The organism is Longibacter sp. (assembly GCF_051155795.1).
Lineage (GTDB): Bacteria > Bacteroidota > Rhodothermia > Rhodothermales > Salinibacteraceae > Longibacter.
This window is the reverse complement of record NZ_DAXETW010000086.1, coordinates 1-115,343: the sequence shown is the minus strand read 5'-3', so window position 1 is coordinate 115,343 and position 115,343 is coordinate 1. Positions and strand designations below refer to the sequence as shown.

The following is a 115,343-nucleotide window of genomic DNA, read 5'->3' as shown; positions in this document are numbered from 1 at the left end:
GATGCTTCACGGGATCTGCCCGGCACAACGGGTCTGGCGCTCGACGCCCGGCCGCCGGAAGAGACGAACAGTCCCGACTGATCGCAGAATTGGCGCTCGAACGCGCCGACCCTGTAGGTCAAGAATCAAGCCAGCACAGGCGGCACATAATATCCTGCCACGTTGTCACATCTGTTGGCGGAAAGGTGAGCGGAAACGATGGACTCAATGACGGGTTGGTCGGACCGGATCGTCGGTGCAGGCTTGCCTTGCCGGTCCGCTCTGATAGCTACGTGCTCGCTACGGTGGCGTCTTCGGCATTTTCTCTCAGTACACCCCCGATCATGCAGATTCTCGACATCGCTCGTGCGGCCCTCACCGGCGCGGGAGTGACCGCTCTTCTGCTTGGTGCCCTTCGCATTCTCGATATCTGGCAGGCCCCGGTCGAACCGTGGGTGCTGCTCGCTATCGCCGGCGCGTTCTTCGTCTCCGGGGCGCTGGTGCCCGCGCAGGACGCGCCCGAGCCGGGAGCTGACGAAGACCGTGAGGGGGCGGTTGCGCCCGACCCGCTCGCCGAATCCCTCGCCGAGGCGGCCGAGGCGCTTACGTCGCGGGGCACGGCGGATCTCGGAGAGCTGCTGTCGAAGATGGACCCCGTCGTTCTGGAGGCTGAGTACGTGTACATCACGGTGCCGGACGATCGCGAGGAATGGCCGGATGCGTTCACGGAGGCGGAGCCTCTGGGGACCTTCCGTGAGGACGAGGGCGAATCCTGGATCGTCGAACGAAGCGTGGCCGATGCGGCAGAGTGGTCCTACGATGCCGTCTTCCGAGGCATCACGCTGACCGTTCACTCGAGCCTGACGGCCATCGGCTTCCTTGCTGTGCTAACGTTCGCGCTCTCCGAGCAGGGCATCGCCGTCAATGTCGTTTCCGCCACGTACCACGATCATCTCCTCGTCCCGAAAGAGCGCGTCCGAGATGCGATGGCTGTTCTCCGCGGCCTACAGACAGGCGGGGCCGACATTCAGAAGGAGATGAGCGACGAGTGATACGATCCCTGAATGACCAGCGAGCGGGCCTGCTTGTGAGACGGCCCTGTCGAAACTCTCCGTGACCGGACGAGGGAGCATAATCGACGGGATGGGGAAGAAAAACGAGGCGGATCCTATCGTTCGATCGGCGCCGAGAAAAGAGGTGGTGCGGTGAGCTTCTTATCGGCGGGAGGCCCATTTCCTCAGATCGATACGGAAGCTTCCCCGCAAAGCGGTCGCCGCCGGATCGTTCCGTTCTCCGACCGCGTGGACATGCGACTATCGGGCATGCGCCTCCCAGAACGCTTCTCGAAGAGGATCGTACGGTCGATACAGCGTCCTTTTGCCTCGCACCTGACTATGACCGACATCCCGACGGACTTGCGTGTACTGCACTGCGATGACGCACTGATCGCCGTCGACAAGCCGGCCGGGATGCTCTCGCAGGCGGATCGGACAGGGGATCCGGATGTCGCTGCCGTTACGAAGGAGTGGTTGCATGAGCATCGAAACGCAGTGTCGGAGCCCTTCGTCGGACTTGTCCATCGTCTGGACCGACCCGCGTCCGGGGTCATGGTGCTCGGGCGTACATCCGACGCCGCACGCGAACTGAGCCGACAGTTTCGAGAACGGTTTGCCGAGAAGCGATACCTCGCCGTCGTAGAAGGAGAAATGAAGGGGATGGGCACGTGTGTCCATTTCATCGCGAAAAAGGGGCGTGAGCCGATGATTGTAGGACCCGACGATCCAGACGGCAAGCGCGCGGTCCTGCGCTGGCAGGCGCTGGCTCCTGGCGCAGATGCGTCGGTCGTGCAGGTGCACCTGGAGACCGGCCGTCCCCACCAGATCCGACTTCAACTTTCCGACGAAGGTTTCCCGATTATCGGGGACCTTCGTCATGGTGGACAGCGGGAGCTCGATGGCCGGAATCTGGCCCTGCATCAGGTACTGTTACGCGTCGAACATCCATCTACCTATCGAATGATGACGTTTACGGCTTCTCCGCCCGCTACGTGGCACCGCGTGTTGACGTCGGAGCAGCTCGAGGGCATTGCCGGTGCGATGCAGGGCTCGTGAGAAATATGCATCCCGGTTCGGCGCGTGGCCGGCGTCCCTTTCCTTTTCCATTCCAACCATCCCGCAGTCCTTTATGGCTGACTCCTTTGAGCGCGTTGACAAGCTTCGCCAGGAACCGCGCACCGACATTCCCATGGCGCATCGAATGCAGCGGTTTGTCGAGGCGTTGCAGCTTCGTATCGTCAAGAAACTGGAAGCGATCGACGACTCGACCTCGTTTCGGCTCGACAACTGGGAGCGCGACGGGGGCGGGGGCGGGCTGACGGCGGTGTTCGACGACGGGAAGGTGTTCGAGAAGGGAGGCGTCAATACGTCGGCTGTGCACGGCGAGTTACCGGAGCGGATGGTTGAGGCGTTCGGCGTTGAGCCGAAGCCGTTCTTCGCAACCGGCCTTTCCCTCGTGATCCACCCGCGCTCGCCCTGGGTGCCTACAGTCCACGCCAATTTCCGCTACTTCGCACTCGGCGACGATCTGATGGACCCGGATGATCAGTGGTTCGGGGGTGGTGCCGATCTGACGCCGTATTATCCGGCGCTCCAGGACGCCCGGCACTTTCATCGCGTGTGGAAGGAGGTCTGTGATCGGCACGACGTGGCGGACTACCGGGACTTTAAGGAGCAGTGCGACGAATATTTCTACCTGCCGCACCGGGAGGAGGCACGAGGCGTCGGCGGGATCTTTTACGACTACCTTCGGGACGACCCGGAAGGGACGTTCTTCTTCAGCCGCGAGGCTGGACGGCGATTTCTCGACAGCTACGTTCCCATCGTGGAGCGTCACAAAGACCGGTCGTACGGGGAGACGGAGCGAACGTACCAGGAGGTTCGGCGCGGACGGTATGTGGAGTTCAACCTGCTCTTCGATCGCGGAACCAAGTTCGGGATCGAGACGCGAGGCCGGACGGAGAGTATTCTGATGAGCCTGCCACGAAGCGTCCAGTGGAGGTATGATTGGCACCCGGACCCGGGGAGCAAGGAGGAACGTGCCCAGTGGTTCTTCACGCCGCGGGACTGGTTTGCGGTAGATCCCGACGACGTGCCTGCAAGTGAAGGCGACGGGCAAACGTCCTCGTGATCTACACCTATCGTTCTGTATGTTCAAACCAATTATTTCATTCGGGCACGAAATGCACACATCCTTTTGGGGGAAAGTTCAACGCCCCTGAGGAACGGAAAACGGCGATCTGGTGCTTAATACGTAACCCGACCAGGGCCCTTTGCCCGTCCGGAAAGCCTCCGACCGAATGAATGCTCGTGAGTACGTAGCCTACCACTCGACCTCCGCGCCGGCGATTCCCGGTGTCCCGTCATCTCCCGCGCCTATCCCGGTGACGGACGGGGACACCATCGGTGTGGTGTGTCTGTGTCCGGGAGGACCGTCCTCGTTGGACGACGTGTCGCGATTCTTGTACGACCTCTACATGGATCCCGCCCGGCTGGATCTTGGCATGGGAGGCTTCGTCCGCCACCTGTATGCCCGGCTCATGGCAAACCTACGCGCCTCCTCGGTTCGCGAACGCTATGAGGTGATCGGGGGACGCTCTCCGCTACTACAGCTTGCCGGGGAGCAGTCCGGCGCACTGGAGCGCCATCTCAATCGCGCGTTCACCGACGGCGTTGACTTTCGGGCATATGTCGCGCATCGACACGGCTCTCCAAGCTTCGAGGACGCTGCGCGGCGGATGCAGGACGACGGCGTGGATCGAATCGTGCTGCTCCCGATGGCGCCGCATTACGCCACGGCCCGTGCCCGCTCCTGGATTCGCTACTGGGAGACGCTGGAACGGACCGGTCACATCCCCGCGTGGCCGCGAACGGCGATCCATGAGTACGCCGCCAACCCCAAGCTCGTGCAAGCCGTCAGCGAGCGGATCGATCAGGCGATGCAGCGCTTTCCGAAATCCGTCCGTCCGGACATCCATCTTCTGTTTACCGCGACGGGACTCCCGCCGAGCGATCGCGACCGGCGATGCGACCCTTCGTGTTGCCTGGCCACGCGGACCGTCGATCATGTCATGCAGCACCGCGGTACGGACCGCTGCTTTAGCATCGCGTTTCAGTCCGAGGTCGGCCCGGCCCTTGCGCTTGCTCCTTCCGTTCGACGCGAGGCGGACCGTCTCGTCGAGGAGGGGTGCCGCGCGGTCCTGATCGTGCCGGTATCGTTCGTGGCCGACCGCCTCGAGACGTGCGTTGACCTCGACATCGACCTTCGGGACCACCTCAACCAGGCGGGGGTCGACCACGTGGAGGTGACCAGCGGCCTCAACACACATCCGCTCTTTATCGAGGCACTGGCGGAGGCGGTGGTCTCTCAGTGCCGGCTTCCCGACAGCCTGTCCCGCTACCGGGTGCAGGGCGACGGTGCGCCGCCGGACTATCCCCTGGCGCCACTCCGTGATCTCATGACGGAGCCGGTCGAGGATCGCTCCGTTCTGTGTCCTGCCTGCAGCGGCAACCTGCTGGCCCGGGCCTGGGGAGACACCGCGCCGCAGCGCATAACGCCGCGTCCGACCCGTCGACCCATCCCGATGACGCCCGTCCCGACCGAATCCAGCCTCGGTTCCTGAGACGGACCGCCGTCGGCCGGTCTTCTGCTCCTTCGCGCTCTCTCGTCGCAATAGACTCGTCCGTGTCACCATGCATGCTCCGTCGGATCACCTCCTCCGAACGATGGCGGCCGTCCCCGTCAACAGTTATATCCTCGACCTCGGCTGCGAGGAGGGGAGACATACAGAACCACTTCTTCGCCTCGGATTCCCCGTTCACGGATGCGATCCCCGACCGGAAGCGGTGGCAAAAGCGCGGGACCGGGTGGCGGAGATTGTCGGGCCGGAGGACGCGGAAACGTGCGTTCAGATCGCGACGCTGGATGCAATGGAGTATCCGGAAGACGCCTTCGACTGGGTGATCGCGTACCGCGGGGAGATCTTCGGCGACTCCGACGACGATGTCTTTCGCCTCTTGTCGGAAGCCCGGCGCATGCTGAAACCGGGCGGGTGGACCTACGTCACGTTTCCCGCAGCCGCGAAGGACGTGGATGAGCAGGAGCGGACAGCCGGTGACGGTGCGCCGACAGACATGCCTTCTGCCGTGGACGAGAATGCGGTGTCGATCCGAGCACTGGAAGCGCAGCAGGAGCGCGCAAATCTGGCGGTTGCATCGGCCCCGGAAATCGTTAAAGAGCTGGGCGAATTTCGCGTTCGGGCCATCTTTCGGCGCGTCGATCCCAACACGCCCGTGTAGGTCGCCCGGTCGCTGATATGTTGCAGGACCGTCGACCGATCGCGGGTGCGATACCCGGCGACAGGGATCGCACGCCCCGCTGGATCATACGATAAGGTGATGGTGGTCAGTGACCGGGCGCCGCACTGACCGTTGAAGTAATCGTTCCCGGTTCATAGCGATCCTCACAGCACGTCAAGAAACATATGGACATCGCTCCACCGAAGCTCGATATCGGTACGAGCAAGACCCTTTACGACGAAGCCCGGAAGAGCATTCCGGGGGGCGTGAATTCCCCAGCCCGTGCGTTCAAGAGCGTCGGTGGTACGCCGCTGTTCATCGAATCCGCTCAGGGAGCGTACATGACCGATGTCGACGGCAACGAATACGTCGATTACGTCGGCTCCTGGGGGCCGATGATTTTCGGGCATGCGGATCCCGATGTCGTGCATGCGGTGCAGGATCAGGCGACCTCGTCGACATCGTTCGGGGCTCCCACGCGCATTGAGATCAACGTGGCCGAGCTCGTGTGCGATCTCGTTCCGTCGATCGAATCCGTTCGGATGGTCAACTCCGGCACGGAGGCGACCATGAGCGCGGTCCGCGTCGCGCGCGGCTACACGGGACGGGATAAGATCGTGAAGTTCAAAGGTAACTACCACGGACACGGCGACTTCTTCCTGATGGAGGCCGGCAGCGGCCCGCTGACGCACGGTGAGCCGAACTCGCCGGGCGTTACCGCCGGCAATGCCCGGGACACCCTTCTCGCCGAGTATAACGATGTGGGCAACGTTCGCGACCTCGTCGAAGCCCACGACGGGAATGTCGCCTGCATTATCGTGGAGCCGATCGCCGGCAACATGGGCTGCATTCCCCCGGAGCCGGGATTCCTCGAAGGGCTGCGCGAGATCTGCGACCAGCACGGCATCGTGCTAATCTTTGACGAGGTGATGACCGGATTCCGCGTCGCTCCGGGCGGCGCCCAGGAACGCTATGGCGTCATTCCCGACATGACCTGTCTCGGAAAGATTATCGGTGGCGGGCTCCCGGTAGGTGCGTACGGTGGCAAGAAGGAAATCATGAATCACGTCTCTCCGGTGGGGCCCGTCTACCAGGCCGGGACGCTCAGTGGCAACCCGCTCGCGATGCGCGCCGGACACGCGGTATTGTCGAAGATCAAGGAGAAAGGCGATTCCCTCTACGACGAGCTTGAGGAATACGGTGCCGCGCTGGAGGCCGGCATGGCGGACACGCTCGATCGCCTCGGACTGGACTATTATCAGACGCGCGTCGGTGCGATGGGCTGCCTCTTTTTCACCGATCAAAAGGTGATCGACCAGACCACGGCGAAAACAACTGACGCAGAGCGATACGCGAACTACTTTCACGGACTGCTGGAGGAAGGCGTTTACTTTGCACCGTCCCAGTTCGAAGCCTACTTCTTCGGGACGGAGCACGGCGACAGGGAACTCGAACACACGCTGAAGGCACAGCACGACGTGCTTAAGCGCATTCACTGACGTGTGGGGAAACGCATTCCCCGAGATAATCGGCGCCTCCGGAGGCTCATGCTCTTCGGGGGCGTTTTTTTGCGTTAGTGCGTTGGTGCGTTAGTGCGTTGGTGCGTTGCGGCGTCGGGGGGGCGTGGGCCTCTTTGTTGCCCTGTGGTCGATCCGCGGTGGGGTAGGCTGTCGTCTTGCTGATGTCGGGCATCAGATATGGATTCTCCCCTTCTCAGGATGGCGCTCGGGTGCAGAGGTTGTGCAGGAGCCGATGGCGACGGTGTCGGAGAGGGTCGGCGGCACGTCGCACAACCTCATCCTGGAAGGCTTGAGTGGCGAGACCCACGGGAAAAAGAAAACCGCCGCATGCTCGGAGGGAGCGATGCGGCGGTATCCCGTACATCGAATCGTGTGTGCTCGAACGTTCTACGGGGTCCAGAGCTTCACGTCGTTGTCCTTGCTACCGGAGAGGACGTAGCGTCCATCCGGGGAGAAAGCGATGGCGTTAACGCCGTCTGCATCCCCTTCAAATACGTATCCGAGGCTTCCCGTATCGACCTTCCAAAGCTGCACCTTCATGTCGCTGCTGCCGGAGAGCACGTACTGGCCGTCCGGGGAGAAGGAAACAGCGATGACGAGGCCGGAGTGGCCGTCAAACGTGCGCAGCAGGTCGCCGGACTCGACGTCCCAGAGCCGGGCCGTCATGTCGTCGCTTCCGGACAGGGCATAGCGACCGTCAGGGGAGAAGGAGACGGAAAACACGTAGGTCGAGTCCCAGTCGCCTTCGTCGAAGGTGCGAACGACCGAGCCGGACTCGACGTCCCATAGCTTCAGCGTACCCGACTGTCCGCTACCCGTCAGAACGTACTTGCCGTCCGGAGAGAAGGCGAGCGAGAAGATCGCTTCCGGGTTGTTATCGAAGGTCCGCACGACGTTGCCCGTCTCGGTTTCCCACATGCGGAGCGTGCCGGCCTGTCCACAGCCCGACAGGACGTACTTTCCGTTAGGAGAAAACGTAGAGGCGAGGACCGCCTCCGAGCGGCGTTCGAAGGTGCGCACCGCCTGGCCCGTCTCCACGTTCCAGAGGCGGACATGACCGTTCGAGCTTTCCGATACGAGGTGATTTCCGTCTGGAGAAAGGGCGACGGAGATCGGCTGACTGTCTAGACCGGTAAACGTTTGAATTTGACGGCCTGTGACAACCTCCCAGAGCTTCACGGTGTTGTCCTCGGCGCCAGACAGGGCGTACTGACCGTCAGGCGAGAACGCGACGGCGTTGACCCAGTCGGCGTTTCCGTCGAGCGATCGGACGATGTGGAGGCGCTGTCGCTGCGGCTGACCATCTTGCGTGCGTGCGGGCGCCGGGTCCGAGGCTTCGGCTGTGGCCGTTTCTGTTGACGCCGCTGAGGCCGGCTCCATGCCCTCGTCGCCCGGGCGGTAAACCTGCGTTTCGGGTGCGTTCGTCGGCACGCCGTTGCCACCGCCGTCGCCGTTGGGTCCACCGCCAGATGCCGCGCCGCCGCCCTGGGGGACTTCGACCTCTTCCCCTGGATCCTTCGAGTTGAGGGCATCGGCGAGATCCTGTCCCGTCTGGTAGCGATCATCCGCGTCCTTCATCAGGAGCTTGGCGATGATCATCTCGAGCCAGTCCGGGCACTGGGGGTTGTGGCGGCTCGGCGGGGTGTAGGACTCGTGCAACACTTTGTAGACGACGCTCATGGGGTGACCGCCGGTGTGGGGCAGGGTACCGGTGACCGACTCGTAGAGTACGACACCCAGACTGTAGAGGTCGCTTCGGGGATCGACGTCGTTGCCGCGAGCCTGCTCCGGGCTCATGTATTCCGGCGTGCCCAGGACGGTGCCAGTCTGCGTGAGGCGCGACTCGCTGGATGCGTAGGCAATGCCGAAGTCCATCAGGACCGGCCGGCCGACGTCCGTGACCATCACGTTCGAGCTTTTCACGTCCCGGTGGACGGTGTCCCGCGTGTGGGCATAACCGAGCGCTTCCGCAACCGGGGCAATGAGGGCGACGGCTTCCTCCGGGGGGAGGGGGCCGCCCTCCTGAATGATCTCGTGCAGATCGCGACCGGTCAGATACTCCATCGCCATGTAATGCACGCCGTTCATCTCACCCTCGTCGAAGATGGTGACGATGTGCGGGTGATTCAGCATGGCAGCCGACCGCGCTTCCCGGTGAAATCGCTTGAGAAGCTTCTGGTCGTGGGTGAGGCCCTGGGGGAGCACCTTCAGAGCGACAGGCCGACCGAGACTTGACTGCACGGCCTTGTAGACGATCGCCATCCCGCCGCGGCCGAGCTCTTTTTCAATCTCATACTGCGACGCCATCGCGTCGCGAACGATAGTCTCGGGGTTGGAAAAGCTCCCCGTGCCCGCAGATGTCGTCGGCGGGTCTTCAAGCCACTCCCCGCAATGCTTGCATTTGCGGGCTGCCGCGAGAATCTCTTCGTGGCAATAGGGACAACGCTTGTTGGCTTCGGACATGTCCTGGCTGCGATTAGTGCGCGACATCCGGTGGGTTGGGGGCGAAAGCCAACGGCCCGGATGAATGCGAGTAGGAGCCGGAGCGCGAAGACTCCGGTACGACTGATTATGTAGGGAGGGACCCGGAAAGGCGATTGTTCGGCGCTCGAAGGCCGGCAGGCGTGCGCCATGCCGCCGAATTGCGATGGGGTGGGGTGAAGGCGAAGCCGCCGTTCCGGAAGCGCACAGCAGGTGCGGACGCACCAGTACGCGTCGCCCGTAAGGGAGCAATAAGTCTGCCAGCTTTAAACCGCCCCTGAAACGCCGCCTGCTACGACAGAAAGGGATGTTCCCGTCGCGGGGGCTCTTCGAAAGCAGGCCCGAACCTCCGGAAGGAAGTCCGGGCCTTGGGGCAGATAAACCCAGTGTGAGGGGCGTTTACGTGCGCGGGCCGGATGTCCTCGAAGCGAACGAGTCGATGACTAGTCTCTCTCGTAGCGGAGCATCATTTCTCCCATCCGGATCATGTCGCCATCGTCAAGTTCAACCATGGCTTCCGCTTCGACCGGGTCCCCGTTCACCATCGTCGGGTTGGTCGTGCTCTTATTCTTCAGGTAGATGTCCTGATCCTTCTGGACGATCTCGGCTTGCATGCGGGAGACGGTCCGATAGGTGTCACCGAGCTGGATGTGGGCGAAGGCACGCTCACCTTCCACTTCGGCCCGACCCATGGTCACCACGTTGCCTTCCGGCGTCGGATGACCGGCGATTCGGAACTCCTTGCCCTGATCCGGGCCCGCGGCTACGACCAGCTTGCCGGGGATGAACTTCATCGTTTTCGGTGGAGCCTTAAACTTCAGCGTGGCGGGGCCGCCGCTGCCGCTTCCCGACGAGCTGGAACTGGACTTGATGCGTTGCTCGGCCTCATCGCCGTCGCCGCCCATCTCCGTCGTCGTAAAGTCGGTGCTGTTCAGGCCCGAGGCAGCCTTCTTGAGCTCTTCCTCCTGGCGCTTGCGCGCCTCGTCGGCTGCTTTCTTGGCTTTCTCCTCAGAGGATGAATAGATCGAATACCCAACGGCGGCGATCACGACAAAGCCAAGGAGCGTCAGGCCGAAAATAGGCCAGAAACCGAGGCCGGGCTGCAGGCGCTCGCTTACGCTGCCTCCCTGAGTTGTCGGCGAGTTCGTTCCGGAGAGAACCTCGCGACCGTCCTCATCGATGAAGGCCGACTGATTGAACGGGCTGATCGAGACGACACCCACAACCTGGACCTGCGAGGTGACCGGGGGCGGGCTGTCCGTCGTGCGGACTCGGAGCGTTTCTCCCGTGTCGCCACGAAGGATGTAGTTCATCGTGGCGTTGTTACCGCCGGAGCTTTCCACGTGCTCGTCTACGACCCCCGATACCGAGACCGACTGGTCGGAATACTTGCCCGGGTTTTCGACGATCTGCTTGATGGTCACCTCTTCTTGCGCTTGCGCCGGGATTGAGAACGCAAACGCGAGCAGGGCGATCATCCACAAAATGTTTTTCATGGGGATCACTTCTCGTTGTTGGAGCCGGTTAGACATGTGTGGTGGGGCTTCGACAGGTTAGTTCTCGCTTGTAATCCCGACACGAACGACGCCCTTCCATTGCTCGCCATCATAGAGCGGCCAGACGACTTCGCGGAGAGGGGAGCCGTTCTTCGTGACTTCGTAGTGATACAACGCGGGCGTCTTCGACGTCTTCGACCATTGACCGTCGGTGTAGTCGATCTGCGCGCGGTTGAACGCATGGGAAGCAGTGACTTCCCCGTTTTGATTCTGTACAGCGTAGTAGTCGAGCACGGAGAGTCGGTCGACAATCGGGTTGAACGCGTTCACCCGATCACTTGCAAGGTAGGCAGCACCCAGCAGCGTCGCAACCGCACTTCCGGTCCCGGGATAGGCCGACGTAAATTCGTAGTCGTACAGGGCCTGCCAGTGCGATTCCTGCTGAACATCGCTCAGAACGGATTCGAGAATCACATTTTCTTCGGGAACGGTGTCCCGGTTGTACTGCACGAGCAGGTAGCCGGTATCGATCGGGCTGATCAGCCAGGCGCGCTGGCTGGACTCGGCCGTGAGCAGGGAGACCGTTCCGGACGCCGTACGCACCAGCTCCGACGAGGGGAGTCGGGCATCATCCGCACCGTAGAAGGCAACATCTGCCTGCAGGTCTCGGGTGACCGTATACACGCTTTCGACGTAATCGGGAAAGCGAATCCGTGGGAAGCTGGTTTTCGCGTAACTCATTGCCCGGTTTGCGGTGACACCGTCGAGAAGACGATTCCCGAGACGAGCGATGGGCTCGAGCATGCGCCCACGAACCGCCATGACTGCGGTCATGATGGTCTCCGGGTCGGCGTCGCGCGTCGCCAGGCGTTTTGACAGCCCGAAAGCTTCGTCGAAGTCGGTTTGTACCAGGTACAGTCGCGTGAGGCGCTGCGCCGCCGTATCCCACGTCAGAAAGTTCTGGTCCGTGCTCCAGCCGTCCAACATGCGCCGGTAGCGCGAGGCGGCGGACCGGTAGGAGCGGACGCGCCGGGCGGATTCGCCGCAGTAGTAGTGCTGCGGGAACGAGGCGTCGGTGAAGTCCGGAAAGGCGGTGCAGTATGCATTGACCCGCCCATGATCGCCGTTCTCGAACGATGACTTGGTCGCGGCCTCGATGTCTGCCGTTACTCTCGCACGAAACCGCGCTTCCGCCCCGCTCGGCAGGTACGCCTGCTGTTCGACGACTTGAAGAAAGTTGCGAACCTCCGACGTGGAGGGCGTACCACCGAATGACCCGTACAGGTCTTCAAGCGTGTTCTCGATTTTCTTGCGGACGCGGGGGATATCACAGTTTTCCGCGGCCGTCCGGAGGACGCGCAGCGCAGCTGTGTAATTATTGCGGCGAATCTGGCGATTGGCCAGGTTGATCTGGCGACCGGCGAAGTCTTCGCAGGCAACCGCGCGGATCGAACCGTCAAAATCAGGTTCGGATGCACCGCCGGCCGGCATCACCGTCGCCTCCGCAGGTAGCGGGGCGTACATGACGAGGGTCAGCAGGCTGGAAAGTAGGACAATCAAGGCATTCATTCGTACGAGCAAAACCCTCAATCATAGGGGGCGATGGGGCCGGACGTGATCGTTGGGTCCGGTGTCGGGCGCGTCAGCGCTAACGGTCAAATGCGCTACCGGTCAAAAGACGACGGGACCGGTAGGCGCGGGCCGTGCAAAGTCATGTCATCTTGACGACCGGTGCGCGTGGTATCGGTCGGGAACGTGAGGAATGATGCACGGGACATTCAGGCGACGCACGGGCACGCTCCGGCGGAGGCGTCGAAGAAAAAGAACAGCAGGCGTCCACAAAGTAACGCTGTGCCTCTACGGTCAACCGGTACGCGATCATCATGCAATCATGACGCCGACGGCCGATCCGAGGCAATATAGGCAGGCGTATGATGCAATGCGAACCTGACACAGAACAGAGGAAATACCGCCTTTAGCCGCGGTCCAGCACATACTTCGTGCCTTCCCGTGTGGCATGCCGTGCGCAAACGAAAAAATCATGTACGGGTCCCGTCGTCGCAGGACGAGGGCCTGATGCCCGGCGGTTGATCCAACGAGGGCTCTGCATCGTGCCGTTCCACAGGTACACGCATACTCACGTACTGCTGCCGTCTGGATCAGGCGTGCTCCTGCTGCTTCGGCGGGAAGGGGTAGGTGCGAACCCGTCCCAGTTCTCGTTGCAGACTCCCGGCTTCCGCAAGAACGACGGAAATGTTATCGGTCGAGCCGGAGTAGTAGGCGAGCGAAACGAGGGACTCAGCCGCCGTCTGTAGATCCGGCGTACCGAGCATGTAGGACTTAAACAGTTGCTCCTGCTCCTTCAGTTTATCGACAATCAGCCCGTCCGAACAAAGGAGAAAGCCGTCGTGCCCGTCGAGGCGGAACGCGGGATTGTCTCTGGGAAAAAAATCAGGCTCGTCGCCGCTTCCGTCGAGAGTCTTATTGATGATATGGCCGTACTGCGCCACGAATTTCGGGTCGAGGTTGTCGTTACCGGCCTTATTTTTAAACTCCTGCAGGTAGGAGTGGTCTTCGGTGATCTGCTCGATCACCTCACCGTTCAGGTAGTAAACCCGCGAGTCTCCGAGGTTACCAACGACGAAGTGGTCCTGGTGGCCGAGCACGCAGGTGAGGGTGGTTCCCATCCCCTCCAAGGACGGGTCTTCCTCCGTCACCTCACGAATGGCCTTCTGGGCCCGGTCATACATCTCGGACAGAATGTCCTTGAGGTCGGCCACCTCGACGCTGTGCTCGAATCGCTCCTCGAGGTATTCCTCCGCGGTGGAGAGTGCCGTCTTGCTGGCGATTTGTCCGCCGGCGACGCCGCCCATCCCGTCGGCGACGGCAAAAAAGAACGAGTCCGGGCCTGGGTAACAATGTAAAACGTCATCCTGATTTACATCCCGGCGTCCGGGGAACGTCGTTCCGTGCGCAGAAATAGGGAGCATTGCAAACTAACCGGTCTTTCTGAAGTCCGTGGGGCGGCCGCCGCCGCGGGGTGGTGCGGAGGCAGGCGGGGGAGAGACCATCGAATCGCGCGCCGGGATGGGGCGCTCCGACCGGATAGGTCGCTCCACGTGCTAATGATGGTAGGGCGAAGGGAGCCGGAATTACAATTCGCGATATCCGAAACTCGCCGCGAAAGCGTCCGGCTCCGGGTCCGTCGAGACCTCGCAAGGGTGCGGCCCTCGAGCCATCACGGCGAGGGGACGGAGGCGTAACATACAGATAAAGGTGTACCTTCAGGTCAAAAGGCTACGCTATCGCGCGGGTTTCACCGCGTCTTCGGAACCGGGCATCGGAAACGCCGGCGCATGCCGGTCTGCCTGCTCTCGGTTCAGAGAGGCGTCGGAGGCTTTCATGAAGGGATTAGAGGCGGGCGATCGGCCGTGTTCGGATTGATGCTCCACGGTCGGTCAAATCGATCTCCCGCACGTCGCCGTATTACCTGCATAAAGACCGTGCCACGACGGGCCAAGAGACATCATGCACCTCGCCCGGTACGGCGCGCTCCGTATGCATACGTTTGTACGCCGCGCAAATGCCGAGGCGGTAGCCTTCGTTCCGTCGGGCGCCCGGACAGGATGACCGCTCCTCATCGTGTGGCTCGTGGGGAGGCCGGCGATCCGTTCCGAGAGCGAGGAGATCCCACGCCGAGTGCGTCGAGCGCATCACTGATCGACGCGAGATCTTCCAACAGTGCATCCGGTTTGTGAGGCGACAAGTCCTGCCGCGAGTAATGCCCGGTACACACGGCCACGGCCCGCGCGCCAGAGGCACGACTGCACTCAATGTCACGCCGTGTGTCCCCGATCACCGTCACGTTCGTTTGTTCAAACCGAATGCCGGTGTGATTGTGTGCGCGATCGATGGCGAGGGAGGGGAGCCGGTTCCGGTCTGCGTCGTCGCAGCCGAACGCGCCGAACGAGAAGTACGCGCCGAGCTCCACCACGTCCAGCTTCCGGTAAGCCATCGGCTCCACATTTCCGGTGACAAGTCCCAGGCAGACATCCGAGCGCTCGTGCAAATGGTCCAGCAGGTCGCGGACACCGGGGAGGACGGTCACATCCGATGATGTCATGCCCGGATGGGCCACGCTCACGTACACATCGAGGGCGTCTCGTACAAGCGTTTCACTGGCCTCCACATTATTCGCGTGAAAGACCTCCGCCATGATCTGGAGATCGGTTTTCCCGGAAAAGCGGACGTCTTCCGTATGGAGTTGCCGCCCGACGAGGTCGGAAAGCGCCTGTTCGACGGCAGCACGCGTCGACCCGTTGGTTCGAACGAGGGTTCCGTCGATGTCAAACAGCAGGAGATGCATAGTAATGCTTCCGGATGCGAACGGACGAAGGGGGGCGTGGACGAACATACGTGCATCCGTAGCAACGTCGGGTCTTCGGGTGGGTTCACCCCGGTGCGTAACATGATCGTACGTACGCGCGCTAAGCAGCCAGCAGGTTCAGGTCGGCGGGCGGCGGAGTGCTACCGCTGCGTGCACCGCGAAGCCGGTACGGACGGCGATGGTGTGCGATCCGGCACGGGGACCGTGCGCGACCGCACGGTGGTCACGTCGGCAAGCGCCCGCGTCTCGCGTCACACGACGTTCAGATCGGGCGGCACGGTCGTTGGAGGAGTTGGAGGTGACCGAGAGGCGGCGATGACGCGTCTCCGGGTGGGCGGTGAGGATGCCGATCCGGCGCGCAGCCGCTGAAAGCGGAGACTCAACCTTCATCGAGCGGGTCCGCAACGTGGATCCATTCGAGGCGCCGGGCGGCGCGGTTGGGGCTCCGTTTTTATTTGTGGGGACTGTCGTTCGGAAATAGCCTGTAGGCGCATGGTATTATCCCCAGGGTGATTTCACGGGAGAAAGAAAAACGGGGCGTCGTCCGAAGACATCGCCCCGCTTCCTTCCCGCCTGATTTGGCGGACAACGGCTTCAGACGATGGACTTAGAAGTCCATGTCGAAATCGCCCATGCCGCCACCGTCGTTCTTGTTCTTTGACGGAATACGTGCCACGATCGACTCCGTCGTCAGCAGCAAACTGGCAATCGACGCGGCGTTTTCGAGGGCAGACCGCGTGACCTTCGTCGGATCGATCACGCCCTCCGATAGCAGGTTGCCGTACGTATCGGTCCGGGCGTTGAAACCGTAGTCATCCTTGCCCTCCAGCACATTCTGGACGACGATGGATCCTTCGAACCCGGCGTTCTCCGCGATCTGGCGGAGCGGGGCTTCGAGTGCTCTGCGGACGATGTCGACCCCCGTCTGCTGGTCCGCGTTTTCAACGTCCAGATCATCCAGGGCACCGAGCGACCGGAGATACGCGATTCCGCCGCCGGCCAGAACCCCTTCTTCCACCGCTGCGCGGGTGGCGTGGAGGGCATCTTCGACGCGCGCCTTCGTTTCCTTCATCTCCGGCTCGGTTGCGGCGCCGACTTTGAGAACCGCGACACCGCCGGAGAGCTTGGCCAGGCGTTCCTGCAACTTCTCACGGTCGTAGTCCGAGGTAGAGGCCTCAATCTGCTGCTTAAGCTGGCTGATCCGGCCGGTGATCTGCTCTGGCTCCCCGGCGCCGTCCACGAGGGTCGTGGTGTCCTTCGTAATGACGATCCGCTTGGTCGATCCGAGGTATCCGAGCGTGGCATTTTCCAGTCGGTAGCCCTTCTCTTCCGAGATGACCGTTCCACCGGTCAGCACGGCGATGTCCTCGAGCATGGCCTTTCGGCGATCGCCGAAGCCGGGGGCCTTCACCGCAGCCACTTTAAGCGTACCGCGCAGCCGGTTGACGACCAGCGTGGCTAGCGCTTCGCCCTCGATGTTCTCGGCAATGATGAGAAGCGGCTGGTCGGACTGGGCGACTTTCTCCAGAATCGGAAGGAGGTCTTTCATCGCAGAGATCTTCTTCTCCACGATCAGGATAGCAGCATCCTCGAGGATGACCTCCATGTCCTCCGAGTTTGTCACGAAGTACGGAGAGAGATAGCCGCGGTCGAACTGCATGCCTTCCACGACGTCCAGGTGGGTCTCGAGGCCTTTCGCCTCCTCAACGGTGATCACGCCGTCCTTTCCAACCCGGTCGAACGCGTCGGCAATCAGGTCGCCGATCTCAACGTCGTTATTCGCCGAGATCATCGCGACCTGCGCGATTTCGTTCTTCCCGGAGATGTCGCGCGAGTGGGCGTGCAGGTCGGCGACGATGGCTCGGACCGCCGCGTCGATGCCCCGCTTCAGGTCCATCGGGTTCGCGCCGGCCGTGACGTTCTTCAGGCCGGTGTTGATGATCGCCTGCGCGAGGACGGTTGCCGTGGTCGTGCCGTCGCCGGCAACGTCGGACGTCTTGGAGGCCACCTCCTTGACCATCTGTGCACCGATGTTCTCGATGCGATTTTCCAGTTCGATCTCCTTGGCCACGGTCACACCATCTTTCGTGATCGTGGGTGAGCCGAACGACTTTTCGAGAATCACATTCCGGCCTTTGGGGCCGAGCGTTACTTTTACCGCATTGGCGAGCGTGTCGACGCCCCGTTTGAGGGCTTCACGCGCCGGTGCATCGAACAGAATCTGCTTCGACATGGGATCAGGCTATCAGGTTAAATGAGTAGGTGGCCGCGGGAGCGGATCCGGAATGCAGAAGGGATGGCCCGATGGGCGGGCGGCGCGAGCGGACTAGTCGTCGATACGACCGAGCAGATCCGTCTCGCGCATGATTAGAATGTCTTCGCCGTCGATCGTGATCTCGGTGCCGGCGTACGAACCATACAATACGTCGTCACCTTCCTTCACATCCATAGCGATCTGGTTGCCGTTTTCGAAACGTCCGGGGCCCACCGCGAGGATGGTTCCGCGCTTCGGCTTTTCCTTGGCGGTATCGGGAATGAAGAGGCCGCCCGCTGTTTTTTCGTCGGCCGGTGCGGGGCGAACAGCCACGCGGTCAGATAGAGGTTTGAACGTTGCCATTCTTCGGTTCGATCATTGATGAAACCACAGGGGATAGGTCATGCAACAGCCGGAGACCGTCCGCTGCCGTTGCGATTCGGCGCCCACACAAACGGCGTACCCAACCGATCCAGAGAGTCGGCCCACCCAATATTTCTTCACAAAGCATAGAAAAGCCGTCTCATCCGCCGGGAGGGGCGGACGAAACGGCAGAATCGTCGGTCGGTGTGGCAGCCCCGGGTCGGCCGTCCCCTGTCAGATATGGCAGAGCAGGGACGGGCGCAACGCCGTGCGACGACGGTCAGGCGAGCGCGCCGCCGTCGGGGTCGTCGCCGAGGAAGTCGGGCAGGTCGGGGTGGTCGTCATCGCCGCCGCCGGGTTCATCCTCCGGGCCGTTGTTCGGCGCGTCGGGAGGGAGGGGGTTGCCCTGATCGTCGAATCCCGGCTCGTCGCCGGCCGCCCCGTCGCCCCGAGCACCGTCGGGATCATTCACCTCTTCGATCTCGTCGGGCGAGTCGACCATGTCCGTATCGGCTGCATCCCGTGCGGGTTCGTTGGAGTGGCCGTTCTGAACGGCGCAGTCGGGCGGGGCAGGCTCTTTCTTGTATACATCGACGACCGTGGTACCGTCCCGAAAGTTAATAGCGAGTACGGCCTCCTTTTCGGGGTCGTAGGTATCGATCAGGTGGCGCACGATCTCCAGTTGCGTACCCATCGTTTCCTCCTTCGACGCTTTGAAGGTGAGGTAATTCAGCGGGAGCTTGCGTCCGCGTTCTCCGTCTGCATTCGAGCGAAAGACGACTGCCCCGCGGCCCCGCTCGTTGTACATGCGCCAGGCATGGCGAGCGGCCAAGTTCCAGTGACGCTCGGCGAATCGGTTGAGGAGTTCACCGGGGTTGGGCGGTACAGCGGAGGAGGACATATACGGTGATGGTTCGGTATATCAATCGGTCGTTACGCAGGCGCGGCGGGTCGGTACGGGGGCCGGGACGTCCAAGCGTTGTAACGCTGGGAACTTCGGCTGTACGCACCGATGCAGATACCGACCGTTCCGGGTTTCAACCATACTTGTCTCGTTTTTCCCCGTGCAACCAAGCCTCCCCTCGGCGTTCCGCCCCGTCGCGATGCGTCCCGGTTTTGACCGAGTCGCCCGCCTGACGCCTCTGGTGGAGCTTTCGTCGTTGCGCCTGCGCACGGTCAGCCTGCTTATTCTGTTGCTGCTCGTTTTTACGGTTGATGCCACGGTCGCGCAGACGACGGTTCCCGCTCGCGACACGGCCGACGTCGTCGAGGCCGATTCGTCGTCGAAATCGCAGCATCCGAACGCGGTGCCCTACCGCTCCAGTCGAAGCGTCTGGGCCCACGCGCTGGCGGCGCCGTCATACCTCGTCTACGGCGTGACGCGGCCCATCGGATGGGGCGTGAAGTACCTTGAGCGCGAATACCCGGCCTTGTTCGAGCCGCGTGCCCCGGTGCAAGGCGTGCTCCCGCTCGTCGAACTCGGCGGGCCCGTGGGTGTCCAGGGCGGTGTCGCCGTGTTTGACCACGACCTCTGGGGCCTCGGGCACGACGCCCGTTTGTCGTTCATCTACGGGTCACGAAGCCGGTACGAGGTGGACCTCGACTATCGCTTTGGTCCGGTCTTCGGACCGCACACGACCCTTACGGTGAACGCCACGTTTTTGACCAACCCCGAGCGGCGGTATTTTCTCCGCGGGAACCGGGCCGATCGACGGGATGAAACGAGATACTTCACGCGGCAGCTATCCGGGCGTGCAACCCTCACGTTGAAACCATTGGAACGGTTGGTTGGAGACGTCGAGGTGGAGGCCTCGCGCACGTTCAACAAACGGGCCGACGGAGACCTGGGGGACCGCCTGCCGGTGTCGCTGCCAGGCGTGGGCCGCGCAACCGCTTTGCTGACGGCCCGCACCGGGTGGACGATTGACCGAACCGCGCGCGAGCAGCAGCGCATCGTCCGAGGAACGCGCGTTCGCCTGGAGGGGGAGGCGACCGAAGACCTCAGTCGGGGCACCTTCCGGTACGTCGGCTACGCCGCGGAAATCCAGCAGTATCTTCCGCTCCCGTTCCTTCCGTCGACACGCCGTCTTGCCCTGCGGGTACGGATGGAAAAAGTGGAGCCCGCCCGCGGCGGCGCGGCCGTCCCGTTCTTTCGCCTGCCAGGCATCGGGGGGCAGACGACAGTACGTAGCCTGGTCTTCGAACGATACGTCGAGGAAGGCGCCCTCGTGGCAAACGCGGAGTACCAGTATCCAATCTGGAATCGAATGGATGCCGTTGCTTTCGTCGACGCTGGTCAGGTCTTTAACGAGTTCGAAGGCATCGCCGTCGACCGGTTCCACTACAGTTACGGGGGCGGCGTTCGCGTTATCCGTGGAGGACGCCTCGCGTTTCGTTTCGAAGTCGCCACCGGGGAGGAGGGCCTTCGAACGATCCTGACCGTCAATCAAATGTTCTGATCGCTTCGTCAATCCCCGGTCCGGGGTGTCGAGCATTGCCGCGCTCCAACGTTCTTCTTATCCGCAACTCCGTTTATGGCTTCTTCGCTCCTTCCCCGCCTGTCGGTAGGACCGGGCCGCTGGCTTCTCGTGCTGGTCCTCGTTGCGGCCGCCGCGAGTGGCTGCGGCTCGTCGAGACCGTACACGCTCGGCCCGGTCAAGACGGAAGATCCCGATCGCCGCCCAATTCCTGAACCCCGGGAAATCGAGCAGAACTTTTACTGGGATCGCGTCGATCTGACGCTCTTCCATCAGGTCAAGAAGCCGCTCAACCTGGCATGGACAGGACGGAAAATCGGCGCGCTGGCCGGCGTGACGGACGGGGAGAGAGAAGCGGTGAATGTCAATGTCTTCGATGAGCCACCGCGATCCAGCTGGTGGGAGCCGCGGCACTACTACCGGCCCATGGGCCCGGACGAACTCGCGGTTGGACCGAATACGGACGGTCGACCGGACGCCGGCCCTGACACGACCGGGACGTGGACGATCTGGCGTGGAAAATCCGTCGGCGCGGCGTCCGGATTCTTCATCGAGGACGCGCGAGGCGTCCGCTACCTGCTCAAGTTCGACAAGCCCGCCTACCCGGAGCTGGCTTCTTCCGCCGAGGTGATCGCGACAAAGATCTTCCATGCGGCCGGCTATCACGTCCCGGAAAACACCATCGCTTATTTCCATCCGGATCAAATCCAGATCGGCGAGGAAGCGACGGTTCGGGACGGAAACGACCGGCGACCGATGCGTCCGGACGACGTCCAGTCCGTGCTCGAGGGCCAGCCGCGCCGTGCCGATGGGAAGATCCGGGTGATGGCGAGCCGCTTTGTCGACGGGCAGGTGCTGGGGCCGTGGAATTTTCGTGGTCGACGGGGGGACGATCCGAACGACCGGGTCCGGCACGAGGATCGTCGCGAGCTTCGCGGTCTGCGGGTGCTGAGCGCCTGGCTGAACGATACGGATCGACGGGCAGCAAATACGCTGGCCGTTTACACGGACCAGGAGTACATTAAGCACTACGTTCAGGATATGAGCTCCACGCTTGGTGCGAACACCGGTGCACCGCACCGCCCGATCCACGGGCAGGCGTATATGATCGATCATCGCCTCATTCCGCTCGCCCTGGTCAGCGGAGGATTGTTTCCGTTCTGGTGGTGGGATGAGGACGGCACGGCGCAGTATCCGTCCGTGGGGTACTGGCGGTCCGACGTATTTAAACCGGGCCGGTGGGTCCCCACGTATCCGAATCCTGCGTTCGAGAAACTCACGCGCCGCGATGCCTTCTGGGGCGCGAAGCAGGTAATGGCCTTCAGCGACGCGGATCTCGATGCGGTCGTCGATGCGGCGGAGATGTCGAATCCGGAGGCGGAAGACTACCTGCTCCGCATCCTGGCCGAACGTCGCGACATGACGGGCCGGTACTGGTTTCACCGTGTGGCTCCGCTTGACCGGTTCCGGCTCGCCCTGACAACGGCAGAGGGGCCGATGCTTCGGTTCAGCGACCTGTCCGTCGACGGCGGTCTGCACGAATCGGCCGGCACATCGTACCGGTACCGCCTCCGGCACAGCGAGCGTGTGATCGCGCAGGGGGAGGCGACGGAGCCGGTCGTTCCTCTGCGGGCTGATAGCCGATCGATGGTGGACTGGCTGGACGACAAGGGGGCGAACGGCCCGAATCGACGTGTCGTCAAGGTCGAGATTCAGCCGGTGTACGCGTGCGACATCGTCCGGCCGCCGCCCGTCGACATCTACGTGTACGTTCCCTCATCTCCCGCACCGCCGCCGAACGTTCGATCCGTGTTTGACCGCGCAGACATCGAGCCGGACGCAGTCCGGGTGGTCGGCATCGAGCGGCAGTAGCGGCAGGCCCCGCCACGAGACCGCTTCGTCACGCACGTGGGAAACCTTTTCCTGCAACGCCCTCGTTGGATTGACTTCAAGCAGCGACTCTTCGTCTCGGCCGACTCCCGCTCCACACTATGGCACGCCTTCTCGCATCATTGCTGGGCCTCCAGAAGGGTGAGAGGGAAATGGCGCTGCTCATGGCCGCCTATCACTTCCTCCTGCTGATCATCCTGTACCTGCTGAAGCCGGTGCGGGACAGCCTGTTTCTGGCGGGACGCGGGCCGGAAGAACTGCCGTATGTGTTCATTCTGACGACGGTGCTTGTCGTACCGGTCGTTATCCTGCATACTCGGGTCGGTCAGACCATGCGGATTGGCCGGCTCGTCGACGGGGTGACGCTGTTTCTTGCAGCTAATCTGGTCGGACTGTACTGGCTGTTGACGACGGAGGCCTCGTGGGTCCCGTATCTTCTCTATGCGTGGGTGAGCATTTTCAGTCTGCTCGTCACGTCGCAGTTCTGGCTGCTCGCAAACGCCATTTTCGGCGCCTCCCAGGCGAAGCGGGTCTTCACGGTGCTGAGCGCAGGTGCTATTCTCGGCGCCGTCGCCGGCGGGGAGATGACGGGTCTTCTCGTCAATGTCGCGGAAATCCACAGCCGTACGTTGCTGTTCGTCGCCTCCTTCCTGCTGGTCGGGTCGGTTGTGCTGAGCCGGTGGATTCGGGCACGACATCGCCATCGCGGGGGGACGGTCGATGGCGGTACGTACCCCTCGTCCGCCACAGCCGTCGACGGTGACAGGGATGAATCGACGCGGGCCGTTGCCGTCAACGATGGCGAGCCGGACCCGGAGGAGGCGACGCACACGGCGGAAGAGCATGAAGCGTCGACACAGATGGCGGCGCGTCCCTCCGGCAGCTGGGAAGCCTGGAGTATCATTCGTAACTCGCGGCACCTACGACTCATCGTCGGGGTGATCGCCATCATGGTGGTGACCTCCACGTTCGTCGATTTTCAGTTTAAGACCGTAGCCGCCCAGGCCTTTGCCGCCGAGGACGCCCTGACGTCCTTCATGGGTCGGTTTTACGGTCGCGTGAGCCTGGTCGCGCTGGTTGTTCAGTTTCTCATCGCGCCCCGACTCATCCGGGTCCTGGGTATCGGGGGCGCGCTCTCCGTTCTTCCGCTGGCCCTCGCGGGTGGCACAATTGCGATGGTCCTAGTCCCAGGTCTCGTCGCCGGCGTGGCCCTGCGAGGGGCCGACCAGACGCTCAAGCATAGCATCGACAAGACGGGTCGTGAGCTGCTGTTCGTCCCCGTGTCACTACAGAAGAAGAAAAAGGTGAAGGTGTTCGTCGATCTGTTCGTGGATCAGGGCGCGCAGGGAGTGGCGGGCGGCCTCCTGCTGCTCTTCACCGCCGTCCTCGGCTTTTCGACCGCCGATCTCGGGGGCGTGGTTGCTGTGCTTATCATGGGCTGGGGCACCATCGCCTACCTGGCCCGGCGATCCTATGTGGATGAGTTTCGGAAACGTCTTCGCCGGCAGGAGGAAAACGATTCGACTGACGAGGCGGAAGCCCGTGTCTCGGAAACGCTGGACGAACTGCTTGAGTCGCTCTGCAGCCGAAGTGAGCGAGAAACGCTCGCGGCGCTGACGCAGCTTGAAGAAGGGGAGGAGACGGTGCCGGTCGACGCGCTCGTGTGCCTTTTTGATCATCACTCTTCCGAAGTCCGCGCCCACGCCATTCGTGTTCTCCGCGTGCGTACCGTCGAGGGTCTCGGTGCCGAGATTGTGGAAGCACTGACGGATCCGGACCCGGATGTTCAACTCGAGGCAGCGCGGTACCTGTACTGTCAGAGCGGGGAGCGGATCGAGCGGCTGAAGGAGGCCCTCGCACACGACGACGTCCGCATTCGGGCAGCGGCTGTCGGCCTGATCGCGGAGGAAGGCAGCCCGGAAACGTATCGCTTGATCACCGAGGCAACGCTTCGGCATCTGATGGAGGTGCCGGGGGCAGCAGGCGAAGATGCCCGGACGCACGTCGCGCGCATTCTGGGCGTGATCGACCGGCCCTATCGCATCGAGATGCTACACGCGCTTCTATTCGATCCGTCGGATCAGGTCGTCGAAGGCGCGATTCAGGCGGCCGGGCGGAGTGGGGAGCGGGCGTTCGTTCATCCCCTCCTCGTCCGCCTGAAGCAGGAGCGGTTTGAAGAAGCGGCCCGGGAGGCGTTGGCTCTTTTCGGTGATCGAATTCTCGGGACGCTTTACGACGTGATGGTAGACGCCCGGGTAAACATGGACGTTCGCGTTCAAGTGCCACGGATCCTGACCGACCTGCAGAACGATCTGGCGATGACGGTGCTGGTGGCTGCGCTGCCGGACGTCCCCGTGCCCGTTCAGCACGCGATTGTGCGCGCGCTGAGTCGCCTCCACGCATCGGGGTATGGATCGTTCTCGACGGAAGAAATCGCACGTGCGGTCCGGCGCGAAATCGAGCGGTATGCCGCGCTCGGGCAGGTCCTGCATCTGCTTCAGCGCACCAACCGGGACGTGCTCGGTGCGGCCGACCGATCGGCTGTACGAGAAGCGCGGAAGCGCAGTCTGGAACGGACCTTCCGTCTCCTCGGGTTGCAGTACGACCAACGCGACGTGTACGATGCCTATCTCGGGCTGACGAGCGACGATCAGACGCTACGATCCAGCGCGATCGAGTTCGTAGACAACCTCGTGGACTATTCGATGAGTCGGATTCTGCTTCCGCTGCTGGACGACCCGTCCGGAGCGAAGGCGGTCGAATACGGCGAAAAACACTTCGACTTGAAGATCAAGACACCCGCGGATGCCCGGGACTACCTTTCCACCGTGGACGATCCGCGCCTTGATCCGGCGGTGGCGGAGGATCGGCCCGCGGCGGCCGCCATGCCCGCGATCACCCACGGAGATGGCGCGTCGACGGGGACGGCCGTTGCAGGAGATGGATCGCCGAAGCTCGAGGAAGGGGACGAACTTCCCGGTGCGCCTTGAGAAGCACCCATAGAGGCGACCGTGCCCTGAGAAGTCGTACGGAACGGCCGCGTCTGACATTTCGCGAACGTTGGATACGCCATCTCTCCAAGGCACGTCGCGCCGTCCAAAGCAACGGTCATCGCGATTTTGGCACGCGTTCGCCCGGAATATTGACCGAATCGGATGCCATGTTGTATACTACAGTATCCGTCTAAAAGAAGAACCGACGGGAACGACATTATCCGTTCGTCCGCTCACACGCGACGCATACACTCAGCAGGACCTCGAAAGCGCGTGTGAAGGATGCCCTCCCGGTGCAGTCATGGTGGCCGGAGCCTCGTCAACCTTCTTTCGCAACGGATGGGACAAACGACGCCTGTAGCCCCACTCGTTTCCATGTTGATTTATGTCAGTATCAACGTACCGTCCGCCACGTTCGATCAAAGAAGTCCGGGAGGAGACCCGAGAATGGTTGAATCACGTCTGTCAGGAGCAGTTTGGAGGAAATGTCCGGAAGATGGCCACCTCTCTCGGCTATGACGATGCCGGTCGCAGCAAGCTCGATCGCATCCTGAAAGGGAAGACCGTCAAGATCGATGCAGCCCTTCTCGACGATTTGAAGGCGTATCTGAAAAACCAGGGTGTGACGTTTCTCGAGCCTGCCGTCACCGAAGAATCCGCCGGATACGCGCTGCAGGATGTATCCCTGGAATACTGCAGGTTCGAGGTGACGAGACAAAACGGTCGTTACGTCGCGGAGCGTATGGAGAAGGGCCGTTATCACGTCGATCCGGCCGAGGTCAGCCATGCGGATGTGGATCGGGAAGAGTTGTTCGTGATTCCCGTGATTGGCGACTCAATGGACCCTGAATTTCGCTCCGGGGATCGGCTCATCATTCAGCCGGTGTCGACGCCCGACCATCAGTTGATCCCGAGCGACGGGGTCTACCTTTACCGGCTGGAGGAGAGCATTCAGGTTAAGCGCCTGATGCGGCAGCCGAAGCGTACGGTGAAGGTGGTGTCCGCCAACGAGAAGTACGAGACCTACGACTTCGTTGTGGACGACGACGACCTGGATATCGAAATCATCGGTCGCGTGTGGGCCCGATTGAAGCGTTACTAACCCCACCGGGCTCAGCCTGGTGCTTGGGCTGCGGCTTCGTCTGTGGGGAGGGCCGCAGGAGAGGTGTATCGCACGCTTCTGTGGCGCGGGGATACATCCTTGTACGGGGATGCGCCGTCGCGCGGACATGCACCGTCGCGCGGGGCTGCACCGCAGTGCAGGGGATAGGTCATGCGTCGCGGATGGAGGCGGTCAGTTCAGCCAGGGCGTTTTCGCGACGCTGCTGCGAGCGTTCCGCCTCGTGCAGGGTGGGCGGTGCGACCCGATCCTCGCACTGAGCAGGGGATAACGGGCAGCGTTCGCACGTCAGGTTGACATCCAGCCGCGGGATGCTATCGTCGTTCCAGAACTGGACGTGACGCTTGAAGTCGTCATTGATCAGGAAGCCCAGCGAGACGCACGAATTGGTCGTTGGCTGAAGGGCAAGGGGGCGCGCCGAGGAAAGGACGAAGAACTCCGCTTCGTCATTCAGATAGTGCGACCGTTGCGCCCGGATGCGGGGCGGGGCCGTCGGCTCTCGGCTCGTGGCGCCGTTGTGCTGCTCATCGGACAATCGCTCGAGCAAACGCATCGCCGGCCATCGCCGGCAGTAATGCTCCCGCAGGCCGATGCCGTGCGGAACCGGCACTTGAGACATGTTAAGCAGCTTTGTCAGCTGAAAGTCGGACGATCCGGCGTCGTGGTGGAAGCGCATGAAGAAGATGTCGTCCAGACCGAAGAAGTGCGGGACGACCTCCGTCAGGCGGTAGTAGAACATCTCCGGCGTGGCGTCGAAGCGGGCCATGCATTCGCGTAGCGCGTCGCCGTCCCAGCGAGGCTGCGAGAAGATCCGTCGGAGGTGCTCAAGCAACGGGTCGCGGTCGATCAGGAGCGCGCCGGCAAAATAGGATGCGCGAAAATTATTGAGGACCTGTTCGTAGCTTTCAACCTTCAGCCAGGACGATGTCCGCGCCCGTTCGTCCACGTCCATCAGGCAATAGCCGATCTCGCGGGCGTATATAAAGGCCCGCTGTATGTCCATCAGGTCCCCGTTCAGAAGCAGCGTTGGTGACGCGCCGTCGACGTAGACGGACCGAAAACCGGACAATTCGGGATGGTCCGGAAGGGTATTGAGGTCGACGCTGTAGTCGTACTCGTCCACGAGCACCGCGTAGAGCGCTTCGTGAGGAATCGACGTGCCGGCGCCCCACTCTTTCTGCCGGCGGTAGTCCTGCGCCATCTCCTCGAGTTCCTCGAAGTAGTTGCCGTGCAGCTGCTGGTAGGAGCGGAGAGCGGCGAAGAGAAAGTGCTCCACCTGCATGTCGTAGGTGCGCCCGATCTCCAGAAAGGTCCGGATGAGGGCACCGGCGCGGGAGGGACGATCCGACACCAGGGCAAAGACGTCCTGCGGCTCCAGCCCGAACACCTCGAACGGAAACTCCTGGATGAAGGTCGAGGAGAAGACCTCCTTAATTGGATCGAGTTCGTCCGTTACCGACATCGACACGAGGTCGTCGTACGCAACACCAAGGGCGTTCGCCAGGTCGATGATTTTGTCTGGCTTCGGGTACTTTTTCCCCTTCTCGATTTCACTCAGGTAAGAGATGCTGAGACCGGAGCGTTCGGCCACATCCTTGAGTGAGGCCCCCCGTTCCTGCCGGAGCGTTCGAAGCTTGAGGCCGAGGATGAATCGAAGGTTTTCACTGCTGACAGCCATGCGCGGTTGGGGCGTGGGGAGCGATCGTGACGGGAGGCGAGGGAGCCCCGATGAGGCGGTATCGATGGATGACGCCGGTGGAGCAGGAAACGCATGCGGCGCATCGGGCGGAACCCGACGCTAAAATGCAGTCCGGTGAGACGACACCAACGATGCAACGCCGTTCACACCGACCGATGCGAAAATCGTTCGCTCACAGCGAAAGTATATAAAGCACGTGTGAAGAAAACAACGAATATAACGAATTTCCTTTGCCAGCGAAATTTCGCTTGACAGAGATCGCGTGAACGTGTATTGTTTGAATCGCATGAAGACACGTGCACGCCAACGTGGTTCAAACGGCCACACGTCTCGTAGACCGGGATGGAAGCGGTTCCAACCTTGCGGGACCGCGCCTGGTCGGTGACGGTCCGTTTCGACGATGTCCGATCTCGATGACGCGCCGTTTCGGTGACGCCCGGTTCTTTTCCGCCCGTATTCTCTTTGACCCCAGGTAACGACATGGCACTATCAACGCCCGATGCCGCGGCATACACTTCCAGCGTCGAATGGACGTCCGTCACGGACGGCGTGGACATCAACGCGAATGCCTGGACCGACGAGGCACGCGAGCTTTTCCCCGACGAACTCGTGTCGATCATCGCGTCCATTCACCGGTCGATGGAATCGGATCGCCAGGATCTGCTGGAGGCGCGAGCAGACCGACAGGCTGCGTTCGATGCGGGCGAACGTCCCGGCTTTCTCTCCGACGACGAACACCCGGAGGCGAGAGGGGACTGGCAGGTTGCCCCGCTCCCGGATGATCTGCTTCAGCGGCGCGTTGAGATCACCGGGCCGGTCAACAATGCGAAAATGGTCATCAACATGCTGAGTCGGAACGACGACGGCGAGATGGCCGACGCGGCGATGCTGGATTTCGAGGACTCGATGAAGCCGGCGTGGGATAATGTTCTGGCCGGCCTGCGAAACGTGAAGGAGGCGGCCGACGGCACGCTGACCTATTCCCGGCCGGCCGCCAAGGGTCGCCCGGCGAAGGACTACAGCCTCGATCCGGCCGACATGCCGCTTCTCATGGTCCGTATTCGCGGTCTCCACCTCGACGAATCGAACCTGCGCGTCGACGGGACCCCCGTTTCGGGCGCATTGCTGGATCTGGCGGCGGTGGCGTACCACACGGCGCGGACGCTGATCGATGAGGGCAAAACGCCGAAGTACTACGTTCCGAAAGTCGAACACTACCTCGAGGCACGCTGGTTCAACCGGCTTTTCGAAGCAGTACAGGATGCGCTCAACATTCCGCGTACGACGTTTAAGGCGACGTTCTTGATCGAAACGCTGACCGCCGCCTTTCAGATGGAAGAGATCCTCTACGAGTATCGGGATCACGCGGCCGGTCTCAACGGGGGACGATGGGACAAGATCTTCAGCGACATCAAGGTCCTGAAGGAGCATGATGACCGCGTCCTGGCCGATCGCAACTGGATCAACATTCAGCGGCCATGGATGGAGATGTACGTGAAACAGCTGATCCGCGTGTGCCACAAGCACAACGCATTCGGGATGGGCGGCATGGCTCCACAGACGCCCGGTAAAACGGAAGAGCTTCGCGAGAAACAGGTCGCCGGCGTCGTCGCGGACAAAGAATTTGAGGCGTCAATCGGGCACGACGGCTGCTGGGTTTCCCACCCGTATTTCATTGGCCCGGCGATGCAGCCGTTCAAGGAGAAGCTAGCCGCGGATGGCAAGAAGAATCAGCGCGACGTGATCCCTGACATCCCGGCACAGCCGGACTTGCTCCCGAAAGGTGGCGTCGGCCCGAAGACGCTCGAGGGCATCCGGGTCAACGTGCGCGTTTCCATTGGCTACATGAAAGGATGGAACTCAGACATCGGCGCTGTGGCCTGGGATAACCGGATGGAGGATCTCGCCACGTTCGAGATCTCGCGTGCTCAGATCTGGCAGTGGCTGCGTCACGGCGTGACCCTGGACGACGGCACCGCCGTCACGAAGGACCTGATCGCCCGCATTTTCAACGAGGAACTGGAGAAGATCGAGGATGAGGCGCGTGAGTTTTTCGCCACCTACGGCGACGAGGCCGTCAAGACGCACGTGAAGCGGTTCCGCAAAGCAGCAGAGGATGCAGAACGCATCTTCACGGAGGACGAGATGCGACCGTTCCTGGCGTGCAAGTCCGAGCTTTACGGCGTGGACGACCACAAGCAATTCCTGCTGAAGCACTCCGGCTGCTGATCATCGACTGGCAGCCACCCCAGCGTCCCACAGCGTCCGGACCGAGGCGATCGTGGGACCTACCCGAGCAGCTCGGTCCCAACCATAACGACAGGGCATACGATGGACGTAAAACCGAACGGCACTCCAACCACGGAAGAACAAATCGCCGACCTTGAAGCCATGTGGGCAGACGACCCGCGGTGGCAGGGGATCGAGCGTCCGTATTCAGCCGCCGATGTGGTCCGCCTGCGCGGGTCTTTCCAGGTCGAACATACGCTCGCAGAAATGGGAGCCGCACGGCTGTGGCACCTGCTGCACGACGAGGACTACGTCAACGCGTTGGGCGCGCTGACGGGCAACCAGGCCATGCAGCAGGTGAAGGCCGGGCTGAAGGCCATCTACCTGAGCGGCTGGCAGGTTGCGGCGGACGCCAACCTGAGCCGGCAAATGTATCCGGACCAGAGCCTGTATGCATCGAACAGCGTTCCGGACGTCATTCGCCGCATCAACAACACGCTCAAGCGCGCCGACGAACTCCACCACGCGGAGGGAGACGACTCGGTCTACTGGATGGCGCCGATCGTTGCAGACGCAGAAGCAGGACACGGCGGCGTCCTCCATGCGTTCGAATTGATGAAGTCGATGATCGAAGCGGGGGCGGCAGGGGTTCACTTCGAAGATCAGCTTGCGGCGGAGAAGAAGTGCGGCCACCTGGGTGGAAAGGTGCTTGTGCCGACGCAGCAATTCGAGCAGGTTCTGATTGCCGCACGACTGGCGGCGGACGTGATGGGGGTGCCGACCCTCGTGATTGCGAGAACCGATGCGGACAGCGCCCAGCTTCTGACGAGCGACGTAGACGCCCGCGACCGGCCGTTTATCAAGGACGAAGAGCGCACGAGCGAGGGCTTCTATCGCGTAAACGCGGGTCTCGAACTCGCCATCAACCGGAGCCTCAGCTACGCCCCGTACGCGGACCTGCTGTGGTTCGAGACGTCGACGCCCGACCTTCAGGAAGCGCGGGAGTTCGCGGAGGCAATCCACAAGGAGTATCCGGACAAGATGCTCGCGTACAACTGCTCACCGTCCTTCAACTGGCGCGCGCATCTGAACGATGATGAGATCGCGGCTTTCCAGCGGGAGATCGGGGCGATGGGGTACAAGTTCCAGTTCGTCACGCTCGCCGGATTCCATGCGCTGAACTTCAGCATGTTCAATCTCGCAGAGGGTTACCGCGATCGCGGGATGGCGGCCTACTCCGAATTGCAGCAGGCCGAGTTCGACGCCGAAGAGCGCGGTTACACCGCGACGAAGCACCAGCGCGAAGTCGGCACCGGGTACTTCGACGAGGTGAAGAACGTGATTACGGACGGTACCGCGTCGACGGGGGCCATGGAAGGATCGACGGAGTCCGCTCAATTCGCGTGACCGATTCGAACGAAGCGTCCAGCAACCGTTGGATGCCGCGTTCAGACAACAGGAGAGGGGCGTTGGGAGTCATCCCGGCGCCCCTTTCGCTATGTCGTCTCTCTGGCCGGCCCGGCCGCCGGCGTGCGTCTGTTACCTTCTCTGTGGGATAGGCGGCTTTTTCCTGTAGAACAAACAGGCGTTCATTCGTCCCGCTTGGAGTGTCTCCAGCGTGGCACGCACGAAACGTCGCCTCCGCCTCGAAGAAGCTACAGGGTCATGCTGGCATCCACGCGTTTCGCCTGGCTTGTTGTTGCCGTTGGCCTGATCTGGTGCGCCGATCCACTGATCAGTGTCGCGCAGGGTCGGGGGGGCACGTCCGGTCGCCCCGGTGCGGCAGAATGGTGGGCCCCTCGTCCATATGCACAGGAGGGGTACGCCCCGCGCCGCGCCGTCCGCAAAGATGCACCACCGTTTTGCCGCAACCGCCAGGGCCACCCCGTCCACGGCTGGCGCTGGTGTGTTGAGAAAGGCTTCGTTCGCCCGGAGGCACGGCACGCCTGGCGCCCGTACCGGCCGAGTCAGATCGTCGTAGTAAATCGGCGGCCGCGTCAGGTTGTGCGGTCACGCGTCGAGTTTCGCGCCGGGATCATGATCGACCTGCTCGGGCGCGAGCTCTACAGGAACATACGTGGATGGGGGGACCGGTCCGGCTATCACGGCGACCCGGTTGCGCGCTGGGTCCCGTTCGGTGCGCGTGGATGGGTAATGCAGGTGAGTCAGGACGGATTTCCCCTGGCGGAACTGATCGATCGGGATGGCGATCGGCGGATCGATGATGTGTGGGTCTATGAGCCGGAGCGACTGCATCGGGACCGATACCGGGATCGGCGCTACGATGACGATCGCGACGACTGGGAGGAAGACCGGTGGGAGCGTCGCCGGGACCGATGAGACGAGCGTAACGAAAAAACGGTATGAGGACAACTACGACGACGACAGTCGCTGGCGGCGGACGGACCCACGGTGCACTCTGCCAGCTCACCCTGCGGGTCGACAACCGCTAATGGAGAAGATCCGCGAGCAGAATGAGCGGGATACCGAACGAGCCGAGGAGGAGGGCCGTCAGGCACCAGGCGGCGTAGGGCGTCAGCCGGCCACGCCACCAGAGCGTCCAGCGTAACTGGAGCATGGGCCAGTTGGCGACATGGCAGAAGAGAAACAGTAGCGCGAAGAGAATCGCCTCGCTCTCTGCCGAGACGGCAAAGATCTTGATGATCGGCACGCTGATGATAAACAGGCCGATGAAGCCGGTGGAGAGCATCAGCGGGCCGATGTGATCTTGAAACAGGTCGCCGGCACTGATGGGAGGGGGCATGCGTCAGCGGGAGATAACGGTAGGACCGGTGCACCGGGCCTCGTGAAAGAGGTAGAGTGCTTACGATGCAGGGCGGGTACAGGTTGCTCAGAAGCTCGACCGCTGCGGAAGCCGTGTGGAGACCGTTTCAATCTGGTGCAGGGCTTGATCCGCACCTGACGTCGGTCCATATTGTAGTGCCGTCGCCACCGGTTTGCTCCGGGTCGGCGTGCCCCCACCACCCGTTTCATCGCCTGCTTCGTCACGTGACTTCCGTACTCAGACGTCCGTTTGCACCGCACAAGCCGTATGTTGTCCTTCTTCTCGCCGCTCTCCTGGTCGTTTCAGCCGGGTGTTCCGGAACGCCGGCGACCCGTGACTACGACACTCGATCCGACGTGTCGGCAGAAGTGGAGCGCCTCGAAGATGAAAACGAGGCCCTGCGCCAGGACCTGATCGACGCCCGGCGACGGGCGAATTCCGGTGTGATGCGCCGCGGCGAAACGATCGAAGTCCTTTCGACGGACCTTTACTTCGAGAGTGGAAGTGCTCAATTGACGTCTGAAGGCGTCGAAAAGCTGAAAAGCGTGGCCGGCACGCTCAACCGCGAGTACCCGGATCGGATTGTGCGGGTGGAAGGCTACACCGACGATCAGCCCATCGGCGATAAACTGAAATCGAAGTTTCCGAGCAACTGGGAGTTATCGACCGGTCGGGCCGCCGCTGTCGTCCGCCACCTTCAGTGGACCCACGACATCTCGCCGGAACGATTCGAGGTCGTCGGGTTCGGTCCGTATCAGCCCATCGCCACGAACGAAACCGCCGACGGTCGACGGGAGAACCGCCGCGTGCGGATCGCGGTACTGCCCGGCAGCGAACCCGACGCGATCGGCTCCGACCGGTCGCTGGACAGACCGTCCGGGTCGCCGGGCCGACCGGGAGCACGGAAGGGGTTTTAAACGATCTCTTTGAGTATCTCCGGCACCGGAGAGATGCTTTTCTACGCCGTGTCCCATTCCCCGTGTGCCACGTCGCGAGCGGCATGTGCCGTGATTTCGATCATCGGACCGAGCGCGGCAAAGCGTTCGTCCTGAGTCTGTCCGCGCTCATACCGGATATAGATCTGCGCGACGATCACCGCGAGCCGAAACAGCCCAAGTGCGTGGTAGAATCGGATGTCGCCGACGTCCCGCCCGCTGCGATCTGCGTACCGGGAAACGATTGACTGTCGTGAGGGAAAGCGGTTGTCGACCGGCATGGTCGCAAACTGTTGAAACGGTGCAGGATCGGACGGCTGCACCCAGTAGGTGAGGAGGGAACCGAGGTCGCTCAACGGGTCGCCGAGAGTGCACATGTCCCAGTCGAAGACGGCAACCGGCGTTCCTGGGTCGCCGGTATTGAGCATGAGGTTGTCGAGCTTGTAGTCGTTGTGAACGAGCGACGTCGCACCTTCTTCTGGGCGGTGACCCAATAGCCACTCGTAAACGTCCGTCATCGCGGCGACGTCCTCGGTTTTTGCTGCTTCCCAGCGCCGGTACCAGCCCTCGATCTGACGCTCGATGAATCCCTCCGGGCGTCCGAGCTCGCCAAGGCCGACCGCCTCGTAGTCGACGGCATGCAGGTCAGCCAGGGCGTCGATGAGGGCCTCTGCCATCTGCTGCGGTGCGTCCGAGATGTCCCGGAAGGCGTCAGGCATGGTTTCCCGCACCACGACGCCGTGCCGGCGTTCCATCACGAAGAAGTCTGCGCCGATGAGCGATGCGTCCCCGCAATAAACAAACGCTTCGGGAGCAAGTGAAAACGCCTGATGAAGGCGGGACAGGACCGTGTACTCGCGTTCCATGTCGTGTGCCTTGTCGGCGACCGGTCCGAGCGGCGGCCGTCGGAGAACGTACTCCGCCTTGCCGTAATCGAGAAGGTAGGTCAGGTTGGCTTTTCCGCCCCCGAATTGTCGTACCTCCGGTGTGCCGGACGCGCCTGGGAGCCGCGGCTCCAGAAAATCTGCCACGGCGGTCACGTCGAACGACTCGTCCTCGCGGACGTCGATAATCTGCTCGGATGGATCGGGCACGGGGACTCATGGGATCGATGAGGAGATCTGCGAGGGCAAAGCCATGATAGGGCACGTAGCTCAAAGTGCCAATCGCGCGCCGGGGGAACGGTGCGCGCAATGCCAGAGATATCCGGTGCACTCAAACCGCGGTGGTTCCATACAGAAACCGCTCAGCCGGATCACATGCTGCAGGCCCTGGAGCCCGCAACATGGTCGGATGAGCGGTTTCACGATCGTGTCCTCAAGATGACGCTTCAGCTGCCGGGAACCAGCACAACCCGGAATCGAGCGTCGTTATTCATCATGCGCTCGTAGGCTGCGTCTGCGTCCGTCAGCGGGAACGTCTCGATCAACGGGGCCACATCGTTCAGAGCGCTAAAGTCCAGCGTATCCTCTGAATCATCCGCCGATCCGGAAGGCCATCCCTGAACGGATTTCCTTCCCATAATAAGCTGCATCGGCGAGATCTCGATCGGTTCGGCGGTAGCGGCCACGATCATGAGTTTGCCGTCGCGGGCGAGTCCGTTTGCAACCGCTGTGATCGCAGCGGAGCTTGGCGCCGTGGCCAGGATGACGTTTGCGCCACCGAGCGCTTGCAACTTCTCGGATGGGTCCCCATCCGTCGCATCGATAAAGTGATCCGCTCCCAGCTCGTAGGCCAGATCCTCTTTGTCGGTGCCACGAGACAGGGCGATTACCTCGCAGCCGAACGATGCGGCGTACTGAATGCCGAGGTGTCCGAGTCCGCCGACGCCCTGAACAGCCACGCGGTCGCCGGGCGTCAGGCCGCTGTTGCGGAGCGCGTTAAATGTGGTGATGCCGGCGCAGAGGAGTGGGGCTGCCTCGTCGAAGTCGAGATCATCCGGCATACGGGCGACCGCCTCTGCCGGGGCGCACATATATTCCGCGTACCCGCCGTCAAAGGAAATACCGGTCACTTTGCCGTTCTCACAATTCACAAAGTCGCCGTCGCGACACGCGGGACAGGTGAAGTCATGCCCACCGTGCCAGCCGACACCGACGCGGTCGCCTTCGCCCCACATTTCGACGCGATCGCCGACGGCATCGACGATCCCGGTCACCTCGTGGCCGGGGACGCGCGGGTACTCGATGCCGGGGAATGCACCTTCCTTCACGAAGGCATCGCTGTGGCAGATGCCACAGGCTCTTACCGCAATGCGAACTTCTCCGGGGCCCGGTTCCGGGATGTCGAGATCGACGACATTGAAGTCTCCACCTGCTTCCTGGACCTGCACAGCTTTCATGGTAGCCATAAACGGATCTGTTGTCTGGTGGTGAGAGATCGTGCTTCGCCAGAACCCTCAACCACACCGGTACCATTGCGGTCCGCCAGGGGGGACTTTGTTTCGTTTTCCTCTCATCACCCCGTTGCAGAAGAATGTGCGGCCTGAGGAAAGCTGCAGGATCAGGGTGCGGCAGGATCAGGGTGCGGTATCCGGTATGCGCAGACACGCTGACTACGGAAAGAGGCGGCGCTGCCACATATGGATCAAACGTCAGCGGGCCCTGTCGGCCGGGAATAGAAAGGCGTCACGGCCGATCCCCTAGGAGAGAAAGAGGTACGGCTTCCATGTGTCGTCGACGCTCCCGACGAAATCCCGGATGAACATGACATAGCTGGGCCGGAACGGCTCTCGGTCAAGCTCCATGCCCACTTCGTCCGGCGTGCGGTCGCCCTTTGCGTTATTGCAGGAGACGCAGGCCGTGACCAGGTTCTCCCAGGTATCACGACCTCCGCGAGACTTGGGCAGAACGTGATCGATCGTCAAATCGTCGCGGGACCCACAGTACTGGCACGTGTTCTGGTCCCGTTTGATGATATTTTTCCGGGACAGCATCACGCGCTTGTAGGGCACGCTCGCGTACTGCTTCAGGCGGACAATACTGGGCCAGGGAAAACGCAGACTGGGCGACCGGATGTACTCATCCGGCACCGACTCGACCAGATGCACCTTCTGGAGATGCATCAGGATGATGGCCCGCTGCACGCTACAGACCGTAAGTGCGCTATAGTCCTGATTTAGAACAAGTACGTGACCGCTCATGGTCGATGGCCCTCTGCCTGCCTCGTAAGACGACGTTTCGAACGAAGTAGAACCGGCTTGAGGTCGCGTCGCGGTCGCGTAGCGTTGCATAGGCAAATGGTTCTGAAGGGGATGTCCTCTCCCGGAAAACCGGGGACTGTGATCAGTCGACGTGGGGACAAACGAGAGAACCGCCGCGTGGGCGCTTCTCTGTCAGCTATCTCCCATATCTAAACTTTCATCTTTTGTTTCCTGAATCTCCCCGGCATCGCTCCGCGACGCGGCTCTTTACGGTCCAATAACGAGCTCGGCTGCGTTGCAGCTCCGCGGGCACGCTCGCCGCCGACCCGGTTGTCCCATGATCCATAGGTGACCGCGTCGTCATCCATAGATCGAGCGGAGTCGGTGGAAACGAGCACTTGGTAGCGAAGATGTGGCCGTACCTTACGATTGGTGCGGCCTGCGTGCTGTGCCCCCCTTGATCTCAGGCGCTTTACCCCAGGCTTTCATGCGATGAGCACTCTCTCTCTCCCTCCGGGCCTGCGTGTCTTTCGAGGCATCATCCGGAGCTTTTTGATTCTTTCCATTCTGGTCTGCACCGGCGCGCCGGCGCTCTCGCCGGCCACCGCGCAGGCAGACGGTCGTCTTGTGGTGGACTCCGTGCAGGTCGAGCCGTTCGCGCCATGGTCAGACATCTGCCCGTCCCGTACCGGCTCGGATGCAACGCTCATCTTTCCCCACACCGCCGACGTGGCCGCCGTTGGAATGCCGGTGCAGCCCGGCGACGAACTCGCCGTCTTTACCCCGTCCGGCCAATGCGCGGGACACATGACCTGGACCGGGGACTCCGTTGCACTCACGGTATGGGGCGACGACCCGATGACCGACGAGGTTGACGGGATGAAACCGGGACAGAACATGCACTTCCGGATTCGGCGGTCGGAAACGTCCGTAGAATACACGCAAGAACAGGCATCGGTGACGGTGTCGTTTGCAGATCACGAACCGTACCTCACCCACACCGCCGTGTTCGTGCCGGATGGCATCTATATCATCCGCTCTCTAACAATCGGCACGCTCGAGCACGCCGAAGCATCAGAGAAGTGACGTCGTTTGCGACGGCTTCACGTCAAATCATCGGATGCAACAGATCCTGGCCGGGGACAGAACGTTACGCGTAGTGTTCTTGTCTGACAATAACGTCTCCGTCCCGTGACTCGACTCGTCGCACGCGGTGCCTGGATCGTCCCCCTGTTCTTTCTCGTGGTCGCTCTGCATCAGGGGAAAACCACCGTTGACCTGCAGGCGACTCTCGACCAGGGAAAGCCCGCTACAGCCGAAATCCTTGAGGTGCACGAGGAGAATCGAGTCGATGTCACCTTCGACTGGGTCTCACTTCGTGTGCCCTTGGAGGATGGTAGCGTCATCACAAAGGACAAGCTGGCCCTTCCTCACTCGTTGATTCCGCTTGTTAGCGACAAGGAGACCGTCGAGGTGCGCGTCAACCCCGGGGCGAGTCAGGACGTCGTGATCACATCGATCGTCAGTACGCAGTGGCGCATCGCAGCGATGAACGCCGCGATCGCGTTCGTTGCCGCCCTCCTGTTCGCCGGCGGTGTGTTCTACTGGAATCGCAGCCTGAGCCGGGTCGGTGATCCTGCTCAGCGCGGCGTCGACGAGCCGGACCCGGATCACCCCGCACGAAAGGTGGCCTGGTAACCGGCGCAAACAAGCAGGTTACGTCGTATCGGCACGAGAATGTATCGGCACGACAAACGCCCGGCGGACAAACCGACCGGGCGTTCTCCGTTGTGTGACAACCTAACGGATGCGACGGTGATCATCCGGTGGCGGTGAGCGCCGAGAGACCGGCTATCCGGTTGTCCCTTGTGTCGACTCTGCATGCTGAAAGGTGATCGGAAGGGTCATCTCCACAGGCACGGCCTTTCCGTTCTGTCGACCAGGCGTGAAATCGGTCGCCCGCACGACACGGAGCGCTTCGTCGTCCAGCAGGTCGTGGACGCCCTGCGCAATGGTCGCTTCCTGAACGTTTCCGTTCGCATCCACGACGAACTGCACCAGCACGCGGCCTTCGACACCGGCTTCGTACGCAGACTCCGGATACTGCATCGCTTCCTGGACGGCCTGTAACCCACCGACGATTTTCGGATACGCATCGACGGCCGAGGGCGGTGACGCCGGCTTGTCGCTGGAGGAGGAGGTCGTGACAGGGTTTTCGGCATCGGTTGACGGAGACCCTGAAGGCGCATCCGTACAGGCAACGATGCCTATGGTCAGCAGCGACAGCACACCGATGCTGAGGGTTCGAATGATAGCAGAAGACGGGGAGGGGCGGCTGAACGTCATGGCTTGCAGGCGTTCCTGGAGAGTAGATGCTGATTGGCTGAGGGCAACGGAGTGGATCGGTCGGGATCGCGTGGCGACGTCGCGAAGCAGGCGCGCATACGTACCGCGTCTGCAGGAGAGCGTGCTCAGTACCCGGGCATCGCAGGCCGTCTCGCGGTCGAAAACGATTGATCGTGCGAGACGACGGATAAGTGGGTGTAGTGCCCCGACGGCGACGACCCATCGTTCGACGATGGCACTCACGTCGTCGTACCGCTGAAGATGAACCAGCTCATGGGCGAGGGCCATCCGAAGCCGGTCCTGGCTAATCTGTTCATCCGCGTTCTGGGCCATCCACGTGGGGAGAACAATGTGCGGCGGACGGCCGGGGACGAGCATGGGAACGTCGGTGCTCGAGATCCGCAGGAGTGCCGGGCGCGTGAGCCCGAGATTCGACCGGAGGTTCCGCTCGATCCGGTGCACGTGATCACTTGCATCCTGGTGTGTTTGGCGGCGGAGCCCGCATAGCTTTCGTGTGTGGACGGCCAGCCGAACGACGCCGGCGATCCCGCATAGCAGGGCTATGATTGTGAGAAGGCCGAGCGCATGCGTCCAGTCGATGGCCGAGCCTGTTCCACCGGCGACATCCACGGTCGGCAACGACAAGACGCTGGTCCCGAGTCGAGACGCAACATCGTGCACCGGAGCGCTTGAAACGGGCAGATGCAGGACGAGGCCCGCGATGAGGCTGATCGGGAGCGCGAACAGGAGCGCCTGTCGAACGCGATACCGAACAAGGGGAGACGGGCGGATACCGCGAAGAAGGCCGTCGATGAGCATTGCGCCCACTGTCCAAATACCCACCGGGATCCAGAGGGCGTGTGCTGTTGCGCGGCCGATGTCGTGAAGAACTTCAAGCATCGTCATCATGAGAGCCTGATCGACTGGACGTAGAGTCGGCGTTTTCCTCGATACCCGGACCGCGATCTGCTGCGTCCTGCGCGTCAAGCTGCGCGAGGATGTCCCGAATCGACGCTTGCTCGTCTTCGTCTAGCTTCTCTCGCTGGATCAGCGTCTGAAGGAGCGCGGAAGGGGAGCCGTGAAAAACCTTGTCCATCAGGCGATGCAACAGCGTATGTTGTACGTCTTCTTGTGGCACGGCGGCCGAGTAGACGTACGAGCGGCCGTCCTTCCGGTACTGCAGGTATCCTTTCTCCGACAGTTTCTTGAGAACGGTCATGACCGTCGTATACGCGATGTCCCGATCCCGGAGGATTCGCTCTCGCACATCGGAGACCGTCGCTTCGCCGAGATCCCACACGTGATGGAGAACTTCCATCTCCGTCTCGCCGAGAGATGTGAGTGACTTCTTTCGCATGTGGATGTCGTGTTAGCCTGAATTACTCCTTCTATAGTACTACTCATGTAGTACTTTGTCAAGCAGGCGTTGATGTCGGGTGGGAGAGGTGGTGGTCAGGCACAGGGGGTAGACCGCTATCCCCGCCCTTCGTCGTACCGGTACAGGTGGGCGACGGACGCCGGGGACGTGCCGGCGACGTAGTGCAACCAGAGGCGGAGGTTATGGAGTTGCTGCCGGAGCGCCCCGTTTCGCTGGAACCGGCGGGCGGATGTCGTGACGGTGGCGGACAGGTGGGCGAAGCCCCCATGGTTGGCGAGCCGTGTGGCCATTTCAAGGTCTTCGAACACCGGCCATTTCGGGAAGCCGCCGACCGCGTCGAAGGCCTCCCGCGTCGTAAAGAGACCCCGGTCTCCGAAGCACAGCTTCATCCACGGTATGCGTGTGCAGGCTGCGAAAAACCGAAGCGCAGGCGTGGAGGGCTGGAACTGGAGCCGAAACGTTCCCGCACAGACGCTTCCGGACCGGATCGCCCGGCGAGCCGAGGCGAGGGCAGGTTTCGACAACAGCGTGTCCGCGTGGAGAAACAGCAGGATGTCGCCGGTAGCGGCGTCCGCGCCCGCATTCATCTGGTGAGCGCGTCCACGGTCGGCTCGGAGCACCTGCGCGCGTCGCGCTGCGATGGCACGCGTCTCGTCCGTCGAGCCGCCGTCCACCACGATGATCTCATGACAGGGCCCACTCGTACGAACGGAATCGATCGTGGACCGGATGTGCTCGGCCTCGTTCAGTGTCGGAATGATGACGGACAGGTTCACCAGATCATTTGCTTCATGCAGAAGACGGATCCGCCTGACTTCAGAAACTCGCTGGTGTCGAGCTCTACCGGATGGAAGCCGGCATCAGCCAGCCGTCCGACCGTCTCGGTGCATCCTTCCTGGATAAAGACATGGTCGCCGTCGGGGCAGTGCGCATTACAGGCGAACTGATGTCTCGACTCGCCCTCGGGCGCCTCAACGACCGTGTCGAAGAACCGGTGGATCAGGCGAAGGGCCTCGTCATCGAACGCATCGGGAAAGATGAGTACGCTGTCGGTGTTGAGCGCCGAGAAGCACGTGTCCAGATGATAGAACTCCGGATCCGACAGGGACAGCGCGATGACTCGCACGTCGATCAGCTCCGCGAGTGCTTCATACGTTTCACGATCTGTTCGGAAGCCGTAGCCGCCCCATAGTAGGCGGCGCCCCGGATGCCAGATGGCGTCTCCCATTCCCTCAAAGTCGATGTCGATCTCTTCCGGAAGGGACTGCACGTCATACCCGATTGCATCGAAAAAGGCCGCGTAGTGCGGTACCTCGTTTTGGCGCTCCGGTGCGTGCATGCGGCTGAGCACGATGCCGTTGCGCCCGTCGGTCGTTTTGTAGGGGAGCGTTTGGTTCGCGCAGAATACCATGTCCGGAAGACCCGCCTCGCCGTCGACGATAAGCGGTTCGACGTCCACGGCCGAGTAGGCCGCCCGGAGTGCTTTCCACTGCTGCATCGCGACCGGCTGATTCACGCCACCAATGTTGCCGCTCATGTGTGGGTTGATGACGTACTCCACGTCGAAGTAGTCGGGCGAGGTCAGCACAACCCGGCGGGGACGTTCAAGCGACGCGCAATCATCGAGCGAAAAGTCAATCGAGTCAAGGTTGGTGTATACCATGCAGGGGTAAGGACTGATCAGAAGTCGTCTGAGTGCACTGGTGAAGCGATGACGCCGCCGCTGATACGGGGCGTTGCACGCCGATCCGGCGACCGGAAACATGTTTTCAACATAGGCGATCGCGGTCGCAAAATAAATCGAATGTATTGCCGAACGTCATGATCGAAGCGTTAGAATGGCATAATTGGCTATTCAGTGTTACGTTTGGGGAAGGAAGCGCGTCTTCATTGTTGAGAGAATCCTGGATAGAACGCACGTTCACCTGGATTTCCCTGTGACAGTAGTCCGTCGTCGACGCCTTTCCGGGCAGGCATCAGCCTGGTGTGGCTACCCGGCGTCGCCTGTTGTCCTCCCATTCATTTCCCTCCTTCTGCCATGATACATTCACTTCTTTCTCTTTCGTACGTGTCTCGACGAGCCGTCGTCGCCGTATTGCTCGTTTCGGTCGCGTTCACAGCCCGACCGCAGGATGCCACCGCGCAGCGGTGGCTTCAGACGACGCAGGTTGTCGCGCCGGTACAGGCCGAGTCTGCGACGCGCGCGCTACTCGACACGCTCGTCAATGTGATCGACCGGTCCGACTCGCTCGTGGTGAAGCGGTCTCCGGAAGCACCGACGCAGATGCCGGTGCAAGAGCTTCGCGACATGTTGATCGAGACGGAGGGGATCGGCCTCTCAAGCGCGAATAATGTCTTCATCGACTACCGCTTTGAAGTCGACCGGGACGGGTTCAGAGAGTCGGTGACCGATCTGTACTTCATTTACCGGCCGCCGGGAGCGGGGGAGGAAGACATTCCCATCATGTATCTGAGCGCGCGCCACGACTGGGTGCGGGAGGTCTTGCAAGAGAAGGGCACCAAAATGATAACGAACGAAGCGGCCATCCAGCCTTTCGCCGATCAGATCGCGTTCGCGAAAATCACGCGCGGCCAGGAGGTGCAGGTCGTGGAGGTCGGCAATCGCACGATTCGCGAAGGGTTTCGCACGAAAGAGCGCAACCTGATCGAGCGAATCATGCGACTGTCGTATTCATCCCGGTAAAGCGCCGCCGGTAAGCTTGCACGGTATGCGCCCGCTCGCGCGAGCGGGACCCGGATTCGGTAAACGAAACGACGCCTGCTCTCCAGCACCGGGGGCAGGCGTCGCTATTTGAGTCCGAGGTTCTCGAGGTGCCTGGCGGTTACAGTGCGGACGTCGCCGGCTGCGGGTTGAACCGTTTATCGATGACGGATGCGGGGATCTGGCCCGTGACGGTCACGTCCGTGTCGCGGCTGTTGACCTTCACGCTCTGGAGCACGTCCTGCAACTCCGGTTCCTCGCTGACCTGCCGCTTGGAGAGCCCGACCAGGCCGCGCATCACATCGGCAAGGTCGCTGGCAGTCTCCGCGTCCCCGGCTTTCACCAGCATCCGTGCGTCCAGGCTTCCGTCGTTCTGGAACGTAAACGAGGCGGTGCCGGCCTGGGCGATGGAGGTGATTTTCTGGACGCGGTCGGGCCCGTTGGATCTCATTTCTTCAGGGATCGACATGAGCGCCGCCCACATGCTCTGCCCGCGGGCCGCTTCACGCAGCAGGGCGACTTTGTCGGTGGATTCCGACAGGGAACCGGTTGCATCCCCATCCACACGACCAAGTGCGGCCTCTACCTCGGCGCGTTCACCGATGAGAACAAGCGACTCATTCGCCACGACGGCCGCGAAGGACGGGTCTCGTTCGTTCATCGTGATCGCCGGGCGACCGTTCAGTTCGATCAGCCGGGCTCGAAGCGAATCCGCCGCGGCCTCGGAACGGAGGTGGTCATTGATCGCTTCGGTGTCGAACGAGCCGTAGACGAGAAACAGCGGCTTGCGCGGTTCGGTGGCCAGGCCTCCGCCGGCGTAAACGCGCCGTACATCCGCTTCGAGGTCGATGTTCATGGCATCGAGGTGCGCCCTTGCCTCCGGAGACTGCTCAAGGTCTGGCAGCATCTTATCGAAGACGGCCTGCGCCGCGGGCGAATGATCCCGGGCATGCACTAGGTCCACCATCGCGACCATATCGCTGGACGCCGGGAGGAGGCTCGTCGCCTGTTCGGTGGCGTCCGTGAGGGGTGGCGCGTCCTCGCTCCCGCACCCGGTGACCAGAAGCAGGAGGGCCAGGAGGGGCACCACCAGAAGCGAGAGAGGGAAACGGAAGTAGCAGTCGGAGCGCGTCATCGTATGGCGATGGGTCGTCGGAGAGGGAAGCGGTGTTGGCATCCGGGGCGGAGATTCGTCCGGCCCTGTGTCGTCCTGCATCACGTTTGCGAAAGTAGGAGTGTTACGCAAGGCGCAGTTGGTCGAGCGGTACTAAAAATCGCGTCTATAGAATTTGATGCCGCCGATGATGTAGCACGCGGCGCCGAAGAGGATGGAGGACAGGAATGGATACCAGTCGGCGACCGGCTCGCCCTGCGATAGCTTCGACACGATGGTTGTGACCTCGGTGAAGTTCGGGAGCGTGTGGTAAAGCGTCAGAAAGACCGCTTTGCTGACGAATCCAAGTTGTTCGGTGATCTGCGTCACCGCCGCGAGTCCGAGGGAAGCGACGATTAAGCCATAGGTAACGATCAGGGATAACGCCGTGCTCCGGGTAAAGCTGCCGATCGCGACGATCACGCCATACATTACGCCGAACATCGACAAGACGATCGGGATGGAAAGCAGGAACCGGGCGTTCCACACTTCTGCTTTCAGCGACATGATGAGCCAGATGCCGCCGAGCAGGTACACGCACAGCCCGAGCATCGTGAGCCAGACGCCGCCGACGTGGCCGGTCAGGAGCCGCGTCCGACTGATTGGCTTGGAGAGAAGCAGGTCGATGTGGCCCTTGGTGAGCAGGGTGGTGAAAATCGGTCCGGAGGCGAACAGGGCCAGCAGGATTCCGAGCCAGTACGCCGCGCCGGCCACGATACTTTGAACGGCGAAAACGAGATTTTCCAGGTCGATGCCGCCGGTTGCTTCCGCGCCAAAGATGCGCGCGCTCGCCAGCGTGCCGTCGACGACGTCCAGGTTTAGTGCGAACGTGACGATCAGGAGGACGAGCGAGCTGATCAGAAAAAGTCCCCAGATCACTTTCTTGGCGCGGAGTTCGCGCACCGTGAGTTGGAGCATGCCGAGAAAGGGAAGCACAGGTCGGAGGTTGGGTCGGGCGAAAAAGGGCGGTGGAGGAGGCGCGGCGTCCGTCAGGCGGACACGGTGTCCTTCGGGTTGACCACGTCGATGAAGTAGTCTTCGAGCGTCTGTCGCACCGGAGTGATTTCGTCGATCTCGACGCCGTCGCGTCGAAGACGGTCGATGACGGTGTTCAGTCCGGTGCGATCCTCCGGCCGAACCCGATAGCGCCGGAGGCCGGGGGCGCCGGCGGACCCGTTTGTCCGTTTGCCGTCGGGCGTCGTCGAGGCGTCTGCAGCCTCGAGGATGTCTTGAAGTGCAGTTCGTGTGTCGTCCGGGATCGGGGTGCAGCTCAGCGCATAGGTCCGATCCGCAGTAGTCAGGCTCTCGATGCTGCCCGTCCGAACGAGCTTACCGTCGTTTAAGATGGCGATCTCGGTGCACACTTTTTCTACCTCGGAGAGCAGGTGGGAATTGATGAGCACCGTTTTTCCTTCCTCTTTCAGCTCGACGAGGATATCGCGAATCTCCCGTCGACCGACGGGGTCCACGCCGTCCGTCGGTTCGTCCAGGATGAGCAGGTCCGGCTCGTTCAAGAGGGCCTGAGCCAACCCGGCGCGTTGCAGCATCCCCTTGGAAAAACCGCTGAGCTTCTGATCGGTCGCGTGCGAAAGACCGACACGCTCGAGCAGCTGCGGAATGCGACGGCTGCGGTCCTCGTCTGATACGCCAGCCATCTGGCCGTAGATTTCGAGCATCTGCGGAGCGGTCAGAAAATCCGGAAATTCGTGCTTTTCCGGAAGGTATCCGACACGCTCCCTCGCCGTGGGGTCGCCCGGCGCATGACCGAAGAGGCGCGCCTTGCCGCCCGTTGCCCGTGCGACGCCGAGCAGGATCTTAACCATGGTCGTCTTTCCCGCGCCGTTGGGCCCGAGAAGCCCGAAGACCGACCCGGAGGGAACCTCCATCGAGACGCCGTCGAGGGCGCGAACCCGATGCGGCCGAAGAACGCCGCTCCGATAGGTCTTTTCCAGTGAAGCGATCGAAATGACAGGCGGCATAGGAGGGCGATGGACGGTGGAAAAGGGGGCAATGCGTTCGGGTGGTCGCGCATGGCGAAAGCGGGGAATCAACTGATGGGCAGGGGATGCGGTTCAACTCCTCTGCCACTCTGGACACGTTACGACCGGGAGGAGCGTTACAGAGACGAGTGGGAGACCCGTTCGGTCAGGCGATTCCAGAGGAATCGCAGCTGCGGCCCTTCCGTCGTGAGGTGTCCTTCGTCATTCAGCAAAAAAGCGCGCCTCCCGAAGCATTGGGAGACGCGCTTTCTCGGACAGCCGGTGCTGGTTTTTCCGTGCGTTACGCTATGCGTCGGTCAGCGCGTCGATGCCAGGCAATTCTGCACCTTCGAGAAACGTAAGCATAGCGCCGCCACCGGTGGAAACGTGACTGATGCGCTCCGTGTAGCCGGACTTAACGAGCGCGGATACCGAGTCACCGCCACCGACGACCGAAAAGGCGCCGTTATCCGTGGCCTCCGCGACGGCTTCCGCGATTTCCATTGTGCCTTCGGCAAACGCGTCCATCTCGAAGACCCCCATCGGGCCGTTCCAGACAATCGTATCGGCGTTCATGATGGTTTCGCGGTACGTCTCGACTGTATCCGGGCCGATGTCGAGCCCCATGAAGCCATTCTCGATGTCGCCGTGGACAACCTTGGATTCCGCGCTCGCATCGAACTCGGCAGCGACCACATGGTCGTTCGGGAGAACGATCGACCCGTCGGCCGCTTCGAATAATTCCTCAGCGGTGTCCAGGCGATCATCCTCCACGCGGGACTCCCCCACGTCGTGGCCGAGGGCTTTCAGGAAGGTATAGCTCATCGCCCCGCCGATCAGAATGTTCTGGTACGAATCCATCAGCCGGCGGACCGTCCCGATCTTGTCCGAAACCTTGGCGCCGCCGAGGATGGCAACGGTCGGTGGATCGGGGTGATCTCGAACGCGCGTCAGGGCTTCGATCTCTTTCTCCATCAATCGGCCCATCGCGCAGAGGTCGATGTGCTCCGCGACGCCGGCCGTCGATGCGTGAGCCCGGTGCGCCGCGCCGAAGGCATCGTTCACGTATACATCGGCGAGTTCAGCGAGCGCTTTGGCAAACTCGGGTTCGTTTGCTTTCTCTCCGGCCTCGAAGCGGGTGTTTTCCAGCAGGATCACGCTACCATCACCCATACCGTCGATCACCTCGCGCACGGTGTCTCCGACCGTGTTGCTGGAGAATCGGACGCGTTCTTCGATGAGCGTGCCGAGGTGGTCGCCGACGCAGGCGAGGCTCAGGTCCGGGTTCGGTTGTCCCCCCGGGCGACCGAGGTGACTGATGAGGATGGCCCGTCCACCGTTGTCAAGGATGTGGCGGATGGTCGGCAGAGCCGCCCGAATCCGGGTGTCGTCAGCGACGGAGGGGCTGCCGGTGTCGTTTGACAGCGGTACGTTAAAGTCCACGCGAACAAGCACGCGTTTTCCCCGGACGTCGATGTCGTCAAGCGTCAGCTTTTTCATGCGTACAGAGAGTTCGGCCTGGCGGAAAAAAGCATGCGGGGCGGCGTCCGTTCGTGAGGGTGCTCTCGAGAGACGCCGGAGCCGTCATGCACAGAACAGGAAAACGGGCCGCGACACGAGGGTCCCGGCCCGTTGGAACGCTACGCCGTTGCCGCTGCCTTCATGAGGCGCTCGACGACGTCAACGGTGCGGTTCGAGTATCCCCACTCGTTATCATACCAGCCGACGATCTTGACCATCGATCCAGCTGCCATGGTGGACGGCGCGTCGAAGATGCACGAGTGCGGGTTATGGATGATGTCGCGGGAAACGAGCGGCTCTTCGCTGTACTGAAGCACGCCTTCCATCGCGCCGGACGCGGCCTCCTGATAGGCGGCATTCACGTCGTCGATCGAAACGTCCTGCGCGAGGTTGGCCGTGAGGTCGACGATCGAGCCGTTCGGTACCGGGACGCGCATGGCCATCCCGTCCAGCTTGCCGTCCAGGTGCGGTAGCACGAGGCCGACGGCCTTGGCCGCGCCGGTCGTCGTGGGGATGATGGATTCGGCCGCCGTACGAGCGCGGCGCAGGTCTTTGTGCGGGCCGTCCACGATGTTCTGCGAAGACGTGTAGGCGTGGACTGTCGTCATGAGACCGCTCTGAAGGCCGAAGCTGTCGTCCAGCACCTTGACCATCGGGGCCAGGCAATTGGTCGTGCAGCTTGCGTTGGAGATGACTTCCTCATCGCCGGTCAGGTCGCCTTCGTTCACGCCGAGAACGATCGTCGCATCGACATCGCTCTTCGCCGGAGCACTGATCACGACCTTGTCTGCACCGGCCTGGATGTGCTTGGCTGCACCTTCGCGGGTCCGGAAGAAGCCGGTCGATTCGATCACCACGTCGCATCCGAGCTCATCCCACGGCAGGTTCGACGGATCCTTTTCCTGCATGACGGGGAAACGGTCGCCATTGACGACCAGAGTGTTCCCATCCAACTCCACGGTACCGGGGAATTGGCCGTGGACGGAATCGTACTTGAACAGCGTGGCCAGGGTGTTGGCGTCGGTCAAGTCGTTGACGCCCACAATGTCGAAGTCGTGATCGTCCCGTTCCAGAATGGAGCGAAAGACAAGGCGACCGATGCGCCCGAAGCCGTTGATGCCGAGTTTGATAGACATAGAGCGAGTTCGATTCGAGTTGGATGATCAGATGGTATCGTGCACGACGGGTCGTGCGCCAGGCGCGGATCCGTCGCGTGCTCTTCAGTCCTGCGCGTTGCGTCGTTCGGGGTCGAGCGTTCCGTTCAACCGCGTGGCCCGTGATGCTGGCAGCCCCTGGCTGGTTGTTCGCCGGGGCATCTGCGTTCTGCATGTTTCGCTACCGGATGCGGGGCCGGGAACACGGACCCCGCCCACAGCGACGATTCTACACATCGTCGCCGCGCTGGTTGTCCATCGCCGAGGGAGAATTTCGGACATCGTTCCCAGCGGCCGGACCCGCTGTGTCGGCGAAACGCAGCTGGTTAATGCGAGATCGACATGGACCGGCTATATGGACGAACGGAGTGCATGTGCCGCATGCGAGTCACAGAGACGGCTGACTGCGCGAAAATCGTCTGTAAATAACGAGGCGGGGAGGACACGAACAAGGCGCGGAAGCGCTTTTCCGATGGTCCCGTCGTTTTCTTCGGCTCATTCTCATGCAGTCTGGCACGTCCGCGGACGGTGGAGGATCGGAGAGGCCGCATGACAGCAGACCGCTGCGTAAAAATCACATGCAAAAGGTCCTGCCTGCACCGAAGAGCGTGAAGGATCGGAAACGATGCCGGGTCCCTGCGTACAACAGCCGCTCTGGATCAGGTAGAACACCGTGCGGACCGTGCGTTTTTTTTCGGCAGTTTCGGCCGAAGACGTGTACCCGCCCGGACCCCGACCGTAATCTCTCGATCGTACGTACTGCTCATGTCATCCGTTCAGACGCCGCAATCGTCGTCCACTTCTTCCAAATCGAGCGGAAACGCACTGCTCGATGTGACGGCTCGCGCGGTCATGTACTACCAGGACAACAAAACAACTGTTTACGGTGCTATCGCCGTTCTTGTGCTCCTCGCCCTCGGCGCGGGCGGATACTTTGTATATATGGAGCAACAGTCGGGTGTCGCCGCCGAGCACCTTGGCCGGATCATGCCGGTGTACGAAGCGGGTGATTACCAGAGGGCTCTCGACGGCGTTGAGCGTCTCGACCCGACCGACCCCCGATCAACGCAGCCGGGACAGGCGGACGCCCGACTCGGGTTGCTTGACATCGCTGACCAGTACGGCGGCACGTCCGCCGGAAACCTGGCGGCGTTCTACGCGGGCAATGCCTACTTCAACCTCGGGCAGTACGACGAGGCGCTGCAGATGTATCAGTCCTTCGACAAAGAGTCGAATTTCATCGGCGCAAGCACCTACGCGGCAGAGGCGACGATTTACGAGTCCCGCGGATCGTACGAGCGTGCTGCCGAACTCTACCTGGAGGCCGCCGATGCGTACGAGAGTGAAACACGGTCGCCCGTATATCTGATCGATGCGGCTCGGGCATTCGAGGGAGCTGACAACCTGTCCCGGGCGGAAGAGCTCTATCGCCAGGTTGCAGACGAGTACCCGGAGTCCCCTGCTGCTGCCGACGCGGACGTGTTCCTTGCCCGCTTAGAGGCCAAGCGTGCCGCCTCGTCCTGACGGACGCCGACCTCATTCCGACGCCCACTGAATCAGAAAGCACCGTCGCTCCACTGCCGGATCTTGTCGGTAGGGCGGCGGTGTTCGCGGTTGCGGCGATCGCTGAGATTCCTTCCGTGCCTGTTCTAACCTCTCTCGTGATCAAACCTCTACGCCTGCGATGCCAACCATCTTAATCGTAGACGACGAGCCGAGCATTCGCCGGACGGTCCGGGAAATTCTCGAGTACGAAGACTACGATGTTGAAGAGGCGGAGGACGGGGAGAAGGCGCTCGAAATCATCCGGTCCTCGTCGCTCGACATGGTCCTCCTCGACATCAAGATGCCGGGCATGGACGGCATGGAGGTCCTGAAGACGTGTGCCGACGAATCTGCCGAGGTACCCGTCGTGATGATCAGCGGCCACGGCAACATCGAGACCGCTGTTGAGGCGACAAAGCTCGGGGCGTTCGACTTCATCGAGAAGCCGCCGGACCTGAACCGGATGCTGGTGACAGTTCGGAACGCCCTGGACCACGGCCAGCTCGAGACGCAGAACCGTCGGATGCGTCAGGCGATCTCGGAGCATAGCACCGGCGACCTGACGCCGATCATCGGTGAGAGCCCGGCGATCACGGAAATCAAGGAAACCATCGAACGGGTTGCCCCTACCGAGGCGCGGGTCCTGATTACGGGCGAAAACGGGACGGGGAAAGAACTCGTCGCGAAGTGGATCCACCATGAAAGCCCGCGCGCCGGCGGGCCGATGGTCGAGGTGAACTGTGCGGCTATTCCGAGTGAACTCATCGAGAGTGAGCTTTTCGGCCACGAGAAAGGGGCCTTCACCGGAGCGACGCAGCAGCGCATCGGGAAATTTGAACAGGCAAACGAGGGCACCCTGTTTCTCGACGAAATCGGCGACATGAGTCTGTCTGCGCAGGCGAAGGTCTTACGGGTACTGCAGGAAAGCCGGATTCAGCGAGTGGGCGGGGACCGATCCATCGAGGTTGATGTTCGCGTTGTGGCGGCCACCAACAAGGATCTCCTGGACGAAATCGAGGAGGGGACATTTCGCGAAGACCTCTACCACCGGATCGGTGTGATACTGATCAACGTGCCGCCGCTTCGGGACCGGCGCGAAGATATTCCCCCGATCACGCAGCACATCGCCGGTCGCGTAGCGTCCCGGAATGCGCTCCCGAACCGCGAGTTTGCAGACGACGCACTGGACCACCTAAAAAAGTACGACTGGCGCGGTAACGTGCGCGAGCTCCACAACGTGATCGAGCGCGTTCTCATTCTCGCGGACGGCGACCGGATTGAGAAAGCCGACGTGGAGCGGTTCGTCACCCCGGGCGCGGAAGCGAATGCCGGGTCGTCCGACCTGCTACATCAGTACGAAGACTGGACGGAAGCTCGTGACGCGTTTGAGAAACGGTTTCTCGAGTACAAACTCGACGAGTTCGACTGGAACGTGACACAGACCGCCGAGGCGATAAATATTCAGCGGTCGCACTTATACAACAAGCTGAACAAGTTCAACATCGAGCGGGAGGGCTGAATTATCGCCGGCTCGTTCGTTTTTCCGTGCCCACACTCCGCCATGGTGGAAGTCGGCCGGGGTTCATCGACCTTTTTCGAGAGCTGCTGTCCACATGTCCGAGTCTCTGCTGCGTGCAGCCGGAGTAACCAAAGAATACGACACGGGAGGTGAGACGCCGCTGCATGTGCTGCGGGGCGTCGATCTTGAGATCCGCGCGGGGGAAATCGTCGCCGTGATGGGAGAGAGTGGGACAGGGAAGTCGACCCTGCTGCATATTCTGGGGGCGCTCGAGCGGCCTACGGCCGGGACCGTCACCTTCGAAAATAGCGATCTGTCTACGGCTTCGGACGACGAACTGGCGGCGTTTCGAAATCGGTCGATCGGGTTCGTTTTCCAGTTCCATCACCTTCTCCCCGAGTTTACGGCGCTGGAGAACGTAGCCATGCCGGCGCTGATTCAGCACCAGGGAATGGAGGAAGCCGAGCCCCGAGCGCGCGATCTGCTCGACCTGCTGGGTCTGTCTGGACGCGCCACCCATCGCCCGAATGCGTTGTCGGGTGGGGAGAAGCAGCGGGTAGCCATCGCGCGTGCCCTGATGAACGAGCCGGCGCTCGTCCTCATGGACGAGCCAACGGGGAATCTCGACGCGCAGACGGCGGAACCGCTCCATCGCGAGATCGAGCGCCTGAGCGAGACCATGAACCAGACGTTTGTTCTGGTCACGCACAACCCCGGCCTCGCCGCCATCGCCGACCGCGTGCTGAAGCTTGATCACGGCACGCTGCACGACGTCGATCTCGAGGATGGCATGCCGCTGATGCCCGGTTCCTCTGACACCGATGACCTGTCCGATCCGTTGCAAGGCTCGCACCCGTAGCGGGGAACATTCACGTCGTTTCCGCGAACGGATTCACGTGCCGGTGCCACATGTTGTACCGCGCATACCACCTCGTTTCACGCCGCGGTGAGCCTCCCGCTCTGCCGCTGCGCATCCCTCCCCACGCTGCATCCGATTTCATGACAGAAGTTGCCGTGCTGGACCCCTCGGTCGGTTTCGTCGACGAAGACATCGACCCCACGCTGGACCTGTTCGACGAGATCGAACGGCTGAAATCCGAGAAGAATGCCATTCTCCTTGCGCACTATTATCAGGAGGCGGCCATTCAGGACATTGCGGACTACATCGGCGATTCGCTCGGACTCGCTCGCGAAGCATCCGAAACCGATGCCGAAATTATCGTTTTTGCCGGCGTCCATTTTATGGCGGAGTCGGCGAAAATCCTGAATCCGGAAAAGAAGGTGATTCTTCCCGATCTGAACGCGGGATGTTCGCTTGCCGACACGTGCCCACCGGATGCCTTTAAAGCGTTTTGTGACCGGTATCCGGACCACACGGTTATCACCTACGTCAACAGTTCGGCAGCCGTAAAGGCGCTCTCAGACATTATCTGTACGTCGTCGAGCGCAGCCCATATCATTAACCAGCTCCCGGAGGACGAGCCGATCATCTTTGCTCCGGACCGAAACCTGGGTGAGTATCTGATCAAGGAAACGGGTCGGGATATGGTCCTGTGGGATGGCGTTTGCATCGTTCATGAGACGTTCAGCGAAAAGAAGCTTCTCCGGCTCCAGGCGCAGCACCCGGATGCCACCACGCTTGCCCACCCGGAATGTCGGGATGCCGTCCTGCGCCACGCCGACTTCGTCGGGTCTACGAGTCAGATCCGCCGCCATGCGGAGGAGAATGGTCCGGCCAAGTTCATCGTGGCCACGGAGGAAGGCATTCTCCATCAGATGGAGAAGGACAAGCCCGGCAACACGCTCATCCCAGCCCCTCCCGAGAGCGGTTGCAACTGCAGTCAGTGCCCGCATATGCGCCTCAATACCATTGAAAAGCTGTATCTGTGCTTGAAGCACGAGGCGCCGGAGATTACGATGGAGGAGTCGCTCCGTCAGGATGCGCTGAAGCCGATCGAACGCATGTTGTCGATGAGCGAGGGCGTGAAATAGCGCCAATGCCGGATGGTGACGGGAAGGACGTGTGAACCCATCCCGTTACATCACGGTAAGAAAGTATCCAAATCCGGTGTGCCCGCCCGGTCCCAACCTCGATCTACCCATTTGACGCGAACTGGACGCGAATCTTATGAACGTCGAACTTCTGGAAAACGTACGGCAGGCGATTGTCTTCTACCCGGGTCGTTTTTCTGCGGCTCAGTGGGCCTTTGCCCGTAACGCCGACGCCGTCATTGACGGCGATGCGCACCCCGACGGCTTTAAGTGCTGTATCGCCGGCCACGTGCTTCTCCAGAGCGATCGCATGGACGAGCGCGAACTTCTCGAAGTCGGCGGTTTCCACACCGGAGGCGGCATGTGGGACGAAGCAGCCGATGCTCTGGGCTTGACGAAGGCGCAGTGCCGCGAGTTGTTCTTCCCAAGTCAATGGGACAAACCGTATAAGCAGAATTATTATCTCTGTGCAAGCGAAGAGGAGTCCGACGTAGCATCTTCGTACCTTGAGTACTTCATTCACAAGTACGGTACGGAAGCGGAACGGGAGACCGCCGAGCGCCTCGCCGCCGCTGCCACTCATCCGACCCCGTCGCATGACCCCAATCCGGTTGGGCCTCGCGCTCGCGCCGCTGTGTGAGCCGATTCCCGTGTGACGTGTTCGGCACGGTCCCACCCATACGCAGCCAGCCTTTCACGATGCCAGCGGTGCCCGTTCATCGAGCCCGCTGGCATTCGTGTGTTCGTATGGCGATGTTCGCATGTCGCACATGGGAAAAGGCGTAGCACTGTGCCGTGGTGCCGTCGATCGCGGACCGACGTTTGCTGCCGTACGCGACGCTGCCGTTGGACGTCGTCCCGTGGCCGACACGTGCGCCCTGTGTCGCTCTTGATCGCATTGATCTGGTTTTGCCGCCTCTTACATGCAGACGATCGACTGGATTATCGTGATCGCGTACATGCTCGGTGCGCTTGGGCTTGGGGCGTACCTGTCGCGACGTGCCTCCGGCTCCATCGAGGACTTCTTCGTGTCCGGGCGATCGCTCCCCTGGTGGTTGGCGGGGACGTCCATGGCGGCAACCACGTTTTCGATCGATACGCCATTGTACGTGGCCGGGGTCGTCGGGAGCCGAGGGATTGCCGGAAACTGGGAGTGGTGGGCCTTTGGCACAGGCCACGTCGTTCTGATCTACGTTTTTGCCCGGTTGTGGCGGCGAAGTGAGATCGTGACCGACGCCGAACTGACCGAAATCCGCTACGGCGGGCGCTCGGCCGCCATTCTTCGCGGGGTGAAAGCGTTCCTCTTCGCCATTCCGATCAACTGCATAGGGATCGGGCTCGGAATGCTCGCCGCGGTGAAGGTGGTCGGGGGACTGGAGATCTGGCAGAGCGTCGGTTTTCAGGAAGGGCAGTTGGTTCTCGGCGCAGACCCGAAGTTGTTGAGCATCGTGGGCGTCTCCCTTCTCGTCCTGCTGTATGCAGGCCTGTCCGGCCTGTGGGGGGTGGTGGCAACGGACTTCTTCCAGTTCTTCCTGGCGCTTTTCGGCGCGATCGTCGTGGCTATCTTTGCCATCGGAAGTCCGCAGGTCGGAGGTCTGAGCGGGCTGGTCGCCAAGGCGCAGGCGTTCACCGACTTCGACGTCCTCGCCTTTACGCCACTCACCTTCGACCCTGGCGCGACCGGATGGTGGGGCATCGGATGGAGCGCCTTCGCCGGAATCAGCGCCACCTCGTTCGTCGCGCACGTTTTCATTCAGTGGTGGACGTTTCGCCGTAGTGACGGGGGCGGCGAGTTTATCCAGCGGCTGGCTGCGTCTCGAGACGAGGCAAGCGCCGAAAAAGCCGCGTGGCTTTTCAACATCATGCACTATGTGGTGCGCACCTGGCCGTGGGTCCTGGTCGCGCTGGCGGCCGTCGTTCTGTATCCGGACATGCAGGATCCGGAACTGGCGTATCCGCGCCTCATGCTGGACTTCCTGCCTGCCGGGCTTCTGGGCGTCGTTGTCGCGTCGCTGGTGGCGGCGTTCATGAGCACGGTGTCCACCCAGATCAACTGGGGCGCCTCCTATCTGACGAATGACATCTACTGCCGATTTCTTCGGCCCGACGCGACGCAGGCCGAACTGGTCGCGTTCGGGCGCATGGCCTCGGTGCTGATCACGGTTCTCGGGGCGGCCGCCGCGTTTTATGCTGAGAGCGTCCAGTGGATCTTCCAGCTCGTGATCGCGGTCGGGACCGGGCCGGGCGTTGTCCTCATTCTTCGGTGGTTCTGGTGGCGCGTGAACGCATGGGCCGAACTGGCTGCCATGGCCGCCGGCATGGCGGTCGGACTGCTCACCTCCATGGGGCCGGCCTCGATCAGTCTCGCAGGACTGGGAATTCCGGTTGAGGTGCCGATCCTCGTCGCGGACTTCGGCTTCCGCCTGATGATGATCACGGTCATCACGACCCTTATCTGGGTCCCCGTGATGTATGCAACGGCGCCGGAGACGCCCGAGACGCTGCGCCGGTTTTACGAAATGGTTCGTCCCGGCGGGCCCGGCTGGAAGACTCAGCGTGCCGAGACCGGGTTGACTCCCATTCAGTCGCTGCAGGACAGCCTGATCCGTGCCGCTGCCGCTGTGCTGGTGCTGTACGGACTGATGTTCGCGATCGGGGCGGCCCTGTTGCTTCGCCCGCTTCTGGCGGCCGGACTCGGGGCGGTGGCGGCGGCTGGAGGCGTGGTGCTGTACCGCCGGAGGGGAGAGCAGGTGACGGCCGGCAATCCCCCGTCGGAGCGCGCGTCCGGGCAAGGGTAACGAGGTGGTCGGTCTGAAACACCGATTCACAATCGCTGGTTGTCTGTAGCCCCAGCAGAAGTATACAGATCGCGTCTCATGGCAACGTTTGAGTCCCTGCCCCTCTTTCCCCTCGGCCTCGTTCTGTACCCGAACGAGCAGCTACCACTGCATATCTTTGAGGAGCGCTACAAGGACCTGACTGCGTACTGCCTCGAGCACGACGTTCCGTTCGGGATCGTCCGCGTCGACGACGGTCGTCTGGCAAGTGTGGGCACCACCGCCCGTATCCAGCGGGTGGTCAACCGATATGATGACGGGCGCATGGATATCATCGTGCGAGGGGAGGAGCGCTTTGGGCTGAAGGACGTGCATGAGCGTAAGAGCTATATGACGGCCGATGTTGACATCTTCGATATCGAGCGGCAGCCGGTCGAGTCGGATCTCCGGGAGCGCGTCATCACGCAGCACATGAAGCTGCTCGAACTCGCCGGGCGGACCGTGCGCCCGGATCTGTATGTGGACGTCCCTGACCTGAGCTTCGTGCTTGCGCAAAACGCCGGCTTGAGCAACGATCAGAAGCAGGAAGTTCTGGAGATTCGCGATGAGTCTGATCGTATCCGGTATCTGATCCAGCACTTCGAGATGCTGATCCCGCGGGTGGAGCAGAAAGAGGACTTGCGGCGAAAAATTCGGTCGAACGGCCACTTCAAGGATTTTCCGCCGGAGCAGGTATGATTGCCAGGGGCAGTGACAGATGGAGGCACGATTCCTGAGCTGTATGACCTGCTTGGAATTGCAGAATCGGCTCCCGTGAGCGGGTCTGCGCCTCTGTCGAGATGTGGGCGGATGTTTGGTTTTCACCTCCGGTTTTGGGATGTTGGGCGCGACCACAGTGTACGCACCCACCCTTCCGCGTGTAGATGACTACGATCGGATCGTATACGCTTCACTCCATCGAAACCGGTCGGTTTGGCCTGGACGGTGGAGCCATGTTCGGCATCGTCCCCAAACCGCTCTGGGCCGGCAAGATGGCGCCGGACGATGATAACCGGATTACCCTCGCCATGCGGTGCTTGCTCCTGCAGTCTGAGGAGCGAACCGTTCTGATTGACTGTGGCCTCGGGGATGTGTTTGACGGCACCAAGTATCGGGACATTTATGCCGTCGATACGGAGCACTCCAGTCTGGACCGTTCCCTCGCCGGGATTGGGGTGGAGCGCGAGGAGGTGACCGATGTCATTCTCACGCATCTTCATTTCGATCACTGCGGTGGCGCCACCCGAGAGGTGAAGGGCGAGCGGCAGCCGTCCTTTCCGAATGCAACCTACCACGTTCAGCGGGATCACTGGCGGTGGGCCAGGGAAAGCAATCCGAAAGAACGTGGGTCATTTCGTACGCATACGTTCGAACCTTTGGACCGGAGTGGGCAGTTGCGTAAGGTGGACGGGGAGGGACATCTCTTTCCCGGCGTGGAGGTGATGTTGGCGAACGGTCATACCCATGCCCAGCAGATGGTGAAAATCGCCGACGAGAAGCGTTCGCTTGTCTACGCGGCGGATTTGCTTCCAACGTCGCACCATCTCGCGTCGGCCTGGACGATGGCGTATGACATCCGGCCCCTGGTCACGATCGACGAAAAGCAGACGTTTTTGGAGCGCGCCGTCGATGCGGAATGGAACTTGTTCTTCGAACATGACCCGGACGTAGAAGTCGCGTCGCTCGAACGAACAGACCGAGGCATCACGACCTGCGATCCACGCCCCCTTCGGAAATTCTAGGCATTCGAGCGGGCGCCCGACCGGCGCGTCGGGTGCCTCCCATGTACGGCTTTCCCGAATGAATCGTACGACGGACGGCTCCGGACGAACGTACCCGGTACAACCCGACGGAACGTCGGGCCGGTACGGTTCCGCCCTGATCTTATTTCACCGCTGACCCCCATGAACGCACCGGACACGACGGATCCACTGCCAGAAGAGGCGCGCGAGGCTCTTTCGAAGGTATATCACGACCTGAACAACCCACTCTCCATCATTTCAGGGAATGCTCAGTTCTTGCTAGAAATTGGGAGGGAGGCGGATCTCGACGATGCGTTTCTAACATCGGTAGAGGATATCCGGGAAGCTGCCGACCGTATGGCGGATGCCCTTCGTCATCTGACGGAGCTTAAAGAAGCGGACGGGCAAGAATAGGTCACCTCATGCATCGGTTGCCAGCACCGCCGGACGCAAGGATGCATGACGCTTCAGGCTCGGCACGGCGTGCCTACATCAGGCATCACGATCAGTTCATGCGGATCGTCGGGTTATGCTTGTGCATGTCCCGGATTTTGGATACCATAACCATGTGTCGTCACTAATCTCATCTCCGCCGTCTGCCTATCGGGTACATACTGTTACTGACTTCCCGTTGCGTGAACCGTCGTCGTGGGTTGCGGGACTACGGTCTGTCATCTGTAGTCGCTTCAAACCGTCGGTTCCTGCCAACACTCATACGCAGAGGCGTTTTCTGTGTCGTATGAACCTTTGTCCGATGTATCGAGTGGATGCATTGACGCCAACGCGCGCTGTCGCCGCTTTGGGAACGGGAGGTCCCAAGATCCCCATGTACTCAACGAATCACCAGTCTCCATGATGTACGGTCGCCTTCTAACCGGGCAGTCGAAGCTTCTCGGAAGCCTAGCTGCTCTCCTTCTCCTGACGTTTGGCCTCGCGCCCTCGGCGCATGCGCAGCTCGGGGAGTCCACGGCCCTGTTCCTTCGTATCGAACCCGATAGCCGCGCTGCCGGCATGGGGAATACCGGTGTCGCGCTGGCGGATAATGCGAACGCCATGTTCTGGAACCCGGCCGGACTCGGTTTTCAGCGAGACATGCAGGTCGGATTCACGCACGCCAGCTGGCTTCCGGAGTTCGATGCAGGTCTGTACTTCGAATACCTCGCCGGAACGGCCCACTTTGACGGCATCGGCACGTTTGGCGGGCATGTCACCTTCCTCAACCTCGGCGAGATCGAGGTTCGGAACGGAAACGGCGACCCGCTTGATGTGGAACGGTCGTTCGAACTGTCGACGGGCCTGTCGTACGGGCGCCAGTTGAACGATAACATCGCCGTTGGCGGTGGTCTACGGTTCATTTACTCCAAGCTATCGCCATCGACCGACGATGTAGATGGTCAGGCCAGCACAGCCGCGCTCGATATTGCCGGTCTTTATCGAACCGATCCCTTCGTCGTCAGCGGCACGGATGTCACGGTTTCGACCGGCCTCAACATCTCCAACATCGGTGGAGGCATGAAATATGACCGGGATCTGCAGGCGATGCCGACCATGCTCCGCGTCGGATATGCGGTGACGATGGACTTTGACGAATACAACTCGCTGACGATCGCGAATGACTTCACGAAGCAGCTGTCGAATGTGGATTACGTGAGCTGCGAGCGAGACTCGGACCCCGATACGCAGGAGACCTGCTCCGACCCGGACACATGGTTTACGCCGATCTTTTCCTCATGGTCTGCTCAGCCGGGTGAGAGAGATGCCCAGGGCGATGTAACCGAACTTTCGGTTGCCGAACAGGTGACGATGGGCGTTGGCCTCGAGTACTGGTACAGCCAGCTCTTCGCGCTCCGTACCGGGTACTACTACGAGGACCCGAAAAACGGAAATCGCGAGTTCCTGAATTTCGGTGCGGGTTTCCGATACAACATCATCGGCATTGACGTGTCTTACATTTACACGCTGGAGCAGAATAACCCGCTTGCGAATACGCTTCGGTTCTCGCTCCTGCTCGACATCCGGTAAGCGCGAAGCACGTCCTCCGGCATCCGTTAAGGGGTCGGAGGGCCGTATCGCACAGCCGAGGGTCGGAGGCGAAAGTCTGGCACTGGTTTTGTTCTACAGGACGGAGTGCGACGGAGGGAGTTGGCTCGATCCAACCATCGCCGCATTCTTGTTGATGATAGCGAGACCCGTTTCAGGTAGTGAGACACACGTGATCCCATGACACACGATGTCGTGAACTGTGCGTCCATGCTGTCACAGCCTTACGTCCTTGCACGTCAAAGATGTATCCTCCAGCCGGCCCGAAGTTGAATACAGTCGGTGTGTTTGGTGAGAAGGCGGCGCTATCGTTGGATGAATCATAGGTGCGCCTTGACATTTACGCCGAACGCACGCATCATGAGCCCCGAGTACCCCGCATTCAGACATATGTCAACCACTATGGCGGACATCCGTTACGACCGTTTTTTCTGGACTGTAAGCGCGGCATTATTGCTGATATTATTGGTCGCGCAGCCGGTGCAGGCGCAGCAGGATCGGCAAGACCCGTATTCTCCGCGAGAAACCCAGACGGAGCGAGGGTCTTCGGTCGGATTGCCGTCATGGGCCGAGCCCGGAAACTCCAAGCAGGCAATCACTCCGCCTCCAAATACGCCAGACGACCCCCCGGATCTTCCGGGAGATCCCCCGCAGATTCCCGTTGATGGTGGTCTCGGGTTTCTTGCTCTGGCCGGCGCGGGATACGCCGTCTCCCGTCTTCGAAAGCGGGGCGATGACAGTGACGACCCAGTCGCATAGACCGGTCGTATAAAAGGCGCCGCGGCTGTCCCGAAAAGCCGGATCTGTCTTACCGTACTCGGGCACGAGGAAAAGGTACATGGTGCGCACCTGGCGCCATGTGCCTTTTTGCATGTCCGGCCATTCCACGAAACGAGGCTGCCCTCGGCGATCGGCACTGCCAGGCCCACGGGCGGGCGAATGTCGTCCCGGTATGTCCTTATCGGTGCGTCACGGCGTCGTCTCGCCGGAACCCGGTGCCGCCACCGCTGCAGAATCCGGTGTGGCGGCCTGCGTTGTGTCCTGCATTACCGCGTCTTGATCGAGGGCCGTCTCCGCCACGTTCACCAGAAGTATGCTGCCGACGGTCCCGAGGCCGAAGATGAACACAAAGGCCCCGATCACGAGAAGCTTGGATGACGTGTTGCTCATCGGCATCGTCGAAGGATTCAAGCGCTTCCGTCGGCCATCCGGTGTCGGCTGGTCCGGCCCGGACGCGTCCGTAGATGTGCTGTCGTCAGTCATCTGATGTGTCGGTCAAATTCGAGTACGGGCGAATCGAAGCGGCGGCGCGTCGAGGAAGATCGCCGAGAATCTGGCTCGTTCCTCTCATAGCATACGCGGGGACGTCACGATTTTCCCCGGATTCGGCGCAGGCTGGGTGAAAAATCCGAGAGGCAATTGGAACGCGGTCCGGTATTAAACAGTGTGAAGAACACGTTTCGTCAACGAGTCAGCAGGCACACGGTTGTTCGTGCGACGCCCTGCTACCCAACACGGGTGTGCACGCAGCATGTGTGGCACCAGGGCCGACGGGCAAGCAGTCGCCGTTCCGCTTCAAGCCGGGATTCATTCGTCGCGTCAGGTCCCGGCTCGTTGCGCCTGAAGCTCTTGACAAATTCTTGATCCCCTGTTTACTTAACGCCGTTAACTCACGCATGGCGGTACGGTCGAACAACCACCAGAACGGCGATCTACGGCGCCTCATTCTGGACACCGCTCGACATCTGCTCGTTCAGGATGGGTACAGCAATCTGTCGATGCGGAAGATCGCGAGCGAGATTGACTACAGCGCTACGAGCATCTACCTCTATTTCGATAACAAGGATGTGCTCTTGCACGCCTTAATCGACGAGGGGATGAAACAGTTGTTTGAGGCATTATCGATCATTGCACAGCAGCACGAAGATGCGCCGCTCGAACGCTTGGAAGCGCTTTGCGGCGGGTTTATCTCTTTCGGCCTCAGTAACCCGGAATACTATGAAATCATGTTTCAATTGAGGCCGGAGCGGATGGAGCGGTATCCACCGGAGAAGTATCGCGAGGCCCGGCGGAATCTTGATTTCTTCCGCAGTGCGCTCGACAAAGGCGATTCGCAAGGTGTCTTCGACGTCGACGACCCGAGGGTGTCGGCAAGCGCGATCTGGGCCTCGCTTCACGGGACCGTATCGCTGCTCCTTGCTGAGCGCGTAGACGTTCGCATCGACCGGGACGACTTCATTCAGGCGGCCATTCGACAGACGCTTCGTAGCTACACCCGATCCGCTACAGCTCGGCACCCCTGAGGCCGTTCCGTTGATGCCTGCTGCAGCACTCCATCATTGATTTGTTGTGCCGTACCGCACATGTAGCGGTACCTCGTCGTGGACCTCCCACCTGACTCTTTCTGGCTCTATGCCCGGTCCCATACATACCGCCCCCGAACAAGCCGGTCCCCCCGTTCTCGACAAGACGCTCCCGCAGCTCCTCTATGAAGCCTGTGAGGCCTACGAGAACCCGCGAGCCTTCAATCAGCCAACGGGCGACGGATGGACGCCGATGTCGCTCGACGAGTTTCGGCGCCGCGCGGAGCGCACGGCGCTTGGATTGCTGGACGCAGGCCTCGATCGAGGGGACAAGGTAGCCTTCCTTCTCCACAGCGACGTGAACTTCTGCGTTGCAGACATGGGCTGCCTTCTTGGAGGCCTGATCGACGTGCCCGTCTATCTGTCGACGGCACCGAATCAGATGCAGTACGTCATCGATCACGCCGAAGCGAGCGCTATCGTCGTGGCCGATGAAGAACAACTCGCCGTTGCGGAGGAGATCCTGCCGGACCTCCCGCGGATCCGTACGCTGATTATCTGTGACGTCGACGATGGAAAGCCGGAGCCAACGTTGCCGGAGGGTGTCTCCTTTTACACGCTTGAGGAAATCCAGGCGAAGGGGGATGCCTCGGCGCCTGATGTGCCGGCTGCAATTGAAGACCTCCGCGCACAGATCCATCCGGAAGATCTCGCGACGCTGATTTACACCAGCGGGACGACCGGCAAGCCGAAAGGGGTGATGCTCTCACACGAGAACATCTCCTTCAACGCGCTCACGTCGATTTCGGAACTCAGTGGTTTTGAGGCAGGTCCGGACGGAGAAGTGGCGATTTCATTTCTGCCGCTGACCCACGTGTTTGCCCGGTCCCTGCAGTACGCCTACATGTCGCAGGGAATCAGCGTCTACTTCTGCGAGCCCGACAATCTGGTGGACGCCCTGCCCAAGGTGCAGCCTACGGCGTTCGCGTCGGTACCTCGTGTTCTGGAAAAGGTCTATGCCGGGATCCAGAAGAAAATCATGGAGATGGAGGGCCTTCAGAAGGCGATCGGGACATGGGCGCTCGGTGTGGCCCGACAGTTCCGAATGGACGAGCAAGAATCGCTTCCCTTCACGCTGAAACGGAAAGTTGCCGATACTCTGGTGTTCAGCAAATGGCGCCAGGCGCTCGGCGGGCGGGTCAAGTACATTGTTGTTGGCGGTGCGGCCCTTCAGCCGGATCTGGCGAACACGCTGGCTGCGGCCGGAATCGAAACGCTACAGGGCTACGGGCTCACCGAGACCAGTCCGGTCATCGCGTTTACGCGTCCGGAGCGAAACAAGCCCGGTACCGTGGGGGACCCGCTACCCGGCGTGGAGGTCCGAATCGCGGACGACGGCGAAATTCTCACGCGCGGACCGCACGTTATGCAAGGATACTACAAGGCGGAGGAGAAAACCGCCAAGGTTCTGTCCGATGACTGGTTCCACACCGGCGACATCGGCGAGTTTGACGGTAACTTCCTGAAGATCACCGATCGCAAGAAGGACCTCTTCAAGCTATCGACCGGCAAGTATGTCATGCCGCAGCCGATCGAGAACGAACTCGGCAGCCAGCCGATGGTCGACAAGGCGATCGTGATCGGCAACGGTCGGAAGTTCTGCTCAGCCCTCATTTTCCCGGCGGAAGATCAGGTCCGTGCGCAGGCGCGCCAGCTCGGGGTCGATGATCAGCAGGCGTTCGAGGACCTGCTGGAGGAGGAGCAGATCGTGCGCGCCTTCCAGCAGCTGGTCGACGATGCCAACGAAGGCATGGATCACTGGTCGACCGTGAAGCGCTTCGCCCTGATCCCCGATGAACTGACCGTCGAATCCGGTCTCTTGACGCCGACGCTGAAAGTGAAGCGACCGATGATTCGGGAGGCGTATGCCGATGAAATGGAGGCGCTGTACGAGGACACGCCGTCGCCCGAACGCAAGACCAAGCGCAGAGCGGTCATCGTTGCATGAACCTTCCGCTGACATCGTTCAGGGCCATGCCGTTGTAACGGCGGCAGGCCCCAGACGAACACACCCCGTCCGGCTCGCATTTGTCCTACCGGCGTCATCGAGAAGCAGAATGGGCCGATGCTTCCCATACCTGCGATCCGCCGCCGCAAAATGAAAAGCGCTTCCGAAAGCACACATTCCTGTGTAGATCCTACTTAACACTGTTAAGTTCAGGGACGTACACTATATGCGCCGGCTCTCTTCACCGCGCCAGCAGGGTTTTCTGCCGGCCGGACTCCTTTTCTCACGATCATAAACCACGACGCAAGCATGGAAACGAAGGCCCTCGACACACGCTCGCTCCATCTATCCGCACCGGCCACGCACCCCCCATTTCGCACGGCTACGGTGCTGGGGGCTGGCACCATGGGCGCGCAGATCGCCGCGCACCTGGCGAATGCGGGTCTTGAAGTCCATCTGCTCGACATCACGCCCGATGATGGCGATCCCAATCAAATCGTCAATAAGGGTCTACAGGCGGCCAAGAAGGCGAGCCCGGATCCGTTTCACACGTCCGATGTCGCCGATCGGATTTACACGGGTAACTTCGACGATAACTTCGATCGCGTTGCGCAGGCGGACTGGATCATCGAGGTCGTCGTCGAACACCTGCCGATCAAGCGAGACGTGCATGCCCGCATCGAGGAGCATGCCCGGGAAGATGCAGTCATCTCGACGAATACCAGCGGTCTTCCCATCCACGAAATTGCGGAAGGTCGATCGGCGGATTACAAACGTCGGTTCCTCGGGACGCACTTCTTCAACCCACCCCGGTATCTGAAGCTGCTCGAGATCATCCCGACGCAGGAGACAGATCCGGATGTGGTCGAGCGCGTCGCTCAGTTTGGACGCATACATCTCGGCAAAGGCATTGTCGTTGCCAACGACGTCCCGTACTTCATCGGCAACCGCATTGGCATTTTTGCCCAGTTGCAGGCCATGCGGTACTACACGGACGGTGACTATTCGATCGAAGAGGTCGACACCCTGACCGGACAGCTACAGGGTCATCCGAAGTCGGCGACCTTCCGTACGGCGGACGTCGTCGGTCTCGACGTGCTCGTGGATGTCACGAAGAACCTTCACGAAAAGGCTGAGAACGACGAGAGTCGCGACGAATTTCAGGTCCCAGATGTCCTGCAGAAACTGGTCGACAACGGCCGAAAAGGGGCGAAGAGCGGTGAAGGGTTCTACAAGAAAGTCGACGGCGAAATCAAATCCCTCGATCCAGAATCCTTTGACTACACCTCCGCCGGGGAACAAGACCTTGGCGATATCAAGTCGATCAAGAAGGCGGGCGATTTGAAGGCCCGGCTGAATGCTCTGTATCAAGATACGGGCCGTGCCGGCTCCTTTTTCCGCGACACGACGCTGGCGACCATCGGGTACAGCGCCCGGCGGATCGGTGAGATTACCGACAACCCGGCCGACGTCGATCGTGCCATCCGGTGGGGCTTCGGGTGGGAGATGGGTCCCTTCCAGAAGTGGGACGCTCTCGGTTTTGAGACCGTTATCAACGGGATGAAAGAGCACGACATTGAGGTCCCGGCCTGGGTTGAAGACATGGCCGACGCCGGCGTCACGTCCTTTTATCGCGTGCAGAACGGCAATCGGGAAGTCTACGTCCCGGAGGAAGGAGCGTACGTGAGCGACCCGACGCCTGAAGATCAGTTATCGCTCGACCGCGTGAAGGCCCAGTCCTCCAACGAGGTATGGACGAACGGGGACGCCGCGCTGCTTGATATCGGCGATGACGTCATGCTCTACGAGTTCCGGTCGAAGTCGAATTCTCTCGGTCGCGACGTGATGGCCGGTTTGCGTGAATGCATCGATCGGGTCGAGAACGATCCGAACGTGCGCGGCCTCGTGATCGGGAATGAAGGCAAAAACTTCTCCGTCGGCGCCAACCTCGGCGAGATGGCGATGGCCGCCGCTCAGGGAATGTACGACCAGATCGGAGAGTACATTGCCGAGTTTCAGGATACCATTCAGAAAGTCCATTACGCCACGAAACCGGTTGTAGTGGCTACCCACCAGCGTGTGCTGGGCGGTGGGGCCGAGATGACGATGGCGAGCACGCACCCGGTGTGTGCGGCCGAAACGTACCTCGGACTGGTTGAGCTCGGCGTTGGACTCATCCCTGCCGGCACCGGGACGATGAGGATGGCGGCGTATGCAGCCGAGCGGGCCCCGGATGATCATCCGAGCAACATCCAGGCATACCTCCGCGGCTACTTCGAGACCATCGCGATGGCCGAAGTGGCTGAAAGTGCGCCGCAGGCTATTGAGAAGGGCTTTCTGCCGGAGCACACGAAGGTGGTCATGAATGCCGACCGTCGACTGCACGTGGCCAAGGAAGAGGTGAAAGCCCTCAGCGAACAGGGATACGCCGCTCCGCCGGTCCGCAATAAGATCCGCGTTCTGGGCGAAAAAACCCTCGCAGCGATCAAGGTCTCTCTCCGCGGCTATCGCGAAGGCGGCTATATCAGCGAGTACGACGAATTCCTCGCGACCAAGCTTGCCCACGTCATGTGCGGCGGCGAGCTGTCGAGCCCGCAGGATGTCCATGAGGACTATCTCCTGGAACTCGAGCGTGAGGTATTCCTCAGCCTCCTCGGCGAGGAGAAAACCATGGCGCGCGTGCAACACATCCTGGAGCACAACAAGCCGCTCCGCAACTAAGCGAACCGCACGACGACGCGCGAAGCCTGCGGGTGGCGCCGGCAACGCACCGGTCCGCCCCGGGCATCGCGACACATTGACGATTTTTACAGAACGGGACGATACGACCTAATGGAAGCAAAGAACGGAGCATATATCGTAAGCAGCGTGCGGACGGCCGTAGGAAAAGCCGGACGCGGCACTCTGAAGGATTACCGCCCGGAAGAAATGGGCGCGCACTCGGTCCGCGGCGCGATGGACCGCGTCGACGGACTCGAGCCCGAGATGGTGGACGATGTCATGATGGGCTGCGCCTTTCCCGAAGGTCCGCAGGGCATGAACGTGGGACGCATCATCGCGCAGAAAGCCGGTCTCCCGGATTCCGTCCCGGGCGCCACCGTGAACCGCTTTTGCTCGTCCGGCCTGCAGACGATCGCCATGGCTTCGCAGGCGATTGCTACGGGCACCGCAGATGTCGTCGTGGCCGGTGGCGCGGAATCGATGAGCGCGGTTCCCATGAGCGGCTTCTTCTTTCAGCCCGATCCGCAGTTGACGGAGGACGATATCGACTACTACGTTTCAATGGGAATCACCGCCGAGAACGTAGCGGAAAAGTACGGCGTGTCGCGGGAGGACCAGGACGCATTCGCGCTCCGCTCTCATGAGCGCGCCGTCGATGCGATCGACAGCGGAAGGTTCGACGAGGAGATTGTGCCGCTGGAGGTTGCTCAAACGTACTACAACGGCGCCGACTTTGGTAAAGGGTCGACGCACACGCACGAAACCACGTTCGATGTGGACGAAGGACCGCGGCGTGACACCAGCATAGAAGCGCTGGCCGGCCTGCGTCCGGCGTTTCGGCGGGGCGGAAGCGTGACGGCCGGCAACTCGTCGCAAACTTCGGACGGCGGTGCCGCGTCTGTCGTGATGAGTCAGCGCATGGTCGACGAGCTCGGGGTTGACCCGCTGGCACGCCTCGTGGGCTTCTCTGTTGCCGGCGTCGCGCCCGAATACATGGGCATCGGCCCGGTGGAAGCCATCCCGAAGGTGTTGAAGCAAACCGGCCTCTCGCTGGACGACATCGGCCTGGTCGAGCTCAACGAAGCCTTCGCGGCACAGGCGCTTGCTGTGATCCGCGAGTCCGGCCTCGACGAGGACATCGTGAACGTCAATGGCGGTGCCATCGCTCTCGGTCACCCGCTTGGATGCACCGGCGCCAAGCTCACCTCCACGCTGATTCATGAGATGATCCGCCGAGAGGTCCGGTATGGCATCTGCACGATGTGTGTGGGAGGCGGAATGGGCGCTGCGGGTGTCATCGAAAACCTGCGCCTCTAGCATATAGACCCTGCTCCGGGGCTCCGGCCGTGCTCCGCCCCTCCGTTTCCTGAGAGGCGGCATGGTCAGAGTTCCCGGCCTGGTGGGCGCATAAGAAAAATTGCAGGCTCGTAAACAATTTTCCGTTAACTGGGTATACCTGTATGGTTAACGGTGTTAAGTGCTACTGAGCTCCGCCTGAGGCGGGGTCGATACCTGACGACCGCTCCTGGAGCCCCCGAATGGCAACAACCACAAGACGAACGCAGTCATGAATTTACCTTACTTCGACGTATTCTCCAGCCTGCCGACCGCTGGCGTGGTTGCCGGGGTTCTGCTGGTGCTATTTGTGCTCGGCTTTACGGGGGCTCCACTCGCGTTGTGGGCCGTTGCCGGTGCCGCCGCTCTCTACGGTTTCGGCGCACCGATGTGGGTCTGGATCCCCTACGGTGTCCTGGCGGTGGTCTTCAACCTTCCGCCGATTCGGCGTATCGTGAGTTCTGCCGTCATGAAAATGATGGAAGCGCTTCAATTCCTGCCGGTTATTTCGGAGACGGAGCAGACGGCGATTGACGCCGGAACGGTCTGGATGGACGCGGAACTGTTTTCGGGAAAACCGGACTTTAAGAATACGCTGGATCAGCTTTATCCCGAGCTAACGGACGAGGAGCAGGCGTTTCTGGACGGCCCCGTGGAAGACCTCTGCGCGATGGTCGACGATTGGGACGTTCATCAGCGGGGAGACCTGCCCCAGGAAGCATGGGACTTCATGAAAGAGCACGGCTTCTTCGGCTTGATCATCCCGGAGGAGTACGGCGGTCTCGGATTCTCGGCAGAAGGGCGGAGCGCCGTGGTCCAGAAGCTGGGCACGCGCTCGCTTCCTTTGTCCATCACCGTGATGGTCCCCAACTCCCTCGGGCCCGGCGAACTGCTGCTTCACTACGGAACGGATGAGCAAAAGGACTACTACCTGCCCCGCCTCGCGGATGGCACGGACATTCCCGCATTCGCGCTTACCGAGCCGAATGCTGGATCGGACGCGGGTGCCATGACCTCCCATGGTGAGGTCTTCAAGAATGAGGACGGCGAACTCATGCTGCGCCTCAACTGGGACAAGCGGTACATCTCGCTTGCCGCCATCTCGGGGATTCTGGGCCTTGCGTTCAAGCTCGAGGACCCGAACAACTACCTCGGCAAGGGTACGGATCTCGGTATCACCTGCGCGCTCGTCCCCTCGGACGCGCAAGGCGTGAAGCTGGGCCGGCGCCACGACCCACTCGGCATTGCCTTTTACAACTGCCCGACCGAAGGGGAGAACGTAGAGCTGCCGATCGATGCAATCATCGGGGGCAAGGACGGCGCCGGACGCGGATGGCAGATGCTCATGGACGCCCTCTCAGCGGGGCGCGGCATCATGCTGCCGGCACAGGCCGCAGGGGGGCTTAAGTACTTCACACGCGTCGCCGGTGGACACGCCGCCGTACGCCAGCAGTTCGGTCTCTCGATCGGTAAGTTCGAAGGCATCGAGGAGCCACTCGCGCGCATCGCCGGCTTTACCTATACGCTCGAAGCAGCTCGCAAGTACACCAACGGCGCTGTAGACAGCGGCGAGAAGCCGTCGGTAGTTTCGGCCATCGCGAAGTACAGCTTCACCGAGCTGCAGCGTCAGGCCGTTAACGACTCAATGGACATTCTGGCCGGGAATGCGATCTCCCGCGGGCCGAAGAACCTGCTCGCGAATGCATACATTGGTACGCCGATCAGCATCACCGTGGAGGGAGCCAATATCCTGACCCGGACGATGATGATCTTCGGGCAGGGAGCCATCCGGTGCCACCCCTATGCGCTGACGGAAATCGAAGCCCTGATGGAGGGCGACGTGAAGAAATTCGATGGTGCCTTCTGGAGCCACATCGGACACGTGGTGCGCAACGGCTTCCGAGCATTCGGCCTCAGCATTACCCGTGGAATGCTTGCCGGCTCGCCGGTGAGCGGACCGCATGCTAAGTACTACCGCAAGCTGTCCTGGGCATCGGCAACCTTCGCCTTCATGGCGGACCTCGCCATGGGAAGCCTCGGCGGTGCGCTGAAGCGGAAGGAGAAGATAACGGGTCGTTTTGCAGACATTCTCATCTGGATGTACCTGGCGACGGCCACGCTCACTCGCTTCGAGAAGGAAGGTCGTCCCGAGGAGCAGGAAGACTTCATGCACTGGTCCCTGCAGTACGCGTTCGCACAGATTCAGGAGGCGTTCGACGGACTGTTCGCCAACATGAAGGTGCCCGGCCTCACGTGGCTCTTTCGCGGCGTCATCGGTCCGTGGAGTCGCTTCAACACGATCGGGTCCATGCCGAGCGATCACCTCGGTGGCAAGATTGCACAGGCCATCCAGGAGAAAGACGGCGCTCGCGAGTGGATGACCGAGGGCATTTACCTCACCGAGGAAGAAGGGGAAGCCCTCGGCGATCTGGAGATCGCCTTCACGCTCAGCCGGGAATCGTATCACATCGGCCAGACGATCAAAGACGCCGTCCGCGACGGACGCCTGCCGAAGAAGCGGCCGCTCGCACTTCTGGACCAGGCGCTTGAGCAAGGCATCATCTCGCCGGAGGATTACGAGACGGTTCAGCGTGCGGAGAAGGCCCGCACCCGGTACGTTGCCGTCGATGAGTTTGAGCTCGACGAGTACCGTGTGAACCGCGACATGCCGGGCGAACCGGTCGGGCGCGGTGCACTCGCCTCAAGTATCGCCGACGAAGTCGACCGCGCCCTGACCCCCACCGGCCCCGCCGGCGAGCCGGCACCGGACGTGCCCGGCACAGAAGCGCACGGTGACGGCGCCCGGGGCGACGGTGCCCGTGGTGACGGAGCGGCCGGCCTCGAGGCCGCAGACGACGACACGGAGGAAGCAGCCAGTGCGTGACCGCGTTCCACGTCGCCGCGCCTCTGCAGAGGCAAGCGCGACCCGTGCTATGACCGCCCGCCTGGAGAGTCGATCCTCCCCAGGTGGGCGTTTTTGTACTTATGTCGACGCCCCTTCGCCCGCCCTGGCAATGGGTTATATCGACGCTTGCGGATCCGTCCCGGGCGCCCGGACGAAGGTGAGATTTTGCGCCCGATTTTGTTTACTGAACGCCGCACCCGGGTGATAGCATCCGGTGTGCGTACACTCTGTCCTGCCCACATGAACACCTCCCTTTCCCATGAGCGACTCCTACTCTCCGACGCTTCTCGAAGACACTCACATCGTGGTCACTGGTGGTGGTACCGGACTCGGGCGGGCCATGGCCATGCGGTTCGCAGAGCTCGACGCGCGCGTCACGATCAACGGGCGACGCGAAGAGCCCCTCGAGACCACCGTTTCCGACATTCGCGAGGCCGGGGGCACGGCGGAGGGCATCTCCTGCAACGTACGCGAGGTCGACTCTGTGACAGCGTTCTTCGACGAAGCCGAGGAGCGACAGGGGCCGGTGACACATCTTGTAAACAACGCCGCAGCCAACTTCCTCGCGGCCGCAGAGGATATCTCCCCGAACGGCTTCGACGCCATCATCAAGACCAACCTGTACGGCTCCTTCTACTGCACGCAAACCTGCGGAAAGCGGTGGATTGATCGAGACGAGGAAGGCGTCGTACTGTCCATTGCAACGACGTATGCGGAGACGGGAAGCGCCTTCGTCCTTCCGAGCGCGATGTCGAAGGCCGGCGTAGTGGCAATGACGCGATCCCTGGCGGCCGAGTGGGGGACGGCAAACATTCGGTTGAACGCGATCGCTCCCGGTCCTTTCCCGACGGAAGGTGCGTGGGAGCGCCTCGTGCCGGGTACGGACATGGAGGAGCAGATGAAGCAGCGGATCCCGCTCCGCCGTTTCGGAGAGCCGGAGGAGCTCGCGAACCTGGCTGTGTTCATGCTGAGCGACATGGCGAACTACATGAACGGCGAACTCGTGACGTTCGATGGCGGAGAGGTTTTGACCGCCGGCGGTCAGTTCAACGACTTCACCCGCATGTCGCGCGATACGATTAAGTCAATGATGGACATGATGAAGCCGAAAAAGTAGGAATCATCAGCCGGTACGGATACGAAAGGGCGGGCACCGTCGGGTGTCCGCCTTTTCACGTCAATGCGTGGTCGGTTCCACAAAGGCGTGTATCGAGGCGCAGGTCAGGTGGGGGCTGAACCTGCAGTTGACGCGAGCGGTCGGCGGGTGCCGATCGAGCACCGGCTCGTACGTGGGGAACGGGTCGCAATTCCGCGACCGATTAGCACTCGCAGGGACTGAGTGGTAACAAATATTTGCAGGTAAACCTGACCTCGAAGCGAGTCATAAATGTGAATTCGTGCGGGCAGCCGGTGGATCCGTGGCATAATCGTTGACGTTGCATGGAGGGCGTGTTAGATTTTCATGAACACCCCCAGAGACAGGCCCCCGCTGATCTATGACCCCTCTCAACGTTGATCTCTTCACCGGCGCCGTACGTGACGTCGAGCAGACACAGTACAGGATCCTCGCTGCCTTGAAGCATGCGCGCGACGCATTCTCGGAAAATCGTATTTACCCGCACCTTGGCGATCTCGTGGCGTTCTACCGGTCGATTACCACCATGCTGGAGACGAGCGAGCAAATGCGCTCCAGGCGGAGCGGAACGGTGTCGGGCGTGGACTGGGACGAGATGGAGTTGACCTACGAGTGGCCGCAGCTGGAGGACGATGAGATGACTGTCGTCGCCCGGCTTCTGGAATGGGCGCTTCCTCACGTCGAGGATACGCTTAATGAAGGAAAAGCGGTCTACGAGTTCGTCGAGGAGCAACTTGAGGTCGAGACGGTTGGTATTGTGCCATCATACCTCAAGGAAGGATACCTGATGGTCCCCGATCGTACGGAGAGCGAATTTCGGGTCTTTCGGTACACGATGTCCGTCGTCCGCGACGATGGGGAGAAGGCGCGGATGCTCCGCACGACGCTCTGTCGGTCGGTCTCCTGCAAGGATGTAGAGCCGCACCCCAGTTCGATCAAGCTGGAGCTGGTGAAGGAGCGGCGCGATTTGCCGAATCCGGCGACGTATCTCTTCGATACCGACGTGGCATTCCCGTACGAAGAGACGATGCTACCCGTGGTCAAGCGCCGCCTGCTTCGTCATCTTACGCGAGAGACCGGGAGAGCGTGACGCCGCCGTCAGGCTGTGCGGAGCCCCCTTGCTGCGCGTGCTGACCCTGGCGATGAGTCGATCCATGATCATTGTTTCGAGTCACGCCGCCGTGAGGGACGGCACCCCGTTTAGAACGGTCTCCGCGGCATCCGCGCCGGATTGCATGGCGTCGCCGACGGAAATCCCCGACCGGTAGTTGCCGGCGAGATGGAACCCGGGATTGCGTGACTCGATCCGGTCGATGACCGCTCGTACCTGCCCGTGATCCTGCGTATACTGCGGGATCGCGCGTTGCCACTGGATGTGCCGGATGAAGTTCGGTTTTCCCCTCACGCCGAGAAGATGTCGAAGGTCTTGCAGCACGGTGGAGCGAACCTCTGATGTTTCTTCGAGGCCCATCTTCGGGTGCCGCGTTCCGCCGACGAACGTGGTCAGCAGAACCTGGCCGTCCGGAGCACGACCAGGGAAGAGCGTGGAGGAGAACAGGCATCCCAGGATGTTGAAGTCCCGCTCGACTTTCGGAACCAGCATCCCGAAGCCATCGAGGGGATGGTCGACGTCGTCCCGGTCGAATCCGAGAGCGAGCACGCTCACCGGCGGATAGGGCACGTGTTCGAGCGGGCTCAGGTCAACATCGGAGGGGAAATCGATCGCCGGTAGCCGGTAGAGCGGAACCGTACTGATCACAGCATCAAAGAAATGCATACGCGTCGCCCCGTCTGCCTCCCGGGTCGCCACATGCCAGCGCTGTTCATCGCGCCGAAGAGCTTCGACGGGGGTGCTCAGGTGGACCGACTCATCGAGCGCGTCCGTCATCGCGCGAGGAAGCGTCTCCAACCCCTTGCGAAACGAGTAGATAGAACCGGATCGCTTGCTCGAAGAAGATCGGTTGCGTGCTGCATGAATCATGCCCCGGAAGAGCGAGCCGTGCTCCGCCTCCATTTCCTGCAGGCGAGAGAATGCGTGACGGACAGACAACTGGGCGGGATCACCGGCGAAAATGCCGCCAACAAATGGGTCGACTGCGTAGTCCAGAATCTCCCGGCCGAGGCGTCGTCGGACGAAGGAAGCGACGGTTTCCGTCTCGTCGTCGCTGCGGCCGATGAACGGCTCCATCAGAAGGCGAAGCTTCCCCTTTGCGCTGAGGAGCGAGGTCGTCAGAAACGATACCGGGGACATCGGGAGCGGAACGGGTGTGCCGTCCTTTACAACGAATCGTTGTCGGGCAACCGACGACGCGTCGACCACCTGATCGCGAAGGTCGAGGTTGTCGATGATCTCCGGAAGAAGGTCATTGGTGTCACGTAGCGAGTTCGGTCCGTGCTCGACGAGAAAGCCGTCGACCGTCTCGCTGCGGATCATGCCGCCCGTTTCACTCGTGGCTTCGAGCACCCGTACCGGGACGCCTGCCTGTTGAAGTTTGTAGGCGGCTGTTAGGCCAGCAATTCCTGCACCGATGATGCCGACTGACATAAATGGGACGAGAGGGGATTGAGGGAAAGGTCGGAGCGTAGCAGCTCGAAGGTCCGGGTATCGTCAGGATCAAATTTACGACTGCGGGCCGATCCTGTTCGTCCCAATAGGGCAAAGACGTTCCTCTGCCACGCCTGCTATAACGGCCTCTTGCCTCGACGCTGACGCCGTCCCTGACAACCTTGACGATGTTGCTATGGTGCCGTGTGTACCCGTCATCAGGCGACGCGCGGATTGCAATGTGAACGGTCGCGCCGGCCCGCGGTGATGGTGCGGTCGGGTTTCAGAGCGAAACCACGATTACATGCGACCGGTATATAAACGAGTGCGAACCTGAAAATAAGGCCCAAAGAGGTTGTACGATGGCAACAAAAGCAATGAACGAGAGCTGGCGTCGCGTCCGAGACCAGATCAAGGCGATCTGGGACGACGCAGATTTCGACGACAAGGAAATGAAGCGCGCCCGCGGCGAAATGCACAAGATCGTGGGGCTTATTCATGACAAGACGGGAGAATCGCCGGAGGAAATTCGCCGCAAGATGAGCGCAATCCTGTAAGGGCCACTCGGTCCGCACCGTCGCCCGCCGTTCTTCTCCGTGGCTGTTCGCGCCATGGATGAGTGTCTGGCGATTCTTGTGCGTGCTGGTACACGGCGCCACCCGTCTTCACCAGGACGGGTGGCGCTTTTTTAGACGAAGGATTTGCGTCCTCAGGGATCTTCTACACCGTTCGAAGGGCGTCGTGGATGCGGTCTGAGAGACCGTTTGTGACGCTGGCGGGGACGAAGATACGGTGCAATTTGCGGAGACTCCGTGGTCGCACGGTTTCGTTTGGGGTTCGGGCGGAGTACGTTGAGGCACCCTCACCGACCTTCGTCTTGCTGCCCGACCTGTATGTCTTCGCCGATCACATCCATTGGCTCGAGTGCCGATCCTGAAAGCGCTTCCTACCAGAAGCGAGCGGCTCATTACGAGGCGCTTCTTCAAGAGCTTCGCGAACGTGAAGCCGAGATTCGTAAGGGCGGGGGGGAGCGCCGGATGCAGCGAGAACACGACCGCGGGAAGCTCACCGCCCGCGAACGTATCGAGGCGCTGATCGACGATCCCGAGACGTTTCACGAGATCGGCATTTTTGCCGGTGATGGAATGTACGACGAGGAGGGGGGCTGTCCGGCCGGCGGCACCGTAATGGGCCTGGGCCATGTCAACGGGCGACGCGCTGTGATCGTGGCGAACGACGCCACCGTCAAGGCGGGTGCATGGTTTCCGATCACCGCTAAAAAGAACCTGCGCGCCCAGGAGATTGCCCTGGAAAACCACGTCCCGATCATTTACCTCGTCGACTCCGCCGGCGTCTTCCTGCCAAAGCAGGACGAGATCTTCCCGGACAAAGATCACTTCGGTCGGATTTTCCGCAACAACGCGATTCTGTCGAGTCGCGGCATTCCACAAATTGCAGCCATTATGGGCAGCTGTGTGGCTGGGGGGGCGTACCTTCCCATCATGAGCGATGAAGCCATCATCGTGAACGGAACCGGATCCGTGTTTCTCGCCGGGCCCTTCCTCGTGAAAGCTGCGATTGGGGAAGAAGTCGATGCCGAGACGCTCGGCGGCGCCACGACCCACTCCGAAATCTCGGGCGTCACCGACTACGAGGCGGACGATGATGAGGACGCGCTTCAGATTATTCGCAATCTGATGGGCCACATGGGTCCGGAGCACCGGTTCGGCTACAGCCGCAACGAGCCAGCACCTCCCGCCTTTGCCCCGGATGACATCTACGGCCTTTTCCCGGATCAGGGTACTTCGCAGTACGACATGCACGAGATTCTCGCGCGGATCGTCGACGCGGACTCGTGGACGGAGTACAAGAAGGGGTACGGCCGGTCTCTTCTGACCGGGTACGCGCGCATCGACGGCTGGAACGTAGGCATCGTTGCCAATCAGCGCTCCGTCGTCCGGAATCGCACCTCACACGAGAACAAGGGGGAAATTCAGGTCGGCGGCGTCATCTACGCGGATGCCGCCGACAAGGCCGCGCGGTTCGTGATGAACTGCAATCAGAAAGAGATCCCGCTGGTTTTTTTTCAGGACGTCACCGGCTTCATGGTTGGCAAACGAGCCGAGCACGGGGGGATCATCAAGGACGGCGCGAAAATGGTCAATGCCGTGTCGAACTCCACGGTACCGAAGTTTACGGTGGTGATGGGCAACTCGTACGGGGCGGGCAATTACGCCATGTGCGGCCGGGCCTATGATCCGCGTCTGATGCTGGCGTGGCCCACGGCGCGGATCGCGGTGATGGGCGGCACGCAGGCATCGAAGGTGCTGAAGCAGATCCAGGTCCGAAAGCTCGAAAAGCAGGGGAAGGAGCTATCGGCAGAGGACGAGCAGGAATTGCTGGACGAGATTCAGAACCGGTACGAGGAGCAGACCACGCCGTACTACGCAGCCGCGCGGTTGTGGGTGGATGCCATCATCGACCCGGCCCGAACGCGGGAATGGATCTCGGCAGGCATCGACACGGCGGATCTGAATCCAGAGCTCCCGCCGTTCAACGCCGGCGTCATTCAAACATGACCGATCACGTTGCCCCTTCCGCTACCTGTGCACCGTAACCACGGTGCAGGTGCGGCGTACCAGCATCGGGTGCCTGCCTCAGTCAAAGCGGATCCGACATGTCTACCCCTTCTGGAATGCGCGACCGGATCAAAAAACTAATGCGCCGCGGACGTGAGCGATTGAGTTCGAAAGCCGCAGCGGTTCGTGACCGGGCCTCCGGCGTTTCGCCGTCGGACGTCCGCAACCGGCTGGAGTCCATGGACGCCGATGCCGTCCGGGAAAAGCTTGAACAGATTGATCCTGCCTTCCTGTCCCGTGGTGCGGACGAAATTACCGATGCGGACGCAGACCGCGTGGCCCGGAGCGCCGATGAGATCGCGTCTTCGTTTGACCGATCCGGGGCCCTCGGCCGGTTACTTGACGATGGGCACCTGCTTCTCCAGATGGTAAAGGACGCGCGCTCGGGACGCTACCGAAGCCTTCCCCGATGGACGCTGAGTGCCGTGGTCTTTTCGCTGCTCTATGTTCTGAACCCGATGGACCTTATCCCGGACGTGATTCCGGGCGTCGGCGCCATCGACGACGCGGCGGTTGTCTCCCTCTGTCTGCTCCTAATCGAGCAGGACCTCCTCGCGTATCGGTCGTGGCGCCAGGCGCTACCGTCGGTCCGAGACACAGGCAGGAACGGAGAGCGAAGCCCCGATGAGCCGCGGCATGGGGACGCCGATGGCGACGCCCAGCTAACGCGCAGCTCCTCCTCTCGGCAATAATGACGCAACGATACGAGCAATCCGGGTTGCTCGCCGGCAGTTATCGTTCGTTGACAGTATCCTATCACAGCGAATGGCAGGTCGCCTCGCGAGGCTCATGTGTCCGGGCCGTCGGCGGTCTCTACACGCCGCCCGTCGTGTAAGCTCCGACCGAGGTGCCGGCGGCCAACGCGCGTCCCGCGAACGAAGCCGGGAGGCGTCCCGTCGTGAACCCACCGTTTTCAATCTTGCCCTCCGGTGACCGGCCTCCATGCGCCGTCCGGCCGGGCGATCACACACTATTTGGCTTCATCCCGATGGCTGAAGAGCAACGTCAAACCTACGCAGAAGAAGTAGTAAACAGCCTGACCCATGGCTTCGGCCTCGTCCTGAGCGCAGCCGGACTCGCCGTCCTCGTCGTGCTGGCTACTCTGTACGGAGATGTCTGGCATATCGTGAGTAGCACCATCTTCGGCAGTACGCTCGTGTTTCTGTATGGCGCGTCCACCTTGTACCATAGCGCACGCACCCGGCGGATGAAACGGATTCTTCGAATCGTCGATCACATCGCGATCTTTCTGCTGATCGCGGGCACGTACACGCCGTTTACGATGGGACTGATGCGGGACGGGTGGGGGTGGACGCTGCTGGCGATCGTGTGGGGCCTGGCAATCGTGGGGCTGCTGTTTAAGCTTTTCTCCCAGCATCGCTTCCACTGGTCCGCGACGTCTCTCTACCTCGCGATGGGATGGGTCAGCGTCTTCTTCATGGAGCCGATGGCTGCGGCGATACCGTTTGGCGGTCTCGTTCTACTCGTTGCAGGCGGGCTGGCGTATACGGCGGGGGTCATCTTCTACGGTTGGCATTCGCTCCCGTACAGCCACGCCATCTGGCACGTGTTTGTGTTGGCCGGGAGCGTTTTCCACTACCTTGCCGTCGCATTCTACGTCCTGCCCTGGTAGGCGGTTGGCAACCACTTCCACGTGCCATCACACGTCGTATCGACCGAGCTCCGCTCCCAGCTCGGTGTTGGGAAACACCTCCCGTGCGGCGGTCAGATCGTCGGCTTTGTCGCCCCCGGGGAGGTGGACCAGGACGAGGCGCTCCACGCCTGCCTCGCGTGCCGTTTCTGCCGCCTGCACCGCCGAAGAGTGTCCTTCGGTTGCCCCCGTTGCCTCGTGGACGAGCAGGTCCGCCCCCTTCGACAGCTGCACCACCGCCGGGCACGGCTCCGTGTCGCATGAGTAGGCGATGACGCGCCCGGTCGGGCCGTGCTCGAACCGGAGCCCGACATTGTCGATACCGTGCTTCACGGGCCAGGACGCCACGCGCCAGACCGGGTCGTGCCACATCGTTGCGGCGGGCGTCGGGTCCGTCACGCGGAAGTCGATCTCGGGCGTGTCCCATTCCTCCGTGATCGAGGCAAAGGCATCCCACGTTCGGCGAACCTGCTCAATCGCCGCGGAAATGCCGAGCACGGGGATGGCCTCGTGGTGGCCGTACAGCCACAGTCGCTCCATGAAGAGCGGGAAGCCGCTGCAGTGATCCGGGTGGCCGTGAGTCACGATGAGACCGGCAACACGTTGCACGGATACGCTACACTCGCGTAGTCGCTGGAGAACGTCCGCCCCGCAGTCGACGAGGATTGTTGACCGCTGATCTGATTCGTCGTCGGTCACGGCCAGCATCGTTGTGGTGCGGTGCGGGTCGCTGACAGCGGCCCCGGTACCGAGGAGGTGGAGCGTGGGCATGGATCGTGGGTGGTTCGGAGAAGAAGAGGCCGGAACGGTGCGACGGGCGGTATCAGTGAGCACGACGCGGCTTGTGGGCGGGGGCTACGGGACAAGCAATGAATTTCGACAAACAAAAACACCCGCGCTCGGGGAGGAACGCGGGCGCTGTGGGCGAGGCGCGGGTTGGGTCTCGATGACCGGCGGTTCGGCCGGGTACGGCCTATCGCTTACGGCGGATCGTGTATTCCGTGAGTCCGACGAGTGCATCGCGTGCCGGCGACGGCGGGCTTCCGGCCAGGGCATCCCGTGCTTCCCCCGCCAGTTCTTCCATCCGAGTACGGGCGTAGTCGATCCCACCGTGGTCGCCCACGAACATAGCGACTTCCTTCAGGTCGGATCGGCTTTTCTCATCTTTCTTGATGATCCGCATGATACGCTTGCGGCTGCGTTTGCTGGCTTCGCGGAGGGCGACAATCACCGGAAGCGTGAGCTTTTTCTCCTGCAGGTCGATTCCGATCGGCTTTCCGGCATCCTGCATGCTGAAGTCGAACAGGTCGTCCCGGATCTGGAAGGCGAGACCGAGTTTCTCACCGAAGACCCGCATCCGCTCGACGTCCGTCTCCTCCTTCGTTGCGCTCAGCGCACCGGCCTTCGTGCAGGCCGCGATCAGCGACGCCGTTTTGTCCGAGATGATGCGAAAGTACGTGTCCTCATCGATGTCGAGGAATCTCGATTTCTCGATCTGAAGGAGTTCTCCCTCGCTCATGCGACGCACCGCATCCGACAGCGTGTGCAGCATGTCGTAGTCGTTGTGGTCGAGCGACAGCAGGAGGCCCCGGCTCAGGAGGAAATCCCCGAGGAGGACCCCGATCTTGTTTTTCCAGAGTGCATTGATGGAAAACATGCCGCGACGCGTCTCTGCGTCATCCACCACGTCGTCGTGCACAAGCGTCGCGGTATGCAGCAGCTCCACGAGCGCCGCGGCCCGGTAACTCGTCTCCGTCACCTCGCCGAACTGCTTCGCACTGAGAAGGACAAGCGCTGGTCGGATCCGTTTGCCTTTCTGACGGAGAACATACTGCGTGATCTTGTCCAGCAGCATATGGTCCGAGCGCATCGATTCCCGGAAGTACTCCCGGAAGTGGTCGAGTTCCGCCGCGACCGGCTGCCGTATCCCCTCCAGGGTCGTCGGGATTGGTCGATCGGCAACGGTTAGCTCCGGCGCTGGGCCGTCCGACGAATCTCCGGATACCTCGTCCCGGGTGTCATCCGGTCTCGAGGGAAGACCGTCCGGCGTTCCGTCACCGCGCTGTGCGTACGAGGTCGCGTCGGGCATCGCGTATTTTCAGTCATCATTGAAAGGTACGGTCGCTGTAACGGCACCATGCACCAAAAGTTTGGCGGGCCGCGAAAGATTTCTTCGAACGCGCGGTGAGGGCCCGTTCGTCGCGTTCCTGCCCTGCGCTGGTTTCCGGATGATCCAGATTCTGCGCTGGTCAGAGGCTGCGGGTCCGGCCCGGTCGGCGCGTCAGGGCGAGGTTGTGGTGCCCTGCCGTCGGAGAAGCCAGAGGAAGAACGGGACGCCACAGAGGGCGGTCAGGATGCCGACGGGCAGTTCCTGTGCGGGGAGGAGAGTCCGGGCGGCGAGGTCGGCCCAGACCATGAAGAGGGCGCCGACCAGGAAGCTCACGGGGATGAGCGTGCGATGGGTGACGCCGGCGACCATTCGAACCGCGTGAGGCACGATCAGCCCCACGAACCCGATCGCGCCGGAGGTAGATACGAGCGTCCCGGTCACGAGGGCTGCGAGAACCAGCAGCCCGCGTTTCAGGGCTTCCACGGGCACGCCGAGGTGGTAGGCCGGTTCTTCTCCCATCAGCATCGCGTCGAGCGGGCGAGCCAGGCCGGTCAGGAGGACCGCCCCGGCGATCGTTACAACGGCGGCACCCGGGATGAGGGCCCACCGCGCACCGCTGAACGAGCCCAGTAGCCAGAAAAGCACGGCGCGGAGGGCGTCCGGCTCCGGTGAGGAAAAGGTGACGAACGAGGTGATGGACGAGGTGAGCGCCGACATGGCGACGCCGGCGAGGAGGAGGCGAGCGACGGACACGTGCGATTCCGTTCGAGCAACGAGGTACACGATCACGATCGTACCGAGGCCGCCGAGGAAGGCCGCAACCGGCATTGAGACGGCCTTCGAGAGGACGGGCGGCAGAAACCCGAGGTAGAAAAGCGAGGCGCCCGCTGTGGCGCCACCGGAAATCCCGAGCACATAGGGTTCTGCGAGTGGATTTCGGACGAGCGTCTGCATGGCCACGCCGATAATCGACAGCCCGCCCCCGACGAGCATGGCGAGGACGACGCGAGGCATCCGGAGGCTCCAGACGATCCGGTCGATCGTCGGGTCGAGGGACTTGTCGATCAGTCCCAGTCGTGTGCCAAGCACCTGAAGGACGTCCGAGACGGCAATCTGAGCGCTTCCGATGGCGACACCGGCGGCGACCGTCACGACGACGGCGGCGGCAAGAGCACATCCGGTGAGCCATGGGCGAAGCATGAGGCAGGTCGAGCCGTCAGGGAGGAAGGTCGGCGGGATGCGTCCCGGAAGCGCAACCGACTTATCGGCCGTTGGATACAGCCGCGCCTGGTGTACGCGGGTGCAATAGGTCGGAAAGGTGACGCGCACCGTCGACGAGTCGGGGTCCGGGCCGGAAGAGAAGGCCCCCGGGAAGAGTGTAGACACGCCCGTCCTGCACCGCCGGAAGGATGTCAAACGATGGATGGTGCTTCAGCAACGCCTCTGGGAGGTCACCATCCCCGAAGGCGCCGACGATCACATCTGGCCGGGCGCTCAGAACGTATTCCTCACTCAGCGTCGGAGCACTGGCGTCAAGGTCCGACGTGATGCTGGATCCCCCGGCGGCTTCGACGAGCGTGTGTACGTAGCTTTCCTTGCCGAACGAGTAGAGAACGTCGCTTCCCGCGAGTACGAGGACGCGAGGTCGGTCGGAGCGGTCCTCAATATGGCGGGCCGACCGCGTTCGGATGTCGTCGAACTGTCGGCTCAGCGCTTCTGCACTGTCAGTTGCGATGTCCTGCGTGCCTGCAAGCATGCCGATGCGTCGGATCCCGTCGAACACGCTTTGCACCGTCGGGAAGGAGAAGAAGTAGACGGGGGTTCCGAGGGACTGAAACGTGTCCGCGTCGCGGGTCGCGTTCACCTGGGTGGTTGCAAGGATGAGATCCGGTTCGAAGGAGACGATCGCCTCGAAGTCGATGGGCAGGACGCTCACGTGCGGTAATGAGTCGACCGCAGCGGGGACGTCGTCCGAGGGACCGACGGCAACGACTCGGTCACCGGCACCCGCCGCAAACAGCATCTCGGTGAGGTTGGGCGCGAGCGGGATAATCCGATGGGTAGGCACCGGGTATTCGACCTCTCGGGCGAGGTCGTCCGTCACGACGCGCGTCGTATCGGTGGAAGATTCTGGTGACGGAGCATCCGAGGTGCAGCCCGCCGCGAGGAACAGGACGCACAACAGAACACCGAATACCGCGTGATCAGAAGCCGATTGGCGAGGGCTGTAGAGGCGCTTCAGCGGGGAGTACATCGACTGGGAAGGCAAAACGTAGTGTGGTGAAGGATCTTACACCGTCGTTGGGCAGGAGTAGGCGGTGCGGGCAGAAGATGACTCAGTAGAGCAGGTAGATTTTGTCCGAGACGGGCAAATGAGGAGAAAACATCGCCGCAGTGCGGACAATATTGGGGTGAAATCGACGACTCATTACACTTTCGCCGGTGAACCGCTTGGAATTCTCTTGTATGCTAATGTAGATTTTACCATCCGATACAAATGTCGCCGTTCCTGTCTGTGATGCATCCGGGAGCGATCGTCTTTGTCCCTTCGGACCGGCACCTGTACACGACTCCGGCGTCACCGTTCGTTTTTTCCAGGCCCTTTCGGTGGTGCGAGTCGCATATCATCCGAGTGCCGCGCCTCTCTATGTTTTCAAAGGGTACCCATCTGCTATGAAGAAGAAAATCTACGTCGTCGACGACGAGCCGAAGATCGGCAAGTTATTCACGAATGTTCTGGAGCGGGACGGATTCGAGGTGAAGGCATTCATGAATCCGGTGAAGATGCTGAAGACGCTTGAGGAGGAGAAGAACGCCGTGCCGGACGTCGTGCTTGCCGACATGATGATGCCGGAAATGAATGGCGTTGAGCTACTGGAAACGTTAAAAGATCGCGGCGTCAGCGTCCCGGTGATCATCATGACGGCGCATTCCTCCGTGCAGACCGCGGTCGAAGCGATGCGGCAGGGCGCCTTCCATTACCTTCAAAAGCCGGTAAACTTGGAGGAGATGCGGGCGCTGTTGGATAAAGCGCTCAAGCTGTACGGGGCGCAGCAGGAACTGGAAGAGATCAAAACGAAGCAGAAGGCGAAGTACCCGATTGAGGGGATTCTTGGGACGAGCGATGCGATCGTCCGCGTGCGGGAAACGATTCAGACGCTCTGCGGCGCGTCGAATACCACCGTTCTGTTTTCCGGTGAGACGGGGACGGGGAAGAACCTGGCGTCGAAAACGCTCCATTACAACTCGCCCCGTGCGAAAAAGCAGTTCACGGAAATTAACTGCGCAGCCCTTCCGGATAATCTTCTCGAGGCCGAGCTATTCGGCTACGAAGAGGGTGCCTTTACGGATGCCCGCGACTCGAAGCAGGGCCTGATCGAGGTGGCAGACGGCGGGACGCTCTTTCTCGATGAGATTGACTCGATGAGCATGGCACTCCAGGCGAAGCTCCTTTCCTTCCTGGAGAGCCGGCAGTTCCGCCGTCTGGGCGGGGTGGAAGACCTCACCGTGGATACCCGCATTTTGTGCGCGACGAACGCCAATCTGGAGGAGAGCGTGAAGGACAAACGCTTCCGAAAGGATCTCTTCTTCCGGATCAACGTCGTGAACGTGAAGCTTCCCGCACTTCGGCACATGGACGAAGATGTGCTCGTGATCGCCGATCACCTCATTCAGCAATTCAGTCGGGATCTGGGGCGCGAAGTGCAGGGCTTTACCGAGGCGGCCGAGCAGAAGCTGCTGGATCACATGTGGCCCGGCAATGTTCGCGAACTCCGCAACGTACTCGAGCGGGCCATGATTTTCGCCCGCGGTGAGAAGATCACCGCTGACGACCTGACGCTGGCACCGCCCGGGCGTCTCGGCGAGATGCACGCCGCCGGGGAAGCGTTTCAGTTCCCCATGAACCGGACGCTAAAGGATCTGGAGAAGGCGTACATTCAGCGCACACTGGAAATTAACGATAGCAGCTACGCAGACATTGCCGACTCGCTCGGCATCTCGAAAAAAACACTGTGGGACAAGCGCAAGCGCTATAATCTCGACGAGGTCGTTGACCGCTGAGCGGTTGCATCCCCGTCCATCCTCACGAACGACGAACGTCAACATGGCTCTTCCTTCCCCTGAAACGCTCATCGACGAGCTCAATGCCCTGCGGGCCGATGTCAGTGCTGCCGGTGAACGGCACATAGATGCCGCCGTGGCGGCGCTTGAAACGCCCGCCTCCCCCGGCCTTGCGGGCCCGGAGCCTGCCCCGTCGCTCTCGGTCCAGGGACTTGCCGCACGCATCGACCATACGCAGCTTCGCCCGGAGGCGACCGACGCGGACATCGAGGCCACGTGCCATGAGGCGATCGACCACCAGTTCGCCAGTGTATGCATCGCCCCCTCGAACGTGCCCCTCGCGAATGAACTGCTGGACGGGTCCGGTGTGGCCGTGTGCACCGTGATCGGCTTTCCACACGGGGCCAATCAACCCTCGACCAAAGCGCACGAAGCACGCCAGGCCATCCAGGACGGTGCCACGGAGCTGGACATGGTGCTGAACATCGGTGCTCTCCGCTCCGGCGCCGTGGCCGACGTGGAGCACGACATCGCCGAGGTGGTGGCCGTCGCGCAGCGTGCGAAGGAGTCGGGGAGAACCGTCCTGGTGAAGGTGATTCTCGAAACCGCTCTGCTCACGGACGCGCAGAAGGCGGTAGCTTGCGTCGCGGCGAAGCAGGCCGGCGCGGACTTCGTCAAGACGTCGACTGGATTTGCCGACGGCGGTGCCACCCTTCGCGACGTCGCCCTGATGCGCCAGATTGTCGGTCCGGCGCTCGGCGTCAAGGCGTCCGGCGGCGTTCGCACATCGGACGACGTGGAAGCCATGATGGCGCACGGCGCAACACGCATTGGCGCAAGCGGGTCGGTGGGCATTGTGACCGGTGCCACTACGGAAGCATCGTATTGACCGCCCCGTGCGACGGGCAAATCGAGAGGGAGGGCAACGTAGGACATGCTACCGTCGGCCGTTGTCGTTCCGAACTGCAAACAGCGCGTTCGCCGTGCAAGAAACGCCGGCTCGCCTGGGCGGTAGCACCGCGCAGACTGTCGGCGTTTCGGTGCACCATTTCCCGATCGATCGTTACCACTTGAATTGCTTCCCTCCACTCGTGCCTGAACCTCGCCTGCGGGCTTCCTGTGAATCTGTCTCCTCTTTGTTCGTCAACCCGCCGCCCTGGCGTTGGGTCGTTGTTCGCGCTCCCGTTCTGTTGGCGGCAGCCCTCCTGCTCGCGGCCTGTAGTGGACCGCCGCAGACGACGGATTCCGGCAATGCCTCATCGGATCGCGGTCCGCGCGCAACGTCACCGGAGGAGCGAGAGGCCCGACGCGCAACGCTGGCGAGCGTGGAGACGTTCGATGTCGCCCAGTATGCCACGCCCCCGCCGGCTCGTGAGCTTGACGTGCAACACCAGGTCCCGGTCCAGCTGATGCAGGGCCGCGCAGACGAAGGCGTGACGCAGACGATCGACGGCTTCCGCGTACAGGTGTATTCCGCGCAGGATAAACAGTCCGCCGAGGAGTTTCGGGAGCGCGTGCGCCAGTGGTGGTCGGGGGCGCGCGATGATGCTCCGGAGGACATCTTCCGGGGACAGCTCCCGATCGTCGTCGAGTACGGGCAGCCGTACTACCGCGTCCGCATCGGTGCCTTTGCGTCCCGCGAGGAAGCAGCAGAGGCGCTCACCTTCGTGCAGGACGAGTTCGCCGATGCCTTCGTCGCCCGCAGCACGGTCACGATCACGCGGTGAGTCGTTGGAGCGTTGGAGCGTTGGGGCGTTGGATCGTTGAGTCGTTAGATCGTTGAATCGTTAGTGCGTTGAATCGTTGGTGCGTTCGGGATCGCCCGCCCACTCGGATTCAAATCCGACCCAGAACCTACGACCCACCACCTAAGACCCCCGGCTCACAGCCTCATCTCTACACCACGTCACCGGCAATCTCCGCCAGGTGATCGACAATCTCCTCGGCATACGTCTCGTGCTCGGGTTTCATCAGCACGCTCCTGAGAATGGCCGCATCTTCCCGGTCGGCCTTGAGGTGAGGAAATCGACGGGTCAGGCGGTCGGCCGGTAGACGATAGAGGCTCAGAAAGACCGGTTCGTCCGGATGGTTCATGGCCTCGTCGAACACGGCCCGGCTGGCGGCGTCGAGGGACGAGAGGGTGGAGGATGCCGGGACCGGAGCGTAGGCAACGATGTCGGTCTCCGGTGGGGCGAACAGGTGAAGCGCCTCTGACGCGTCGACGGCATGGGAAAACGAGCGGGCGGCCCGGAGACAGGCGGCAAGAATGGCACCGACCCCTTCGGTCGGATGAAGAGGCAGCGCCTGGAGCGTTGCCCAGAGCGCTCCGGCGGCTGCGCCGGCGCGGGAGCACTCCAGGGAAATTTCTCCGAGGTGAAGGTCGTCGGAGGTGAAGTAGGTGTACGGAGAGTCGTGCCGGTAGAAGCGACCGACGCCCGGGTCGCGGAAGAGAACGGCCCCGCATCCATACGGCTGCAACCCGTGCTTGTGGGGGTCGATCGCAATCGAGTCGGCCTCCGCGAGCGCTCGGAAGTCATCTGCCGGAAAACCGTCGAAGGAGGGAACCTCAGGGCCTGCGACCAGCCGGAAGAAGCCGCCGTAGGCCGCGTCCACGTGGACGCGAACGTCTGCCGACTGGCACCGCGCGATGATCTCATCGATCGGATCCACGGTCCCGAGCCCGGTCGTTCCTGCGGTGACGACAACGGTTCCAACGTTGCCCGTGGCGAGGGCGTCGTGCAGTTCATCGAGATCCATCCGACCGTGGTCGTCCGTCGCGATGATCACAGGGTCGACTCCGAGCACGCCGCACATCCGCCCATGGGTGTAGTGCGCGTCCGCGCTGAACGCAATCGTCCGGTCGGGGTGCGACTCGCGAGCGACCCACAGCGCTTCTAGATTGGCGACGGTTCCGCCGCCCGTGAGATGCCCGAGTGCATCCGCGGGTAGGCCAAGCATCGCACCGAGGTCCTGAATAACCTCCTTTTCCATGTGACTGGTCGGTGGGCCGCCGTCCAATGCGTGATTGTTTGGGTTGATGCACATGGCAGCCGTGTACGCGGCTACGGCAATCGGGTGGGGCGGCTTGAGCATCTGACCCGCGTAGCGCGGATGGCCGAACGGGTAATTCCCCCGAAGGCGATCCGTGAATGCGTGTAGGACCGACTCCAGCCGGTCGACGTCGACGAGGGTGGATGGATGGGATCGGTACGCGCCCCACCCGCCTGTCCATTCCTCGACGGCACCGACGGTCTGGTCGATCATATCCCGTATATCAATCGATTGCTTCTGTTCTGGGTCAGAGGCGAAAAGCGAGCCGGACGTGGCGTCGGACATATCGTCGAGAGCGGGGCGAGAGTCGGCGGAATAGGGGAGAGCAAAGGTACGTGTGGACCTGCGTAATGTCACCCGCCCGCTTACCGTCGTCTCGTCGGGAGGAACACGTGACGTTTGTGTGAGCGCTTCTCCGCAAGGGAACCACGATCCGCCAATGTATGTGTTATCCCACGTAATTTCGAGTCGCGCGAGGGTGAACCTGTATTGTGCCGATGGGCAGCATTCTGAAGGAGCGGATTAAGCAAACCAAGGAGTTCGAGAGCACGGCCCAGGAGGCCATGCTTAATCTCTTCGTTGCTGCGGCCCGGGTGCGGCGCGAGATGGAGAAGGTGTGCCAGAAGCACGACCTGCAGTTCAGCCACTACAATGTGCTTCGCATCCTTCGCGGCGTGCATCCGGACGGTCATCCGCGCTGTGAGATCATCGAGCGGATGATTGATCCGTCGCCGGATGTGACCCGTCTCATGGACAAGTTGGACGATCGCGACCTCGTATCGCGCTCCCGGAGCGAGGAAGATCGCCGCATGACCATTCATACGATTACGAGGAAGGGCTTGAACCTCCTCGAGCGCATGCACCCGGACGTACAGGACGTGCAGGGGTGGTTTAATGAACGGGTGGCCGACCGCGACCTCCGAAACCTGTCCCGAATCTGCGAGGGCATTTACGGCGAAGGCATTTACGGCGAGGGCGACCACGCGTGACGGCGTTTTGCCTGACGCCTGCAACCATGTGACTCACTCCCACCTATCTTGTCAAAAATGTGTGATCACACATTTGTTGTGACGCACAGTTGTTAAACGACCACCGGTTTTGCACCGGTGCACGGAAGACTGAACTGTTTTTACAACCCAGACCAAACCAACCATTATGGCTACGTTTGCAGAGCTTGATCAGCAACTCAACGACATGATCCTTCAGGGCAAGATTCTGGAGGCCTTCGAGAAGTTCTACGCCGAAGATGTCGTGATGGAAGAAGGCGACCAGCGCCGCGAGGGCAAAGACGCGAACCGCGAATATGAAAAGCAGTTCGTCGGTGCGCTGCAGGAGTTTCGCTCCGCTGAGATTCACTCCCGGGCGATTGATGAAGAAAACCGAGTCACCCTCTCCGAATGGGAGAACGACTTCACGCTCGAAGGGGTAGGCGACGTCGTACAGAAGCAGGTCGCCGTTCGCACGTGGAACGAGGACGGACAGATCACGCACGAGAAGTTTTACACGCTCAGCTAATCGAGCGTCCGACGGGTTCCTACAGGGGGACCGCGTGTCCACCGAAAGCACCCTGGCTGATTCCGTTGGATTGGAAGGTGCGGGTCCGAGAGGGCTCGCACCTTCTGCGTTTTGGGGATTCCGTGGACGACGTCGTGGACCGATTGCGTGAGTCGCCTCAGCCTCGATCGCTCCCCCCGCGTGCCTGTGTAGAGAGATGCAGCGGAGAAAATATTCGGGCACAGGGAACGTGCTGCCACCGGGATTCGTGCATCCCCCGACGATCGTCTGGGTGCACCGAATCCAAGCGTGCGCAGGCCCGGCGGCGAATATTCCATGTCGGGGATGGGTCTCCGCGATGATCGTGCTGCGAGGACGTACGATCCGGCGTCCGCGCGTTCTTGACGCGCTTGTTCATCGCGCCGGGAAGCCGTTTTTTCTACCTGGTCGCTTTCGGCCGGGGCTTGAATGATTTCCCCCAACGTCCCGATACATCACCTCTGACTATGCTCCCTGAATGGGCTCCAGATCTTCTTGCGTTTGCCGGTCATGCCCCACTGATCCTTCTTCTCACCGGGCTCGGCGTTGATCTCCTCACGTTGCTGCGGCCAAAGTGGAAGTCCGGCCCGGACGCCGCCACCACGGTTTACGTAGCAGCCGGCATCTCGGCGGTCATCATCTATCTGACGGGTCCGGACGCAGTCGCCGGCATCTATCAGGTCGATGGTGTTGCGGCGGTCTTCGATGAGCACGTGACCTTCCGCTGGTACACGATGTTGTTCGCAGCGGTCTACGGGCTCATTCGTCTTGGTCTGTCGTTTGTCCCCGCTGTGCAGGAGCTGATGGTCACGCAGGTCCTGGTGGTTCTGGTTGCTGCCGGCGGCATCTATCTTTCATGGCAGACGACGACCGCCCGCGCCGAGCTGGTGTACAGTTACGGCGTCGGGGTGGAGCCGGTGGCGGAGATGCGCCAGCAGCGGGCCGCGCGTCAGGAAGAAGAGCCGCAGGGGTACGTCGAGCGGTCGGACTCGTGGAGCTGGACGCCGACGTCGCCCGGCGCGTGGAAAGGCGTGATGACCTGGGTGGACGGTGCCCCCACAGATGTTCAGAGCTTCATGTTCGAACCAGAAGGAGACGGCACGCGCGGGCTCGCGCTCTACATCCGTGATCAAACGGTCCTGTTTACGCCACCGATGGAGATGCGAACGGCCGACGTCCGGGCGACCCTGAATGTGGATGCATTCGACGGTAGCGTGCAGCTTGTCCACAATGTCCGCGGTGCCGCGTTTTACGATTACCTGCAGCTCGAAGGCAATCAGATTCGCCTCGCACGCAGGGAGGGAAGCGCCGTCCGCGTACAGGATGCGGCGGATTACGGCCTGCAGGGCTGGCGCTCGTACCGGTTAATCGCCGACCGGACCCAGCGGCGCGCGTTCGTGGGAGACCAGATGGTGGTGACCGGCAGCGATACCCCCGCTTCCCCCGGCACGGTCGGGCTCCGACTCACGGGGACGGGCCTCGTCCGGATTCGGTCGCTCTCCGTGGATCCGATCCCGCAGGACGCAGAGCCGCCCGCAGATACAACGGCGGACTAAGCGCGCATCCGGCATCTACGGTACCCCCGTCTACGATAACGCATCTCGAGCACGGCCGCATCGCGTTCCGGCAGGGACGGATTGATCTTCATGTCCGTTCCAATCTCAACGCGGGCGTCGATGGAGATGCGCGGATGAATACGGAGGCTCCAGTGAAGGTGGGGAGCGTCCGAACGATGCTGGAGAGCTGTCCGAATGAAGAAGGTGAAACCCGGTCCGCCGAGCGCGCGACGGATCGCCCGGAGCACATCCCGAAGCGTTTTAGCCAGCACATCGTCGTGCCCGTTTGGCCGGCCGAACTCCGGCTCGTGACCGGTCGGCAGGATTCAGGCCTCGTACGGCGCAACCAGCGACTCGACCTGCTCGACCGGCATCTGTGCGATGGTCTGGTGGTGCCGAGGCGTCGCGATGATGACTTGCTGCTTTCCTTGGCCGCTTGCCCAGTCGAACGTGACGCAAGATGCAGAAGCCGGTTCGACGTCGTCTGAGAGCGCCGGATAATTGTTGGGCACGGCTCGCACGTCCCATGTGGCGCGTCCCGGTCTCTCAGGCGCGCCGTCTCCCCGCTCTCGGCCTTTCTCAAACAGGACGGCGGGAAGCTGGTCTTCCTGGCCGGGGCAAAAGGGGCATCCGTCGACCGGGCCCTCGTGTGCCGGGGACGCACCTGTATCATCGAAGTGCTTTGGTCGGTCGCTTCGGGCCGGCGCGCAGATCACCCGTTGCTTCGTGATGGCGTCCTGGCGAAACTCGGAGACGTCAGGCGTGCGGTGCGATGCAGCGAGGGAGGGGAGGGTAAAGCAGAGCTATGTATGAACAAACCGCACGCCACATGTGGTATGTAGACGTGCGGTTTCGAACCGTCCATAGCTGAATCGTGCGGTCGGTCTTACCGGAGGGCGTCCTCCAGTACGGTGGCGGCATCCGTCTTCGCATCCCGGTACTTGACGATGATCGGCGCGTAGACCGAAAGCCCGTGCTCATCCCCGAATGAAGAGTCGACGGACCGGGACCCCGGCACAACGACCGCGCCCTCCGGCACCTCCAGCGGATCGTCGCCGCTGCCCCGAATCACGGTCTCGTTCACCGTGTCGTACAGTCGCGTTGATGCAGTAAGCGTCACTCCGGAGGCGAGAACCGCCCCCTCGCGAACGACGCATCCTTCGTACACGCCGCATCCGCCACCAACAAAGACGTCGTCTTCGATCACGACCGGTGCGGCGTTGATCGGCTCCAGGACACCACCGATCTGCGCCGCTGCGGAGAGGTGCACGCGCTTGCCGATCTGCGCACAGCTTCCCACGAGGGCGTGGGAGTCGACCATGGTCTCTTCATCCACGTAGGCGCCCACGTTAATGTACATCGGCGGCATGCAGACCACGCCGGACGCGAGGTACGAACCGGTGCGGACCGCGGAGCCCCCCGGGACGATCCGAACGTTCTCAGACTTGAGGACGGGACGGGGAGGAAACGTGTTTTTGTCAAAATACGGAAACCGTTCCGTAGAGTAGTCCACGATCTGCCCGATCCGAAAGCCGAGAAGGATGCCCTGTTTCACCCAGGCGTGAGCCGCCCACGTACCGTCGTCCTGCTGGGATGCCGCGCGCACGTCTCCCCGATTTAGCGCACGGATAAGATCGGCGACGGCGTTTCCTGCGGAGCCGCGGGCGACCTCGTCCCCCTGTTCAACGAGCGATTCGATTCGATCACGAAGTGTATCGGACATGGGCTGTCAATCGAGTGGATGGAGTCGGACAGTTACCGTATCAACCGCGCGTCGGACGGTCAAGCACGTGGCATGAAATTCCAGATGGAGTCGCGCTCCTGCGTTGCCGTCCGGTCCGTGTGGGCTGCATGGGTCTTCTCTACATGCCGATTCCCCAGACGACGGCAGCAGCGATCAGGGGCACGGCGATATTGTCGTTCACCGGCAGAGGCGCTGCTTCCGCCACTGCAGCCGAGAATGTTGCGGCGATTCGCGCGGTCCAGCTCAGCGGGAAGAAGGCGAGAACGAGAAGACCGGATGCGACAAAGGCGAGGCTTCCCTCCACCGTGTGCGACCGGCCAGGCCACCGGTGCCGCCCTATTGCACGGCCGACCAGAGCCGCGGCCGCATCCGCGATCATGGTCATGACGAAGACGGGGACTGCGATTCGGAGCGGGACGAACAGGGTCAACAGCGTGCCGCTGATCAGCACACTCGTCGCTCCGTTGATCACGACGCCACCTCCTACGTCCGGCAATTCCTCGGTGCGCATCAACGGCCCGAAAATCGTCCGAATGTGTTGGTTGAACGGCTGCCAGTACGCGCGGAGGACATCCGCTCCAACTGCCATCGATGTCACCGGAATAAGAATCCACAGCGCGAGATCCCGCCCTAAGAGGTGCATGCCGAGCGGAACGACCAGGGCGAGCAGGTGCAACGCCTTGCGTTTCAGTTCTGCCTGGTAGCCGAACGGCCGCTCCGAATCCTGCGGTGCAGGGGAGGAGGAGGGGGATGGAGGAGCCGTAGAGGTGTCGGACATATGAGGGCCCGGGGTTGCATAGGAGCGGTCGCAGGCGAAATCCTGCGTCCCATTTTGAAGTTCACCGGCCCCTGGTGGCCTGGGTTTCACGATGTTGCGACGCTCGCCCCACGGTCAAAAACTTTATGGCCGTGGTTGTACGTTACCCTTCCCCCTCGTTTCACAGACTCACAAGCCCTCGCGTCGGCCCATGACCCTGTACCAGACTCTCGCCTCGTCTGTGATTTTCGCCGTTCTCTTCATCGGGTTATTCGCCGGATGCCGCGCGGATGACACGTCGGATTCGTACACGGAAGATATGGCCGAGGAGCATGCGGCCGACACGCCCGAGGCCACGGAAGCGGCCCGTGAGCCGCTGATTCCGATCGACACCAGCACCGTCGCCTATGCCACGAGCGATGCCGGAAAGGAAATCACCGGCTACATGGCGGTGCCGGAGAATCCGGACTCCATCCTTGCGGCTCGGGGAATAGAGGCTGAGACGGAACGGTTGCCGGGCGTTGTTCTCATTCACGAATGGTGGGGTCTGAACGAGAACATTCGGACGGCAGCACGACGGGTATCAGGGGAAGGGTACCGCGTTCTGGCCGTGGACCTGTACGGGGGAAGCGTTGCCGACACGCCCGACGGCGCACGAGGACTCATGCAGCAGGCGATGGAGGCGCCCGACCGTCTGGCGGACAACCTCGCTTCCGCGAATGCCTACCTGCAGCAAGAGGCCGGGGCTCCACGGACCGTCGTGATGGGCTGGTGCTTCGGCGGAGCCATGACTCTCACCGCCGCCATCAACCAGCCGGAGGATTACGCCGGTGCCGTCGTGTACTATGGACGCGTATCCGACATCACAGCCGAGGCACTTGCCCCGATCTCGTTCCCCGTAATCGGGTTTTTCGGGGCTGATGACGGCAGCATTCCTGTATCATCGGTCCGTGACTTCGAGAACACCATGCAGGAGGTGGGTAATGAGATCGACGTCTACATTTACGAAAATGCCGGCCACGCATTTGCCAACCCGTCGGGCAGGAACTACCAGCCCGAGGCGGCTGCCGATGCGTGGAACAGGACGACGGCCTTTCTTCAGAAGCAACTCTACGGCACCGAGGAAGTGGGTGCGACCGGTAGCGGCGATTCCTGATCCGGAATCCGTGGGGGAACGTCGAAACGTGTGCTACGACGCACGTTCGAAGCCTGCGTCAAAGGATCGACCGCCCGGCGCATACGTAAAGCCTGTTGTGCATTTGCCCTGTAGAGTTGCTCGTCAGGGCCCGTCGCTACACTTGCCCTCCTTTTGGAACGAAACAGACCCTGGATGCCCGACTTTCCACCTCTGAAAAACGACCTTATTCTACGTGTCGCGCGCGGGGAATCGACGACGCGGACACCCGTGTGGATGATGCGGCAGGCCGGCCGGTATCTTCCCGAGTACCAGGAAGTCCGGTCTGAGCACGAGTTTTTCGACGTCGTCGGTACGCCTGAGCTCGCTGCCGAAGTGACGATTCAGCCGATTGATCGCTTCGATCTGGATGCTGCCATCATTTTCTCCGACATCCTCGTCATTCCGCAGGCTCTCGGGTTGGAGGTCAGGATGGTGAAGGGGAAAGGCCCACATTTCCCGGATCCGCTCCGGTCACCGTCGGACATGTCCCGTCTGACCGAAAGCCCTGACGTTGACGAAGAGCTCGGTCATGTCTACGACGCGTTGACGCTTACGCGGAAGGAACTTGATGGTCGCGTGCCCCTGATCGGATTTAGTGGAGCGCCGTGGACGCTTATGGCCTACATGATCGAAGGGGGAGGAAGCAAGAACTACAAGCGAGCACGGGCGTGGCTCTATGAAGCGCCGGATGCCGCACATTCCCTGCTGCAGCAGACCACCGACGTCATCGTCGATTATCTTATCGGGCAGGTTCGCGCCGGTGCGCAGATGCTTCAGGTCTTCGACTCCTGGGCGGGGCTCTTCGGCCCGCAAACGTTCCGCACGTTTGCGCTACCGTACCTGAAACAGATTGCCGAGCGGGTGAAGAAGGAATGCCCGGATGTGCCGCTGGTCGTGTTCGCCAAGGGCGCGCACTATGCGCTGGAAGATCTGGTCGAAACAGATTATGAGGTGATCGGCCTCGACTGGACGATGGATCCGAAGGCTGCGCGCCTCGTCGTTGGGGAGCGCGCGACGCTGCAGGGGAACCTCGACCCCTGCACCCTCTACGGAGATGCTGAAACGATTCGGCGTGCCGTGCAGGACATGCTCGCCGGCTTCGGGAGTCACCGGCATATCGCCAATCTCGGTCACGGTATGCATCCGGACCACGACCCGGAGCACGCCCGGATCTTCGTCGACAGCGTTCACGAGGTCTCTGAGCAGATGCGCGGCGTCTGAGCACGTGGGCGGGCGAACCCATCCAGCAGCGCCCGATCGGTCGCGGTCCGATCGGGCGTTCTTCATATCGCGGGAGGGATGTGGAGCGAATACGGCGCGTCTGACGCGCGTGATCTCCGGTGATCGCTATCAGGCAGCGTGAGGACCGACATAGCTCACGTGTCCTCGCCCCGCACGGCGAATGGCCATGGCGTCTTCGACCCGAAACGGTCCATTGACGATGCGCAACCTGGCCTCGTGGGCATGCGCGGCCCGGGCGAGCATCATGAGTTGTGTGACCGTAAAATTACCGGCGTCAATGACGACGTCGTCTCCACGCTTTAGGCGTTTGATGGTCGGGTCGTACACGGTGTCGCGGGGATCGAGGGTGTGGACAAACACCTTCGAAAACAGCAGGATGCGCACGTAGATTCGGTGCATATGCAACGATCCGTGGCAATGTGCAATTTTCACTCCGGCTGGTCCAATGACATGTTCGGCCGGCACGCAACCCGGCATGCGGCGCGACGGCGACTTGTCTTTAGGATGTGATGATTGGCGCCAAAACGGATCGCAACCTGCAGGTGTAGGTTGGACGTCCTGTCCAGTCACGATGACCCATCTGACGGTTTACCATGAGTACTTCGACCGTGTCGACATCTTCGCTCCCGCAATCGCCCGATGCGCTGGCTCTGCTCCCCATGCTGTACGTGGCCTGGGCCGATGGCGTCCTGACCCCGTCCGAGGTGGATCTATTACGGCATCGCATCGAGTCCATTGACGCATTGCCGGAGAGCGTTCGGTCGGAGATCTGCCCGCACCTTCACCCGAGCCGGCCACCGTCGCCGGAAACCTACGACGGATGGGTTCGCACGCTGCGTCGGGAGATCGAACGGCTGCCCGCCGATCGGCGCCTCTCCCTTGCAGAGGTCGGGCTTGCCGTTGCGGAAGCAGGGGGCGACGGAGCCGCGGTGTCGCCGGGCGTGCGCGATGCCCTCGAAACGCTCGAGGCGGCTGTGGGCGTGGACGGGCCCGGCATGGTTCGGGAAATCCAGGAGCAGCGCCCGGATCCAGATGATCGTGCAACGCAGCCTGCGCGGTTCGATGTCGATGCGCTGACGCGGCTGCTCGACGGAGACCGACACGGCCACATGCAGCGTATGCGGACGCTGCTCTCCGACGACGCGTTCGACTACCCGCCGCCGCAGCCGACGGCCGTCTACCGGGAGCAAGTCATGGAATGGGCTCAGCTACTCGCAGAGCAAGGTCTTGGCGCCCTTGCGTTTCCCGAAGAATACGGAGGCGGTGGAGACATGGGCGACTTCATGGCGACGTTCGAGGCGCTCGCCATGCACGATCAGAGCCTCGTCGTGAAGTATGGCGTTCAATTCGGGCTCTTCGGCGGGAGCATTTACCGGCTCGGCACGGAGAAGCACCATGAGCGCTATCTGAATGACGTGGGATCGCTCGACCTGCCGGGGTGCTTCGCGATGAGCGAACTCGGTCACGGGTCGAATGTCCGCGATCTGGAAACGACCGCCACCTATGACGCAGAATCGGGGGAGTTTGTCATCAACACCCCGTCGGAGGCGGCCCGGAAAGAGTGGATCGGAAACGCCGCGAATCATGGACGCCTCGCCGTCGTCTTTGCGCAGCTTCGTACCGGAGGGCGTCATCACGGCGTTCACGCCTTTGTCGTGCCGATCCGCACCGCCTCGGGGGACGTCGTGCCGGATGTGCGCATCGAAGACTGCGGGGAGAAGATGGGGCTGAACGGCGTCGACAATGGTCGCCTCTGGTTTGACGAGGTCCACGTCCCGCGGGACAACCTGCTGGACCGCTTCGGCTCCGTTGATCCCGACGGCACGTATCACAGCCCGATTCCGAGTTCCGGGCGACGGTTCTTTACCATGCTCGGTACACTGATCGGTGGACGCATCAGCGTGGCTCGAGCGGGGTTAATGGCAGCCAAGTCGGGTCTCACGATCGCCGTCCGCTATGCCAACCGCCGCCGCCAGTTCGGGCCTCGAGACCAGGCGGAGGTGCCGCTTCTGACGTACCGGACGCATCAGCGGCGCCTTCTGCCGCGGCTCGCGCGAACGTATGCCATTCACGCTGCTCTCTACGACCTGGCGGGCACGTACATCGACCGAGGCGTTGATGAGGGGCTCGAAGATGTGGAGGCCGCCGCCAACGCGCTCAAGGCCTACGCGACGCGACACACAACCGACACACTTCAGGAAACACGAGAAGCCTGTGGAGGACAGGGGTATCTCCGGGAAAACCGGATTTCGACCCTGATGGCGGACACCGATGTCTTCACGACGTTCGAAGGCGACAATACGGTGCTTTTGCTTCAGGTCGCTAAGGGTCTGCTGTCGGACTTCCAGCGGGAGTTTCGCGATCTGAATATCCTGGGCATGGTCCGGTTCGTCGCGAAAGATGTCATCGACCGACTCTCGGAAACGAATCCACTCGCCTCCAGCCAGACCGATCCGGAGCATCTACGCAGCAGGGAATTTCAGCAGAGCGTGCTCGAATACCGGGCCGATCGGCTGCTTCAGACCGCCGCTCAGCGACTGAAGGCACGACTCGACGAAGACGTTCGGCCCTTCGACGCGTTCATCGACGTCCAGGATCATCTAATTCACCTGGCAGAAGCGCACGCCGAGCGACTGGTGTTTCGGTCGTTCGCCGATCAGGTCGAGAACGTTCAGGGCGACTCCCTCGGGGATGTCCTGTCGCGGCTGAGGAGCCTCTTCGCGCTGCGCACTATCGAGAAAGACCGAGGGTGGTTTCTTGAATCCGGCGTTCTCGGGAGCAGTAAATCCAAGGCGATTCGCACGGAGGTAAACCGCTTGTGCGAAGAGGTACGCCCCGATGCGGAGGCGCTGGTCGACGCCTTTGCCATCCCGGACGCATGTCTCTCGGCTCCGATTGGTACCGGCGAACGCAGCTGATGCCGCATCTTCTACTCGTAGACGGCCTGCCACGGTGTGCGGGGATTTCGGCAGGACGGCCGGCGGCCTCATCTGTCTACGGCATCTGTCGCTCGACGGGTGCAATCTGTGGGTCGATGATGCGCTTCGGTCCGGTGACAACGTACGTCAGGCGTTCCGGCGAAAGGTACGTTTGAACGACGCGCTGTACGTCCGACGGCGATACGGCCTGAAGACGCTCCCGGTACGTGAGGAAGTAGTCTACGTTGAGATCGTGCCGTCCGAGAAACATCATCTGCTCCGTGAGGCCGTCGCGGGTGGACGACTGCATGAGGAAGCGGTCGATTAACATGGTCTGTGCCCGTCTGACCGCCATTGTGTCGGGCGTGGTCTCGCGCAGGTCCCGGAGGATGCGGCGAATCGCTTGTACAGCAGGCCGCGTCTGCGTAGGGCGCGTGGCCACGACCGAGGCCCAGTAGGTGGTGCGCCGGTGAGCTGAGAGCAGGCTGTAGGGTGACGAAGTAGCCTCGGGCAGGGATGCCTGAGCCAGGCGGGAGGCGTGCCCGCCGCCGATCAGCGTCGTCGCCACCTGTAGCGCGGCATAGTCGGTGTGGCCGGGGTCGACGACCGGAGCACCGACGGCAATAGCCACTTCGGATCGGCCGGCCCGATCGACAACCACGACATCTGTTGCTTTCGGTGTACGGACGCGTAGCGAGGGCCCGGTGGCGGTTGCCGTCCAGGGTTCTATATGCTTCGTGGCTGCCTCCAGCACATCGGCCGGTCGGAACGAGCCGACGACGTAGAGATCGGTCCGCTCCGGCGCCACGAATCGGGCCATGAACGATTCGAGATCGGCCGGGGTGTAGCTCTGGATCTGACGGGGAGCAGGCTGCGGGCGACCGTAAGAGGCGCCGCCGTACAGGGCCTCTCGCAGTTGCTGTCGGGCGTCGGACGGCACCGATGTCGTCTGTTCGAAGCGGGCCGCGGTCTCATTTCGAGCGGCATCCAGCTCCGAACCGCGGGTCACCCCGACGTCGCGGTTATCCGCCAGGTCGCGAAGTCGCTTGATGGTGGAGGGGACGGCCGACGCAGCGACATCGGCGGAAAAGACCATGGCGTCCGGCGTCATTCTGACGTCCAGCCGGACCGCACCACGCTCGGTTGACGCGCTCCGGCGGGCCATCCACCGAGCTGTCACGTCCGCAAGGCCTGCCTCGGAGGCTGATTCATAGGCCGACCCTGCACGGATGGCGAGCCGGACGGTCGCATGCCCGTCCGTCTCATACGGGGTCATGTGGACTCGCACGCCGTTCTCGAGTTCAGTCGTCTGCGGGGGCGGATCCGCCAGTCTGTTTGCAACGGTGGACGCCCGGTTCACGCTCGTTCCATCAAGGTGATGGGCTGTCTCCCCGTGTGCGGACGTGGGCGAGGCGGTGACGAGAAGGAAGGCGAGAAGAAGAAGTGTATACCGGATCATCAACCGGGATGTCGTGCAGGAGGCAGAAGTGTGGACGGCTGGCGCCGTATTCGCAAAATCGCCCCCCCCCAGTCTGTCCCGAGGGCGATCTCAAGAGGATCGCCTCAGGACTGCGCCAGGAAAGACCGGCGTGACACAGGGTCGAAACGGATAGCCGTCGCGGTGGGGAGCGATAGCGTAGCGGCGAGAGAGGGGCGCTCGGTGTCCGACCGCCGGGTCGCCGATCCGGCCGAGGCGCCGTTCAGGCAGGTTACAAAAACAATACCTCGGCGCTCCGATCGCCGCGGCCTCATCGAATCCGCACGAGAATCGGTTTCTAGAAATAGTATCGGAAGCCGATCGCACCGTCAAACCGGAGTTGCGCATCGGACGCTACCTGCAGCGTCGGTGCGACCTCGGCGAAGACGTCGATTGGAGCATCTCCCAGCATGTATGATACGCCCAGAGGTGCACGTAGCGCGACGTTCGTATCACGGTTCTCGATGAAGGTCAGTTGCAGGCCGGGGCCGACGTACAATGCCATCAATCCGTCTCCGACGGACACCTGCTCAAAGTTGTGAAAGAGATAATCGCCCTGCAGGATGAGGTATGAATTGGCCGGGCCGTCGCCCCCGATGACGAACGACATGGCGCCCTGAAACGCTTGGCGGTCGGAGGTCCAACCTTTCACCGTCAGCCCCACGGGGCTGGGCGCTGCATTCGACACGCCAATCTGACCGCCGGCCCCGATGCCTGCGGTCTGGCCCATCACGGTAGACGGGATAAGAACAAGTAGTGCAGCGGCGAGAAGTGCGATCGCGGACCGCATATGCGTGGAGTCGCTCATATGACAACCGGGGCAGGCAGGGATGGAAGGACGAAGAAACCTGGATCGCTTCAGATCGAACGAGGCGTTTGTAACGATTGAAAGGGCGGACTCGAAAGTCAACAGCGTCTCGGGAAGTTGACGCAAAAGTGTCGGGGGTACGCCGTCGCTGGGGTACATATCCCGACGAATTATCCGGACTGATTAAGCGGGTCGCGCCGGTCGTTCCACAACCGATCGGGAAGCCCGTTGAGCGTCCGAGAGAGAGCCTGGTCGAATCGGCGATCCAGCTCTGCATTGCCGGTTTGCTCGATCAGCGTATGCATCGTACGGGTCACCTGAAGCATACGGTTAAGAGATCTTCGGTTGCTTGCCATCGACAGTTCGTGGAGCACGATCGGCCGCGCCGTCGAGAGAATCTCGGCGGCCTCCTGCGGTTCGTCGCACACAAGGTGCGCCGAACTGAGTTCAATGAATGAGTATGGTGTGCCGGGGATGACGTCGAACGGCATCTCTCGCCGAATACGGTCGAGTAGGCGTCGGCTCGTCGTCGTGTGCCCGAGCCGGTGCAGAGACGACGCAGCATAGGCGAAGACGGGGCGGTAATGCGCGTTAAGGGTGCCGCGAGTCCGGGCATCGTAATATATGTCCGGGCGGTCGAGGCCGGTCAGTCGGAACGCGTCCAGTCGCTCTTTCAGAATAGAGGGCACAACGCGGCCCCGGGCCCGATTGTGGCGAATTGGGACCACGCGAGAGGCCATCCCCTCGAACTGCAAGTAGGATTCGAGTCCCAGGCGGTTGTGTCGCGGCGTGGTGCGGGCAAAATACACCGGCCGGTTCCATCCATTCTCCGCAACGGTTCGGATGATATTGTAGGTTACCTGATGTGGAATCGTGAGGACGCGCGTTCGACCCATCATTGTGCCCGGGATGGACCATTGCATGCGGCGGTCGAACGCTGCGGGTCCATCATCCTCACGCCCCATTCCTGGGTGGTCGGATACCGCCCGACGGTCGACCGGGAGCTGAACCTCTTGCTGCTTGTAACGCCTCGGTCGGAGGGCATCGATTTCGCGATCGGAGAGCGACATCGGAACGGACCGAGCACCCTCTACCGGGTCATTCTTGATCTGTTTGATGTACCAGGGAGCATTGAGTAGCGACAGGTTGACGATCGACACGTCCGTTCGAATGCCCTCAACCTCCTGCAGATACCAGAGGGGATACGTGTCGTTGTCGCCGTAGGTGAACAGCACTGAATCCTCGGCCACGCTCATAAGCATATTGTGCGCCATGTCCCGCGCCGCCTGCCGGCCCGTCGTCCGGTCCGATAGGATCGGGGAAAGGCCGATCGCACAGATCCCTACGACAAGGATGAGTCCGACCATGATGAAGGCAACGCGGCGGGTCCAGCGGGATCTGAACATGAAACCGAGTTTCGGGTGGTAGAAGATAAAAATGGGCGGACCAAGGCACGTGTAGAGAACGCATTAGTCGAGCAATCATATGCAGATCCCCCGGCTCCGTTTCTGGATAGGCGTAGGTCTCGCGGCGGCTCTTGTGCTGATCGGTGTAGCGATACCGACGGAGAGCAACGCCGGCGATCGGAGCTCCAGTGCGGTCGAGCCCCCTATCAGATCCGACTCGCTCAAGCATCCGGAAGCGGTCGTTGCGGCGTACCTCGGGGCGTTTCAGCGGACAGACTGGACGACCTGTGCCGATTTGATGCATCCGGAGGCGCTCCAGTCCCTGAAGGATGTTATCCTGGAAACCGTTCGTTCAGACTCATCGAGCGGCATACCGGATGCGCTCTACGGGGAGGGTACCCCTCCGGAAACAATTCGCTTCGCTCCGCCCGCCGAACTCTACGCTCGCATGCTGGGCGCGGTCTACGACGCGTCACCGGGGGCGTCTACCGTCCTCGACGGCTTTTCCGCGTCCGTGATTGGTCATGTGAGGGAGGGGGACGCGCAGGTACACGTCGTTATCAGGACGAATGTGGCTCCCAACGGACGCGACCGCGTCGTCGGGCTGTCTCAGGTGGAGGTGATGTCCGTGCAGCGTCACGCGGACACGTGGCGACTTCGGCTCACGCCCGATGTGAAAGATGTTGCCCGGGCGGTGCGGCGGTCGTCCCCGTAATTGCTGGCGTACGTCATGGGTGGCGACCCTCGTCAGGGGATGGCTAAAACTCGATGTCGCGCTCGTCGACGCGTTCCTCGCCGTTCTCCGAAATGCGCATCATCGACCACGGGTCCTGCTCGTACCCTTCCGGGTCGCAGATCACCTCGTGCCCGAGGCGGTCGAAGGCGGCTCGTGCGCAGGCGCGACTGGTGTCCCAGGGTAGGGCCGGCCCGTTGAACCAGAGGCTCGTGTAGGCGCCTCCCTCAATGTTTTCGGCGACGAACACACGGACCGTTTCGCCATCATGCTCGACCTCATAGGTGAGAGCGGGCTCGGTCCGTACCTGAGAAACCGAACCGAACTGTTCCGTCAGCCACGCTTCGGCGGATTCAACGGTTAGGTCGCGAACGTATATCTCGATCGAAGCGGGCATCGCGGGCGCAGTTCGGTGAACGAGGAGCAGAGCGCGGGAGGGATCGCGGCGCATTCTCACACCAAAATCAGCAGCCGGTTCCGTCGGGTCACGATTTCGATCGGTCCTTCCCTGATGCGTCCGACGAACGCGGTTCGAGGCGAGACAGCGTGAGGTACAGCAGGGCGAGAACCGCCAGAAATCCGCCGCCGGCCAGCGCGTAACTGAATTGCCGCGAAACCAGGCCGAAGACCACCAGCCCCAGATCGAACAGGGCGAGTATGATCATCGAGGCGAGAAGTAAGCGGGACATGTCGTTGCAGGCAGGAGGAGCGGAAAACGGCGCGCACCGGCTCGATCCGGACGTGCGTCACGAGCACAATCCGGGTGTCGGTTCGATCAGTATCGCAATGAAGGAGCCGAAATCGCACCATGAATCCGTGAAAACGAGGCTCGATGGGCACGGGAACGGGTCCGTTGCAGAGCGTTCGGAAGAGGTTGCATCAACGGGGGCGGAGCGTGCGGCTTTCGCGAGTCAGGGATCTCCCGTTTCCCGCCTGCATTTATTCGTCCGCCTCGTTCCGGTAAACTCGATTCATACGGACCACCGGATCCTGACCTTTTTTTCCTCGCTTGTCTCTCGTTGTAATGTGCCGGTCGGCCGCCCCCCTTTTTGCCTTTCTCTGCATCCTCGTCCTGGCCGGATGTGCGGACACGTCATTCATTGGGAAGCGGGTGGATAATTTTACGGCGTATTACAACACGTACTATAACGCGGAGCAATCCTACCAAGAAGGCGTGGATCGCGTCCTCGATCGCCGGGAGTCCGAACCTGTCGACATGAACGTCTACCTCTCGCTCTTCTTGAGTGGGGAGGGCGGATCGAATGAGTCCTTCGCGACTGCGATCGAGAAAAGCGCCGACGTTCTACGGGAGCATCCTAACTCGAAGTGGGTGGACGAGTCGCTTATGCTTATCGGCAAGTCCTACTATTTCCAGCAGAACTACGTCGGTGCGGAGCAGAAATTTCGAGAGGTTCAGAACCTGAGCGAGGATCTGAGCCCGGAGGCGCGGTTCTGGCTCGTCCGCACGCTCGTCTCGGCCGGGCGATTCGGGGAGGCGGAACGCGTGTCGGCGTCTCTCCTCACGGAGAATGGAAGCGGCGACGGGACGTGGACGGCGCAGACGTGGCTTGCGCGGGGGGAAGCCTTCGTGCGGCAGGCGCGCTGGGGGAATGCCGCGGAGGCATTGTCCGCCGGATTAAGCGGAGATCTGCCGCGACGTCTCCGGGCGCGGTCGGCGTTCCTTCTGGGGCAGGTCCGCGAAACGTTGGACGATCCGGTAGGCGCGCAGGCCGCGTACACCCGCTCGTTCCGTGCGGCCAATGAGTACGAGATCGAGTATGCCGCCCGGCTGAGTGCCATTCGCGTGCGGGGCCTGAACGGGCAGCCCCGGGAAGCGCTTGCCGAACTCGAGGACATGCAGGAGGACGACAAGAACTTCGAGCGGCTCGGCGCGCTGCGCGTGCTTCGGGCTCGCTTGCTCGACGCCGAAGGCAAACCGGAGAATGCCCGTGCCGTCTTGCGTGAGGTATTGTACGAGCCGCCGCCTGCGCAGGGGGCCACGCAGGGGCGCGCTCACTACGCGATGGCGGAGGTATACCGGGACGCGTACGACGACTTTTCCCGTGCGGCGGCGCATTTCGATACCGCATCGACGTCCCTTCGCCAGACGGTGACCACACGCGAGCCGGTCCTCTTAACCCCCGTTGCGATCACAAACAGCGAATCGTTGAGCCGGCGCTATCGGACCATTGCCGATAGGGCGTCGGACGTCACGAGGATCGACTCGTTGCTCCGACTCGGTTCGCTCCCACCGGATGAACTCCGGGCAGAGCTGGAGGCGCTACAACAGCAACAGGCCCAGGAGCGCGCCGCGGCGCAGGAGCGGCGCGACCAGGAGGAAGCTGCCCGGCGCTTCACCAACCGTACGGTCACGGCGCAGCGCAATACGCCGTCTCAGTCGCTCGCTACGTCAACCGGCGGAAGCTTCCTTTTCCACGACAACCCCACGCGGGTGCAGGAGGGGCGCCGCAATTTCGAGCGCCGCTGGGGCCCGCGTCCGCGCGTCGATAACTGGCGACGCAGTGCGGCGATCGAGCAGCGTCAGGGCCCGCAGGCCGCCGACCCCGACGCGCGGAACGACGGCGAAGTGGAAGCGGAGGCCGTCGCGGATGCACCCCCCGACGACGCCGGACCGGTGGGCGCGGGCTTTGATCTCGGGGAAATCCCCCGTACCTCATCCGAGAAAGAAGCATTGCGGAGGGATCGGGCCGTGGCACGATATGAACTGGCGACGGCGCTATTCTTGAATGCGGAGCGCCCGGACTCAGCCGCGACATGGTACCGGAAGGTGATCGACGACGACGCCGAGCGGCCCGTCGCCCGTCGTGCCCTGTACGCCCTCGCGGAGGTTCGCACGGCGCAGAACCGGACTTCGGAGGCGGATCGCCTGTATCAAACCGTGATCGACCGGTATCCGGCCTCTGTGTTTGCACAGCGTGCACGACAGCGGCTCGGGCTCGCATCGGTCGAAACGGCCGACACGACGGCGGTCGCCGAAGCGGCCTATTCGGCGGCGTATCAGGCCTGGCAGGTCGGGCTCCGGGATAGCGCACGGTCGGCCATGGCGCACGTCGCCACCGAGCATGCGGCCTCCGGCGTGGCCCCTCGCGCTGTGCTGGCGCTGGCGTCCTTCACCGTCGAGTCGTTGCGTGCCGGGACGAATCCTCCGTCGGATACGCTGCTCGCCGCGTTCCTGGACTCCGAAGCGGTGGACCGATCTACGGTCGAGGACGGGCGAACGAAGCTGCGAAATGTCCTCGGTGCCGATGCGCCCATCGATCCGGCGGCAGCGCGCGAGGATCAGGCGCAGCGCCGACCGCAAGCCGCGGCGAGCCCGCCGTCATCCGGAGTCATCCAGCAGCAGGGAAATCCGCGCGACCCGTCGGGGCAGGAGACGCCGACCGCTCGTAGGCAGAACGTACAGCAGCCTGCCCGCGTCGATACGGCCGATACACTCGATACATCGGATGACCGGATGCAGGATGTGAGTCGGATGCGGGGGGACTTCGATACAACCGCCGTTGATCCGGCCCCGCAGGTGACGCCCGAAGCGCAGACCGCGGCGTCACGCGATACAACCGGGGGTTCGCAAGCGGACGCCGACGTAGAAGCGGACCGTGATCCCCCGACATCCGCCTCCGAGACTCCCGCGCTCCCGGATTCGGCCTCCCGGACGTACGATCGCGTGCTGGACGTACTCGCCTACCTCGTCGCGAGGTACCCGGAGTCGCCCGAGGCTGTCCGTGCGCAGTCCATGGGCGTAGCGATTGCCGACGCGTACCCGGGGTTGGTGGTCACCCGTCCGGACGATCCAGCCGAGACGGAGCGCGTACGCTCCGATTCCGGCACCACCGTCCCCGACCCGGACGCGGATGCTCCGGATGCAGCCCCGGCCAGCCGCACCACGCCGCGCGACTCGGTTGCTCGCGAGTCGTCAGCGCCGGCGTATCGGTTCGATGTGCCCTCGGACTCGATGCGCGGACGTGGGGCCGCTCGCGAGCGTGCGCCGGCGCCGTCGCCAGACACCACGGCCGTTGATTCGACCGCGTCCGTACCCCCACGCGTACCTGCCGACTCCAGCCGAAACGGGGGATAAGGCGCCGAATCCAACGTGGTTTTCAGGTAGATCGGCCCGGCCTCGCGATCGTCGATCATGGCGATGAACGCGGCGTTCTCTCGGGGCCATCGTCCGACAAGAGCAGGAACTAAGGCGCCGCATATCCGGTTCGGTTTGGGCGCGCTCAGGCAACCGCCGGGCTGTCGCGGCCCGCGTCGTTTGCCGCCCCTTTCGAACCATCTGTTGCTCTATGGCGCAGCCCGACCCGACACGTAAGTCCTCCCGTCCCTCGTCCTCCGAGGATGGGCCATCGAACAACTCCGAGGGGCGTCCTCGCTTTGCCCTCTGGATCTACCTCGCCATCTTCCTGGCGCTGGTCGTTCATCTCTTTCTCTACATGGGCGGCTCGGATGCCGCGTCCGTCGAGTACAGCCAGTTTCTTGACTACGTCGAACGCGGGTATGTCGAGCGGGTCGAGGTTGTGAACGACAATCGTATCCGCGGTACGTACACGGAAGCAGCCGTGAACGAGGGGCACGTGGAGGTCTCGTCCGGCGATGGTGCGCTTTCTCTCACGGAGGGCCCGACGGGGGAGGAGAAGCGCCGGTTCACCACGACGAAGCCGGAAGACCACGAGCTCACTCAGTTCCTCCGAGATTACAATGCGGCTGCCGGGGATGCCGGCACTGATCGGGTCGCTTTTACCGCAACCCAGGAAGAGGACTGGCTCGGCGGCATGCTGATGTGGCTGATTCCCATTGGGCTGTTTGTCGCCATCTGGATTCTATTCATGCGGCGAATGGGGCCGGGTTCACAAGTGCTGAATATCGGGAAGAACAAGGCCAAGCTGTTCGATGCCTCCGAGGATCACAACGTGACGTTCGATGATGTCGCCGGACTGCAGGAGGCCAAGGAAGAAGTCATGGAGGTGGTGGACTTTCTCAAGAACCCTGACAAGTTCACCCGGCTCGGCGGAAAGTTGCCGAAGGGGGTTCTTCTGGTCGGCCCGCCGGGAACAGGGAAAACGCTCATGGCGAAAGCCGTCGCGGGAGAAGCCGGCGTCCCCTTCTTTAGTATTTCCGGGTCTGACTTCGTGGAGATGTTCGTCGGCGTCGGAGCCTCTCGTGTGCGCGACCTGTTCAAGAATGCAAAGGAAAAGGCGCCGTGCATCATCTTCATCGATGAAATGGACGCGATCGGGCGGTCGCGCGGACGAAACTCGATGGTGGGCGGCAATGACGAGCGCGAAAATACGCTCAATCAGCTGCTCGTTGAAATGGATGGGTTCGACTCCGATGCCGGTGTCATCATCATGGCAGCAACGAATCGCCCGGACGTGCTGGACTCTGCACTGCTGCGTCCCGGCCGGTTCGACCGACAAATCATGGTCGACAAACCCGACCGGAATGCGCGTGAGCAGATCTTCGGCGTTCACGTTCGCAACCTGCTGCTGGGAGATGACGTGGACATGGAAGTGCTGGCCGGGCAGACCCCGGGCTTTGCCGGCGCCGAGATCGCGAATGTCTGTAATGAGGCGGCGCTGCTGGCCGCGCGCAAGGACAAAGACGCGATCGACATGAGCGATTTCGAGCAGGCCATCGACCGCGTCATCGCCGGACTTGAGAAGAAGAACAAGATTATCTCGCCCGAGGAGCGAGAGGTGATCGCGTTCCACGAGTCCGGACACGCCATCGTCGGTTGGTTTCTGGAGAACACCGACCCGGTCGTGAAAGTCTCGATCGTCCCGCGGGGGCTGTCGGCACTCGGATACGCGCAGTACCTACCGGAAGAGCGCTACCTGTACTCGCGGGAAGCGCTGATGGACCGCATGACGATGGCCATCGGCGGACGCGTCGCCGAAGAGATCGTCTTCGGGCGGATCACGACGGGTGCACAGAATGACCTGGAGCGCATTACGAAAATGGCGTATGCCATGGTGGTCGACTACGGCATGAGCGAGGCGGTGGGACAGGTCAGCTTCAACCTGAGCCAGCGGGACGATACGCCGATGTTCGACAAGCCGTACAGCGAGTCGACGGCTCAGAAAATTGACGAGGAGGTCCGCGCCATCATTGAGGAGGTTCGCGAAAATGCACGCCGTCTCCTGAGGGACAAGCGCGACAAACTGGACGAGATGGCACAGGCGCTTCTGGACAAGGAGGTCCTCGGCCCCGGCGAACTGGTTGAGATCCTTGGCGAGCGACCGCATGGCGAATACGTGACGGTGTCCGGTGGCATCTCGACCTCGGACGGAGCCAGCGAGGACAGCATCCCAGAGGTTAGTGCTGGCGCCTCACTTCGAGACGGTAGGCCGTCGCGGTCTGAGCAGCAGGGCCCAGGCGATTCGCATGAATCCAACGCCCCTTCACATTCGGAGGAAACCAACGGGAACGACGGCTCGTAGGCCCTATCCTGCAAACGAAACGGAGGTGCCTGATGACGTCCGCTACCCTGAGTTCGTAACTTGGACGGATAGGTCAGGCATCTCGGTTGACCCACCGGTCGCCCGGTGGCAGAATCGAAGGGAGGCGGGCGCCGCTCGCCTTTTTTTGTGCCTCGACTGGAAAGGGCAATTGATCGACCGATATATACAGGTTGGTCAGTAGCGGGACCCCTTCACGGCCCCTTCAGGCCCAAAGCGGTTCTTTTGGTTGTCTCTTTACAGAAGGCCCTGAACCGCCACCGGGGTCATCGTTATATTAACAGGCTGTACGGAAAGGTCGACGGTATGACTTTGCCCAGGTGAAGGTGCCTGTGGGCCTTCCGCGAACTACGACACTCAAACGACGCGATCACCGTGCCGACGATACAGCAGCTGATCCGCAAAGGACGCAAGTCGAAGAACAAAAAAAGCACCTCGCCGGCGCTGGGTGATAGCCCGCAGCGGCGTGGCGTGTGCACCCGTGTGTACACGACGACGCCGAAGAAGCCGAACTCCGCGCTCCGGAAGGTGGCTCGTGTTCGGCTCACCAACGGAAATGAAGTGACGGCGTACATCCCCGGTGAGGGGCATAACCTGCAGGAGCACTCCATCGTGCTCGTCCGGGGTGGCCGTGTGAAGGATCTCCCGGGGGTGAAGTACCACATCGTGCGTGGCGCACTTGACGCCGCCGGTGTGGAAGACCGTCGCCAGGGCCGCTCGAAGTACGGCACGAAGAAGCCGCGCAGCTAACCCGGTTGCAGGATTGCACTGCGGTGTGGCCGCGGCGGGCATGAGGCGGGACCTCCCGCTTTCGGTCGCTGTCATTGCGGTTCGGGAGCGCATCCCGTTCGCGCCCTTCAGGTTGTAACCGGCCGCCTGCAGCGCTGCACATTATCGGTACCTCGCACGTCGGGGCGGGACGCCTGCCCCCATGTGCTTCACGATTGCCAACGACCACGTAGAACTTATGGCTAGAGACAAGGCAGCCAAAAAGCGCACCACGACGCCGGATCCCGTGTACCGGGACGAACTTGTGTCCCGGTTTGTGAACTCGATCATGCGCGATGGAAAGAAAAGCACCGCGCAACGCATCATTTACGATGCGTTTGATGTGATCGAGGAGCGTACGGGTGAGCAGGGCATCGAGGTCTTTAAGAAGGCCGTGAACAATGTCGCCCCGCTCGTAGAGGTTCGCAGCCGACGCGTCGGTGGCGCCACGTACCAGGTGCCGATCGAGGTTCGCCCCGATCGTCGCGTGACCCTGGCGTTCCGCTGGATCATTCAGTATGCGCGGGCTCGGAAAGAGAAGAGCATGGTCAATCGCCTGGCGAGCGAGCTGCAGAGCGCGGCCAACGGCGAGGGTGGTGCGGTCAAGAAGAAGGACGACACGCACCGTATGGCCGAGTCCAACAAGGCATTCGCACACTTCCGTTTCTAGCCGGTCGGCGCTCCCCATACCCCTTTTGGCGTCGCTGATCGGGCGGCGGGCAGGCGACCGGGTCTGCACGTCACGCTCCGCACTCGGATGGCACTCCGATCAGCATATTCCACGGCACCCACCCCGGTGTGAGCGTGCCCACGCAACGGCTCTCTTCGGAGGGCCGGCGGACGGCACCCCAGCACTCATTACACAGGCAGCAGATTATGGCTACCAGCAAAAACGAGAGCTTCCCGCTCGACAAGACGCGCAACATCGGCATCATGGCGCACATTGATGCCGGGAAAACCACGACGACCGAGCGCATCCTGTTCTACACCGGTCGTCTGCACCGGATGGGCGAGGTCCATGATGGTGCAGCGACGATGGACTGGATGGAGCAGGAGAAAGAGCGCGGCATTACCATTACGTCCGCCGCGACAACTTGCTACTGGGATGATCATCGCATCAACATCATCGACACTCCGGGGCACGTCGACTTCACCGTGGAGGTGGAGCGCTCGCTCCGTGTGCTCGATGGTGCGGTAGCCCTGTTCTGCGCCGTGGGCGGTGTGGAGCCGCAGTCCGAAACGGTCTGGCGTCAGGCTGACCGGTATGGCGTGCCGCGCATCGCGTTCGTCAACAAGATGGATCGCACCGGCGCCGATTTTGAGAAGGTCGTCGGGATGATGCAGGATCGCCTCAGCGCGAATCCGGTTCCCGTTCAGTATCCGATTGGCGCGGGCGACATGTTCCGCGGTGTGATCGACCTGATCGAGAACAAGGCCATCATTTGGGACGAAGAGGAAGGCATGACGTGGGATGTCATCGACATTCCCGAAGACCTCAAGCCCGTTGCCAAGAAGTGGCGCATCAATCTGCTGGAGAGTGTCGCCGAGTACGACGACGAGCTCCTGATGAAGTACCTCGAAGGAGACGAAATTGAGGCCGAAGAGCTTGAGTCAGTGATTCGCGAGGCGACCATCGCCCGGGACATCACGCCCGTCTTCGCCGGCACAGCCCTGAAGAACAAGGGCGTGCAGCGTCTCCTCGACGGTGTCATCAAGTATCTGCCGAGTCCGGACGATGTACCGCCGGTGGAGGGACACCACCCCCAAGACGAGGATGAGAAGATCATCCGCCGCCCCGTGGAGGACGATCCCTTCAGCGCCGTGGCCTTTAAGATTGCTACCGACCCGTACGTCGGTAAGCTCACGTTCGTCCGCTGCTACAGTGGAACGCTCGAGTCTGGTTCGAAGGTGTATAACGCCACCTCCGACGAGATGGAGCGTGTCGGTCGCCTCATGTTCATGCACTCGAACGACCGTGAGGACATCGACATGATCCGTGCCGGCGACATCGCCGCCGTGGTCGGGCCGAAGAACCTGAAAACAGGCGACACAATCTGCGACCCGGATCACCCCGTGATCCTGGAGTCAATGGACTTCCCCGAGCCGGTGATTCGCATCGCGATCGAGCCGAAAACCAAGGCTGATCGGGATAAGCTGACGACCGGTCTCGTGAAGCTTGCCGAAGAGGATCCGACATTCAACGTCTCGACCGATGAAGAGACGGGTCAGACGCTGATCGCCGGTATGGGCGAGCTCCACCTCGAGATCATCGTGGACCGGCTCAAGCGCGAGTTTAAGGTCGAGGCCAATGTGGGTAAACCGCAGGTCGCATACCGCGAGGCCATCACGGAGTCCGTGGACGAGCACTACACACTCAAGAAGCAGACCGGTGGTCGCGGCCAGTTCGCTGAGATCTACATGGAGGTCAGCCCGAATGATGAAGGGACCGGGTTCGAGTTCGAGGACGAGATCGTTGGTGGGGCCATTCCGAAGGAGTTCATTCCGTCGGTGAAGAAGGGAATTCAGAGCTCGCTCGACCAGGGTCCGCTGGCCGGATATCCGATCGAGGGGATCAAGGTTCGCCTCTACGACGGCGACTATCACGACGTCGACTCGGACCAGAACTCGTTTGAGATCGCCGGCCGCCTTGGGTTCCGCGATGCTGCGCGTCGCGCCAAGCCGGTTCTGATGGAGCCGATTATGGCCGTGGAAGTCATCACGCCCGATGAGTACATGGGCGACGTGATTGGCGACCTGAACAGCCGCCGCGGAAAAATTGGTAAGATGGGCCAGCGCAACGACGCGCAGGTCATCAACGCCAAGGTTCCGCTGAGCGAGATGTTCGGCTACTCCACGGACCTGCGCTCGATCACCCAGGGACGCGCGCTCTACACCATGCAGTTTGAAACGTACGAGGCCGTTCCGTCCAACATTGCGAAAGAGATCACGGATGGCGACGCGGTGGAAGCTGCCGCGTAACCGATGCCGGACTGGGGGTGCCTCCCCCGCGCTCAGCGCGAGAGAGGTGCCCTCGCCGGTTCCCGGCTGCTCCGAACCGGCGATAGTGCCCTGACGCACACGCCCTGCAGCCGCACGACACGAAGAAGTACACCATTACACTCCGAGTTTTTCACGAGACACGCTAGACGCTATGGCGAAGCAGGCATTTGACCGCAGCAAGCCGCACGTCAACATTGGAACGATAGGGCACGTCGACCACGGGAAGACGACGCTGACGGCCGCCATCACGGTGACGTTGGCCCGTCGCG

Annotated in this window: 93 protein-coding genes; 55 read left to right on the top strand and 38 right to left on the bottom strand. The window is 61.8% G+C overall.

What is annotated here, in order from left to right; genetic code table 11:
• Window positions 1-323: 323 nt before the first annotated feature.
• The 6 genes from ACFCU0_RS09575 to hemL all read left to right on the top strand — a co-directional run bounded on the left by ACFCU0_RS09575 (window position 324) and on the right by hemL (window position 6,832).
• Complete coding sequence (locus ACFCU0_RS09575; protein ID WP_434973444.1) at window positions 324-1,031, top strand: ACT domain-containing protein; 708 nt, start codon at window positions 324-326, stop codon at window positions 1,029-1,031.
• 342 nt (window positions 1,032-1,373) lie between these two features.
• Window positions 1,374-2,090: an RluA family pseudouridine synthase gene (locus tag ACFCU0_RS09570; protein WP_434973443.1), complete on the top strand. Its 717-nt coding sequence runs from the start codon at window positions 1,374-1,376 to the stop codon at window positions 2,088-2,090.
• A gap of 73 nt (window positions 2,091-2,163) precedes the next feature.
• Window positions 2,164-3,165 carry an oxygen-dependent coproporphyrinogen oxidase gene (gene hemF / locus ACFCU0_RS09565; RefSeq protein WP_434973442.1) on the top strand — a complete coding sequence of 334 codons (1,002 nt, stop codon included), beginning with the start codon at window positions 2,164-2,166 and terminating at the stop codon, window positions 3,163-3,165.
• 169 nt (window positions 3,166-3,334) lie between these two features.
• Entirely contained in the window at window positions 3,335-4,657 is a 1,323-nt protein-coding gene (hemH, locus tag ACFCU0_RS09560; protein WP_434973441.1) for a ferrochelatase, read from the top strand.
• 70 nt (window positions 4,658-4,727) lie between these two features.
• Entirely contained in the window at window positions 4,728-5,333 is a 606-nt protein-coding gene (locus ACFCU0_RS09555; protein WP_434973440.1) for a class I SAM-dependent methyltransferase, read from the top strand.
• Window positions 5,334-5,518: 185 nt separating this feature from the next.
• On the top strand, window positions 5,519-6,832 hold the full coding sequence (hemL, locus tag ACFCU0_RS09550; RefSeq protein ID WP_434973439.1) for a glutamate-1-semialdehyde 2,1-aminomutase: 1,314 nt from the start codon (window positions 5,519-5,521) through the stop codon (window positions 6,830-6,832).
• A gap of 408 nt (window positions 6,833-7,240) precedes the next feature.
• Here hemL and ACFCU0_RS09545 read toward each other — a convergent pair whose 3' ends face one another.
• From ACFCU0_RS09545 to ACFCU0_RS09510, 8 genes are all read right to left on the bottom strand, one after another.
• Window positions 7,241-9,316: a protein kinase domain-containing protein gene (locus ACFCU0_RS09545; RefSeq protein ID WP_434973438.1), complete on the bottom strand. Its 2,076-nt coding sequence runs from the start codon at window positions 9,314-9,316 to the stop codon at window positions 7,241-7,243.
• 461 nt (window positions 9,317-9,777) lie between these two features.
• Complete coding sequence (locus ACFCU0_RS09540) at window positions 9,778-10,830, bottom strand: FHA domain-containing protein (RefSeq protein WP_434973437.1); 1,053 nt, start codon at window positions 10,828-10,830, stop codon at window positions 9,778-9,780.
• 57 nt (window positions 10,831-10,887) lie between these two features.
• Entirely contained in the window at window positions 10,888-12,390 is a 1,503-nt protein-coding gene (locus ACFCU0_RS09535; RefSeq protein WP_434973436.1) for a hypothetical protein, read from the bottom strand.
• A gap of 599 nt (window positions 12,391-12,989) precedes the next feature.
• The gene (locus tag ACFCU0_RS09530; RefSeq protein ID WP_434973435.1) at window positions 12,990-13,820 is read right to left on the bottom strand and encodes a protein phosphatase 2C domain-containing protein; all 831 of its coding nucleotides are present in this window, start codon (window positions 13,818-13,820) and stop codon (window positions 12,990-12,992) included.
• Window positions 13,821-14,467: 647 nt separating this feature from the next.
• The gene (locus ACFCU0_RS09525) at window positions 14,468-15,196 is read right to left on the bottom strand and encodes an HAD family hydrolase (protein ID WP_434973434.1); all 729 of its coding nucleotides are present in this window, start codon (window positions 15,194-15,196) and stop codon (window positions 14,468-14,470) included.
• Between the two features lie 628 nt (window positions 15,197-15,824).
• Window positions 15,825-17,450 (bottom strand): chaperonin GroEL, encoded by a 1,626-nt coding sequence (groL, locus tag ACFCU0_RS09520; RefSeq protein ID WP_434973433.1) that lies wholly within the window; start codon window positions 17,448-17,450, stop codon window positions 15,825-15,827.
• Between the two features lie 93 nt (window positions 17,451-17,543).
• On the bottom strand, window positions 17,544-17,834 hold the full coding sequence (locus ACFCU0_RS09515; RefSeq protein ID WP_434973432.1) for a co-chaperone GroES: 291 nt from the start codon (window positions 17,832-17,834) through the stop codon (window positions 17,544-17,546).
• A gap of 280 nt (window positions 17,835-18,114) precedes the next feature.
• Window positions 18,115-18,735, bottom strand: coding sequence for a hypothetical protein (locus tag ACFCU0_RS09510; RefSeq protein WP_434973431.1), 621 nt, complete (start codon window positions 18,733-18,735; stop codon window positions 18,115-18,117).
• Between the two features lie 202 nt (window positions 18,736-18,937).
• Here ACFCU0_RS09510 and ACFCU0_RS09505 point away from each other — a divergent pair, with 202 nt between their 5' ends.
• The 4 genes from ACFCU0_RS09505 to ACFCU0_RS09490 all read left to right on the top strand — a co-directional run bounded on the left by ACFCU0_RS09505 (window position 18,938) and on the right by ACFCU0_RS09490 (window position 26,296).
• The gene (locus ACFCU0_RS09505; protein WP_434973430.1) at window positions 18,938-20,293 is read left to right on the top strand and encodes a BamA/TamA family outer membrane protein; all 1,356 of its coding nucleotides are present in this window, start codon (window positions 18,938-18,940) and stop codon (window positions 20,291-20,293) included.
• A gap of 75 nt (window positions 20,294-20,368) precedes the next feature.
• Entirely contained in the window at window positions 20,369-22,183 is a 1,815-nt protein-coding gene (locus ACFCU0_RS09500; RefSeq protein ID WP_434973429.1) for a hypothetical protein, read from the top strand.
• A 119-nt stretch (window positions 22,184-22,302) separates the two neighbouring features.
• Window positions 22,303-25,191: a hypothetical protein gene (locus ACFCU0_RS09495; protein WP_434973428.1), complete on the top strand. Its 2,889-nt coding sequence runs from the start codon at window positions 22,303-22,305 to the stop codon at window positions 25,189-25,191.
• A 499-nt stretch (window positions 25,192-25,690) separates the two neighbouring features.
• The gene (locus tag ACFCU0_RS09490) at window positions 25,691-26,296 is read left to right on the top strand and encodes a S24 family peptidase (RefSeq protein WP_434973427.1); all 606 of its coding nucleotides are present in this window, start codon (window positions 25,691-25,693) and stop codon (window positions 26,294-26,296) included.
• 169 nt (window positions 26,297-26,465) lie between these two features.
• Here the strand turns inward: ACFCU0_RS09490 and ACFCU0_RS09485 are convergent, their stop codons facing one another.
• Window positions 26,466-27,992 carry a helix-turn-helix domain-containing protein gene (locus ACFCU0_RS09485; protein WP_434973426.1) on the bottom strand — a complete coding sequence of 509 codons (1,527 nt, stop codon included), beginning with the start codon at window positions 27,990-27,992 and terminating at the stop codon, window positions 26,466-26,468.
• Window positions 27,993-28,493: 501 nt separating this feature from the next.
• Between ACFCU0_RS09485 and ACFCU0_RS09480 the strand changes: the two genes are divergently transcribed.
• The 3 genes from ACFCU0_RS09480 (at window position 28,494) to ACFCU0_RS09470 (ending at window position 32,582) form a co-directional block, all read left to right on the top strand.
• A complete protein-coding gene (locus tag ACFCU0_RS09480) occupies window positions 28,494-30,242 on the top strand; it encodes a malate synthase (RefSeq protein WP_434973425.1) in 1,749 nt (582 codons plus the stop codon).
• A gap of 102 nt (window positions 30,243-30,344) precedes the next feature.
• Window positions 30,345-31,649, top strand: a complete 1,305-nt coding sequence (gene aceA / locus ACFCU0_RS09475) for an isocitrate lyase (protein WP_434973424.1) — start codon at window positions 30,345-30,347, stop codon at window positions 31,647-31,649.
• A gap of 258 nt (window positions 31,650-31,907) precedes the next feature.
• On the top strand, window positions 31,908-32,582 hold the full coding sequence (locus ACFCU0_RS09470) for a hypothetical protein (RefSeq protein WP_434973423.1): 675 nt from the start codon (window positions 31,908-31,910) through the stop codon (window positions 32,580-32,582).
• A 109-nt stretch (window positions 32,583-32,691) separates the two neighbouring features.
• Here the strand turns inward: ACFCU0_RS09470 and ACFCU0_RS09465 are convergent, their stop codons facing one another.
• Window positions 32,692-33,006 (bottom strand): hypothetical protein, encoded by a 315-nt coding sequence (locus ACFCU0_RS09465; protein ID WP_434973422.1) that lies wholly within the window; start codon window positions 33,004-33,006, stop codon window positions 32,692-32,694.
• Window positions 33,007-33,251: 245 nt separating this feature from the next.
• Between ACFCU0_RS09465 and ACFCU0_RS09460 the strand changes: the two genes are divergently transcribed.
• Window positions 33,252-33,944, top strand: coding sequence for an OmpA/MotB family protein (locus ACFCU0_RS09460; protein WP_434973421.1), 693 nt, complete (start codon window positions 33,252-33,254; stop codon window positions 33,942-33,944).
• A 41-nt stretch (window positions 33,945-33,985) separates the two neighbouring features.
• Here the strand turns inward: ACFCU0_RS09460 and ACFCU0_RS09455 are convergent, their stop codons facing one another.
• The 3 genes from ACFCU0_RS09455 to ACFCU0_RS09445 form a co-directional block, all read right to left on the bottom strand.
• The gene (locus tag ACFCU0_RS09455; RefSeq protein WP_434973420.1) at window positions 33,986-35,056 is read right to left on the bottom strand and encodes a phosphotransferase family protein; all 1,071 of its coding nucleotides are present in this window, start codon (window positions 35,054-35,056) and stop codon (window positions 33,986-33,988) included.
• Between the two features lie 236 nt (window positions 35,057-35,292).
• Window positions 35,293-36,303: an alcohol dehydrogenase gene (locus ACFCU0_RS09450; protein ID WP_434973466.1), complete on the bottom strand. Its 1,011-nt coding sequence runs from the start codon at window positions 36,301-36,303 to the stop codon at window positions 35,293-35,295.
• Between the two features lie 300 nt (window positions 36,304-36,603).
• On the bottom strand, window positions 36,604-37,104 hold the full coding sequence (locus tag ACFCU0_RS09445) for an HNH endonuclease (RefSeq protein WP_434973419.1): 501 nt from the start codon (window positions 37,102-37,104) through the stop codon (window positions 36,604-36,606).
• 492 nt (window positions 37,105-37,596) lie between these two features.
• Between ACFCU0_RS09445 and ACFCU0_RS09440 the strand changes: the two genes are divergently transcribed.
• Window positions 37,597-38,190 carry a hypothetical protein gene (locus tag ACFCU0_RS09440; protein WP_434973418.1) on the top strand — a complete coding sequence of 198 codons (594 nt, stop codon included), beginning with the start codon at window positions 37,597-37,599 and terminating at the stop codon, window positions 38,188-38,190.
• A 105-nt stretch (window positions 38,191-38,295) separates the two neighbouring features.
• The gene (locus ACFCU0_RS09435; RefSeq protein ID WP_434973417.1) at window positions 38,296-38,802 is read left to right on the top strand and encodes a hypothetical protein; all 507 of its coding nucleotides are present in this window, start codon (window positions 38,296-38,298) and stop codon (window positions 38,800-38,802) included.
• A 153-nt stretch (window positions 38,803-38,955) separates the two neighbouring features.
• On the opposite strand, the gene ACFCU0_RS09430 is transcribed toward ACFCU0_RS09435, so the two are convergent.
• The 4 genes from ACFCU0_RS09430 to ACFCU0_RS09415 all read right to left on the bottom strand — a co-directional run bounded on the left by ACFCU0_RS09430 (window position 38,956) and on the right by ACFCU0_RS09415 (window position 42,491).
• Complete coding sequence (locus ACFCU0_RS09430; protein WP_434973416.1) at window positions 38,956-40,359, bottom strand: M56 family metallopeptidase; 1,404 nt, start codon at window positions 40,357-40,359, stop codon at window positions 38,956-38,958.
• The gene (locus tag ACFCU0_RS09425) at window positions 40,343-40,807 is read right to left on the bottom strand and encodes a BlaI/MecI/CopY family transcriptional regulator (RefSeq protein WP_434973415.1); all 465 of its coding nucleotides are present in this window, start codon (window positions 40,805-40,807) and stop codon (window positions 40,343-40,345) included. Before ACFCU0_RS09425 ends, ACFCU0_RS09430 begins: the two co-directional genes overlap by 17 nt.
• Window positions 40,808-40,923: 116 nt before the next feature.
• A complete protein-coding gene (locus tag ACFCU0_RS09420) occupies window positions 40,924-41,604 on the bottom strand; it encodes a TIGR04283 family arsenosugar biosynthesis glycosyltransferase (protein ID WP_434973414.1) in 681 nt (226 codons plus the stop codon).
• Entirely contained in the window at window positions 41,601-42,491 is an 891-nt protein-coding gene (locus tag ACFCU0_RS09415; RefSeq protein ID WP_434973413.1) for a dimethylarginine dimethylaminohydrolase family protein, read from the bottom strand. The genes ACFCU0_RS09420 and ACFCU0_RS09415 overlap by 4 nt, the downstream gene beginning before the upstream one ends.
• Before the next feature lie 375 nt (window positions 42,492-42,866).
• Between ACFCU0_RS09415 and ACFCU0_RS09410 the strand changes: the two genes are divergently transcribed.
• Window positions 42,867-43,532: a hypothetical protein gene (locus tag ACFCU0_RS09410; protein ID WP_434973412.1), complete on the top strand. Its 666-nt coding sequence runs from the start codon at window positions 42,867-42,869 to the stop codon at window positions 43,530-43,532.
• A 139-nt stretch (window positions 43,533-43,671) separates the two neighbouring features.
• On the opposite strand, the gene ACFCU0_RS09405 is transcribed toward ACFCU0_RS09410, so the two are convergent.
• The 5 genes from ACFCU0_RS09405 to gap all read right to left on the bottom strand — a co-directional run bounded on the left by ACFCU0_RS09405 (window position 43,672) and on the right by gap (window position 49,339).
• Window positions 43,672-44,685 (bottom strand): hypothetical protein, encoded by a 1,014-nt coding sequence (locus ACFCU0_RS09405; RefSeq protein WP_434973411.1) that lies wholly within the window; start codon window positions 44,683-44,685, stop codon window positions 43,672-43,674.
• Between the two features lie 132 nt (window positions 44,686-44,817).
• Window positions 44,818-45,639 carry an ABC transporter permease subunit gene (locus ACFCU0_RS09400; protein WP_434973410.1) on the bottom strand — a complete coding sequence of 274 codons (822 nt, stop codon included), beginning with the start codon at window positions 45,637-45,639 and terminating at the stop codon, window positions 44,818-44,820.
• A 53-nt stretch (window positions 45,640-45,692) separates the two neighbouring features.
• Entirely contained in the window at window positions 45,693-46,682 is a 990-nt protein-coding gene (locus ACFCU0_RS09395; protein ID WP_434973409.1) for an ABC transporter ATP-binding protein, read from the bottom strand.
• Between the two features lie 306 nt (window positions 46,683-46,988).
• The gene (locus ACFCU0_RS09390; protein ID WP_434973408.1) at window positions 46,989-48,182 is read right to left on the bottom strand and encodes a phosphoglycerate kinase; all 1,194 of its coding nucleotides are present in this window, start codon (window positions 48,180-48,182) and stop codon (window positions 46,989-46,991) included.
• Between the two features lie 140 nt (window positions 48,183-48,322).
• Window positions 48,323-49,339 (bottom strand): type I glyceraldehyde-3-phosphate dehydrogenase, encoded by a 1,017-nt coding sequence (gene gap / locus ACFCU0_RS09385; protein WP_434973407.1) that lies wholly within the window; start codon window positions 49,337-49,339, stop codon window positions 48,323-48,325.
• A gap of 783 nt (window positions 49,340-50,122) precedes the next feature.
• Here gap and ACFCU0_RS09380 point away from each other — a divergent pair.
• The 11 genes from ACFCU0_RS09380 (at window position 50,123) to ACFCU0_RS09330 (ending at window position 61,770) form a co-directional block, all read left to right on the top strand.
• Window positions 50,123-50,881, top strand: a complete 759-nt coding sequence (locus ACFCU0_RS09380; RefSeq protein ID WP_434973406.1) for a tetratricopeptide repeat protein — start codon at window positions 50,123-50,125, stop codon at window positions 50,879-50,881.
• 160 nt (window positions 50,882-51,041) lie between these two features.
• Window positions 51,042-52,421, top strand: a complete 1,380-nt coding sequence (locus ACFCU0_RS09375; protein ID WP_434973405.1) for a sigma-54-dependent transcriptional regulator — start codon at window positions 51,042-51,044, stop codon at window positions 52,419-52,421.
• A gap of 94 nt (window positions 52,422-52,515) precedes the next feature.
• The gene (locus ACFCU0_RS09370; protein ID WP_434973404.1) at window positions 52,516-53,280 is read left to right on the top strand and encodes an ABC transporter ATP-binding protein; all 765 of its coding nucleotides are present in this window, start codon (window positions 52,516-52,518) and stop codon (window positions 53,278-53,280) included.
• Window positions 53,281-53,420: 140 nt separating this feature from the next.
• On the top strand, window positions 53,421-54,413 hold the full coding sequence (gene nadA, locus ACFCU0_RS09365) for a quinolinate synthase NadA (RefSeq protein WP_434973403.1): 993 nt from the start codon (window positions 53,421-53,423) through the stop codon (window positions 54,411-54,413).
• A gap of 136 nt (window positions 54,414-54,549) precedes the next feature.
• Window positions 54,550-55,053, top strand: coding sequence for a hypothetical protein (locus tag ACFCU0_RS09360; protein WP_434973402.1), 504 nt, complete (start codon window positions 54,550-54,552; stop codon window positions 55,051-55,053).
• 283 nt (window positions 55,054-55,336) lie between these two features.
• The gene (locus ACFCU0_RS09355) at window positions 55,337-57,211 is read left to right on the top strand and encodes a sodium:solute symporter family protein (RefSeq protein WP_434973401.1); all 1,875 of its coding nucleotides are present in this window, start codon (window positions 55,337-55,339) and stop codon (window positions 57,209-57,211) included.
• Window positions 57,212-57,289: 78 nt separating this feature from the next.
• Window positions 57,290-57,928: an LON peptidase substrate-binding domain-containing protein gene (locus ACFCU0_RS09350; RefSeq protein WP_434973400.1), complete on the top strand. Its 639-nt coding sequence runs from the start codon at window positions 57,290-57,292 to the stop codon at window positions 57,926-57,928.
• Window positions 57,929-58,113: 185 nt separating this feature from the next.
• Entirely contained in the window at window positions 58,114-58,971 is an 858-nt protein-coding gene (locus ACFCU0_RS09345) for an MBL fold metallo-hydrolase (protein ID WP_434973399.1), read from the top strand.
• Window positions 58,972-59,133: 162 nt separating this feature from the next.
• A complete protein-coding gene (locus ACFCU0_RS09340) occupies window positions 59,134-59,385 on the top strand; it encodes a histidine kinase dimerization/phospho-acceptor domain-containing protein (RefSeq protein WP_434973398.1) in 252 nt (83 codons plus the stop codon).
• A 438-nt stretch (window positions 59,386-59,823) separates the two neighbouring features.
• Window positions 59,824-60,993, top strand: coding sequence for a type IX secretion system outer membrane channel protein PorV (porV, locus tag ACFCU0_RS09335; protein ID WP_434973397.1), 1,170 nt, complete (start codon window positions 59,824-59,826; stop codon window positions 60,991-60,993).
• Between the two features lie 333 nt (window positions 60,994-61,326).
• Window positions 61,327-61,770, top strand: a complete 444-nt coding sequence (locus tag ACFCU0_RS09330) for a PID-CTERM protein-sorting domain-containing protein (RefSeq protein WP_434973396.1) — start codon at window positions 61,327-61,329, stop codon at window positions 61,768-61,770.
• 210 nt (window positions 61,771-61,980) lie between these two features.
• On the opposite strand, the gene ACFCU0_RS09325 is transcribed toward ACFCU0_RS09330, so the two are convergent.
• Window positions 61,981-62,274, bottom strand: a complete 294-nt coding sequence (locus ACFCU0_RS09325; protein WP_434973395.1) for a hypothetical protein — start codon at window positions 62,272-62,274, stop codon at window positions 61,981-61,983.
• Window positions 62,275-62,687: 413 nt separating this feature from the next.
• On the opposite strand from ACFCU0_RS09325, the gene ACFCU0_RS09320 reads away from it, so the two are divergent.
• The 7 genes from ACFCU0_RS09320 (at window position 62,688) to ACFCU0_RS09290 (ending at window position 74,508) form a co-directional block, all read left to right on the top strand.
• A complete protein-coding gene (locus ACFCU0_RS09320) occupies window positions 62,688-63,314 on the top strand; it encodes a TetR/AcrR family transcriptional regulator (RefSeq protein ID WP_434973394.1) in 627 nt (208 codons plus the stop codon).
• 109 nt (window positions 63,315-63,423) lie between these two features.
• Complete coding sequence (locus tag ACFCU0_RS09315) at window positions 63,424-65,322, top strand: AMP-dependent synthetase/ligase (protein WP_434973393.1); 1,899 nt, start codon at window positions 63,424-63,426, stop codon at window positions 65,320-65,322.
• A 309-nt stretch (window positions 65,323-65,631) separates the two neighbouring features.
• A complete protein-coding gene (locus ACFCU0_RS09310) occupies window positions 65,632-68,043 on the top strand; it encodes a 3-hydroxyacyl-CoA dehydrogenase NAD-binding domain-containing protein (protein WP_434973392.1) in 2,412 nt (803 codons plus the stop codon).
• 111 nt (window positions 68,044-68,154) lie between these two features.
• Complete coding sequence (locus ACFCU0_RS09305) at window positions 68,155-69,360, top strand: thiolase family protein (protein ID WP_434973391.1); 1,206 nt, start codon at window positions 68,155-68,157, stop codon at window positions 69,358-69,360.
• 250 nt (window positions 69,361-69,610) lie between these two features.
• Window positions 69,611-72,262 carry an acyl-CoA dehydrogenase gene (locus ACFCU0_RS09300; protein WP_434973390.1) on the top strand — a complete coding sequence of 884 codons (2,652 nt, stop codon included), beginning with the start codon at window positions 69,611-69,613 and terminating at the stop codon, window positions 72,260-72,262.
• Window positions 72,263-72,542: 280 nt separating this feature from the next.
• On the top strand, window positions 72,543-73,400 hold the full coding sequence (locus tag ACFCU0_RS09295; protein WP_434973389.1) for an SDR family oxidoreductase: 858 nt from the start codon (window positions 72,543-72,545) through the stop codon (window positions 73,398-73,400).
• 379 nt (window positions 73,401-73,779) lie between these two features.
• Window positions 73,780-74,508, top strand: coding sequence for a hypothetical protein (locus tag ACFCU0_RS09290; protein WP_434973388.1), 729 nt, complete (start codon window positions 73,780-73,782; stop codon window positions 74,506-74,508).
• 81 nt (window positions 74,509-74,589) lie between these two features.
• Here ACFCU0_RS09290 and hemG read toward each other — a convergent pair whose 3' ends face one another.
• A complete protein-coding gene (gene hemG / locus ACFCU0_RS09285) occupies window positions 74,590-75,963 on the bottom strand; it encodes a protoporphyrinogen oxidase (RefSeq protein WP_434973387.1) in 1,374 nt (457 codons plus the stop codon).
• A 362-nt stretch (window positions 75,964-76,325) separates the two neighbouring features.
• Between hemG and ACFCU0_RS09280 the strand changes: the two genes are divergently transcribed.
• The 4 genes from ACFCU0_RS09280 (at window position 76,326) to trhA (ending at window position 80,235) form a co-directional block, all read left to right on the top strand.
• On the top strand, window positions 76,326-76,520 hold the full coding sequence (locus tag ACFCU0_RS09280; RefSeq protein WP_434973386.1) for a general stress protein CsbD: 195 nt from the start codon (window positions 76,326-76,328) through the stop codon (window positions 76,518-76,520).
• A gap of 336 nt (window positions 76,521-76,856) precedes the next feature.
• Window positions 76,857-78,542 carry an acyl-CoA carboxylase subunit beta gene (locus ACFCU0_RS09275; RefSeq protein WP_434973385.1) on the top strand — a complete coding sequence of 562 codons (1,686 nt, stop codon included), beginning with the start codon at window positions 76,857-76,859 and terminating at the stop codon, window positions 78,540-78,542.
• A 98-nt stretch (window positions 78,543-78,640) separates the two neighbouring features.
• On the top strand, window positions 78,641-79,294 hold the full coding sequence (locus ACFCU0_RS09270) for a YkvA family protein (protein ID WP_434973384.1): 654 nt from the start codon (window positions 78,641-78,643) through the stop codon (window positions 79,292-79,294).
• Between the two features lie 296 nt (window positions 79,295-79,590).
• On the top strand, window positions 79,591-80,235 hold the full coding sequence (gene trhA, locus ACFCU0_RS09265) for a PAQR family membrane homeostasis protein TrhA (protein WP_434973383.1): 645 nt from the start codon (window positions 79,591-79,593) through the stop codon (window positions 80,233-80,235).
• Window positions 80,236-80,262: 27 nt separating this feature from the next.
• Here trhA and ACFCU0_RS09260 read toward each other — a convergent pair whose 3' ends face one another.
• From ACFCU0_RS09260 to ACFCU0_RS09245, 4 genes are all read right to left on the bottom strand, one after another.
• Entirely contained in the window at window positions 80,263-81,024 is a 762-nt protein-coding gene (locus tag ACFCU0_RS09260) for an MBL fold metallo-hydrolase (RefSeq protein ID WP_434973382.1), read from the bottom strand.
• Between the two features lie 202 nt (window positions 81,025-81,226).
• Entirely contained in the window at window positions 81,227-82,342 is a 1,116-nt protein-coding gene (locus ACFCU0_RS09255) for a polyprenyl synthetase family protein (RefSeq protein WP_434973381.1), read from the bottom strand.
• Window positions 82,343-82,534: 192 nt separating this feature from the next.
• Window positions 82,535-83,692: a FecCD family ABC transporter permease gene (locus tag ACFCU0_RS09250; RefSeq protein WP_434973380.1), complete on the bottom strand. Its 1,158-nt coding sequence runs from the start codon at window positions 83,690-83,692 to the stop codon at window positions 82,535-82,537.
• A complete protein-coding gene (locus ACFCU0_RS09245; protein ID WP_434973379.1) occupies window positions 83,625-84,632 on the bottom strand; it encodes an ABC transporter substrate-binding protein in 1,008 nt (335 codons plus the stop codon). The genes ACFCU0_RS09250 and ACFCU0_RS09245 overlap by 68 nt, the downstream gene beginning before the upstream one ends.
• A gap of 404 nt (window positions 84,633-85,036) precedes the next feature.
• Here ACFCU0_RS09245 and ACFCU0_RS09240 point away from each other — a divergent pair, with 404 nt between their 5' ends.
• From ACFCU0_RS09240 to ACFCU0_RS09230, 3 genes are all read left to right on the top strand, one after another.
• Window positions 85,037-86,425 carry a sigma-54-dependent transcriptional regulator gene (locus ACFCU0_RS09240; protein WP_434973378.1) on the top strand — a complete coding sequence of 463 codons (1,389 nt, stop codon included), beginning with the start codon at window positions 85,037-85,039 and terminating at the stop codon, window positions 86,423-86,425.
• Between the two features lie 43 nt (window positions 86,426-86,468).
• Window positions 86,469-87,314, top strand: coding sequence for a deoxyribose-phosphate aldolase (deoC, locus tag ACFCU0_RS09235; RefSeq protein ID WP_434973377.1), 846 nt, complete (start codon window positions 86,469-86,471; stop codon window positions 87,312-87,314).
• Between the two features lie 202 nt (window positions 87,315-87,516).
• A complete protein-coding gene (locus tag ACFCU0_RS09230) occupies window positions 87,517-88,152 on the top strand; it encodes an SPOR domain-containing protein (RefSeq protein ID WP_434973376.1) in 636 nt (211 codons plus the stop codon).
• Between the two features lie 169 nt (window positions 88,153-88,321).
• Here the strand turns inward: ACFCU0_RS09230 and ACFCU0_RS09225 are convergent, their stop codons facing one another.
• Window positions 88,322-89,704: a pyridoxal phosphate-dependent decarboxylase family protein gene (locus ACFCU0_RS09225; RefSeq protein ID WP_434973465.1), complete on the bottom strand. Its 1,383-nt coding sequence runs from the start codon at window positions 89,702-89,704 to the stop codon at window positions 88,322-88,324.
• A 269-nt stretch (window positions 89,705-89,973) separates the two neighbouring features.
• Here ACFCU0_RS09225 and ACFCU0_RS09220 point away from each other — a divergent pair, with 269 nt between their 5' ends.
• The 3 genes from ACFCU0_RS09220 to ACFCU0_RS09210 all read left to right on the top strand — a co-directional run bounded on the left by ACFCU0_RS09220 (window position 89,974) and on the right by ACFCU0_RS09210 (window position 92,565).
• Window positions 89,974-90,465, top strand: a complete 492-nt coding sequence (locus ACFCU0_RS09220) for a MarR family winged helix-turn-helix transcriptional regulator (protein ID WP_434973375.1) — start codon at window positions 89,974-89,976, stop codon at window positions 90,463-90,465.
• A gap of 166 nt (window positions 90,466-90,631) precedes the next feature.
• Window positions 90,632-90,991 carry a nuclear transport factor 2 family protein gene (locus ACFCU0_RS09215; RefSeq protein ID WP_434973374.1) on the top strand — a complete coding sequence of 120 codons (360 nt, stop codon included), beginning with the start codon at window positions 90,632-90,634 and terminating at the stop codon, window positions 90,989-90,991.
• A gap of 485 nt (window positions 90,992-91,476) precedes the next feature.
• Window positions 91,477-92,565, top strand: coding sequence for a hypothetical protein (locus ACFCU0_RS09210; protein ID WP_434973373.1), 1,089 nt, complete (start codon window positions 91,477-91,479; stop codon window positions 92,563-92,565).
• Between the two features lie 326 nt (window positions 92,566-92,891).
• On the opposite strand, the gene ACFCU0_RS09205 is transcribed toward ACFCU0_RS09210, so the two are convergent.
• The 3 genes from ACFCU0_RS09205 to ACFCU0_RS09195 form a co-directional block, all read right to left on the bottom strand.
• Window positions 92,892-93,077, bottom strand: coding sequence for a hypothetical protein (locus tag ACFCU0_RS09205; RefSeq protein WP_434973372.1), 186 nt, complete (start codon window positions 93,075-93,077; stop codon window positions 92,892-92,894).
• A gap of 374 nt (window positions 93,078-93,451) precedes the next feature.
• A complete protein-coding gene (locus ACFCU0_RS09200) occupies window positions 93,452-94,288 on the bottom strand; it encodes a 2,3,4,5-tetrahydropyridine-2,6-dicarboxylate N-succinyltransferase (RefSeq protein WP_434973371.1) in 837 nt (278 codons plus the stop codon).
• Window positions 94,289-94,427: 139 nt separating this feature from the next.
• Entirely contained in the window at window positions 94,428-95,087 is a 660-nt protein-coding gene (locus ACFCU0_RS09195; protein ID WP_434973370.1) for a diacylglycerol/polyprenol kinase family protein, read from the bottom strand.
• Between the two features lie 220 nt (window positions 95,088-95,307).
• Here ACFCU0_RS09195 and ACFCU0_RS09190 point away from each other — a divergent pair, with 220 nt between their 5' ends.
• Both ACFCU0_RS09190 and hemE read left to right on the top strand, forming a co-directional pair.
• Window positions 95,308-96,222, top strand: coding sequence for a dienelactone hydrolase family protein (locus ACFCU0_RS09190; RefSeq protein ID WP_434973369.1), 915 nt, complete (start codon window positions 95,308-95,310; stop codon window positions 96,220-96,222).
• 174 nt (window positions 96,223-96,396) lie between these two features.
• Window positions 96,397-97,464: a uroporphyrinogen decarboxylase gene (gene hemE, locus ACFCU0_RS09185; RefSeq protein WP_434973368.1), complete on the top strand. Its 1,068-nt coding sequence runs from the start codon at window positions 96,397-96,399 to the stop codon at window positions 97,462-97,464.
• Between the two features lie 129 nt (window positions 97,465-97,593).
• Here hemE and ACFCU0_RS09180 read toward each other — a convergent pair whose 3' ends face one another.
• Window positions 97,594-97,884, bottom strand: coding sequence for a hypothetical protein (locus tag ACFCU0_RS09180; protein WP_434973367.1), 291 nt, complete (start codon window positions 97,882-97,884; stop codon window positions 97,594-97,596).
• A gap of 194 nt (window positions 97,885-98,078) precedes the next feature.
• Here ACFCU0_RS09180 and ACFCU0_RS09175 point away from each other — a divergent pair, with 194 nt between their 5' ends.
• Complete coding sequence (locus tag ACFCU0_RS09175) at window positions 98,079-100,403, top strand: acyl-CoA dehydrogenase family protein (protein ID WP_434973366.1); 2,325 nt, start codon at window positions 98,079-98,081, stop codon at window positions 100,401-100,403.
• Between the two features lie 76 nt (window positions 100,404-100,479).
• Here ACFCU0_RS09175 and ACFCU0_RS09170 read toward each other — a convergent pair whose 3' ends face one another.
• The 3 genes from ACFCU0_RS09170 to ACFCU0_RS09160 all read right to left on the bottom strand — a co-directional run bounded on the left by ACFCU0_RS09170 (window position 100,480) and on the right by ACFCU0_RS09160 (window position 104,094).
• Window positions 100,480-101,862, bottom strand: a complete 1,383-nt coding sequence (locus tag ACFCU0_RS09170; RefSeq protein ID WP_434973365.1) for a M16 family metallopeptidase — start codon at window positions 101,860-101,862, stop codon at window positions 100,480-100,482.
• A gap of 316 nt (window positions 101,863-102,178) precedes the next feature.
• Window positions 102,179-102,688, bottom strand: coding sequence for a hypothetical protein (locus ACFCU0_RS09165; protein ID WP_434973364.1), 510 nt, complete (start codon window positions 102,686-102,688; stop codon window positions 102,179-102,181).
• A 170-nt stretch (window positions 102,689-102,858) separates the two neighbouring features.
• Window positions 102,859-104,094: a hypothetical protein gene (locus ACFCU0_RS09160; protein WP_434973363.1), complete on the bottom strand. Its 1,236-nt coding sequence runs from the start codon at window positions 104,092-104,094 to the stop codon at window positions 102,859-102,861.
• A gap of 79 nt (window positions 104,095-104,173) precedes the next feature.
• On the opposite strand from ACFCU0_RS09160, the gene ACFCU0_RS09155 reads away from it, so the two are divergent.
• The gene (locus tag ACFCU0_RS09155; RefSeq protein ID WP_434973362.1) at window positions 104,174-104,809 is read left to right on the top strand and encodes a hypothetical protein; all 636 of its coding nucleotides are present in this window, start codon (window positions 104,174-104,176) and stop codon (window positions 104,807-104,809) included.
• A gap of 43 nt (window positions 104,810-104,852) precedes the next feature.
• On the opposite strand, the gene ACFCU0_RS09150 is transcribed toward ACFCU0_RS09155, so the two are convergent.
• Both ACFCU0_RS09150 and ACFCU0_RS09145 read right to left on the bottom strand, forming a co-directional pair.
• Window positions 104,853-105,224 carry a hypothetical protein gene (locus tag ACFCU0_RS09150; RefSeq protein WP_434973361.1) on the bottom strand — a complete coding sequence of 124 codons (372 nt, stop codon included), beginning with the start codon at window positions 105,222-105,224 and terminating at the stop codon, window positions 104,853-104,855.
• Window positions 105,225-105,312: 88 nt separating this feature from the next.
• A complete protein-coding gene (locus tag ACFCU0_RS09145) occupies window positions 105,313-105,516 on the bottom strand; it encodes a hypothetical protein (RefSeq protein WP_434973360.1) in 204 nt (67 codons plus the stop codon).
• A gap of 320 nt (window positions 105,517-105,836) precedes the next feature.
• Here ACFCU0_RS09145 and ACFCU0_RS09140 point away from each other — a divergent pair, with 320 nt between their 5' ends.
• The 6 genes from ACFCU0_RS09140 to ACFCU0_RS09115 all read left to right on the top strand — a co-directional run.
• A complete protein-coding gene (locus ACFCU0_RS09140) occupies window positions 105,837-108,923 on the top strand; it encodes a hypothetical protein (RefSeq protein WP_434973359.1) in 3,087 nt (1,028 codons plus the stop codon).
• A gap of 211 nt (window positions 108,924-109,134) precedes the next feature.
• Window positions 109,135-111,288, top strand: a complete 2,154-nt coding sequence (gene ftsH / locus ACFCU0_RS09135) for an ATP-dependent zinc metalloprotease FtsH (protein WP_434973358.1) — start codon at window positions 109,135-109,137, stop codon at window positions 111,286-111,288.
• A 393-nt stretch (window positions 111,289-111,681) separates the two neighbouring features.
• Entirely contained in the window at window positions 111,682-112,056 is a 375-nt protein-coding gene (gene rpsL / locus ACFCU0_RS09130; RefSeq protein WP_434973357.1) for a 30S ribosomal protein S12, read from the top strand.
• Window positions 112,057-112,273: 217 nt separating this feature from the next.
• Window positions 112,274-112,744, top strand: a complete 471-nt coding sequence (rpsG, locus tag ACFCU0_RS09125) for a 30S ribosomal protein S7 (RefSeq protein ID WP_434973356.1) — start codon at window positions 112,274-112,276, stop codon at window positions 112,742-112,744.
• A gap of 206 nt (window positions 112,745-112,950) precedes the next feature.
• Window positions 112,951-115,053, top strand: a complete 2,103-nt coding sequence (gene fusA, locus ACFCU0_RS09120; protein WP_434973355.1) for an elongation factor G — start codon at window positions 112,951-112,953, stop codon at window positions 115,051-115,053.
• Between the two features lie 172 nt (window positions 115,054-115,225).
• On the top strand, window positions 115,226-115,343 hold a 118-nt coding region (locus ACFCU0_RS09115), incomplete at its 3' end, for a GTP-binding protein (protein WP_434973464.1).

What these genes read in the sequence shown, in the direction of transcription:
- ACFCU0_RS09510 (WP_434973431.1), bottom strand. Translation starts at nt 18,735, where the DNA reads ATGTCCTCCTCCGCTGTACCGCCCAACCCCGGTGAACTCCTCAACCGA.
- hemL (WP_434973439.1), top strand. Translation starts at nt 5,519, where the DNA reads ATGGACATCGCTCCACCGAAGCTCGATATCGGTACGAGCAAGACCCTT.
- gap (WP_434973407.1), bottom strand. Translation starts at nt 49,339, where the DNA reads ATGTCTATCAAACTCGGCATCAACGGCTTCGGGCGCATCGGTCGCCTT.
- ACFCU0_RS09180 (WP_434973367.1), bottom strand. Translation starts at nt 97,884, where the DNA reads ATGCACCGAATCTACGTGCGCATCCTGCTGTTTTCGAAGGTGTTTGTC.
- ACFCU0_RS09470 (WP_434973423.1), top strand. Translation starts at nt 31,908, where the DNA reads ATGCTGGCATCCACGCGTTTCGCCTGGCTTGTTGTTGCCGTTGGCCTG.
- nadA (WP_434973403.1), top strand. Translation starts at nt 53,421, where the DNA reads ATGACAGAAGTTGCCGTGCTGGACCCCTCGGTCGGTTTCGTCGACGAA.
- ACFCU0_RS09175 (WP_434973366.1), top strand. Translation starts at nt 98,079, where the DNA reads ATGAGTACTTCGACCGTGTCGACATCTTCGCTCCCGCAATCGCCCGAT.
- ACFCU0_RS09575 (WP_434973444.1), top strand. Translation starts at nt 324, where the DNA reads ATGCAGATTCTCGACATCGCTCGTGCGGCCCTCACCGGCGCGGGAGTG.
- ACFCU0_RS09405 (WP_434973411.1), bottom strand. Translation starts at nt 44,685, where the DNA reads ATGACGCGCTCCGACTGCTACTTCCGTTTCCCTCTCTCGCTTCTGGTG.
- ACFCU0_RS09480 (WP_434973425.1), top strand. Translation starts at nt 28,494, where the DNA reads ATGGCACTATCAACGCCCGATGCCGCGGCATACACTTCCAGCGTCGAA.
- ACFCU0_RS09345 (WP_434973399.1), top strand. Translation starts at nt 58,114, where the DNA reads ATGACTACGATCGGATCGTATACGCTTCACTCCATCGAAACCGGTCGG.
- ACFCU0_RS09270 (WP_434973384.1), top strand. Translation starts at nt 78,641, where the DNA reads ATGTCTACCCCTTCTGGAATGCGCGACCGGATCAAAAAACTAATGCGC.
- ACFCU0_RS09445 (WP_434973419.1), bottom strand. Translation starts at nt 37,104, where the DNA reads ATGAGCGGTCACGTACTTGTTCTAAATCAGGACTATAGCGCACTTACG.
- porV (WP_434973397.1), top strand. Translation starts at nt 59,824, where the DNA reads ATGATGTACGGTCGCCTTCTAACCGGGCAGTCGAAGCTTCTCGGAAGC.
- ACFCU0_RS09440 (WP_434973418.1), top strand. Translation starts at nt 37,597, where the DNA reads ATGAGCACTCTCTCTCTCCCTCCGGGCCTGCGTGTCTTTCGAGGCATC.
- ACFCU0_RS09370 (WP_434973404.1), top strand. Translation starts at nt 52,516, where the DNA reads ATGTCCGAGTCTCTGCTGCGTGCAGCCGGAGTAACCAAAGAATACGAC.
- ACFCU0_RS09325 (WP_434973395.1), bottom strand. Translation starts at nt 62,274, where the DNA reads ATGACTGACGACAGCACATCTACGGACGCGTCCGGGCCGGACCAGCCG.
- rpsG (WP_434973356.1), top strand. Translation starts at nt 112,274, where the DNA reads ATGGCTAGAGACAAGGCAGCCAAAAAGCGCACCACGACGCCGGATCCC.
- aceA (WP_434973424.1), top strand. Translation starts at nt 30,345, where the DNA reads ATGGACGTAAAACCGAACGGCACTCCAACCACGGAAGAACAAATCGCC.
- ACFCU0_RS09275 (WP_434973385.1), top strand. Translation starts at nt 76,857, where the DNA reads ATGTCTTCGCCGATCACATCCATTGGCTCGAGTGCCGATCCTGAAAGC.
- ACFCU0_RS09215 (WP_434973374.1), top strand. Translation starts at nt 90,632, where the DNA reads ATGGCTACGTTTGCAGAGCTTGATCAGCAACTCAACGACATGATCCTT.
- ACFCU0_RS09350 (WP_434973400.1), top strand. Translation starts at nt 57,290, where the DNA reads ATGGCAACGTTTGAGTCCCTGCCCCTCTTTCCCCTCGGCCTCGTTCTG.
- ACFCU0_RS09315 (WP_434973393.1), top strand. Translation starts at nt 63,424, where the DNA reads ATGCCCGGTCCCATACATACCGCCCCCGAACAAGCCGGTCCCCCCGTT.
- ACFCU0_RS09330 (WP_434973396.1), top strand. Translation starts at nt 61,327, where the DNA reads ATGAATCATAGGTGCGCCTTGACATTTACGCCGAACGCACGCATCATG.
- ACFCU0_RS09410 (WP_434973412.1), top strand. Translation starts at nt 42,867, where the DNA reads ATGATACATTCACTTCTTTCTCTTTCGTACGTGTCTCGACGAGCCGTC.
- ACFCU0_RS09525 (WP_434973434.1), bottom strand. Translation starts at nt 15,196, where the DNA reads ATGCATCTCCTGCTGTTTGACATCGACGGAACCCTCGTTCGAACCAAC.
- ACFCU0_RS09540 (WP_434973437.1), bottom strand. Translation starts at nt 10,830, where the DNA reads ATGAAAAACATTTTGTGGATGATCGCCCTGCTCGCGTTTGCGTTCTCA.
- ACFCU0_RS09240 (WP_434973378.1), top strand. Translation starts at nt 85,037, where the DNA reads ATGAAGAAGAAAATCTACGTCGTCGACGACGAGCCGAAGATCGGCAAG.
- ACFCU0_RS09490 (WP_434973427.1), top strand. Translation starts at nt 25,691, where the DNA reads ATGGCCACCTCTCTCGGCTATGACGATGCCGGTCGCAGCAAGCTCGAT.
- ACFCU0_RS09170 (WP_434973365.1), bottom strand. Translation starts at nt 101,862, where the DNA reads ATGATCCGGTATACACTTCTTCTTCTCGCCTTCCTTCTCGTCACCGCC.
- ACFCU0_RS09555 (WP_434973440.1), top strand. Translation starts at nt 4,728, where the DNA reads ATGCATGCTCCGTCGGATCACCTCCTCCGAACGATGGCGGCCGTCCCC.
- ACFCU0_RS09165 (WP_434973364.1), bottom strand. Translation starts at nt 102,688, where the DNA reads ATGAGCGACTCCACGCATATGCGGTCCGCGATCGCACTTCTCGCCGCT.
- hemG (WP_434973387.1), bottom strand. Translation starts at nt 75,963, where the DNA reads ATGTCAGTCGGCATCATCGGTGCAGGAATTGCTGGCCTAACAGCCGCC.
- ACFCU0_RS09430 (WP_434973416.1), bottom strand. Translation starts at nt 40,359, where the DNA reads ATGATGACGATGCTTGAAGTTCTTCACGACATCGGCCGCGCAACAGCA.
- ACFCU0_RS09150 (WP_434973361.1), bottom strand. Translation starts at nt 105,224, where the DNA reads ATGCCCGCTTCGATCGAGATATACGTTCGCGACCTAACCGTTGAATCC.
- ACFCU0_RS09425 (WP_434973415.1), bottom strand. Translation starts at nt 40,807, where the DNA reads ATGCGAAAGAAGTCACTCACATCTCTCGGCGAGACGGAGATGGAAGTT.
- ACFCU0_RS09485 (WP_434973426.1), bottom strand. Translation starts at nt 27,992, where the DNA reads ATGGCTGTCAGCAGTGAAAACCTTCGATTCATCCTCGGCCTCAAGCTT.
- ACFCU0_RS09465 (WP_434973422.1), bottom strand. Translation starts at nt 33,006, where the DNA reads ATGCCCCCTCCCATCAGTGCCGGCGACCTGTTTCAAGATCACATCGGC.
- ACFCU0_RS09295 (WP_434973389.1), top strand. Translation starts at nt 72,543, where the DNA reads ATGAGCGACTCCTACTCTCCGACGCTTCTCGAAGACACTCACATCGTG.
- groL (WP_434973433.1), bottom strand. Translation starts at nt 17,450, where the DNA reads ATGTCGAAGCAGATTCTGTTCGATGCACCGGCGCGTGAAGCCCTCAAA.
- ACFCU0_RS09320 (WP_434973394.1), top strand. Translation starts at nt 62,688, where the DNA reads ATGGCGGTACGGTCGAACAACCACCAGAACGGCGATCTACGGCGCCTC.
- ACFCU0_RS09310 (WP_434973392.1), top strand. Translation starts at nt 65,632, where the DNA reads ATGGAAACGAAGGCCCTCGACACACGCTCGCTCCATCTATCCGCACCG.
- ACFCU0_RS09260 (WP_434973382.1), bottom strand. Translation starts at nt 81,024, where the DNA reads ATGCCCACGCTCCACCTCCTCGGTACCGGGGCCGCTGTCAGCGACCCG.
- ACFCU0_RS09195 (WP_434973370.1), bottom strand. Translation starts at nt 95,087, where the DNA reads ATGTCCGACACCTCTACGGCTCCTCCATCCCCCTCCTCCTCCCCTGCA.
- deoC (WP_434973377.1), top strand. Translation starts at nt 86,469, where the DNA reads ATGGCTCTTCCTTCCCCTGAAACGCTCATCGACGAGCTCAATGCCCTG.
- ACFCU0_RS09290 (WP_434973388.1), top strand. Translation starts at nt 73,780, where the DNA reads ATGACCCCTCTCAACGTTGATCTCTTCACCGGCGCCGTACGTGACGTC.
- ACFCU0_RS09155 (WP_434973362.1), top strand. Translation starts at nt 104,174, where the DNA reads ATGCAGATCCCCCGGCTCCGTTTCTGGATAGGCGTAGGTCTCGCGGCG.
- ACFCU0_RS09505 (WP_434973430.1), top strand. Translation starts at nt 18,938, where the DNA reads ATGCGTCCCGGTTTTGACCGAGTCGCCCGCCTGACGCCTCTGGTGGAG.
- ftsH (WP_434973358.1), top strand. Translation starts at nt 109,135, where the DNA reads ATGGCGCAGCCCGACCCGACACGTAAGTCCTCCCGTCCCTCGTCCTCC.
- ACFCU0_RS09500 (WP_434973429.1), top strand. Translation starts at nt 20,369, where the DNA reads ATGGCTTCTTCGCTCCTTCCCCGCCTGTCGGTAGGACCGGGCCGCTGG.
- ACFCU0_RS09395 (WP_434973409.1), bottom strand. Translation starts at nt 46,682, where the DNA reads ATGCCGCCTGTCATTTCGATCGCTTCACTGGAAAAGACCTATCGGAGC.
- trhA (WP_434973383.1), top strand. Translation starts at nt 79,591, where the DNA reads ATGGCTGAAGAGCAACGTCAAACCTACGCAGAAGAAGTAGTAAACAGC.
- ACFCU0_RS09220 (WP_434973375.1), top strand. Translation starts at nt 89,974, where the DNA reads ATGGGCAGCATTCTGAAGGAGCGGATTAAGCAAACCAAGGAGTTCGAG.
- ACFCU0_RS09530 (WP_434973435.1), bottom strand. Translation starts at nt 13,820, where the DNA reads ATGCTCCCTATTTCTGCGCACGGAACGACGTTCCCCGGACGCCGGGAT.
- ACFCU0_RS09200 (WP_434973371.1), bottom strand. Translation starts at nt 94,288, where the DNA reads ATGTCCGATACACTTCGTGATCGAATCGAATCGCTCGTTGAACAGGGG.
- ACFCU0_RS09355 (WP_434973401.1), top strand. Translation starts at nt 55,337, where the DNA reads ATGCAGACGATCGACTGGATTATCGTGATCGCGTACATGCTCGGTGCG.
- ACFCU0_RS09360 (WP_434973402.1), top strand. Translation starts at nt 54,550, where the DNA reads ATGAACGTCGAACTTCTGGAAAACGTACGGCAGGCGATTGTCTTCTAC.
- ACFCU0_RS09210 (WP_434973373.1), top strand. Translation starts at nt 91,477, where the DNA reads ATGCTCCCTGAATGGGCTCCAGATCTTCTTGCGTTTGCCGGTCATGCC.
- ACFCU0_RS09300 (WP_434973390.1), top strand. Translation starts at nt 69,611, where the DNA reads ATGAATTTACCTTACTTCGACGTATTCTCCAGCCTGCCGACCGCTGGC.
- ACFCU0_RS09375 (WP_434973405.1), top strand. Translation starts at nt 51,042, where the DNA reads ATGCCAACCATCTTAATCGTAGACGACGAGCCGAGCATTCGCCGGACG.
- ACFCU0_RS09545 (WP_434973438.1), bottom strand. Translation starts at nt 9,316, where the DNA reads ATGTCCGAAGCCAACAAGCGTTGTCCCTATTGCCACGAAGAGATTCTC.
- hemH (WP_434973441.1), top strand. Translation starts at nt 3,335, where the DNA reads ATGAATGCTCGTGAGTACGTAGCCTACCACTCGACCTCCGCGCCGGCG.
- ACFCU0_RS09255 (WP_434973381.1), bottom strand. Translation starts at nt 82,342, where the DNA reads ATGCCCGACGCGACCTCGTACGCACAGCGCGGTGACGGAACGCCGGAC.
- ACFCU0_RS09515 (WP_434973432.1), bottom strand. Translation starts at nt 17,834, where the DNA reads ATGGCAACGTTCAAACCTCTATCTGACCGCGTGGCTGTTCGCCCCGCA.
- ACFCU0_RS09495 (WP_434973428.1), top strand. Translation starts at nt 22,303, where the DNA reads ATGGCACGCCTTCTCGCATCATTGCTGGGCCTCCAGAAGGGTGAGAGG.
- ACFCU0_RS09280 (WP_434973386.1), top strand. Translation starts at nt 76,326, where the DNA reads ATGGCAACAAAAGCAATGAACGAGAGCTGGCGTCGCGTCCGAGACCAG.
- ACFCU0_RS09160 (WP_434973363.1), bottom strand. Translation starts at nt 104,094, where the DNA reads ATGTTCAGATCCCGCTGGACCCGCCGCGTTGCCTTCATCATGGTCGGA.
- fusA (WP_434973355.1), top strand. Translation starts at nt 112,951, where the DNA reads ATGGCTACCAGCAAAAACGAGAGCTTCCCGCTCGACAAGACGCGCAAC.
- ACFCU0_RS09380 (WP_434973406.1), top strand. Translation starts at nt 50,123, where the DNA reads ATGTCATCCGTTCAGACGCCGCAATCGTCGTCCACTTCTTCCAAATCG.
- ACFCU0_RS09340 (WP_434973398.1), top strand. Translation starts at nt 59,134, where the DNA reads ATGAACGCACCGGACACGACGGATCCACTGCCAGAAGAGGCGCGCGAG.
- ACFCU0_RS09390 (WP_434973408.1), bottom strand. Translation starts at nt 48,182, where the DNA reads ATGAAAAAGCTGACGCTTGACGACATCGACGTCCGGGGAAAACGCGTG.
- ACFCU0_RS09415 (WP_434973413.1), bottom strand. Translation starts at nt 42,491, where the DNA reads ATGGTATACACCAACCTTGACTCGATTGACTTTTCGCTCGATGATTGC.
- ACFCU0_RS09450 (WP_434973466.1), bottom strand. Translation starts at nt 36,303, where the DNA reads ATGAAAGCTGTGCAGGTCCAGGAAGCAGGTGGAGACTTCAATGTCGTC.
- ACFCU0_RS09305 (WP_434973391.1), top strand. Translation starts at nt 68,155, where the DNA reads ATGGAAGCAAAGAACGGAGCATATATCGTAAGCAGCGTGCGGACGGCC.
- ACFCU0_RS09145 (WP_434973360.1), bottom strand. Translation starts at nt 105,516, where the DNA reads ATGTCCCGCTTACTTCTCGCCTCGATGATCATACTCGCCCTGTTCGAT.
- hemE (WP_434973368.1), top strand. Translation starts at nt 96,397, where the DNA reads ATGCCCGACTTTCCACCTCTGAAAAACGACCTTATTCTACGTGTCGCG.
- ACFCU0_RS09570 (WP_434973443.1), top strand. Translation starts at nt 1,374, where the DNA reads ATGACCGACATCCCGACGGACTTGCGTGTACTGCACTGCGATGACGCA.
- hemF (WP_434973442.1), top strand. Translation starts at nt 2,164, where the DNA reads ATGGCTGACTCCTTTGAGCGCGTTGACAAGCTTCGCCAGGAACCGCGC.